Here is a 115343-nt window from a genome sequence, read left to right as displayed (position 1 = left end):
GATATCGCCGGCGCGACCGTGGACCGGCGCGCCTTCCTCAAGCGCTCCGGCGTCGCGGCCGCAGGGCTCGGGCTTGCCGGCCTGCCGCTTTCCCACGTCCGCAAGGCGCAGGCCGCAACGGAGAATTCCTCCGGCGCGGTAGAGATGAAGACCTCGGTCTGCACCTTCTGCGCGGTCGGCTGCACCGTGAAGGCGGAGGTCAAGGGCGGCGTGTGGATCGGCCAGGAGCCGGCCTTCGACAGCCCCATCAACATTGGCGCCCACTGCGCCAAGGGCGCGGCCATCCGCGACGAGACCATCGGCGAGCGGCGCCTGAAGCACCCGATGAAGCTTGTCGACGGCAAGTGGCAGAAGATCTCCTGGGACGACGCCATCAACGAGATCGGCGACGAGATGCTGAAGATCCGCAAGGAGAGCGGTCCCGACAGCGTCTATTGGCTCGGCTCGGCCAAGGTTTCCAACGAACAGGGCTATCTCTACCGCAAGTTCGCGGCCTTCTGGGGATCGAACAACGTCGATCACCAGGCCCGCATCTGCCACTCCTCCACGGTCGCCGGCGTCGCCAATACCTGGGGCTACGGCGCGATGACCAATTCCTTCAATGACATGCACAATTCGCGGGCGATCATCACCTTCGGCGGCAACCCCGCCGAGGCGCACCCGGTCTCCATGATGCATATCCTGCGGGCGAAGGAGCGCAACAACGCGCCCTTCATCGTGGTCGATCCTCGCTTCACCCGCACCGCCGCGCATGCGACCGAACATGTCCAGCCGCGCCCGGGCACCGACATTCCGGTGATCTGGGGCATTCTCTGGCACATTTTCGAAAACGGCTGGGAGGACAAGGAATTCATCCGCGCCCGCGTCTGGGGGCTCGACGAGGTCCGCAAGGAAATCGCCAAATGGACGCCTGAGGAGGTGGAACGCGTCTCCGGCGTGCCAGGCTCGCAACTTCGCCGTGTGGCGCGCACGCTGGCGCAGTCCAAGCCCGTGTGCCTGACCTGGACGCTGGGCATGACCCAGCACACGATCGGCAACAACAACACCCGCGCCATGCCGATTCTGCAGCTTGCGCTCGGCAACATCGGCAAGGAAGGCGGCGGCACCAACATCTTCCGCGGCCACGACAACGTTCAGGGCTGCACCGACATGGGCGTCCTGTGCGACACGCTGCCGGCCTATTACGGCCTGACCGAAGGCGCCTGGAAGCACTGGGCCCGCGTCTGGGGCGTCAGCTACGATTATCTCGCCGGCCGCTTTGCCTCCAAGGACCTGATGGAGGCCGCCGGCACGCCGATCTCGCGCTGGTACGAACTCGTCAACATGCCGAAGGACGAGATCGACCAGCCCGACAATCTGCGTGCCATGGTGTTCTGGGGCCACTCGGTCAATTCGCTGACCCGGCTCCCCGCCCAGCAGGACGCCTTCACCAAGCTCGACCTGCTGGTTGTCGTCGATCCCTACGTCCCGGCGTCGGCCCTGATGGGCGAGCGCAAGAACGGCACCTATCTCCTGCCCGCCGCTTCGCAATTCGAGACCTACGGCGCGGTGACCGCGTCGAACCGCTCCATCCAGTGGCGGGAAAAGGTGGTCGAGCCGCTTTTCGAATCCAGGCCCGACCAAACGATCATGCACCTGTTCGCGAAGAAGTTCGGCTTCGCGGACGAAATGTTCAGGAACATCGAGGTGAACGGCGATGAGCCGCTGATCGAGGACATCACCCGCGAAATCAATCGCGGCACCTGGACCATCGGCTACACCGGCGCCTCGCCGGAGCGGCTGAAGGAGCACATGAAATATGCGCACACCTTCGACAAGACGACGCTGAGGGCCAATGGCGGCCCGCTCGACGGCGAATATTACGGCCTGCCCTGGCCCGCCTGGGGCACGCCGGAAATGAAGCATCCCGGCTCGCCCAATCTCTACGATCCCTCAAAGCCGGTGGCCGAGGGTGGCCTGCCCTTCCGCGCGCGCTACGGCGTCAACGCGCCCGACGACTGGGGCGGGGCGAACATTCTGGCGGAGGGTGATGAGGAGGGCGTCTCCTACACGGTCGGCTCGGAAATCCGCGACGGCTATCCGGAATTCACCATGGCGATGCTGGCGAAGCTCGGCTGGGACAAGGATCTGAGTGCCTACGAGCGCGCCATGATCGAATGGGTGGCGGGGCTGCACGATGCCGAGCCCGCAAAGGACGGCGCGGCCCTGGCCGATGCGGACCGGCCGTCGGATTACGACGCGAAGGTCGGCGGGGTGAACTGGAAGACGGATCTGTCCGGCGGCATCCAGCGCGTCGCCATCAAGCATGGCTGCGCGCCCTACGGCAACGCCAAGGCGCGCTGCGTGGTGTGGACGTTCCCGGACCCGATCCCGATCCATCGCGAGCCGCTCTACACGCCGCGCCGCGATCTGGTCGCCGACTATCCGACCTATCCCGACACGCGCCGGTTCCGCCTGCCGGTCAAGTACGCCTCGATCCAGAACCAGGATCACTCCAAGGAGTTCCCGCTGGTGCTCTCGTCCGGTTGTCTGGTCGAGATGGAGGGCGGCGGGGCGAAGTCTTTCGCCAATCCGTGGCTGGCCGAGCTTCAGCAGGACATGTTCGCCCAGGTCAATCCGCGCGACGCCAACAACGCCAACGTCCAGAACGGCGACATGATGATGCTGGAAAGCCCGGAGGGCGGCTCGATCAAGGTGATGGCGCGGGTCACGGAGGCCGTGGCGCCGGGCAACATCTGGATCCCCTACCACTTCTACGGTCATTTCGAGGGGCAAGACATCGCCGCCAAGCTGCCGGACGGCACTGGGCCCTACGTGGTTGGCGAGTCCGGCAACATCACGCTCACCTACGGCTACGACTCGGTGACCAACATCCAGGAAAACAAGGTTTCGATCTGCCGAATCCGGGCAGCGTAAGGGGGAGACGAGATCATGGCACGGATGAAATTCCTGTGTGACGCCGAACGCTGCATCGACTGCAATGCCTGCGTCACCGCCTGCAAGAACGAGCACGAGGTGCCCTGGGGCGTGAACCGCCGCCGCGTGGTGACGATCCAGGACGGCAAGCCCGGCCAGCGGTCCATTTCGGTGGCCTGCATGCACTGTTCGGACGCGCCCTGCATGGCGGTGTGCCCGGTCGACTGCTTCTACCAGACGGAAGAAGGCGTGGTCCTGCATTCCAAGGACCTGTGCATCGGCTGCGGCTACTGCTTCTACGCCTGCCCCTTCGGCGCGCCGCAATATCCGCAGGCCGGCAATTTCGGTTCGCGCGGCAAGATGGACAAATGCACCTTCTGCGGCGGCGGCCCGGAGGCCGACAATTCGGCGGCCGAATTCCAGAAATACGGTCGCAACCGCCTGGCAGAGGGCAAGCTGCCGCTGTGCGCGGAAATGTGTTCCACCAAGGCGCTGCTTGCGGGCGACGGCAACGTGGTCTCCGAGATCTACCGCGAGCGCGTGGTCGCGCGCGGTTTCGGTTCCGGCGCCTGGGGCTGGGGCACGGCGTATGAACAGAAGGCCGGCACGCTATAGCGCCGGAAGGTTGCCCGCAAGCGGGTCTCTCCACCGTCATCACCCGGCTTCGTCCGGGTGATCCAGCGCGCGCCGCACATACCGTGGCTTGCAATGGATTGCCCGAACGAAGCCGGGCAATGACGAACGGGAGAGTACGGGGTGGACGCCGGCAAGGCGGAAAACGGTGCGCGGGCCTCCGGTCGGCACAGAAACGGGAAAAGACACGTGAGAGGAGAACTGGTGTCGACCTGCCCAATGAATTTCCTGCCAACGAATATCTGCATGGTCGCCGCGCTCGTAGCGCTGGCGGTTGGGCTCGGCTCCTGCCGCGAGGAAGAGCAGGGCCGCCCGCTTCACTACACGCAAGGGGTCTACGAGGGAAAGAAGGACACGCCGCTGGGCGCCGAGCAGGAGCGCGCGCTGGAATTGCGCGGCCGCAAGCAGAGTTTCTGATTTTTTCGGTTTTCGTCCCGCCGGCTTTTATGTCGGTGCGCGCGGACCGGGCGGGCGAAGCGGCTCTGGCAAGGCCATATCGGGAGGGAGAAGGCGGATGGGACATGCGTTTGGCTTTGACCGGCGCAGGGCCGGCGAACACGCGGGGCGTTTTCGGCGTGGCCTGCGGGCTTTTCTGCTGGTCCTTGCCGTGCTGGCCGCGGCTCTTTTCGCGGGCCTCGGCACCGGGCCTGCCGCCGCCCAGCGCCAGCCGCCGCCGGACCTTGTCCAGAACCCGACCGGCGGCCAGGTGCCGGGGGACGTTCTCGGCACCCGCTCGGATGCCGATCTGTGGCGCGCGGTCCGCGGCGGCGTCTCCGGCACCGTCAACATTCCGGACAAGAAGGCCGCGATCCTGATCCAGCCGGAGGGCGACAACTGGCGCGCCTTTCGCAACGGGCCGCTTTCCACCTACGGCGCCTGGGCGCTGCTCGGCACGATCATCCTTCTGGCGCTGTTCTTCGCCATCCGCGGCCGCATCCGCATCGAACACGGGCCGGCCGGCGTCACCATCACGCGGTTTTCCTGGATCGAGCGCACCGGCCACTGGCTGATCGCCGTCTCCTTCATCGTGCTGGGCGTGACCGGGCTGAACCTGCTCTATGGCCGCTATGTCCTGAAGCCGCTGATAGGGGCGGAGGCCTTCGCCCTCATCACCCACTGGGGCAAGTATCTGCACAACTACCTGGCCTTCGCCTTCATCGCCGGGCTCGTCATGGTCTTCGTCATGTGGGTCGCCCACAACCTCCCGAGCCGCACCGACATCGCGTGGCTGGTGAAGGCGGGCGGGCTGCTTTCGAAAAACGTCCACCCGGATTCGCGAAAGTTCAACGCCGGGCAGAAGATCATCTTCTGGCTGGTGATCCTGGGCGGGGTCTCGGTCTCGGTCTCGGGCTGGGCGCTGCTCTTTCCCTTCACCACGCATCTCTTTTCGGGAACGTTCGAGATCGCGAACGCGATCTTCGGCACCAGCCTGACGACCGATCTCGCCCCGGTTCACGAGCAGCAGCTCGCCCAAGCCTGGCACGCCATCCTGGCGCTGTTCCTGACCTGCGTGATCCTGGCGCATATCTACATCGGCTCCATCGGCATGGAGGGCGCGTTCGACGCCATGGGCTCCGGCGACGTCGACCTCAACTGGGCGAAGGAGCACCACAACCTGTGGGTGGAGGAAGTGCATGAGCGCGAGGCCGGCCGGGCGGAAGCGCAACCGGCGGAATGAGGGTGAAGCGGGGGCGTGCGGCAAGGCGGGGGCGTTCGGACGTGTGGAAGCGCCATGGCGTGGTTGTGCTGGTGTGAGGGGTGTTGCGGAAAGACATGCGGCGAGGGTCGCGTGGGGGACCGAGCGTGTCGTCGGATATGTGATCGTGGGCGAGGTCGAACGTGTGGCCCATCCTTCGAGACGGGCCTGACGGCCCTCCTCAGGATGACGTTGTTCTTGTTGATGCTTCAGATTTTCTGGCAACTCGGTAACGTCATCCTGAGGAGGCCGCGCAGCGGCCGTCTCGAAGGATGGGCCACAGCCGCAGCGCCCGCCACAGCCAGACACACAACTCCAACCGAACCCCGCCGCCTATCCCTCCGCCTCCTCGCGCTTGCCGCCGCCCTGTGCCTTGCCCCGGCTTCCGCTCAGGCCATGCCGCAGCATCTGAAGGGCCACGGCGGGCCGGTGAAATCGGTGGCGCTGTCCGCCGACGGCACCCGCGCGCTGACCGCCTCCTTCGACTATTCGGTCATCCTGTGGCGGATCGAGGGGGACGAGGCGACCGTCGAGAAGCGCCTTGAGGGCCATGAGGCGGCCGTCAACGACGCGGTTTTCGCCGGGCGGGGACGGGCGGTTTCCGTCTCCGACGACGGGTCGCTGGCGGTCTGGGATCTGGCCGCCGGAACGATGCTCGCCCGCTTTCAAGGCGATGGTCAGAAGGTGGTGGATGTCGCCGTCTCCCGCGATGCCCGCTATGCGGCGTCTGCCGGATGGGATGACACGGCGCGGCTCTACGATATTGAGAAGATGAAGGAAATCGCCGTGTTGCGAGGCCATCGCGGCAATGTCAATGCCGTCGATTTCGCGCCCGACGGCACGCACCTTTTCTCCGCCTCCTACGATGGCACGATCCGCAGTTGGTCGGTGCCCGATGGCGCGCCGATCGGCGAAGTCTACGACAACGGCTGGTCGGTCAACGTCTTGCGGGCGCTTGCCGGCGGCAGGCTTGTGTTCGGCGGGCTCGACGGCAGCCTCGGCGTGATCGACATCGCGCGCGGCGATCTGGCCAAGGTGTTGCCCCGGCACGAGCGGCCAGTGCTGGCGCTGGCCGTCTCCGCCGATGGCGAGCGGGCGGCGAGCGGCGATGGCGACGGTCGCATCCGGGTGTTTTCGACCCGTGACTGGGCGCTGGAGGAGGAATTCGACAACCCCTACGGTCCGGTCTGGGGACTGGCACTTTCGCGCGATGGCAGCGAGGCGCTTTATGCCGGGCTCGACGATTTCGTCTCGTTCTGGCAGGTCGCACCGCGCAAGCCGTTCGAGACCGTGGAGGCGACGGTGCCGCGCCGGTTTCAGGTGGAGGGGGCGGATCTCGGCGCCCGGCAATTTGCCCGAAAATGCAGCGTTTGCCATACCTTGACGCCCGACGACGGCAATCGTGCCGGGCCGACGCTCTACCGCATATTCGGCCGAAAGGCCGGCTCGGTCGCCGGCTACCACTACTCGCCGGCTCTGGAGAGAGCCGATATCGTGTGGAGCGAGGAGACCATCGCCCGCCTCTTCGACGAGGGGCCGGACGTGGTGACGCCGGGTTCCAAAATGCCGATGCAGCGCATCCGCTCGCTTGAGGAGCGCGACGCCCTGATCGCCTTCCTGAAGAAGGCGACGGCGCCGGGCGCAGGCCAGCGCAGGCAGGGCGAGGCGGGCAAGAACGAGGGGAGGAAAGAGGAATGAAGGCATTTCTGACGGGCGTGGCGCTGTGCGCCGTCATTGGCATCGGAGCGTGGGTGATCCTGGCGGAGGTGATGGATTTTTCGTCCGCCACCGTCTACCGCAACGAGCCGAACTCGGTCCGACTTGACCCCGGCATGGGCAAGCGGCCCGGAGAGGGATAGGCGGCGGAACCGGACGCCTGACAGGAGCGTCCGGAAGGATTTCAGGGCCGCAAAAGGCGGCTTTTGTCATCGATTAATATTTCATTCGAATTTCCCTCGAATTCCGTTCGCATTTCTCGAATATGCGAAAGCGCATGCGAAAAGCTCCACGACGAACCGCGTTTGCCGTGGAGCAGGCCGGTCAGGGGCGCGCGCGAGGGCCTTCGGGCCGAGTAATCCCCGCCCGAAAACGTGTCCCGGCTCAGGCCTTGAGAGCCGTCGCGATCGTCTCGGCAAAGGGCGTCGTCGGCCGGCCGATCAGTTTCGAGAGCGTGTGACTGTCGTCGAAGAGGCCGCCCTTGGCCGCACCCGTATCGGAATCGGCCAGCATGTCGGCGACGGGCGCGGGCAGGCCGGCACCGACGAGGGCGGCGCGATAGTCGGCCTCGGGCAGGCTGTGATAGGCGATCGGCTTGCCGGCTTGTCGCGCGGCCTCGGCGACGAACTCGGTAAGAGTGAAGGCTTGATCGCCGGCCAGTTCGTAAACCCGGCCGGGCTCGACCGTCTCTGCGCTGAGAACGACGGCGGCTGCCTCGGCATAGTCGGCGCGGCTGGCGGTCGAGAACGGCGCATCGCCGGCCGCGCTGGCATAGACCCCGCGCTCGATCGCGCCGGGCAGGGCCTGGACGAGATTTTCTGTGTACCAGCCGTTCCTGAGCAGCGCATGGGGAATGCCGGAGGCCGCGAGCGCCTTTTCGGTCGCGATGTGTTCGCCCGACAGGATGCGGAGCTTGCCGCTGTGAGCATGCAGCAGGCTGGTATAGGCGATGAACCCGACGCCGGCGCGCTTGGCCGCTGCGATCGCGTTGCCGTGCTGGACCTCGCGCTTGCCGACCTCGGACGAGGAAATCAGCAGCAGCCGGTCGATGCCCTTGAAGGCGGCCTCCAGGGTTTCCGGCTTGTCGTAGTCGCCGATCCGGATGTCGACCCCGAGCGCCTTCAGCGGCGCGGCCTTTTCCGCAGAGCGCACCAGCACTGCGACATTGGCGGCCGGAACGCGCTTCAACAGCGCCTCGACGGCAAGATGGCCAAGCTGCCCGCTGGCGCCGGTGACGAGATAGGTGGTCATTGTCCCTGTCCTTCTATGTAGTCTCGATATGGGGTATGGTCTAAAATAGAGACCAATGAGAGACGTTGAAAGAAGGCACTTTTCTGGAACGAGGGAACAGGAATGTGACCGGCTACGGTCTTTGCGGTGGAGGGATTGGGTTGAGACGGCGAACGGTGGGCTTTCCGTCAGGCTGGCCTCGCATTCCGTGTCATTCCCGCGCAGGCGGGAATCCAGCATTCCAGAGACGTTTGTGGCCCGTGCGCTATGGCTTGATCCTGTGGTTACTGGATCCCCGCCTGCGCGGGGATGACATCGAGTGTGGGGTGGATGTCGGGTAAAACCGGCAGGAAATTCAGGCCTTTTCCGGCTCATGCCGGCCTCTCCGGCGTGATCCCGGGCGCGCTGCAGCGTGCAACGTTGCTGCGCAGACCCGGGACCTTGAGCGGCAGGCACCGAGGAGTGATCCCGGATCTGCGACGCGTCACAGACGTGCCGCATCGCTTGCCGGATGACGGCGGAGAGAACGGAGGGAGGCGGCAAGCGCCAGGCTTACAAGGAGATGACATGAACGACGAAACCGAAGCCGGGCCCGCCGATGCGCTGCGCGGGCTGCTGGAGACATGGGAGATATTCGGGCAGGCCGCTGGCGGCAGCATGGCGAACGCGGACTTTCACGGCTGCCCGGTGCGCAACGTGCTGGACCGGATCGGTGACAAGTGGACGACGCTGATCCTGCTGAGGCTGTCGCGCGAGCCGTGCCGCTTTTCCGCTCTGCGCCGGCAGGTGCCCGATATCTCCAAGCGCATGCTGACGCTGACGCTTCGCAATCTCGAACGCGACGGCATGATCAGCCGCACCGTCTTTCCAACCAAGCCGCCGAGCGTGGAATATGCGCTGACGCCGCTCGGCCGTTCCATCCTGGGCCCGCTCGGCGCACTGGTGCTGTGGGCGGACGAGCGGTTTTCCGAGATCCGCGAAAACCGGACGCGCTACGATGCGCTGGAAGCCGGCTGAGGGAGAAAAAGCACGCCGCCGCTATCGCTCCGTTCACTCTCAATGCGCAAACCGCCTTCATTTTCGCCGCCGATCGCGTAGTCTCCATGATCGACGACCCCGCCTGCCGGAGCGTGCCCGAGTAAATGCGCGGCCGCGCCGGCGCCGGGGGGCAAGACCTGCCCGCCACCCAACCTCAGGATCCTTCCGATGCCGCGTTTCCTGCGTACCGTCCGCCTCGACGTCTCCGACACGCATGTCTTCGAGCGCGCTGCGGAGCCGGGCGAATGGGCGGTGCCGGGAGGCTTCGCCTTCTGCGAGATGGAGCCCGAAGAGATCACCGGCAAGCGCCGGCAGGCCTTCGCCAACGGCTTCCTGTCGCTTCAAAGCTTCGGCCGTGCCAGTCTGGTGGAGGTGGCGCAGATCGGTAAGGGCGAACTGGAGGGGCTGGTGCAGGCGCTCGCCGCCCATTTCGTTGCGCTCTATGGTGCGCCCGACATGGCCGCCGCATTGCCGGTCGCGCGCGGCGAGATCGCCTTCGCCAGCGAACTGGCGCAGGGACAGCCGCTTGATACCCTGCTCGCCGTTTCGCGCGGCCACGATGAGAGCGGCGGCATCCGCGAGGCGTTCCGGCTGGTCAAGCGGCCCGATGGGGCGCCCGCCACGCATGCGCGGATCTGGGATGTGGTGGAGGAGGGCGCGGCGCGCGGGGGGAGCGATGGCTGAATCCGGGAAGTCCGCATTCTGGAAGTCTGCATTCTGGAAGTCTGCGGGCGGACATCTGGTCGAACGCACGGAAAACGGCTGGCTCGCGGTGACGGACGACTACCTGCGCGCCTATTACACGCGGCCCGAGCTCCATCCGGTGGAGGGCTCGTGTGCCGCCGAACACGCGCTGTTCGAAAAGCTGATGGCCGCCCCGCGCGCCGCGGTCGCTCCTTCCGAGATCGCGGCGATCGCCGATGAGGATGCTGCCGACAGCTATCGCTTCATCCTGGGGTTTCGCGATTTTCTGCTGGCGCACGGCACCATCGAGGGCGCCTACCGGGCGCTCTTTGAAGGCGATGCGCCGCAGCTGCCGGCGATGATCCTCGACCAGATGGTGCATCTGATCGCGCGCAACATCCTGTCGGACGTCTCCGATCCGATCCGGGTGCGGGCGGGGGAGTTGCTGTTTCGCGAGCAGATCGTGTCTACCGAGGGCGGCCGGCTGATGCTGGCCGACAGCGAGATCGTGGAGATGCACGCCAAGTCGGGCGGCCTCGGCGGGCTCGGTGCGCTGCTGGTGGAGGCCGGCACGCGGCCGCGCGAGGTGTCGCTCGATGTGCTCGACGAGGACAACAAGGCGATCTACTGGGACCGCTCCGACCGCTTCGACACGGCCATCGATTTCCGCTTCACCCAGCCCGCGCTCGATGCCTTCGCCCGCGTTTTGGAGGCATGGATCCGGCATTTTCACGGGCTTGAGGTGCGCATCCAGCCGCAACAGTCGATCCGCGACGCGGCCTGGAGCTGGCATGTCGGGCTCGATGCGCAGGCAAGCCGCATCCTCAACGCCCTTTACGAGCAGACGCCGCTGCCGCCGGAGGAACTCGACCGAATCGTCGCGCTGTTCCGGCTTGAATTCGCCGATCCGGGCGCGGTGATTGACACCATGCGCGGCAAGCCGGTGTGGCTGGGCCTTGCCATGACGGCGGACCGCAAGGTGAAGGTGAAGCCGCAGAACCTGCTGGTGAACCTGCCGCTGAGGCGGGCGGAGTAGGCAGGCGGCGCCGGGTTGGTTCGGTCCGGCGGAAGCCGGTGTCTCCACCGTCATCACCCGGCTTTGTCCGGGTGATCCAGCGCGCCCCCCGAATGCTGCGGCTGGCGATGGATTGCCCGGACTTCGCCGGGCAATGACGGCGGGGGGATCGAGGGCGACGTTTTTCGCCGGATGCGCTGCGGGGCTTTTCCGGATCGCTCAACTACGGGCGTAATCGGACGGATTTCAATGGCGCACTTCTTGCTCGACAGTAAGCTGACCGGATCAAGCCCGTGCCGATCGGGTTGCAACGGCAACAAATGTGCTCAGGGAGGGAGCGTCTGACCTGAAAACAGCCTTCCAGAAAGGCAAATATCGGATCATCGACATGCTCGTACTTGCCCTGTCCGTCTGCCTCGCCCAGTCGCCGGCCACCTGCAAGGAGGTCAACCTGACCTATCTGGCCAATGGCGCAACGCCCATGCAGTGCATGCGTTACGGGCAGCCCGAAATCGCCAAGTGGAACATGACCCATCCCGCCTGGCGGGTGAAGAAGTGGCGTTGCGTGCCGGCCGAAAGGCTGGAAAAGGCCATCTGAGCGGGGCTTCCCCCCGCAAGCTGCCGTTTCGCGGATCAAGAGAGGTGCCCATGCTGATCCTCGCGCTGTCCGTCTGTCTCGCCCAGGAGCCGGCGACCTGCAAGGTCGTCCAGCTGCCGTTCTTTGCCGAGCATGTCCCGGCCTCCGAATGCACCCGTTACGGCGAACCGGAGGCGAAGCGCTGGCTGGAGGCGCATCCCGGCTGGACGCTGCGCCGCTCCGCCTGCGTCGCCTCCAGGGGCCCGGAAGGGGCCGCCTGAACGCGGGCTTTAGACCGGAAACGCGGCCGAGGGCGGCGCGTTGACGCCGCGCTGACCTTGCGGCTTCCCTTTGGTCGCCGTCCTCTGTAATGGTCGGCCAGGTTCCGCTTCGGCGGCAGGGCGGCCGGTCAGGGGCGGGAATGAGCGATTTTCGGGAAAACGGACGCGGAATCGCCGCGATGCTGGTGGCATCGGCCGGCTTCATCCTCAACGATTCCATGGTCAAATATGCCTCCCAGGACCTGCCGATCGGTCAGATCGTGTTCATGCGCGGGTTTTTCGCCTGCCTGCTGATCGGCACCTGCGCCTGGGCGACGGGGGCGCTCGCCCGGCCGAAGGTGCTGCTGCATCCGGCCGTGATCCTGCGCGCGTCCGCGGAGACCTGCGCGACCGTGTTCTATCTCGCAGCGCTCGCCCATCTGCCCATCGCCAACGCCACCGCCATCCTTCAGGCCCTGCCGCTGATCATCGTCGCGGCCTCCGCCGTCTTCCTGGGCGAGCATGTCGGCTGGCGCCGCTGGGGCGCGGTGCTGGCGGGCTTTTGCGGTGTGCTGCTGATCGTGCGGCCGGGCTTTGTCGGCTTCTCCGTCTGGTCGCTGTCGGCGATCGTCGGCGTCACCTGCATGGCGGTGCGCGATCTCGCGACCCGCGCCATGCCCGCAGAGGTCAAGACCTTCGCCGCCGCCTTCGCCTCCGTTTTGACGATCACGTGCCTGGTGGGACCCGTCATGGCGCCGTTCGAAACGTGGATCGTGCCCGCGCCGCATATCCTGGCCCTGCTGGGCGGGGCGGCCGTGTTCATGCTGGTGGGGTTCGTCTTCATCATTATCGCGGTGCGCTCCGGCGACATGGTCGTGGTCGCGCCCTTCCGCTACTCGATCGTCATCTGGGCGATCCTCATCGGCTATCTCGTGTGGGGCGATGTGCCCGACGGGCCGACGCTTGCCGGCATCGCCATCCTGATCGTCACCGGCGTTTACGCCTTCCTGCGCGAGCGCGCGCTGGCACGCCGGGCCAGAGCCTGAGGAACGAGGCGCGAGGGCACGGGGGAACAACGGGCGGCCTGGGGCACGCGGCCTGGGTCATGCGACCGTCGTGAGCCCGCCCGCGCCACCGCGGTTACGTGACCGGGCTCACCGGTTCCGGCTCAAGCCGCGCGGATCGTGGTCAGGAAACGGTCGAGTTCGCGGGTCAAAAGGCTCGACTGTTCGCCCAGGCTCTGCACCGTCACGCGCACCTGTTCGGCCGCGGCGCTGGCATCGGTCGCGCCCTGGCTGACCTCGCTGATATTGCTGGAGATATCGACGGAGCCTTCCGCCACCTCGCCGGCATTGCGGGCGATTTCGGCGGTGACGGCGTTCTGCTCTTCCACCGAAGACGCGATGCCGGTGATCTGCTCGTCGATGGTGGCGATCGCCTTGGCGACGCCGACGATGGCCTCCACCGTCATCTGCGAGCCCGACTGCATCTGCTGGATCTGGTTGCCGATGTCCTCCGTCGCCTTGCCGGTCTGGGAGGCGAGGTTCTTCACCTCCGAGGCCACTACGGCAAATCCCTTGCCGGCCTCGCCCGCGCGCGCGGCCTCGATCGTGGCGTTGAGCGCGAGAAGGTTGGTCTGGCTGGCGATGTCGGAGATGAGCCGGACGACCTCGTCGATCTTGGACGCGGAGGCCGACAGGGTTTCCACCGTCTCGCTGGAGGAGCGTGCCTGGCTGGTGCTGTCGGCCGAAAGCGTCAGCGCGCGGGTGACCTGGCGGCTGATCTCGGAGATCGAGGCGGAAAGTTCCTCGGCCGCGGAGGCGACCGTCTGCACATTGTTGGACGCCTGTTCGGAGGCTGCCGCCACGGCGGTTGCGCGCTCCCGCGTGCGGGTGGCGTTGTCGGCCATGGCGATGGCCACCGTCGACAGTTCCTCCACGGCGGCGGAAAGCTGCATGGCGATCTCCTTGACGGTGCGCTCCAGTTCGTCGGCGAGCCGCAGCATCGTTTCGCGCTTTTCCTGCTCGATGCGTTCCTCCTCCTCCGCAGCCTCCGCGCGCAGGCGTTCCACCTCGATCATGTTCTCCTTGAAAGTCTCGAAGGCGTTCGCCACGCGGCCGACCTCGTCCTGGCTCGTGACGGAAACGCTGACGCTGGTGTCGCCGCGCGCCAGCGCGACCAGCGCATCGGAGACCGCGACCAGCGGCCGGGCGATGCCGCGCCGGGCGAAATAGGTGGCAAGCGCCATGCCGAGCACCGCCGACAGCACCGATATGGCCAGAAGCTGCCAGAACGCCGATTTCTCGTGCGCCTCGGCCGTCGTCGCCGCCTTGGCGGTGAACCCCTGAATTGAGGCAAGGACGGCAACGAGGCGCTGGTCGAGTTCTTCCTCTTCCGCCTCGATCGTGACCGCGAGCGCTTCCGCATCCGACTGCCGGCCCTGCTCGATCAGCTGCGCGATTTCATCGACATGCGCGTCGAAGCCGGCGTGGGCGGAGCGGATGTCGTCGAGCTGCGTCAGGAGCTTGGTGATGGCGGCCGCTTCCGCATCGCCGCGCGGGTTCTGAAGCGCCTTTTCCGCGATCGCCTTTCCCGCGAGGATTGCCTTGTTCACCTCTTCGCCAAGCTTTGAGAAGGAGGCGCGTGCCTCCTCGTAGAGCCGGCCGGAATCCGGCACCTCGATATTGCCGTAGCGCAGCATGCGCTCCACCAGGATCGCCTGTTCCAGCTGGCCCGTCGTCACCGCGTTGACGGTCCTTGTGAGCGGGATGTCCTTTTCGGCGATGCTGGTGATCTCGCCGCCGATGCGCGCCATCTGGAGGATCGCGACGGCGGCGACGATCAGGGTGAAGACCGTCACGATCTCCACGATGATCAGGATTTTCGTCGAAACCGACTTCAGGGCGAACCGCGACGTGCTGTTCATCGATGCCTCGTGATGGGCCTGGCCGAAGGGGACGGGGCCAAAAGGGGAGGGGAACAACGCTCCGCAAGCGCCCGGCAAAGGTCGCGAATGGAACCGGGCGCGTCCGGACGGAAAAGGCCCGAGACGACAAGATGCAGCGTGCAAAGCATTGGCGGAACTTCCGGACGTGGAAATCTCAAGAGGTCCGCAGTTAATCGGTCTCTGCGTTAAGGCGCGGTAAAATTGGTCGGCGGCAGGTAACATTACGTAATAAAAACAGTAAGAAAGATGAGTACATTTTGATTTTTATCTGAGGGATTTCGGAAGGGCGCGGCGCAGTGCATGCGTCGCCCGGATTGACGCGCGAGAGTAAGGCCCGTGGGCAACCGAGATGTGCGACACGCCCGGCGTAACGCGGGAGGCTCAGTTCCGCTTCAGGAAATCCTCGATCGACAGGCCGGCCCTGTCCGCCTCGATGTATTCCGCGGTGGTACGCGGGCGGGGGCGTTCGCCCATCCGCATGGGGCTGTCGGGCATCGCCCATTGGGCGGAGATGCGGCAGTCGTCGCACATGCGGATCAGGTCGGTCTGGCCGGCGGAGCGGTACATCCAGTGGTTGCCGGAGAGCTTTTCGGCGATGCGGTTGATGGTCGATTGCGTGCCGAACGGCTTGCCGCAGGAGATGCAGGTGGCCGGCTCTTCCTCGTGCAGGACGCGCGGGCTCATGGCCTCAGGCCGTAGGTCGTAGCGCGGCTCCAGCGTGATGACCTTTTCCGGGCAGGTGTCGGCGCACAGGCCGCACTGCACGCAGGCGGCTTCCGTGAAGCGCACCTGCGGGCGGTCGGGATTGTCGGCAAGCGCGCCCATCGGGCAGGCGCCGACGCAGGAAAGGCACAAGGTGCAGCCATCGGCCGCGATGGCGATCCGCCCATAGGGCGCGCCGGGGGGAAGGGCTATGACCTGTGCCGGCGCCTCGCCGGTGGCCTCAAGGGCGGCGATGACGGTCCGCGCCACGTCGCGCTTGCCGCCGACCGCCTCCAGCCGCCGGGGCTCCTGGGTCTCACGCGCCCGCAGCGCGTAAAGCGCGGCCTCCACCGCATCCGGATCGGCCTCGTCGAGAATGTGGAACCGGCCCACCGCCTCGTGGCCGAGGCCCGCCAGCAGCGCCCCGGTCAGCGCGAGTTCGGCTTGAAGCGGCGGCAGTTCGTCCGCCTTGCGCGGATCGGAGAGCCAGACGACGTGCTCCGCGCCGGTCGCAATCGCCGCCAGGATCGTCTCGTGTCCGGTCTGGAAGACCGAATGGAGCGCCACCGGCAGCACGTTGGCCGGCAGGCCCCGGCCTAACCGCGCCATCGCCGCGATCATCTCGCCGCCATGGGCCTCGTCGTGCAGCAGCAGCACGGGATGGCGTCCGCCGGCGCGGGTGTAATGGTGGAGCAGCGTCTGGAAGCGGGCGAGGAGATCGCGCCTTCGCGGATAGGCGTAGGAGACGGCGCCGGTCGGGCAGGCGGCGGCGCAGGCCCCGCAGCCCGCGCAGATGCTGTGATCGTAGGCGACCATGTCGCCCGCATCCGCGATCGCGCCGGCCGGGCAGACATCGAGGCATGTGTTGCAACCCGAACGGCCAGACCGCGAATGCGCGCAGATGCTTGCGTCATAGGAGACGTAGAGCGGCTTTTCGAAACTGCCGATCATCTCGGCGGCCTCAAACAGCATGCGGGCGACGGCGGCGGGGTCTTTCGGATCGGCGCGGAAATAGCCGTCGCGTTTCTGCCAGCCCGTCAGCGGCGGCGGGTTGCCGGAAAGATCGACGATGACGGCGCACTCCGCCCGCGCCCCGTCGCGCGCCATCGTGAATTGCGGCTCGCGCCGGGCGGACGGCAGGATTGGCGCATAGCCATCGACGGTGACGTCGAAGCGGCCGAGCGAGCCGGAGATCGCCCGGATGCGGCCCGAATAGACGGCGACGTCCATCACCGACGGCAGCACGATATCGGACGCATCGCTCAGGAGCAGGCTGACGGAAAGCCGGCCGGCCAGCATGCGCGCGGCCTCCAGCGCCTGCTGGCCTGCGCCATGGACGAGGCACAGGCCGGAGCTTTCGATCGTCATCAGCCCGGCGGGCTCCGGCTCCAGCAAGGCTTCTTCAAGCAGAGCGGAAATCTTGGCGTGCGGGTCTTGGCCCCGGCTCGTCCAGCCGGCGCGCTCGCGGATATTGACGAAGGCGACGCGGTCGCTGGCCTGGGCGTCCTCAGCGATCTCGGAAAACAGCGGTGCCTCCTGCGTGCAGGCGACAAGGATCGGTTCGCCGCCTTCCAGCGACTTTTCGAAGGCGGCGATGCCGGCGCGGCAGAGATGACGGTGGATCGTCGGCGTCTCGCCGTTTTCGCCGGCCAGCCGGCGGGCATCGAGATCCATCGTTTCTTCGCAGTTGCAGATGAGGACTTTGCGGCCCCGAACCTTCATCGCGTCTTCCTCCACGGCGCCTTGCGCTTTGCTGGGTGCCGATGCTTGGGCGCATCCGGTCAGTTCTTTGTGTTGCGGCGAGTATGGGGCAAGAGTGCCGCAGTTGCCAGCCGAAGGGTGGGCGTGGAGTGGAGGCTGCGCGTGGTGGGAGAACTCGGTTCCAGGACTTCTCTTCCCCCCCTTGGGTGTCATCCCCGCGCAGGCGGGGATCCAGCAACCACGGGATAGGGTTGTGGGGCTGGACCGCGCGGCCTCTGGAATGCTGGATTCCCGCCTTCGCGGGAATGACACCGAAGGCGAGGTGACGTGAGCGGAAAATTAGGCCGTTTCCCGTCGGAGCCCACGCCCGCGCTGCCGGGCGATGTCGCGGGGGAGGGCCGTAACGCCGGCGGCGCGTTCAGCCGGCCTTTTCGGCGGCGAGCTTCAGGCCGAAGCCGATGAAGATGGCGCCGCTGGCGCGGTTGATCCACTTGCCGGCGCGCTCGAAGCCCGCCCGCATGCGCGGCACGGTGAGGAAGTAGGAGACGCCGACGAACCACGCGATCAGGCAGCTCGCCATCACGAGGCCGTAGCCGGCCTTGATGAGGGCGGGCGTCTCGTGGCTGATCAGCGTGGAGAAGATCGACAGGAAGAAGAACACCGGCTTGGGGTTGAGCGCATTGGCGAGGAACCCCAGCAGGAAGGCCTTGCCGGCGCCCTGCGGTGCGCGCTTCGTCCTCTCGCCGGCCCCCTCGCCAGAATCGACGGAGATCACCGTCGGTCCGGCGCGGAGCGACTGGATGCCGATATAGACGAGATAGGCGACGCCGGCCCACTTGATCACGTTGAAGAGCAGGATCGACTTGGAAATGATCAGCCCCAGCCCAAGGATGGTGTAGCTGACGTGGAACAGCAGCGACGTGCCGATGCCGAAGCTCGTCAGGATGGCGGCGCGGCGTCCGTGCAGCACCGCCTGACGCATGACCATGGCGGTATCGGCGCCCGGCGCCACGATGGCGAAGGAAAAGACCGCCATCAGCGAGGCGAGTTCGATCAGATAGGGGTGCATGGGCGTTTCCGGCAAGAGGTTCCCCGGCACTCTAGAGGCCCGCGTCACGGAAGGGAAGTCGGAGAGAGGGGGCTGGCCCCTCACGCCTCTTGCGGACACATCAGTCCAAGCAAGGCATCGGCATCGCCCCTCAGCCGGGCCCCGTCGTCGTAGATCCGGTCGATGACCGCGAGGCCGCGGGTGAAGGTGACGATCAGCCTCGCCATGACCGGCGCTGGCATCCGGTTGTCGCCGGCCGCGCACAGCGGCTCAAGCGCCTGCGCCAGCATCGTCTCCAGTTCGCCGAGCAGATGTTCCAGCCCGGCGCGGATGCGCTCTTGATGCGCATGATCCTCCAGCGCCATGCGGGTGGTCAGGCAGCCGCGCCGCTCCGCGTTGCCGCGAATGGAGCGGATGGCGGCGGTGAAGGCGCCCTGAAGCGCCTCGCGCAATGTCGGCCGGTCCAGCGCCTCGCGAAAGCGGGTGAGCACCTCGCGGGTGTAGCTCTCGAAGGCGAGGATGAAGATCTCGTCCTTGCCGCCGTAGGCGTTGTAGAGCGAGCCGCGCAAGACGCCACTTGCCTGCGCCAGATCCCCCATCGTGGTGCCGGACAGGCCGCGCTCGGAAAACAGGCGCAACGCCTCCCGGATGACGCGCGTCTCGTCGAATTGCCGAACCCCGACCATGCGTCCTCTCCCAGCGGAAGTTTTGCCTTGACGGCAATATCAAGTTTGATACCCTTGTCAAAGATAGGCGATTGTTTAGCGGATTTCATCCGGCGAATGGCCGGAAAATGACGGTTTTGCGGCGTTCGTGAAGGGCGCGGTCTGGAAAGATCTTTCGGCAAAGACGGAAAGACCTGTCGGGAAAGAGTGGTGTGATGGCGGAAGGAGCCGACGGTCTGACTGTGGATGCCGCCCGCCCGGAGGCAGCCGAGGACCCGAAGGGGCGTGAGCCAGAACGCGGGCCTGATCGCGAAAAGGAGCAGGCCGCGGGCGAAGGCCGCCGCAAGTGCTACGTCACCACCGACAAGATCCGTTACGGCGATACCGACCGGCAGGGCCATGTCAACAACGCCGTCTTCTCCACGTTTCTGGAAACCGGGCGCGTCGAAATCCTCTATGCGGCGGAGGCGCGCCGGCATTGCACGGGCGCGTCCTTCGTCATCGCGACCCTTTCGCTGGAATATCTGAGCCCGCTGTTCTGGCCGGGCACGGTCACCATCGAAACGAGCGTGACGCGGATCGGCAAGAGCTCGATCGAACTGTTTCAGCGGATCCTGCAGGACGGCACCCATGCCGCCAACGGGCGAACCGTGATCGTGCAGGTGGACGATGTGACCGAAAAGGGAAAGCCTCTTTCAGAGGAAATGAAAGCATATCTGAAACAATATCATAATTAGATTTCCGGAGGCACGCTCAAGAGACGGAACGTTTTGTTCCGTTCATCCTTTGAAGACTTCATACGAAAGGAACGAGTGCGCCATGTTTCACGATATTCTCAAAAACAAATTTGCCAATATCATCTCCGAGCAGGACCACGAAGGGGTTCTGACAATGGAGAAGGCGGTGGCCTACACCGACAATTTCTCCAAGCCGGCGCTGCTGCGCGGGCTCGTGCCCGTCGACGACCGGTTCACGAAGCGCGATTTCTTCGAGCGGGTGCCGACCTCCCTGGAGGTGCAGTGGCGCAAGCGTAGCGGGACCGGCAGTGTCTCCATGCGCGGCAAGGACGGCTCGTCCGACTACAACTACGTGACGGGGCGCGTCGGTCCCGCGAGCGAGTTCCTGGACGACATCTTCAACGAGAATGCGGACACCTACTCCCATCTCGGCACCATCTCGTCGGGCTACAGCGATCCCTATCCGTGGGGCAAGGACCTCTTCCGGCTGGTGCATTCCGAGATCTTCTCGACACCGTGGCTGCAGGTCGAGGGTTGGCGCACCTCCGGTCACATGTTCCTGGGCTACTCCACGGAGGAATTCGGCGAGCCGGGCACCGGCGCGGTGGGCAGCGACTGGCACATGTTCCCGACCATGAACGTCTTCGTCATGATCGCCGGCATCAAGAAGTGGAGCACCCGCCCGCCCGCGATCGGCGATCAGTATCGCGACTACGACCTGATGTTTCCCACCTCCAGTGGTCGCGAGGCGCCTGCGGGCGAGTTCAACGCCGATACGGTGTACCTGGAGCCGGGAGACGTGCTCATCAACCCGCCGTTCGAATGGCACAAGGTGCTGAACGGCAAGGGCCTTTCGGTTGGGGCCGCCTTCCGCGTCATCGACGACACCTATCTCAACGCCATCGCCGAACGCCCCCAGCTCGACCTCACCAAGGCCGGCATCGGCGCGGATGTGACGGCCGACACGGAGGAAATGGCCCATTTCATCACCTCCATCAGCTACGCCTCGCGCCATCTCAACCGGGCGCAGATGCTGCTCAACGATCTGGAATACGCCTATCTCAGGAAAGGACGGTCCGCCTCGGTGCGGATCGGTCACTGAGGCGTGAGGGCGGCACCCGCAAAGCATGCGGCCTCGAAGCTCCCCTTCAGGGGGGCTTCACCCGTCACGATGGGCGTGTTGAGCGGATTGTGCGCGGCGCTTATCTGGGGCGGGTTCCCGGTCGTCACCCGTCTGGGGGTGACCAGCCAGAGCCTCGATGCCTGGGATGTCGCCTTCATCCGCTTCACCGTCGCCGCCCTCGTCACCTTGCCGTATCTGATGAAGCACGGCTTCGGCTTCCGCCCGGTGGGGGCGGTCGTGCTGATGGTGGCGGGAATCGGCGTTCCCTACATCCTCACGATCGCGCAAGGTCTGAGTTCGGCGCCGGTCCGGCTCTTCGCTGCCGTGACGCCGCCGATGATGGTGGGGCTGTCGACGCTGCTCGTCTCGCTGCTCTACCGCAGACTGCCGCCCCGCGCCGTGCTTGCGGGCGTGGCGGTCATCGTCGTCGGCGTCACCATGATGGGGGCGACGAGCCTGCTGGAGGACGGCGCGAGCCCGCTCGGCGCCTACCTGCTGTTTCTGCTGGGCGCGCTCTTGTGGGCGGGCTTCACGGTCACCACTAAGGAGACCGGAATCTCCGCGATGAAGGCGACCGCGCTCGTCTCCTTCTGGTCGGCGGTGTGCCTGTGGCCAGTCTATCTCTGGCTGAAGGGAACGGCGATCGTCCACGTTCCGCTCGACGTGATCGCCACCCAGGCGATCTATCAGGGCATTCTGGTCTCCGTCGGGGCGCTGTTCTTCTATTCCACCGCGGTCCGCGCACTGGGCGCGATCGCCGGATCCACCTTCGCGGCACTGGTACCGGGGTTCGCGACGGTCTGGGCCGCCGTGCTGCTGGGCGAGGTGCCGAGCGCGTTTGCGATCGTCAGCATCGCTGTCGTCTCCACGGGCATGATCGTCACCTTGCTGGCGGGTGCGCGCAGACGCGTCTAGAGCGTTTTCTTCAGCCTGTTCTCATCGCGAAACCGCCCGGCGCGACGGCGGGCGGCGAGTGTTCCCGCCTCAACGACCTGCTGGCCGCGAAAACGAAAAAGCCGCGGGCTCCGGTCGGGGCCCGCGGCTTTCAAAACCGAATGCGGCGCGTTCAGCGCTTGACGATGACCTTGGCGCCGACGTCGACGCGGTCGTAAAGGTCGATGACGTCCTCGTTGGCCATGCGGATGCAGCCCGACGAGACCGCCTGACCGATGGTCCAGGGCTCGTTGGAGCCGTGAATGCGGTAGAGCGAGGAGCCGAGATACATGGCGCGCGCGCCGAGCGGGTTGTTCGGACCGCCTTCCATATAGGCCGGCAGGTGGCGCCCCTTGCGCCGCTCACGCGCGACCATCTGCGGCGGCGGCGTCCAGCCCGGCCATTCCGCCTTGCGGGAGATGTGCTTGGTGCCCGCCCACTGGAAGCCTTCACGGCCGACGCCGATGCCGTACTTCATGGCGCGGCCGCCCGGCATCACGTAGTAGAGCCGGCGCTCGCCGGTGTCGATGATCACCGTGCCCGGCGCCTGGCCGCCGTCATAGGCGACGACCTTCTTGTCGATCGGCGACTTGCCGCTGTGCGCGCCCGGTCCGATCTTCATCCATGTCCGCGTCGCCGGATCGAAGACCTTCGTATATGCGGCGGCCGAGGAGGCCGCCATCATGCCGCCGACCGTCAGGGCCGCCGCTATCGTGAGAAGCTTGCGCATCCCATTCCCCTTTGAAAATCGCCCATATTCGCCCTGCCGCGGCCGACGGCGCCTCGCGCCTTCCGTGCGACCGGAATTCATGCCTTACACTGCCGGAACCATTGCGCCCGAGAGCGGTCGCGCAGGCAAAGCCCCCGCGACGGGTCCTCCCGAACAAGCCTGCCGGCCGCACCGGTCGCGCCCCGCTCCGCCACCTTGCAACGGGCCCTGCGGCGCGCGGACCGATGTCCGCACCAACTCGACACAACGGATTGCGACGGTAAGGCTGGTTCGGTTTCGATCTTGTTAAAGAAGAAGCCGCCGGACAAGCCGTGATTGCGGTCACAATGTGGTCGAATTGGGCAAATCGCGGGCGATGTTGTCATGTAGACACATGTCAATTTCCGCGAGAGTGCCCTGCCGGTCAGGCGGTGACGAGGGCCTTGGCCACCTCGAAGTTCTCGGCGAATTCCAGCCGGCGGGCGAGGCCCATCTGGTTCAGGATCGCCAGCGGCTGCTCCTGGATGCCGGTGACGATGACGCGGGTGCCGCGCGCAGCACAACGTTCCACGAAATGGGTGAGCGCGCCGACGCCGGTGGCATCGATGAGCGGCACCTCGCGCATGCGCAGGATGAACACCGGCGGCGTGGGGCCTGCGCGCTCCAGAACCTCGCCGAGCCGCGAGGCGGCGCCGAAGAACAGCGGCCCGCGCAGCTGGAAGACCTCCACCCCCTCCGGCAGCGCCTGACGCTGGTCGTTGGCGGGAAGCGGATCTGCGAAATCGTCGACCTCCTCCTCGATCGCCGATACGCCGAGCTTGACGGCGACCGCTTGCGACATGCGGTGCATGAAGGCCATAGCCGCCATGACGACGCCGACCTCGATGGCGACGGTGAGGTCGACCAGCACCGTCAGCCCCAGCGTGACGAGAAGGATGATGCGCTCGTCGAAGGGCGCACGCAGGAGCTGGCGCATCTTGTCGAGCTCGCTCATGTTCCACGCCACGATGACGAGGACGGCAGCGAGGCTCGCCAGAGGGATGAATTCGGCAAGCGGCGCGAGAAACAGCATGAAGGCCAGCACGAAGACTGCGTGAAGCATGCCGGAGACGGGCGAGCGCGCGCCAGTGCGGATGTTGGTGGCCGTGCGCGCGATGGCACCCGTCGCTGGCAGCCCGCCGAACAGCGCCGAGCCCATGTTGGCGACGCCCTGGGCGACCAGTTCGCAGTTGGAGCGGTGGTGCCGGCCGGTCATGCCGTCGGCGACGACGGCCGACAGCAGGCTTTCCACGCCGGCCAGAAACGCGATGGTGAGCGCGGAGGGCAGCAGCTCGGTGAGCCGGGCGAGCGAGACGGCGGGCATTTCCGGCAAGGGCAACGAACGCGGCAGGGCGCCGAAGCGCGAGCCGATGGTATCGACCGGCAGCGACAGCGCGGAGGCGGCGAGCGAGGCGACGGTGACGGCGATGAGGAAGGCCGGCCATCTCGGGCGCAGACGGCGGATGACGATGATCAGCGCCAGCGCGCCGAAGGCGATGATCATGTTGTCGGGCGAGAGCGTGTCGCGCGCGGCCCAGAAGGCCTCCCACTTGGCCACGAACTCGGCCGGCACGCTTTCCATCGAAAGGCCGAACAGGTCCTTGATCTGGCTTGAGAAGATGATGACGGCGATGCCGGCGGTGAAGCCGGTGACGACGGGCTCGGGGATGTACTTGACGAAGGTGCCGAGGCGGAAGACCCCGGCGGCGACCAGAAAGAGCCCGGCCATGGCGGTGGCCAGCACCAGCCCGTCATAACCGTGCTGGGCGATGACGTTGTAGACGACCACGACGAATGCGCCGGTCGGTCCGCCGATCTGGAAGCGCGAGCCGCCGAGCGCGGAGATCAGGAAACCGGCGATGACGGAGGTGATCAGCCCCTTGTCGGGCGTGGCGCCCGACGCGATGGCCAGCGCCATGGCGAGCGGCAGCGCGACGATGGCGACGGTCAGCCCGGCGGTCACGTCGGCGCGGAAATGGCCGAACGAGTAGCCCTCGCGAAGCACGGTGATGAGTTTGGGCACGAATAGGTGCCACGCAGGCGTCTGGCGGTGCGGCATTCTGGCAGGTCTCGGTGAAGGGATGTCCCTCTTGCACCCGCGCGAGGGCGGCGGTCAAGGACAACCTTGGGCGGACCGCGCGAGGGGGCGGTGACGGCGGCATGCCTCGCCGCGTGCGCGCTCTCCCGGCAAGGGCGCGATAGCGACGGCGGTCCGTCTCTCCACCGTCATTGCCCGGCTTCGTCCGGGCAATCCATTGCGGGCCAGGGAATGCGCGGTGAGTGCTGGATCACCCGGACGAAGCCGGGTGATGACGGAGGAGAGGGCGGGACGAGGGCGAAGGGAAAGGGAAAGGGCGCGTCTTCCCTCAAAGATCCAGCACCACCCAGGCCGGGTCGTGGTCGCTGCCGTCGCCGCCGTGGCGGGTGCGGCGGTCGATGAAGGCTCCGGCGAGATGCGGCGCCAGCGCCGGGCTCAGCCAGATCTGGTCGTATTGCTCATATTGCGGAAACTCGGGCCCCGGCGGGTTGAAGCGGTGGGTCCAGTTGACGCTCGCCGGCCCGGGTCCCTGGCCGGGCGTCTCCGGCTTGGCGGGGCGTGTCTCCTGCGCCTCGGTGAGCCCGTTGACGAGCGTGCCGCCGGCAAAGGCGAGCATCGGCGCGAGGAAGGGCGAGGCCGGCGGATCGTTCATGTCGCCGAGCAGCACGAAGCGGCTGTCGGGGCCCTCGGTCGCGGCGATGATCGCGCCGATCGCCTCTGCCTGCCGGCGACGGCGCTCGTTCGCCTCCGCGGCACCGGCCACCGGATCCATGTGAAAGGGCACGTAATGGCTCTTCATGTGGGTGTTGTAGACCGCAAGCAGAGGCTCGTGGTCCGGCCCGAGGATCTCGATGCGCACCAGATCGCGGCCGAAGACGCGCTTTCCCGGTTCTGCGGGGTGGGTGGCTGTCTGGTAGGAGGTGATGGCGCCGACCGGCAGCCGCGAGAGCAGGCCGACATCGATGAGGCGCGGGTCGTTGCCCTCGATCAGGGCGATCTCGTCATAGGCGCCGCCGAGATAGTCGCGGTTGAACTGCCTGAGGATCTCGCGGTGCTCCACCTCCTGCACGCCGAGCACGTCCACGTCCAACGCCTCCACGATCCGCCGGGCGATCGTCACCGTGTCCTCGGGGTCCTTCTCCTTGACGAGACGGCCCATGAAGGTGCGCACCTGCACCGAGTTCTCGTCGAAGGTCAGCGTGATGCCGCCGTCGGAGACGGAAGGCGGCCGGTCAATTGCGCCGGCAAAGTTGAATCGCGAGAACAGATTGTTGAGATTGAAGGTTCCGACCTTGATCTGCATGAAGACCCCCGAAGAAAAACTGCATGGCAAATGAAAAAAAACAACGCTTGCCGATGGTATTTCTTTCGGGAAAAGCCCGTCAAGGAAACGGTCGTTTCATAATGCGAGGGAGGGCGCGGCGGTCGTGGCGTTTCCCGGGGCTATTCCCCCATCCGCCGCGACACGAACCTGGCGAGCGCCGGGCCGGTCGCCACGATCAGCAGGAAACGGGCGATCTGCATCGCCATGACGAAGGGCACGTCGACCGAAACATTCGGCGAGGCGGCGATGATGGCCACCGTGTCGGCACCGCCGGGGCTCATGGCGAGATAGGCGGTGAGCGGATCGACGTCGGCAAAGATCACCAGCAGGCCGGCAAGCCCGCAGCACACCGCCACCAGCATGAAGATGGAGAGGAGGATGCGCGGCGTGGCGCGCGCCGCGTGGCGGAGCACCTGCTTGTCGAAGCGCAGGCCGATGCCCCAGCCGATGGCGACATAGGCAACGGCCAGCAGCAGCGGCGGCAGCTCGATGGTCAAAAGGCCGAGATCCTGCAGTACCGCGCAGGCGATCATCGGCAGCACGAAGGCGAGCGCGGGCACCTTCAGGAGCCGGTGCAGCACGAGGCAGACCGCGACGACGGCAAGTGTGGCCGCGAGGTTCGCCCAGTCGGGTGCTTCGAACCACGGCACGGGCGCGCCGGCGCCGCTGGTGTCGGCCCAGATACGGGCGACTGCGGCGGCAAGCCCGGCGACGATGATGACGCGGGTGAACTGCATAAAGGCGACGAGGCGCATGTCGGCGCCGAATTCCTCCGACATGAAGGTCATCACCTGCGCGGCACCCGGCGAGGAGCCCCAGATGGCGGTGGAGCCGGGCAGGACTTTCAGCCGTGCGAGCGACCAGCCGAGCAATGCGGAGGCGAGGATGACGGAGAGCACGCCCCCGGCGAAGACCGGCCAGTCGCGCGCGATCTCCTGCAGCACCGGAAGTTCCAGGGTGCGGGCGATCATGCAGCCGATCAGCGCCTGCGCCACCAGATAGGGCAGGCGCGGCACGTACATGCCGCCGTTCGTCAGCGCGGCGACGATGCCGGCCACCATGGCGCCGAGCAGGATGGCGGCGGGAAGCCCGGTCAGTTCCAGAAGAGCGACGAGGACGAACGACAGCGCGGCGAGGCCCGCCCAGCGCAGCGGCGAACCGTTGCGCGGCGGCGGCGGGCGAAAGCCGACCGGATCGGCGGAGATTTGCGTGTCCGGCCTGACGTCCCGCGGCGTTTCGCTCTCCATGGCGTGGTCCATAGTCTAGGCGCCGAGAAGCGCGAGCATCGCGTCCGTGGTGCCGGTCTCGCCCAGGCGCGGGAAGATGTTCTTCAGCGAATTCTCGTGCGCATCGGCCTTCATGTCGCTCATGGCATCGGTGACGAGCGACACGTTGAAGCCGGCCTCATAAGCCTGTCGCGCGGTCGATTCCACGCCGATGGAGGTGGCGATGCCGGCCAGCACAATGTGGGTGATGCCCTGCTGCTTCAGCCAGGCCTCGATGCCGGTCGTCGCAAACGCGCCCCAGCTCTTCTTGGTGAAGAGTGGCTCGTCCGGCTTGCGGTCGAGGTCCGGAACGAGATCGGCCCAGTCTGCCGGGCGCTCGCCGCCGGGCATGGCCTGTTCGGTGCGGCCCGGCGCGCCGCCGGCGACATTGACGAAGACCACCGGACGGCCGGCCTTGCGGAAGGCGTCGGCAAGCTGCACCGATTTCGCGACGATGCCGGCCGCCGGATGAACGGTCGGCAGGGCGACGATACCCTTCTGGAGGTCGATAAGGACGAGGGCGGTCTTGTTGTCGAGGGTGGTGAAGGGCATGGAGGGAACCTCTCGTTTCGTCAGTGTCGAACATGGTGCGGCAGGCTTGCGCCCCGCCGGCCCCTGCGTCGCCTCCCCCCACAGCGGCGCGGTTCGGCGGCGTTCGCCGACCAGGGGGCCGGCGAACGCCGCAAACCGCAACCGGGCGCTACTCGCCCGGTTCCTTGACGTGGCGGCCGAAGTCGGGCGCAGGGGTTTCCTGGCCGGCCTCGATGATGTTGCGCCGGATATAGCGCGTGCGCTCGAACGCCTTGTAGAGCGCCTCGCCATCGCCCCAGCGCACGGCGCGCTGGAGGGCGGCGAGTTCCTCGGAGAAGCGGCCGAGCATTTCCAGCACCGCGTCCTTGTTGTTGAGGAAGACGTCGCGCCACATGGTCGGGTCGGAGGCGGCGAGACGCGTGGAATCGCGGAAGCCGCCGGCGGAGAACTTGATCACCTCCGACTGCGTCACCGTTTCCAGATCGTGGGCGGTCCCCACCAGATTGTAGGCGATGAGGTGGGGCAGGTGCGAGGTGATGGCAAGCACCCGGTCATGGCGCACCGGGTCCATTTCTTCCACGTTTGAGCCGAGCGCCGTCCAGAACGCGGCAAGGCGTGCGATGGCGTCGGCGTCGCTGCCTTTCACCGGCGTGATGAGGCACCAGCGGTTCTCGAACAGCTCCGCAAAGCCAGCGTCCGGGCCGGAATGCTCGGTGCCGGCGATCGGGTGGGCCGGCACGAAATGCACGCCTTCGGGGATGTGCGGCGACATCGACTTGACGACCGCCTCCTTGACGGAGCCGACGTCGGAGACGATGGCGCCGGGGGCAAGCGCCGGGGCGATCCACTTGGCGACCGGGCCGCACGCGCCGACCGGCACGCACAGGATGACCAGATCCGCACCTTCCACCGCCTCTGCCGCATCGAGATAATATCGGTCGCCGAGCCCCAGCTCGCGGGCGCGGTCGAGCGTCGTCTGGGAGCGCGTGGAGATGACGATCTCCTCCGCCAGCTCCTTGCGGCGCGCCGCCAGGGCAATCGAGGAACCGATCAGGCCGATGCCGATCAGGGTAAGGCGTTTGAAGGGCGGTTTCATTGGTCCATTCGTTCGTGTTGGTGAAAATGCCTGCCCTATTGCAGGCGCGATGAGGCTCTTACCCGGCATGGCGCGCCGTGGCTAGGGCAAGTTGTGGAGTGAGGGCCAGGGAAGGGGCAGGAAAGGGAGCCAGAAAGGGAGCCGGAAAGGGAAATGGTGTGGCCTTCGGCCACGCTGATGCGCTGGATCCCGGATCGGCGCTCGGCTTCGCCTCGCTTGTCCGGGATGAGGGAGGGTGTGTTGGGCTTCAAGCCAACCAAATACGTCCTCATTCCGGGCGGTCTGCGGCGAAGCCGCATGGCCAGACCCGGAATCCAGCGCAACAAGCGCGGCGAAGCCGCTCATCAATACTTCTGAGAGCCTCAGCCGGCGAAGAATTCCTTCAGCGCGTCGATCACTGCGTGGTTGGCCTCTTCGGTGCCGATGGTCATGCGCAGCGCGTTCGGCAGACCGTAATTGTCGACCCGGCGCAGCACCAGGCCGCGCTCCAGCAGGAAGGCATCCGCATCCGCCGCCCGCTTGCCAGGCACGTCGGGAAAGTGGATCAGGACGAAGTTGCACACGCTCGGCGTCACCGTCAGCCCGAGCGCCTCCATCTCCTTCGTCACCCAGGGCAGCCACGTCTCGTTGTGGTCGAGCGCCCTGTCGAGGAAGCCGCGGTCCTCGGCGGCCGCGACGCCGGCGGCGATAGCCGCGGCGGAGACGTTGAACGGTCCGCGGATGCGGTTCATGACGTCGATGATGCCTTCGGGGCCATAGCACCAGCCGATGCGCAGCGCGGCAAGGCCGTAGACCTTGGAGAAGGTGCGCGTCATCACGACGTTCTCGCTCGCGCTCACCAGCTCGATGCCGGCGGCGTAGTCGTTGCGGCGGCAATATTCGGCATAGGCCGCATCGAGCACCAGCACCACGTTGCCCGGAAGACCGGCATGCAGGCGGCGGATCTCGTCGAACGGCAGGTAGGTGCCGGTCGGGTTGCTCGGGTTGGCGAGGAAGACGAGCTTCGTGCGCTCGGTGACCGCCGCGAGGATGGCGTCGACATCCACGGTAAGGTTCTTTTCCGGCACGACGACCGGCGTCGCTCCGCAGGCCTTGATGGCGATCGGGTAGACCAGAAAGCCGTGCTCGGGATAGATCGCCTCGTCGCCGTCGGCGAGATAGGCGCGCGCCAGCATGTTCAGGATCTCGTCGGAGCCGGCGCCGCAGACGATGCGGTCGGGATCGATCCCGTGAATGCGGCCGAGCGTCTCGCGAAGCGCGGTGGCCGTGCCGTCGGGATAGAGCTCCAGGTGGCCGGCCTCGCGGGTATAGGCCGCGATCGCGTTCGGGCTCGCGCCAAGCGGGGTCTCGTTGGAGGAGAGCTTGATGGTCCTGCCCGTGCCCGTGCCCTTGTGCTTGCCGGGCACATAGGCGGCGATGTCGAGGACGCCCGCACGCGGGGTGGGGCGGAGGATCTCCTCCTGTTCGGCCTGGCCGGCCAGATCTGCCTGGTCAGAAACGGTATCGATATTCGTCATTTCAACGTCTCGCTCCCGATGGCGCCGCCTGTCGCGGGCCGGGCGCCGGTCGGCCGGGCCCCTGATGGCCGCATCCGCCGGGCCGATGTCACGGTATCGGTCTCAGAAATCGTCGTCGTCGCTGTCGTCGAGATCGATCGCGGCCGCATAGCCGCCGACCTCGCGCAAGGGACCGGGCTCGGCACCGGCGCGCTCCAGAAGGGCGGCGACGGCATCGCGCGTCATGTCCCCGGGCACCGCGATCAGCGCATCGGTGCCCTCGTTCATATGTCGCGCGAGGATCTCGATGCCGGCCTCCGCCAGCGCGCCGTCGGGCCGCTTGCCGGACCAGTTTGTCGAGTAGACGCGGATGTCGGGATCGCCCGGCTCGGAGACGGGCGGGGAGAGCACCAGCGCGGGCATGTCCGCCGGCCGGCCGGTCTCCAACAGAAAGGGCAGGCGGGCCAGAATGTGCGGGCCGTCTCCGCCGAGCGCGCGCCACCACGGCGTATCGGCGGCGCGGGTGAGCGCGATCACGCCGAGATCGGTGGTGGACTCCGCGACCGCTGCCACGACCGCGTCCGGGTCCTCCTCGGTGACGAGGTCGAGCGTGAAGCCGAAATAGAAGCGCGCCGCGTCGCGCATGTCGATCGCGTCGGCGCTGCCGTCGAGGTGGACGACATAGTCCGCCTGAAGCCGCGTGAAGGTGGAGATGATCTCCCGCCAGATGTGTTCCACCGTGATCATCGGCAGCGAGCCCTCGTGCCGCTCCACCAGCCGGCGCATCATGTCGGCCTCGCGCAAGGGGCGGAAGGCGGCGCCCGACGGGGCGGCGGCACCGGAGGTCTGCGTGCCCCCGGAAGTCTGCGTGCCCTTCGCCTCCACCAGCGCGTCGATGATGGTCGAGCGCTCGATCAGCAGGCCGTGGATCCGCTCGTCGATCTGGTCGATGCGGGAGCGGAGGTCGGCGAGCCTGTCGGTCTCGGAGGTCGGCGCTGCGGGCGACGAGGTGGGCATGGAGCGTTCCGGTCGATGTGTAGAGGGTTGCGATGTTTTGCCGGCGCGCGCTCGCGCTCCGGCGCGCTGCTTGCGCGAGGTTGATCGCTCTTTCATAGGCAAGGCACGCGGCGAAATCAAAAGGAAAACGGTGGCACGGGGCGTGGCGTGAGGGAGGGGGCGCGGAGGCGGGAGAGGGGCTGACGGAGTGGGCGGCGAGTGGTTCTCGCCTCCTTGTCATTCCCGCGCAGGCGGGAATCCAGCACTCCCGGAGGGCGGTTTTATTTCCCATGCCTGAGCCTGTGGTTGCTGGATCCCCGCCTGCGCGGGGATGACAATCGAAAGATCTCAGTGCGGCTCGCGCGATGCCTGCTCTCCTGCCGGCCCCCCCCGCTTTCACGGCCTATCGTATTGACAGTCCGCCGCGCACCATCCTACCTAGGCGACCGTCTTTCCTGTCAGAAGGGGCGTTCCCTCTGACCCATTCTCAGCGCGGGATCCGGACACGAAATGACATCGCAAGACGGCGACGCCCTGACCGACGCGGCACGGCTGCGCGAGGCGGATGAGCCGTCGAGCCCGGTCATCCGTTTCGGCAAGGACAAGCCGCTGCGGCTCGACGCCGGCGTCGACCTCGCCCCCTGGCAGATCGCCTACCAGACCTACGGCACGCTGAACGAGGACAGGTCCAACGCCATCCTCGTCTGCCATGCGCTGACGGGCGACCAGTACGTCGCCTCCACCAACCCGCTGACCGGCAAGCCCGGCTGGTGGTCGATGATGGTCGGCCCCGGCCGGCCGATCGATACCGACCGCTTCTTCATCGTGTGTGCCAACGTGCTGGGCGGCTGCATGGGCACCACGGGGCCCGCCTCCACCAATCCCGAGACAGGCAAGCCCTGGGCGCTCGACATGCCGCTGGTGACGATCCGCGACATGGTGCGCTCGCAGGCGATGCTGATCGACGAGCTGGGCATCGACAAGCTGTTCGCCGTCGTCGGCGGCTCGATGGGCGGCATGCAGGTGCTGCAATGGGCGGCGAGCTATCCCGACCGGCTGTTCTCCGCCGCGGTGCTGTGCGCCGGCGCGCGCCATTCCTCGCAGAACATCGCCTTTCACGAGGTCGGCCGCCAGGCGGTGATGGCCGATCCGGACTGGTGCGAGGGCAAGTATCTGGAACGCGGCACCCGCCCGTCCAAGGGGTTGGCGGTGGCGCGCATGGCGGCGCATGTCACCTACATGTCGGACGTGTCGCTGCACAGGAAGTTCGGCCGCTCCCTGCAGGACCGCGAACACGTCACCTTCGGCTTCGATGCCGATTTCCAGATCGAGAGCTACCTGCGCCACCAGGGCATGAGCTTCGTCGACCGCTTCGACGCCAATTCCTATCTCTATGTCACGCGCGCGATGGACTATTTCGATCTGGCGGCGGATTACGGCGGGGTGCTGGCGCATGCCTTCAAGGGCTCGAACACGCGCTTCTGCATCGCCTCGGTGACGAGCGACTGGCTGTTTCCGACCTCCGAAAGCCGGGCGGTGGTGCATGCGCTCAACGCGGCGGCCGGCAACGTCTCCTTCGTGGAGATCGACAGCCCGCGCGGCCACGACGCCTTTCTTCTGAACGAGCCGGAGCTCTTCACCATGGTGCGCGGCTTCCTGACCGGCGCGGCGCTCTCGCGCGGCATCCTGCCGCCGGCGCTTGCCGACGAGATGCCCGCCGATAACGGGGAGGAGCATTCCTGATGTCCGATGCCCCGATGACCGAAACCCGCATCGACTACAAGGTGATCGCGGAACTGGTGGCGCCGAATTCCCGCGTGCTTGACGTGGGCTGCGGCGACGGCGAGCTGCTGCAGGTTCTGGCCACGAGCAAGGGCGCGGATGCGCGCGGGATCGAGATTTCGCAGCTCGGCGTGAATTCCTGCGTGGCGCGCGGCCTGTCGGTGATCCAGGGCGATGCCGACGAGGACCTTGCCGCCTATCCCGACGGCGCCTTCGATTACGTGGTGCTGAGCCAGACGCTGCAGGCCACCTGGGACCCCAAGGCGGTGATGAGCCACCTTCTCAGGATCGGGACGCACGTGATCGTGTCGATCCCGAATTTCGGCTACTGGCAGAACCGGCTGCACCTCCTGTTCCGCGGTCGGATGCCGGTGACGGACTATCTGCCCCATTCCTGGTACGACACGCCGAACATCCACTTCTGCACGATCCGCGATTTCGTGGAGCTGACCAAGGAACTGGGCTGCACGGTGGAGAAGGCAGTGGCGCTCAACGGCATCGGCCAGCGCATCCCCATCCAGGCACCGTGGTGGCTGTGGAACCTGTTGGGCGAGCAGGCGGTGTTTCTGTTGAAGAAGTAACGTGGTGGCGTGGTGCGAGGGGGCCATCCTTCGCCACCACACTCCCCGCGCACTCTTCCTCACTCGCTAGGAGACGTTCGCCCGTGCCGCGACGTGCCGGCGGTTCCCCTTGGCGGGACGTCGGTGACGAAGACCGGGCGCAAGAGGCGGGCGGCGGCCTTTTCCGGCTCTTTCGGAATGGTCTGGTAGAGCTGCTTTTCCGCCTCCACCACCAGAACGCCGGCAAAGGCCGGCCACAACCGGTGACCGACGCGTTCCCAGCCGCGTGCGGAACGCAGCACGAGACGCGAGCGGAACGGCGGCACGTAGAGCGCTCCCTCGGCGGCTGCCGGCACGAAGCGCGTCTGGCGCAGGAAGGCGGAGAGCTGCCCGCGCGAGAACGGCCGGCCATAGCCGAACGGCGTCGTCTCGAACTGCGACCACAGCGACCGCCGGTTCGGCACCACCGCCAGCAGCCGGCCGCCCGGCACCAGCACGCGCCACACCTCGCGCAACACCGCAAGCGAATCGTTGGAGAGGTCGAGCGTATGGACCAGCAGCGCCCGGTCGATGCAGGCATCGGGCAGCGGCAGGTTGCCCTCGTCGACGAGGGTCGTCCGGCTCGGCCCCTCCGGCGGCCACGCGATCACCCCCTGTTGCGCCGGCATGGCGACGACGATGCGTTCCGCCTGACGCAGATAGGGGCGCAGGTACGGCGTGGTGAAGCCGAGCGAGAGCAGCCGCATTCCCCGGATGTCCGGCCACAGCGCCTGGATGCGCTGGCCCACCAGCTGGCGCACGACGAGGCCGATCCGCTGCTCGTAGAACCGTCTCATGTCGCGAACGTCGAGATACATCGGACCTACCGACAGGGCCTGCCGCGCGCGGTGGAGCACGCGAGCCGGCGGAAGATGGAGGACGCCGGGGGCAGCCGGACGATTCTCGCCCCCGGGACCGTGTGGCGCCGATTGAACCGGCTTGCGCGCGCACATGCAATCGCTGCGTCGCGCGCGCGCCGGAAACGGGACGCTGCGAAGGCATCCCGTGCGCCGGTTCGCAGTGCACGGGCCGCTTGCCATATGGAGCACGATCGGGCAACGATTCCGCCGCTCACGGGTTTCAAACGGCAACGCCGTTGTCGCCCGCGAAGGCCCGCTGCCTCAAAAGGCCCCGAAACACGGGCAGGCTGGACGCGTCAACAGCTCGCACTCGCGGGGGTGTTCGGCCTCGACATTTTCTGCATAGTGCCGGCGACGATGTCGAGATGACGATTTGAGCGCAGTACGGATTTGCGCATAACTGCAACCGAAGGGAGAGCGGATATGAGCTTGTTGGAGATCCGCCAATTCATGTGCCTCGATGACAATTTCGGCGTGCTGGCGCACGATCCGAAATCGGGGGCGACCTTGACCGTCGATGTGCCGGATGCGGACGCGGTGGCCAGGGAACTCGACAAGGCCGGCTGGAAGCTCACCCACATCCTGATCACCCATCACCATGCCGACCACACGCAGGGGCTGAAGGCGCTGAAGGCAAAGACCGGCGCCCACGTGATCGGGCCGGTGAAGTCCGCTTCCCGCTTTCCCGAGTTCGACCAGAACGTCGGCGACGGCGACACGGTGCGCTTCGGCGCCTACGATATCTGCTGCATCGCCACGCCGGGCCACACGCTCGACCAGATCTCCTACTGGCTGCCGGAGGCGGAGGTGGCGTTTACCGGCGACACGCTGTTCGCCATGGGCTGCGGGCGCATCTTCGAGGGCACGCCGGAAATGATGTGGGCCTCGCTGGAAAAGCTCGTCACCATGCTGCCGCCGCAGACGGCGATCTATTGCGGCCACGAATACACGCTTGCCAATGCGCGCTTCGCGGTGACCGTCGATCCCGCGAACTCCGCGCTCGCCGACCGGCTGGCGGAGGTTGAGACGTTGCGCGAGGCGGGCAAGCCGACGCTGCCCACGACCATGGCGCTGGAAAAGCAGACCAACCCCTTCCTGCGCGCGCGCGATCCCGGCGTGCAGGAGGCCGTCGGGCTCATTGGCGCCCCGGCCGACGAGGTGTTCGCCGAGGTCCGCCACCGCAAGGACACGTTCTAAAGCGGCGCGGAGAGGGGAAGGCCTGCCAGCGGGCTCTCCCCGTTCGATACGATCCGCCGGACCGCGCCAAGCAGGAGGACGAGCATGCCCGAACCGTATCTGGGTCTGAGTGCGGAGGAGGTCGTCCAGCGGCTTCGCCTGGAGCCGCATCCCGAAGGCGGCTTTTTCCGCGAAACCTTCCGCGACGCGGCCACGGTCAACGGCCGCGCGCGTTCAACGGCGATCTATTTCCTGCTGCCAGCGGGCGTCGTTTCCGCCTGGCACAAGGTGGATGCGGTGGAGGTCTGGCACCACTATGCCGGCGCGCCGCTGACGCTGTCGCTGTCGGCCGGCGAGGGCAAGCAGGAGATCACGCTGGGGCCGAACATTCTGGCCGGCCAGCAGCCGCAGGCGGTGGTGCCGGAAGGCGTGTGGCAGTCGGCGGAAAGCCTCGGCACGTGGACGCTGGTGGGCTGCACCGTCGCCCCCGCCTTCGAGTTCGACGGCTTCGAGATGGCGCCGGACGGCTGGGAGCCGGCGTAAGCGGATATTGCGAGGGAAACGGAGCGGCTTCGCCGCAGCTTGCCCACGCTGGATTCCGGGTCTGGCCATGCAGCTTCGCTGCAGACCGCCCGGAATGAGGAGCAAATGTTTGGCTTGAAGCCAAAACCACACACCCTCATTCCGGACAAGTGAGGCGGCAGCCGAGCGCCGATCCGGAACCCAGCGCAAGGAGGGAAGCGAAGCCGCTCCGCCAGTCTCCCCTCGCTACTTCTTCGCCACCATGTCGTGCGAGAGCTGGCCGAGCCATGTCTCGCTCAGCACGTCGTCGCCGTGCTTGAGGTAGACGCGCGCCTCCACCGGATCTTCCACCGGCGTCTTGGCGTCGAAGACGAGACGCCAGCGGTCGGTGCCGACGACGGGCAGGACGTAGGGCTCGATCGCCTTGCCGTCCGAAAGCTCCACCACCGCCTTCACGCCCGACTTCTGCGTCAGGCCCTTGAGCGACGGACCCTCGAAATCGATGACGACCTTGATCCGGTCGTCCGGGCGCGGCTGGCCGGGAACCCCGCCCTGGCCGACGCGGGTCGCAACCACGCGTGCGCCGCTTTCCGGCAGCGGATGGTGATCGGCCCAGGTCATGCGATAGGCGAGCGACAGCGTGCTGCCGGCCTTCGGCTGCTCTTTCGGCGTCCAGTAGGCGACGATGTTGTCGAAGATCTCGTCATCCGTCGGGATCTCCACCAGCTGGACGGAGCCGGGGCCGAAGGGCCTGAGCGGATGGATCCAGACAGACGGGCGCTTGTCGTAGAAGACGCCGTCGTCCTGATAGTCCTCGAAATTGCGGTCGCGCTGGGCAAGGCCGAAGCCCTCCACGTCCGGTACCTGGAAGGTGGAGGTGCGCACCACGTGCGGATTGTTCAGCGGGCGCCAGATGCGCTCGCCCGTGCCCGACAGGATGGCGAGGCCATCGGTGTCGTGAACCTCCGGGCGCCAGTCGCGTGCTGTCGAGCGGTTGGTCTCCGAATACCAGTACATGGAGGTGAGCGGCGCCACGCCGAGCCGTTCCACGCCTTTTCGGAAGAACAGCCGGCTGTCGACGTCGACAATCTGGCCTTTGCCGTCCTCGTTTGTGAGCGCCATCTTGTAGGCACCGGTGACGGATGGAGACTGCATCAGCGCGTAGATTACCAGCGTCTGGCCCTCATGCTCGGGCGGGGCGAGCCAGAAATCGGAAAAGCGCGGGAATTCCTCCGGCGTGGAGAGCCCGGTATCGATCGCGAGCCCGCGCGTCGACTGGCCATACTGGCGCGACTGGCCGTCGGTGCGGAAATAGCTGGCGCCGAGATAGGAGATCCAGTCGGTCTTCAGGTCGGGCCGCATGACGCGGAAGCCGGCGAAACCGATATCGTGCGGCAGGGCCTTGGCGGGGCTGTCGTCCGGCATCTCGAAGGCGTCCGGCGAATAGAGGATCTCGCGCGCCTGGCCGTCGGCGACCTCGTACATCCGCACGGGTTCCTTGAAATAGCGGCCCATGTGGAAGAACTGGATCGGCGCGTCCTTGCCGATGGTGATCGTCTCCGACGGCTTGAACCGGATCTTCCAGTGGGCGTCGTAGTCGATCTTTTCCAGCGTGTTGGCGGCGCGCACGGCGGGCGCCTCGTAGGGGGCGGCCGCGAGCGTGCGGGCGCGTTCGATCAGGCTGTCGAAGCTGAAGGGCTCGGGCGCGCCAAGCTTCAGGGCCGGTTCTGCGGCAAAGGCGGTGGTGGCGGCGATGGCGAGAGCAAGGCTCGTCAGGATGCGAAGCATGAAGAGGGCCTCGGGTCTTCGGGAAGGGCGGCTTGCACCGCGGAGGGGACGGTTGAAGGGATGCCAAAACGGGAGCGTTCCGGCAACCGGTTACGATGGCGCGCTATGGAGACGAGGCAAAATGGCGCCAGCAAGGCAAGCGGAGACAGGGCGATGTGCGTGCGTCCGACCCCGCCGTTCCGTTTCCCGAATAGTCCGCGCCCTCTTGCGCCACGGCCACGCTTGGCTACAGTGCGGCGCGAATTTCTCAAGGAATGGGGGCGATCCCAGCGCCCCGCACATCAGATCGGACGAACTCCATGGCGCTTGGCGAAAATAAGAAGGGCGATATCAAGAAGGTGGTGCTGGCCTATTCCGGTGGCCTCGACACCTCCATCATCCTGAAGTGGCTGCAGACGGAATACGGTTGCGAGGTGGTGACGTTCACTGCCGACCTCGGCCAGGGCGAGGAACTGGAGCCGGCGCGGCGCAAGGCCGAGATGCTCGGCATCAAGGAAATCTACATCGACGACCTGCGCGAGGAATTCATCCGCGACTTCGTCTTCCCGATGTTCCGCGCCAATGCGGTGTACGAAGGCGTCTACCTGCTCGGCACCTCCATCGCCCGTCCGCTGATCTCCAAGCGCCTGATCGAGATCGCGCACGAGACCGGCGCCGACGCCATCGCGCACGGGGCGACCGGCAAGGGCAATGACCAGGTCCGCTTCGAGCTGTCGGCCTATGCGCTCGATCCCGACATCAAGGTGATCGCGCCGTGGCGCGACTGGACGTTCAAGTCGCGCACCGATCTCATCGAATTTGCCGAGAAGTACCAGATCCCGGTTCCGCACGACAAACGCGGCGAGGCGCCGTTCTCGGTCGACGCGAACATGCTGCATTCGTCGTCGGAAGGTAAGGTCCTTGAGGACCCGGCCGAGGAGCCGCCGGCCTATGTCTACCAGCGCACCGTCGATCCGGTGGAGGCGCCCGACGTCGTCACCGAGATCGAGATCGGCTTCGAGAAGGGCGACGCGGTCAGCCTGAACGGCGAGAAGATGTCGCCGGCGACGCTGTTTGCCAAGCTCAACGACTATGGCCGCGACAACGGCATCGGCCGTCTCGATCTGGTGGAAAACCGCTTCGTCGGCATGAAGTCGCGCGGCGTCTACGAGACGCCGGGCGGCACGATCCTGCTCACCGCGCACCGGGCGATGGAATCGATCACGCTCGACCGCGGCGCCAGCCACCTGAAGGACGAGCTGATGCCGCGCTACGCGGAGCTGATCTACAACGGCTTCTGGTTCTCGCCGGAGCGCGAGATGCTGCAGGCCGCGATCGATCACAGCCAGCAGAAGGTGACCGGCACGGTCAGGCTGAAGCTCTACAAGGGCAACGTGATCGTCATCGGTCGCGCCTCTCCGTATTCGCTCTATTCGGAAGAGCTTGTCACCTTCGAGGATGACCAGGGCGCCTACGACCAGAAGGACGCCGCCGGCTTCATCAAGCTCAACGCGCTGCGGCTCAGGACACTCGCCAAGCGCAACCGGATTAAATAGCGCCCGCGCGCATTTGAGGTTTGTGGGAAGGGGCGGTCTTCGGGACCGCCCTTTTTCGTTGGGAGGAGGGGAGGGAGAGAAGGAAGGAAAGAGAGAAGGAAAGAGTGTGGAGTGGAGCGGCTTCGCCGCACGTGTTGCGCTGGATCCCGGGTCTGGCCATGCGGCTTCGCCGCAGACCGCCCAGGATGAGGGCGTGCGTGGCAGGCTTGAAGCTCCCCACACACGCCCTCATCCCGGACAAGCGAGGCGAAGCCGAGCGCCGATCCGGGATCCAGCGCAACACGTGCGGCGAAGCCGCTCCATACTTCCCTTGCTTCTCTTCCCCCTCCGGCGTTCCTTGGTTAATGCCGGTTTAACCACTCCCGCGCTAGCGTTGGCGCAATCGTTCAAATCATGCGTTCCGGTCCGCCCATGTCACCAGAAAAGGCCACGTCGTCGCGTCCGCGCGATCCCGAATCGGCCACCGCCTTTCAGCGTCTCAACACCCTGCTCGACGGCTTGGCGCCGGGGGCGGAGCCGATCGTGCTCACCGTCGGCGAGCCGCGCCACGCGTTGCCGTCCTTCGTCGGCCCGGTGATAGCCGCCAATCTCGACGATTACCGCCGCTATCCGCCCATTCGCGGCACCGACGAATTCCGCAAGACCGTCGCCGCATGGCTCGACCGGCGCTTCCGGCTGGGCGGGCTGATCGATCCGGACCGCCATGTCCTGCCGCTCAGCGGATCGCGCGAGGGGCTGTTCTATGCGGCGTTTACCGCCGTCGACATGTTGGGCAAGCAGAATCCGGCGATCCTGCTGCCAAATCCCTACTACCACCCCTATTCGCTGGGGGCGGCGAAGTCGGGGGCGGAGGCCGTCTATCTCGATGCCCATGAGGCGTCCGGCTTCCTGCCCGATCTCGATGCGCTCGATCCCGCGCTGCTCGATCGTACCGTCGCCTTCTATTTCGCCTCGCCGGCAAATCCGCAAGGTGCCGTCGCGCCTCTCGACTACTGGTGCCGGCTGATCGAACTGGCCCGCAAGCACCGCTTCTATGTGTTCGCGGACGAATGCTATTCGGAGATCTACCGCGAGACGCCGCCGCCGGGCGTGCTGCAGGCCGCGCGCGAGCTCGGCGGCGATCTTTCCAACATCCTCGCCTTCAATTCGCTGTCCAAGCGCTCCAACCTGCCGGGCTTGAGATGCGGGATCGCGGCCGGCGATGCGGATTTCATCGCGGAATGGACGACGTTGCGCAATTCCGCCGCCCCGCAGGTGCCGATGCCGGCGCAGGCCGTGGCGGTCGCCGCCTATTCCGACGAGAGCCACGTGGAGGAAAACCGCCGGCTCTACAACGCCAAGTTCGAGGCGGCGGAAACCATTCTGGGGCCCGCCTTCGGCTACGAAAAGCCGGAGGGCGGCTTCTTCGTCTGGCTTGATGTTTCTCGCCTCGGCGGGGGCGTGGAGGCTGCGAAGCGGCTGTGGCTGGAACAGGGGGTCAAGGTGGTGCCCGGCGCCTATCTGGCGCGCACTCAGGCCGACGGCTCCAATCCGGGCACGAACTTCATCCGTCTTGCAATGGTGGAAGACATCGATACGACGCGGCGGGCGCTTGTGCGGGTGGCCGCGCTTGCCGACACAAGCATCGGCGCACACGGCGCCGCAAAGGGATAGGGCATGCGAACGACGCGAGCCACAGTCGGATTTGTCGAGCCGGAGGACCGGATCCGCCGGCTTCTGAAGCGCAACATCGCGGGCGCGAGCGGTTTGCTGCTGATCGCGGCCGGCGCCGCGCTTGCCGCATCGCTCGCCACCTGGTCGGTGGAAGATCCGAGCCTGTCGCACGCAACGGACGCGGCGGTGCGCAACGCGCTCGGAACCCCCGGCGCGATCGTTTCCGACCTGGTCATGCAGATGATCGGGCTGTCCTCGGCGATTTTCCTGTTTCCAGTGGTGCTGTGGGGCTGGCGGCTGGTGGCCGGCAAGAGCCTCGGCATCAAGCGCGGCCGGGTGCTGACCTGGTTCCTGGGAACGCTTGCGGCCGCCGGCGCGCTCGCCTCGCTTCCCGTGCCCTCCACATGGCCGCTGCCGACCGGGCTCGGCGGCGTCTTCGGCGATTTGCTCAACATGGTTCCGCGTGCGCTTTCCGGGATGATGTCGGAAGGGCTCGCCGGGCTTGTCGGCGCCTTCGGCTTCGGCATTCCGGCGGTCGTCTTGATGCTGCACGCATCCGGCTGGATCGACCGCCGTCGCGGCGAAAAGGACTTCGAGAGCGATGTCGCCGCCCCCCTCTACGAGGAGGACGAGGATGATGATTACGAGGACGAGGACGACGGCGACAGCCGGTTCGCGACCTTCTTCGGCCATCTGGTCCACTGGGGCTACATGGCCGGAGCCATCCTGCGCCGCCTGTCCGGGCGCCGGCGCCGGGAGACGCCGCAGGCTTCCCACGCCTATGCCGGGCACGACGATATCTACGACGCGCCGGAGGAAGCCTACGAGGCCCCGCGTCCGCGCCGCACGCTGCGCCGGTGGCTTGCCGAAAAGCTGCTCGGCGAGGAAGAGGACATCTACGGCTATGAGGGGCGCCGCGAGCCGGGCGGCGGCCTGAGCGAGGCGCTGGCGCGCGCCGATGCCGCCTTCGACGACGAGGATGACGAGGGCGACTACGACAACGCCGGCTACGATGATGGCTACGAGGACGATTTCGAGCCGCCGGCCCGCACGCCCGTGGGTATCGCCGGTCCCGGCAGCGCGCCCGTCGCGGAAACGAACGCGCGCGTCGCCGCCCCCGCCCCGCGCCCGAGGCCCGGCAAGCGGGTGGTGCGCGAGGCGCAGCCTTCGTTCCTCGGTCCCGAGACCTACGAGCTGCCGCCGCTGGCGCTGCTGGCCGAGCCCAAGGCGCCGGGCAAGAACCAGACGATCTCCACCGATGCGCTGGAGCAGAACGCCCGCATCCTGGAAGGCGTGCTGGAGGATTTCGGCGTGCGCGGCGAGATCATCCACGTGCGCCCCGGCCCCGTCGTCACGCTCTACGAGCTGGAGCCGGCGCCGGGTATCAAGTCCTCGCGCGTCATTGGCCTTGCCGACGACATCGCGCGTTCCATGTCGGCGATCTCCGCGCGCGTGGCGGTCATTCCGGGCAAGAACGCCATCGGCATCGAACTGCCGAACCAGCGCCGCGAGACGGTTTTCCTGCGCGAACTTCTCGCCTCGCACGATTACGAGGCCTCCAAGGCGAAGCTGGCGCTGTCGCTCGGCAAGACCATCGGCGGCGAGCCGGTGATCGCCGACCTTGCGCGCATGCCGCACCTGCTCGTCGCCGGCACCACCGGCTCGGGCAAGTCGGTCGCCATCAACACCATGATCCTGTCGCTGCTCTACAAGCTCAATCCGGAGCAGTGCAAGCTGATCATGATCGATCCGAAGATGCTGGAACTCTCCGTCTACGACGGCATTCCGCACCTGCTGACCCCTGTCGTCACCGATCCGAAGAAGGCCGTCGTCGCGCTGAAATGGACCGTGCGCGAGATGGAGCAGCGCTACAAGAACATGTCCAAGGTCGGCGTGCGCAACATCGACGGCTTCAACACCCGCGTGGCGCAGGCCGCCAAGAAGGGCGAGGTGATCCGGCGCACGGTGCAGACCGGGTTCGACCGCGAGACGGGCGAGGCGATCTTCGAGGAGGAAGAGCTGAACCTGGAGCCGATGCCTTACATCATCGTCGTGGTCGACGAGATGGCCGACCTGATGATGGTCGCCGGCAAGGACATCGAGGGCGCGATCCAGCGTCTGGCGCAGATGGCGCGTGCCGCCGGCATCCACATCATCATGGCCACCCAACGCCCCTCGGTCGATGTCATCACCGGCACGATCAAGGCGAACTTCCCGACCCGCATCTCCTTCCAGGTGACGTCGAAGATCGACAGCCGCACCATCCTGGGCGAGCAGGGGGCCGAACAGCTTCTCGGCATGGGCGACATGCTCTACATGGCCGGCGGCGGGCGCATCCAGCGCGTGCACGGACCGTTCGTCTCCGATGGCGAGGTGGAGGAGATCGTCGCCCACCTGAAGCTGCAGGGCACGCCGCAGTACCTCGACAACATCACCGAGGACGACGGCGAGGGCGACGGCGGCTCCGGCGATATCTTCTCCGGCGGCGGCTCCGGCGACGAGGGCAACGACCTCTATGACCGGGCGGTGGCGATCGTCATCCGCGACAGGAAGGCGTCGACCAGCTACATCCAGCGCCGTCTGTCGATCGGCTACAACCGCGCCGCCTCACTGATCGAGCGCATGGAGCAGGAAGGCGTGATCAGCGCCGCCAACCACGCCGGCAAGCGCGAGGTGCTGGTGCCGGGCGAGGAAGATATCTGAGGGGGCGTGTTGCCGGGGGAGGAGGCTGTGTGGGCCAGCGCCGGAACCCATCGCCCCGCGACGCCGTTTCCACGCGACACGATGGCGCCGGCGCTGCACAATCTGCCCGCTGGCGCCGCAGATTCGCCACAGGCGGTTGGTAGCGCCCTTCACCGGGCGCACCCGTTCGAACGGCGCAAATGGAGAGAGCACTCATGGACTTCCGGTCACCGCGGACCCGATCCTCGCAGAGCAAGCCGGACCGGATCACCCGCAGGTCGAGCCTCGCACTGATGGCGGCGGCCGCCGCGGCGCTGGTGCTGGGCGTGTCCGGCGCCCCGTCGCCCGCGCGCGCCGCGCTCAACGACAAGCAGCGCGCCACGCTGGAAAAGATCAACGAGTACTTCAATTCGATCCGCACCATGGCCGGCGACTTCGTCCAGTTCGGCCCGAACGGCGAGCGGGCGGAAGGTCAGTTCTATCTGTCGCGGCCGGGCAAGATCCGCTTCCACTACAAGCCGCCCGCCCGCATCGACATCATCGCCGACGGCAAGTCCGTCTCGGTCAAGGACCGCAAGCTCCAGACCCAGGACATCTGGCCGCTGTCGAAGACGCCGCTGCGCTTCCTGCTGTCCAACAAGATCGACCTGACGAGCGACGCCAACGTGACGAGCGTGTCCGTCGAGCCCGATCTCGTCACCGTGATCATCACCGAGGACGGCACCTTCGTGCAGGGCAAGCTGACGCTCATCTTCGATGCGCAGACGCAGGAACTGAAGCAGTGGACAGTGACCGACGAACAGGGCCTCGACACCTCCGTCGCCATCTACAACGTCAAGACGGACGTGGCGATGAACGACAAGATGTTCGTCATCGACTACCTGGCCAACACCCGGCAGAAGAGCGGGCGGTAGAGCGTTTCAGGGTTTGGCGGGGCTGGGCGCGCGCTTTCGGCATCCCCTCTCATGCCCTTCCGCCGTCATTGCCCGGCACCCGCTTTTGCGGGCACAGGCTCCGTCCGGGCAATCCATCGCCAGCCGCAGCATTCGGGGTGCTTGCCGGATCACCCGGACTTCGCCGGGTGATGACGATGGAGGGGTATGAAGGCGCATAGAATCCGAGGCGAAGAACCAACTTCCATTTTCGGGCCATACTCCGAGGAGCGCTCGTCCGAGTGCGTTTCGAAGGATGGGCGGCTTGCTTCTCTCCATCCGGGAAGAGCTTGGGGGAAGCCTCAACCGAACGACACTGCCGCAATGGGCCGCAGGCGTGCGCCACACGCCCGACCTCAGAAGTCGCTGGCGATGCCCTTTTTCTCCCAGTCGCCGTAGCGCGTCGGCTCCGGGCCCTTGCGGCCGTTGATTTCCTTCGGCAGATCGCGCGGCGCGGCGTTCTTCCGCCGCTCCTCGGCTTCCAGAAGCGCGCGCTGGGCGGCGGGCGGCAGATCCTCGAAACGGCGGCGCGGCTCTTCGGCCGGCGGCTCGTTTGCCTGGCGGATCTCTGTTACGCGGTTTTCGGGCATGGGATCTTTTTCGCTCATCGTCTCAAACGGCTTTCCTTTGCGGGGCTTTCAGCCTATGGGCAAGGCCTCGCGCGCGATGTGCACGTCTTGCGGTGGCCCTTTTGCGTTCCCATCATATAGCGCAGGATCATGCCGGTTGCAGCCTCACGCAATCCCTCTTCTGCCCGGCGCCGTCGCAACGACACGGAAACTGGAAACGATGAACTACATCCGCACCGCAATGCTGCTGGCCGCCATGACGGCGCTGTTCATGGGCGTCGGTTTCCTGATCGGCGGAACCGGCGGCATGATGATCGCCTTCCTGATCGCGCTCGCCATGAACGCCTTCAGCTACTGGAACGCCGACAAGATGGTCCTGCGCATGCACAACGCGCAGGAGGTGGACGCGCGCACCGCGCCGGAATTCTACCGGATCGTGGAGCGGCTGGCGAAGAACGCCGACCTGCCGATGCCGAAGGTCTACATCATCGACAGCGAGCAGCCGAACGCGTTCGCCACCGGCCGCAACCCGGAAAACGCGGCCGTCGCGGCCTCCACGGGTCTCCTGCGCATCCTCAACCAGGACGAGGTCGCCGGCGTGATGGCGCACGAGCTGACCCACGTGAAGAACCACGACACGCTGATCATGACGATCACCGCGACCTTTGCCGGTGCGATCTCCATGCTCGGCAACTTCGCCTTCTTCTTCGGCGGCAACCGCAACAACCCGCTCGGCATTGTCGGCGTGCTGGTGGCGATGATCGTCGCGCCGATGGCGGCGATGGTGGTGCAGATGGCGATCAGCCGGACGCGCGAATACGCCGCCGACCGGGGCGGGGCGGAAATCTCCGGCCAGCCGATGGCGCTCGCCTCCGCGTTGCAGAAGATCTCCGGCGGCGTCGCCCATGTGCGCAACGAGGCGGCGGAACATGCGCCCGCGACCGCGCACATGTTCATCATCAATCCGCTGTCGGGGGAAAAGATGGACAATCTCTTCTCCACCCACCCGGCGACGGAAAACCGTATCGCGGCGCTCCGGGAGATCGCCCGCGAGATGGGCAGCCGCGGCGGCATGAAGCCGATGGCGCCGGCGGGCTTTTCCACCTCGCGCCGCAACGACGAGCCGCCGGCGGGCGGAGCCTCTGGGGGCGCTTCGGGCGGCTTCTCCGGCCCCTGGGGCCGCACACCCAACGACGAAGACAACGGCCCGCGCGGCCCCTGGGGATGACCCCTTGGGGCGACGGTTCCGGCCGAACCGCATGATCACGGATACCGAAACGGACATGAGACATTGAGTGCCGGCAACGACCGGACCGGCGGCGCCGACAGGCGCGGCAAGCCGGGCAACGACAAGAAGCCGCGCGCGGGCCGGAAGGCGTTCGAAGGCGGCCGCGGACCGAATTCCGGCAAGGGAGCATCCGCCGGCAAGGGAGCCAAGCACGGGGCGAAGGGGAGCGGCGGGGCCGGCAAGCCCGCGCAGCCGCGCGCGCCCGGGAACCAGCCGGCGCCCGTCATACAGGGGCTCGCTGCACGGCGCGCGGCCGTGGCGATCCTCGGCAAGGTCGTCCATTCACACCGCATGCTGGCGCTGGAACTCGACCCCTCGACCGGCCATCCGCTCTACCGTGATCTTGCCGACAACGACCGGGCGCTGGTGCGCGCGATCCTCGGCGTCGCGCTGCGCCGGCGTGGGCAGATCGCCGATCTTCTGAACAGGCTGCTCGACCGGCCGATCCCGGAAAAGACCGGCCGGGTGGAGGACATCCTTCACGTCGCCATCGCGCAGGTTCTGTTCCTCGATGTCGCCGACCATGCCGCCGTCTCCGTTGCGGTGGACGAGGCCGGGCGCGACCGCAAGGCGATGCCCTACAAGGGGCTGGTGAACGCGGTGCTGCGCCGGCTTATCCGCGAGCGCGAGGCGCTGCTGGCCGAACAGGATCCGGTGGCGCTGAATGCGCCGGACTGGCTTTTCGCGCGCTGGAGCGAGGCCTACGGCACCGAGACCGCCCGCGCCATCGCCGCCGCGCACATGGAGGAACCGGGTCTCGATCTGACGCTGAAGCCCGGCGAGGATGCGTCCGCCTGGGCAGAAAAGCTTGGTGCCGTGGTGCTGCCGACGGGCTCGCTGCGCATCGCCGAGCCCGGCCGGGTGGAGGACCTTGCCGGCTTTTCGGACGGCGCCTGGTGGGTGCAGGACGCCGCCGCCGCGCTGCCCGTGCGCCTTCTGGGTGACGTGGCGGGGAAGACCGTCGCCGATCTGTGCGCAGCACCCGGCGGCAAGACGGCCGAGCTTGCCGCCGCAGGCGCCAGGGTCACGGCGCTCGATATCTCGAAAAACCGGCTGAAGCGGGTTTCGCAGAACATGGCGCGGCTGTCGCTCGATGTTGAGACGGTCGCCGCCGATCTTGGCACGTGGGAGCCTGAAGCATCGTTCGACGCCATCCTGCTCGATGCGCCGTGTTCGGCCACCGGCACGGCCCGCCGCCATCCCGACATGCCGTGGCTGAAGCGCGAGGCCGATATCGCCACGCTCGCCGAGATCCAGGCCCGCTTCCTGCGCCGCGCGGTTTCGTGGCTGAAGCCGGGCGGGCTTCTGGTCTATTGCACCTGCTCGCTGGAGCCGGAGGAAGGCGAAGCCCAAATCGCGGCGCTGCTGGCCGAAGAGCCCGGCGTGGAGCGCGTGCCGGTCTCGGCCGACGAACTGCCGGGGCTCGAGGACCTGGTGTCGCCGGCCGGCGATCTGAGAACGCTGCCCTGTCACTGGCCGTCCGAGACCCCGCGCATGGGCGGCCTCGACGGCTTCTACGCCTGCCGGTTGAGGCGGGTGGGGTAGGGGCGAGAGTTCGGCCCTCCACTCGGTGTCATTCCCGCGCAGGTGGAATCCAGCATGCCAGAGGTGTTGGCGGTTCGAGCACTGCGGCCGGATCTGGTGGTTACTGGATCCCCGCCTTCGCGGGGATGACAAGCGGAGAGATTGCGCAAGAAAACACGGCTCGGTGATGCCGTCAGGTTTCGAAACCGATCGTACGCCGCGGCCTGATCTCTCCATCGTCATCCCCGGCGAACTCCGGGGCTGAGGCTTCGGGGCGAGAGTGCGGCCCTCCACTCGGTGTCATTCCCGCGAAGGCGGGAATCCAGCATTCCAGAGGCGTGGGCGGTTTGTATGCTGCGGCCGGATCCGGTGGTTACTGGATCCCCGCCTGCGCGGGGATGACAAGCAAACGCGGGGCGGGATTGCGCACAAGAGGGATGGCCTTCCGCCGCCACCGCGCGGCCTTTGCGCCCGTGCGTGCGGCGGCGACCTATGGTTAAGTATAATTTAATGGGATTACTTCACTTTTACACAATGGCGGAAGTGGCTCCGGAGCTGTATCCGGAGCGCTTGTTTGACGGGCGAGCGCGGCAGTACCGGCGCCGTGGCGACGCCTGAAGTCTGTTCGAGGGAATATCCGGTTTGGTGGAGAATGTGTCAGGAGGCGGCTCGGTGATGGCGCTCGAATCCATGTCCGATCAGGCACGGATTTGGCGGCTCGTGGCCTCGCACGTCTGGCGTTCCACCCTGCGCTGGATGCACGGGGGGCCGGCTTCCGCCTTCGCGCCCTTCAATGCCGTGCCGACGCGGCTGCTGATCGCGCCGCAGGATCTGCGCACCGCCGATCCCACCATCGCCGTCGATATCTATGCCGGGCGATTCGTCTTTTCCGGGCATTTTGTTGAAGCCGGCGGCCAGTCGCCGTTCGAGATCAATCCGCCGTCGCCCGACTGGGCCCGCGCGCTGCACGGCTTCGGCTGGCTGCGCCACCTGCGCGCCGCCGAAACGGCGATGGCGCGCTCCAACGCGCGCGCGCTCATCGACGAATGGATCCGTCTCGTCGGCCGGCGCCACGGCTTTGCCTGGGAGCCGGGCGTAGTCGCGCGCCGGGTGCTCTCGTGGCTGTCGCAATCGCCGCTTCTGCTGGAGAACTGCGACCGCGACTTCTACCGCCGGTTCCTGAAGTCGCTCGCCCGGCAGGTCCGCTTCCTGCGCAAGACCGTGAACGAGGCGCCCGACGGCCTGCCGCGCCTGCTCGCCACCATGGCGATCGCGGCGGCCTCCATCTCCATGTCGGGGCAGGGCCGGTTCGCCCGCATGTCGCTGAAGCGGCTCGATCTGGAGCTGACACGCCAGATCCTGCCCGATGGCGGCCATATCTCGCGCAACCCCGGCGCGGTTCTGGAAATCCTCGCCGACCTGCTGCCCATCCGCCAGGCCTTCACCAGCCAGGGGCTGCCGCCGAGCCAGGCGATGATGGACGCGGTCGACCGGATGATGCCGATGATCCGCTTCTTCCGCATGGGCGACGGCTCGTTCGCCCATTTCAACGGAATGGGCGCGACCTCGGGCGATCTTGTCGCCACCGTGCTCGCCTACGACGACGCACGCGGAACGCCGCCCTCCGATGCGGCCCATTCCGGCTATCAGCGGCTCGTTGCCGAGGACACGCTGGTGGTGATGGACACCGGCCGCCCGCCGCCGCCGATGCTGAGCCAGTATGCCCACGCCGGTTGCCTGAGTTTCGAGATGTCGTCGGGCCGCAACCGGATCGTGGTCAATTGCGGGGTTTCGGGCAAGGGCCACGAGACATGGCGCAAGGTGGCGCGTTCCACCGCCGCCCATTCGACGCTCGAATACAATTCCACCTCCTCCTGCCGCTTCATGGCCGGCCACCAGCTGACGCGCTGGCTGGGGTCTCTGATCGTCGCCGGGCCGACGCAGGTGCCGGTCTCACGCGAGGAGGACGATGCCGGTATCCACATCGCCGCGAGCCACAACGGCTACGCGCCCCAGCGCGTGCGCCACGATCGCACCATCCGACTTTCGCGCGACGGCTCGGTGCTGGAGGGACGCGACATGCTGGAGCCGACCGGCACGCTTCCCGTCGGCGACCATGACCGCTACGTGGTGCGCTTCCACCTGCATCCGGGCATCAAGGCGAGCCTGGTGCGCGGAGGCGGTGCGGTGCTCCTGATGTGCGCCGATGGCGAGGCGTGGGAGTTCACCGCGCCTGACGCACAGGTGTCGCTTGAGGAATCGATCTACCTCTCCGACGTGCACGGCCACCGCCACACCGAGCAGATCGTCGTCCACGAACGCCTGCGCCATCGCCGCGAGGTCTCCTGGGTCTTCCGCCGGACGGCCACCGCGAAACGGCAACGGCGACGCGGGCAGGGGGACGAGGAGCCGGTGGAGACGCTGATCTAGGGTGCTGGTGAAGGGATGCGGAGCGGCTTCGCCGCGCTTTTCGCGCTGGGTTCCGGGTCTGGCCATGCGGCTTTCGCCGCAGACCGCACGGAATGAGGAGCAAGTGGCGAGTTGAGGGCACAAGCCCGGGCGAGCACCGCTCGCCCTCATTCCGGACAAGTGAGGCGCAGCCGAACGCCGATCCGGAATCCAGAAATCAGTGCGGCGAAGCCGCTCCATCCCTCCTCCATTTCCCCCCGGTTTCTCTCGCCACCCCTCCATTCCTCGCAAAGCCGGCAAAGCCACCTTCCGGTGTCGGCCCATTCGTGCTAGAGCGCGGCCATTCCTTTTCCCAAACCGCACTCCCCCACGAGGCTTCATCCCATGACCGTCGTGTCCAAAGCCGTTCCCGTTCCCGAACTGGTGACCGTCAAGCGCGCGCTTCTTTCCGTTTCCGACAAGACCGGGCTGATCGATTTCGCCCGCGCCCTTGAGCAAAAGGGTGTCGAGCTTCTGTCCACCGGAGGCACGGCCAAGGCGATCGCGGAAGCGGGCATCAAGGTCACGGACGTGTCCGAGGTGACCGGCTTTCCGGAGATCATGGACGGCCGCGTGAAGACGCTGCACCCCAAGGTGCACGGCGGTCTGCTCGCCATCCGCGACGACGCCGAGCATGCCAAGGCGATGGAAGACCACGGCATCGAGCGCATCGACCTGCTGGTGGTCAATCTCTATCCGTTCGAGGAAACGGCGGCCTCCGGCGCGGATGCCGCGACCGTCATCGAGAACATCGACATCGGTGGTCCGGCGATGATCCGTGCGGGTGCCAAGAACCACGCCTACGTCTCCGTCGTGGTGGACCCGGCCGACTATGCGAAGGTGCTCGATGCGCTCGACGCCCATGACGGCAAGATGCCGCTGGAGGTTCGTCGCAAGCTGGCGGCCAAGGCGTTCGCGCGCACCGGCGCCTATGACGCCGCCGTGTCCGGCTGGTTCGCGAACGAACTCGACGACGTGACGCCGGACTATCGCGCCTTTGGCGGCAAGCTCGCCGAGATCATGCGCTATGGCGAGAACCCGCACCAGAAGGCCGGATTCTACAAGACCGGAGAGAACCGGCCGGGCGTCGCCACTGCCCGCCAGCTCCAGGGCAAGCAGCTTTCCTACAACAACATCAACGACACCGACGCGGCCTTCGAACTCGTTTCCGAGTTCGACCCCGCGCGCACGGTGGCTGTCGCCATCATCAAGCACGCCAACCCCTGCGGCGTGGCGGAAGGCGCCTCTCTCGCCGATGCCTACCGCAAGGCGCTCGCCTGCGATCCGGTGTCCGCGTTCGGGGGCATCGTCGCGCTGAACGGCAAGCTTGACGAGGAAGCGGCCGCCGAGATCGTCAAGATCTTTACCGAAGTGATCATCGCCCCCGATGCGGACGAGGCGGCGATCGAGATGGTGGCGAAGAAGAAGAACCTGCGCCTGCTGCTGACCGGCGGTCTGTCGGACCCGAAAGCGGCCGGCGTGTTCTTCAAGTCGGTTTCCGGCGGCATGCTGGTGCAGTCGCGCGACAACGGTTCGGTCGATGATCTGGACCTCAAGGTCGTGACCAAGCGCGCGCCGAGCGAGCGCGAGCTTGCCGACCTGAAATTCGCCTTCCGCGTGGCCAAGCACGTCAAGTCCAACGCCATCGTTTATGTGAAGGACGGGGCGACGGTGGGCGTCGGCGCCGGGCAGATGAGCCGGGTGGACTCAGCCCGCATCGCGGCGCGGAAAGCCATGGACGCGGCCGAGGCCGCCGGCCTTGCCGAACCGCTCACCAAGGGCTGCGTGGTGGCGTCTGACGCCTTCTTCCCGTTTGCCGACGGCCTGCTCTCGGCGGCGGAAGCCGGCGCCACGGCGGTCATCCAGCCGGGCGGATCGATGCGCGACGACGAGGTCATCGAGGCCGCCGACGAGGCCGGCCTTGCCATGGTCATGACCGGCATGCGCCACTTCCGCCACTGAACGGAAAAAGCCCCCGGTATCGCCAAAAAGACCATGTTCTCAACGTATTGAGACGCAACGCTCCCCGCTCCGGCTGTCATGTCCTGGGCGGGGAGTTGTGCGTTTTTTTCCCGCGCGTCGCTCCGGGATTGCCGGTGACGATGATCCACCCATGCGCGTCCGCATGCCAGGCCGTGGGGCGGGATTAAGTATTCCCTCCATTTTTGAGTAAATGAATATTTTAGAAAAATACCGTTACGTTACTTTTGGGTGCGTGATAATAAGTAAAAATACCAATATAACTATCGAGCAGCTAGATGACAGGACACATTCATAAATCTGAAAGAGTGTATTGCTAAATATCGTAACTCCAAACTCTCCCTTGTTCTCAGGGTATTCCGGAGTCGATTGATGTTCCAGAAGTCGAGTGTCGCGACAAAGCTTGTCGTCACCAGTGTCGCAGCCCTTGCCGTCGTGCTGTTGATCGGCATTGGCATCATCGGTTGGCAGGCCTCAACCGTCACCCGGGATCTGGCGACGCAGCAGGCTGAGGCGGTTGCCCGGGAACAGGCGCAGATGGTTCGCCGAACGCTGGAAAATGGCCTCTCGGTTGCCAAGGCGATGGCGGCTTCGCTCACCGGCATGCGGAGCAACGGTGTCACCGACCGGGCCGGATGGACCGCCGCGGTGAAGCAGGTGGCCGAGCAGAACCCGCAGCTTTCAGGTGCCTGGGGCACCATCGTCGACAATCAGCTTGATGGACGCGACGCGGAATTCAAGGACGACAAGACGACCTGGGACGGCAAGTGGAGCCCCTATTTCTACCGGGATGGGGAAGGCAAGCTTGGCTATCGTCCGATCATCGATCTGGGGGCGGAGGACGGCTGGTATTATGTGCCGGCCAGAACGGGCAAGCCGTTTGTCACCGAGCCTTACAGCTGGGAGGCCGGCGGCAAGACGGTTGTGGGTGTTTCCTTCGCCGTTCCGCTGCGCGACAGTAACAAGATCATCGGCGTCGCCGGCGTCGACCTGATGCTGACGCCGCTTTCCCAGAGCCTCAACGCGTTGAAGCCGCTTGGCACGGGCGCAGTCTACCTGCTTTCCCACGAAGGCAAGTGGATTTCCCACCCCGATGCGGCCCTTCTCGGCAAGGATTGGTCGGAAGGGCGTTCGCCTGAGGACGCAGAACACTCCGCCGCCGTTCTCGCCGCGATCAAGAATGGCACGTCCTATTCCTATGTCGGCTACTCCAAGACGCTTCAGAGCGCTGTGCGCCGTATCATCGTGCCCGCACCGATCGGCGACGGCGCCTCGCGCATGGCGGTGATGGTCACCGTTCCCACCGCCACGCTGAGCAAGGCGTCGTGGAACATCATGACCATGACGGGCCTGGTCGGGCTCTGCCTGATGCTGGTGGTCGGGCTGGCGATCTATGCGGTCAGCACCCGCGTCGTGCGGCGTCCGCTCAACTCGGTTCTCAACAGCATCCAGGCGCTGATCGATCGTCGGTATGACGAGCCGGTGGCCGGCACGGAGAAGCATGACGAGATCGGCGAGATCGCCGGTGCGCTGGATGTGTTCCGCAACAAGCTGGCGGAAGGCGAGCGGCTTTCCGCCGAGCAGGAAGAGCAGCGCCGCCAGCAGATCGCGCGGGCGGACAAGGTTGCCCAGCTGTCGAACGCCTTCGACCAGAAGGTCTCCGCCTTGATCCAGACGGTGCTTGGCCAGTCGTCCGACCTCAACAACGCCTCCGACATGCTCTCGCATGGCGCGGATGAAACGAGTCAGCAGAGCGCGGCGGTGGCCGCGGCCTCCGAGCAGGCCTCCGCCAACGTCGAGGCGGTCGCATCGGCTGCGGAAGAACTGCTGGCCTCCGTCGGCGAGATCGGGCGGCAGATGAAGCTCTCCTCGGCCATTGCCGAAGAGGCGGTGGGCCAGGCGCAGACCACTAACGGCAAGATCCAGGGTCTCGCCCATGCGGCCAACCGCATTTCCGAGGTGGTGCGGCTCATCAACGACGTGGCCGAGCAGACCAACCTGCTGGCGCTGAATGCCACCATCGAGGCGGCGCGCGCCGGCGAGGCCGGCAAGGGCTTCGCCGTGGTGGCCGCGGAAGTGAAGGAACTCGCCAACCAGACCGCGCGGGCGACGGAAGAAATCGCGACGCAGATCCAGTCGGTGCAGACCGAGACGGCCGGATCGGTGGAAGCGATCGAGAACATCACCCATACGATCGAGAAGATGAACGATATCGCCGCCTCCATCCAGAACGCGGTCGATCAGCAGGGCGAGGCGACGCAGGAGATCGCCCGCAACATCCAGGAGGCGGCCACCGGCACCCAGGATGTGGCCCGCAGCATCGTCACCGTGTCGCAATCGGCCAACGAAACCGGCTCCGCCGCCCGTCAGGTCGGCTCCGTCGCCCATGTACTGCAGGACGAGGCGAAGCGTCTGAAGGATGAGGTCGACGGCTTCCTGGGCGGCGTGCGCGCGGTGAGCTGAGGCTGCCTATCGCTTGCACAGCGCGCCCGTCTTGCGCAGGCATTCATACTGGCGGGCGCGTTCCTTCCAGAAGGTATTGTGAAAGGGCAGGTTCGGATTGCACCGGACCTTGGCCACGGCGCGTCCGTCCGGCGTGTCGTAGTTGCCGGCCTTCTTCGCCTTCTCGCACGACGCGCGCTGTTCGGCCTTGGAAAGCTTCGCGGCTTCCACCGGCGTGCCCGGCAAGGCAGCAACGGCGATCAGGCCGGCAAGAATGATGCGCAACAGTGCGGTCATGACGGTCTTCCCCCGAAATAAGACAAGTATGAAAAGAACAGGACTCGCTTTGCGAGAGCCTAGATCGCTTCGTGGTTCGGGGGGCAACCGGATCGGGGGGATTTGTGCCTGCGGCCCATCCTTCGAGACGGCCTTGTCAGGCCTCCTCAGGATGACGTTGTCCGTGTTGAAGCCTCCGTTGAACCAGCAACACACTCAACGTCATCCTGAGGAGGCGCGGTAGCGCCGTCTCGAAGGATGGGCGGCTTGCTTTCATCTCGCATCTCGCATCCGGCCCCTTCGGCCGAAACGCTCCCGTCTCGATTAAAGAGCCTCGTCCTGCGCCGCGCGCCGCGCCGGCACTTTGGCCAGCAGCACGGCACCCGCCGCGAACAGCACGATGATGGCCGAGATGCCGATGCGCTGGCTGCCCGAGACGGAGGTGACGAGCGCCACGGAGACCGGGCCGATGAAGCTCGTCGCCTTGCCGGCGAAGGCGTAGAGGCCGAAGGTCTCGGTGATGCGATCCGGCGGAGCGAGATGGACGAGCAGCGTGCGCGAGGCGGCCTGCAACGGCCCGGCGGCCGCTCCGATCAGCCCGCCCAGCACCAGATAGAGCATTTCCGGTGCCGAGGCGAAGAGACGGCCCGGCTCAGGCGGAGCGACATCGATGACGAAGAGGATCGTGTCCCGGTCGATGGAGACGATGGCCAGGCAGCAGCCGATCAGGATCGCCATCGCCCCGACCAGCACCGGCTTCGGCCCCAGCCTGTCGTCGAGAACGCCGCCGGCAAGCGCACCGGCCGTGCCCGTGATCGTCAGCAGGATGCCGAACAGGCCGATCTGCATGGTCTGCCAGCCGAGCTGGCCGGCGGCATAGATGCCGCCGAAGGCGAAGAGTGCGGTCAGCGCATCGCGGTAGCCCATGGAGGCGGCGAGGAACAGCCACAGGGTTCTGTCCTTTCGCGCCCGGACGAGGCTTGAGACGAGACGCGTCACCCCGAGCCCCATGGCACGGCGGACGGGCATTCTGCGCGCCGTATCGGGCACGAAGACGAAGAGCGGCGCCACGAAGACGAGATACCACAGCGCGGTGAGCGGCCCCGACGCGCGGTCGCCCGCGAAGGTGGCGGGATCGAGCCCGAAGGCGGGCAGGTGGCCGAGCAGGGTCCGCCCGGTATGCGCATCGGCGGCGAGAAATCCGAGCACCACCACGAGGCTCAACAAGCCACCAAGATATCCCGTCGCCCAGCCGATGCCGGAAAGCCGGCCGAGGCGTTTCGGCCCGACGAGATCCGGCATCATGGCATTGGTGAAGACGGTGGCGAATTCCGCGCCCAGGCTTGCCAACGCATAGGCGGCGAGTGCAATAGCGATGGCGCCGGGCGCACCGGGCACGGCGAACCACAGTGCGCCGGCGCCGCAAATCAGCATCACCGAGAAGGCGGCGATCCACGGCTTGCGGCGGCCGGCGGCATCCGCCACCGCGCCGAAGACCGGCGAGGCGATCGCGATGACGAGGCCGGCGGCCCCCGTCGCATAGCCCCACAGGCTTTGTCCCTCAGCCGGCGTCGCGGCGAGATGGGCGGCGAAATAGGGCGCGAAGACGAAGGTGGTGATCAGCGTGAAATAGGGCTGGGCGGCCCAGTCGAACATCACCCAGGAGGCAAGGGCCGCGGGCGAGGCGCTGCTGCGTTTGGCTGGAACTGTCGTCAGGGTGCGCGCTCCCGTCGTAACGGCTCGGGTGGAGCATTCCTCAAGGGCATAGGCCCTAGATCATTTTCCCGCCCGGCGGAACCGGAACGCGGGGATTTGTGCGCGCGGCCCATCCTTCGAGACGCGCTCTTGCGAGCGCTCCTCAGGATGACGTTGAGTATGTTGATGTTTCCGAGGAGGCCAACAACAAACACAACGTCATCCTGAGGAGCGCCTTCGGGGCGCGTCTCGAAGGATGGGCGACTTGCTCCCGCCTGACCACGCATTGCCGGACCGGCCCCGGACGAGGGGAGGCCGGGTCGTATCCCCGGCGCCCACGCCCCGCGCCCCGCTCGTGTGGCGGGCCTCACCCCCGTGCGAGATCCCCAAGCAGGCTCGCGGCCACCGAGAATTTCGAGACCGTCAGCGTATCCGTCTCGGTGATCTCGGTTACCGCGCGCGTCGTGCGGGCGACGTCCTCGCGGCGCGCGCCGACCCAGGTGTCCATTGCGCCGTCTATCTTGCCGTTGGCCGATTTCAGAACGTCCGCCGTGATGCGGCGGTGGGCGGCGGCGAGCGTTGAGCGGGCGCGGTCGAGCGCCAGGCCGTCGTAGTAGTCGGAGATGTGAAGATCCTGCGCCAGCGCGTCGATGCGGCCGATGCGGAAGGTGGAGGAGACGTCGAAGAACACCGGCGCCACCTCTTCCGGCGCGCGCCCCGCATGCTCGGCGATCAGGATGATGTTGGGGATCATCACGTCGACGCCGAGCCGCGCGATGCGGTTGGCGAGCGAGGCCGGAACCCCGGCCCGTTCCCATTCGTGGCCCTGTTTGGCGATGCGCGTGCGCAGCGCGTCGGGCAGGATGTCGGGCAGGCGCGGGGAGAGAAGCGCGATGCCCGCCTGGAAGCGCTCGATCACCGCCTCGATGCCTTCCTCGAACGAGATCTCGCGCAGGAACCAGACGGTCTGGTCGTGCACCAGGTCCTGCACGGCGGAATAAAGCTCCAGCTGCGTTTCGCCCGGCACCTTTGCGTCGAGGGTGTCGATCTCGCCGTTGAGCGCGATCAGCCGGTAGGCGCCGCGCACGGCGGCAAAGGCTTGCGCGATCTGCGCCGCGTCCGCGCCGGTCTGGTCGCCAATGCGGGTGAGGAAGGTCGGCCCGCCGCGGTTGATGATCGAGTTCGCCAGCATGGTGGAGATGATCTCGCGCCGCAGCCGGTGGCCGGCGATCTCCTCGTGGTAGTTCTGCTGCATCTCCGGCGGGAAATAGCGGAAAAGCTCCTTGCCGAGATAGGCGTCGTCCGGCACGCCGGAGTTAAGCAGCACGTCGTGCAGCGTCAGCTTGGCATAGGCGAGCAGCACGCCGATTTCCGGCCGCGTCAGGGGCGTGCCGGTCTTGGCCATGTCCTCAAGGGTCAGATCGTCGGGCAGGTATTCGACCGAGCGGTCGAGCAGCCCTTGCGATTCAAGCTGGCGCATCATGCGCGCCTGATAGCCGAAATCCTCCATGCCGCGGAGCGATGAGAGCGAGATCGCCAGCGTCTGCAGGTAGTTGTTGCGAAGAACCAGCTCCGCCACTTCATCCGTCATGGAGGCGAGCAGCTCGTTGCGGGCCGGGATCGTCAGCCGGCCGGAACGCACCGCCGCGCCCAGCGCGATCTTGATGTTGACCTCCATGTCGGAGGAGTTGACGCCCGCGGAATTGTCGATGGCGTCGGAGTTGCAGCGCCCGCCCTTGCGGGCGTACTCGATGCGCGCCTTCTGGGTGACGCCGAGGTTCGCGCCCTCGCCGATGACCTTGCAGTTCAATTCCTTCGCCGTGACACGGATGGCGTCGTTGGCGCGGTCGCCCGCATCCGCGTCCGTCTCGGTTGTGGCGCGCACATAGGTGCCGATGCCGCCGAACCACAGAAGATCGGCCTTTGCCCGCAGGATCGCGCTCATGATCTCCGAGGGCGCCGCGCGCGTCTTGGAAAGGCCGAGCGCTGCCTGGGCTTGCGGAGAAAGGTCGATCGACTTCGCCTGGCGGGAGAAGATGCCGCCGCCGGCGGAGATCTTCGTGGCGTCGTAGTCCTGCCACGAGGATCGGCCCATCTCGAACAGGCGCTTGCGCTCGGCAAAGCTTGTCGCCGGGTCGGGATCGGGATCGATGAAGATGTCGCGATGGTCGAAGGCGGCGACGAGCCGGATCTGTTCGGACAGCAGCATGCCGTTGCCGAACACGTCGCCCGACATGTCGCCGACGCCGACGACGGTGAAGGGCGTGGTCTGGATGTCTATGTCCATCTCGCGGAAGTGGCGCTTGACCGCCTCCCAGGCGCCGCGCGCGGTGATGCCCATCTTCTTGTGGTCGTAGCCGGCCGAGCCGCCGGAGGCGAAGGCATCGCCGAGCCAGAAGCCGTGCGCCTGCGAAATCGCGTTGGCGGTGTCGGAGAACGTCGCCGTGCCCTTGTCCGCGGCCACCACCAGATAGGGGTCCTCGTCGTCGTGACGGATGACGTCGGGCGGCGGTACCACCGTGTCGCCGTCGAGATTGTCGGTGATGTCGAGCAGCGTGGAGACGAAGATCTTGTAGGCCGCCGTGCCTTCGGCGAAGATTTCTTCGCGCGTCCCGCCGGCCGGCAGCCATTTCGGCACAAAGCCGCCCTTGGCGCCCACCGGCACGATGACCGCGTTCTTCACCTGCTGCGCCTTGACGAGCCCAAGCACTTCGGTGCGGAAATCCTGCGGCCGGTCGGACCAGCGCAAGCCGCCGCGCGCGACCTTGCCGAAGCGCAGGTGCAGGCCTTCCACGCGAGGGCTGTAGACGAAGATTTCGCGGAAGGGGCGGGGCTGCGGCATGCCCTCGATGCGGTGGGGATCGATCTTGAAGGCGAAGACGGGCACGTCCGGATCGCCGGGTTCGCGCTGGGCCGGCGGCTGGTGGAAGTTGGTGCGCAGCATCGCGGAGATCACGGCCAGGAAATGGCGCAGGATGCGGTCGTCGTCGAGGCTGGAGACCTCGTCCAGCGCGGCCGTTATCTCGTGCTCGATGCGGGCCGCGGCGAGCGAGGCATCCGCATCGGAATGGCCGGGGTCGAACCGGGTGTGGAAGAGCTCCACGAGCTTCGCCGCGACAGCCGGGTAGCGCCCGAGCGTGCCCCACATGTAGTCCTCGGAATAGCGCACCCGGATCTGGCGCAGATAGCGCGAGAGCGCGCGCAGCATGGCGATGTCGCGCCAGCCGAGATTGGCCGAGAGCACCAGCGCGTTGTAGCCGTCGCTTTCCGCGGTGCCGCTCCAAACCGCCATGAACAGGCCTTCCAGCCGCTTCAGCAGATGGTCATGCAGGTCGAGCGGCGCCTCGAACCGCGAATCGAGCGTCAGGTCGTGCAGATAGGACATCTGCCCTTCGGCCGGCGTGATGCGGTAGGTGCGTTCGTTGATGACGCGGAAGCCCATGTTTTCCAGCATCGGCACGCGGGCCGACAGCGGAATGGGCGTCTCGTGATGGTAGACCTTGAGCGACACGCGGTGGTCACCGTCGCTCTCGCGGCGGTAGAAGTCGATGGCCGTGTGCCGCTCCGGGCTCAGCGCCTCGATGATGGCGATGTCGGCGAGTGCGGTGGAGGCGTCGAAGGCTTCCTTGTAGCCGGCCTGGAAGGCGTCCTGATAGCGGGTAGCAACCGCGCGCGCTTCCTCCGGCTCGTAGACCTTGTCGAGCGCGGCGTGCAGGTCGTCGGCCCAGGTGCGCACGATGCCGGCCACAGCGCTTTCCAGCTCCTCGCGGTCGGGATCGGGCGTGGTGCCCTCGTAATGGCCGATGATGAAGTGGACGCGGACCAGCGGGCCTTCCGGGTAGGTCACGTACCAGGCGGAGACGCGGCCTTCGTAGACGTTCGCGAAATAGTCGCCGATGCGGATGCGCACGTCGGTGTTGTAGCGGTCGCGCGGCAGGAAGGCGAGGATGGAGACGAAGCGGTCGAACTCGTCGCGGCGCGGCAGGATGCGGATGCGCGGACGCTCCAGCAGCTGGAGAATGGCCTCGGCGTTTTCCAGAAGCAGCGCGTCGTTGACCTGAAACAGCTCGTCGCGCGGATAGGCTTCCAGAATGTTGGCGAGCGCGCGGCCGGAGTGGCTGTGCGGATCGTAGCCGGCGGTGTCCAGGCAGCGCTGCACCTTGCGCCCGAGATAGGGGATGGCGCGCACGGATTCGGTGTAGATGGTGGCGGCGAAGAGGCCGACGATGCGCAATTCGCCCGCCAGCTGACCGTCATCCTCGAACAGCTTCACGCCGATATAGTCCATGTGCGTGCGGCGGTGGACCTGGCTCTTGACGTTGGCCTTGGAGATGATGAGCGGCTGCGGTTTCAGCAGGAATTCGCGAATTTCCGGCGTCATCACCACGAACTCGCGGCCCTTGCGCAGCACGTAGACCTCCGGATCGGTGAGAACGCCGAGGCCGGTGCCGCTTTCGCGGGTCAGCGTGCCCGTCTCCACCCCGCCGTCGAAGCGGTAGATGCGCATGCCGAGGAAGGTGAAATTGTTGTCCTGAAGCCAGTCGAGGAACTCGATCGCCTCATCGAGCTGGTCTTTCGGAACGCCGGGAGGCGGCGTCTTGCGGTAGCCCTCGACGGCCTCCGCAAGGCGCTCTCGCATGGGCTGCCAGTCGTTGACGGCGAGACGCACGTTGCGCGCGACGCTTTCAAGCCGCTGGGCGAGATCGGCGCGCACCTCGCCCGACACGATGCGGGCGACGTGAATGTGGACGATGCTCTCGCGGATCGAGTGGCTGCTTGCGTCCTTGTCGCCGGCGTGGCTGGAGACGAGCGCGCCGGCTGCGTCGCGTTCCACGTTCAGCATCGGGTGCACCATGAGATGCACTTCCAGCCCGCTGTCCTGGACCTCGCCCATGATGGAATCGACCAGGAACGGCATGTTGTCGTTCACCACCTCGATCACGGTGACGTGGTGATGGCGGGTGGCGTCGGTGTCGAAGACGGGGTTGGTGATCCGGATGCGCGGCGTCGCCGGCGTGCGGGTGGCGAAATCGGCCCAGGAGGCGCGGGCGAAGGCCGCGAGTTCGCCTGCGGAATAGGAGACGATGTCCTCCGCCGCCGCATGCTTGAACAGCGCGAGTGCATAGCGCGCGAGGCTGTCGTCATCCACACCGCCTGAGAGCTCGTGGCGCATGGCGTCGAGGAGCTGGCTCTTGCGCGTTTCCTTCGGGTCCGTCATCGGATGTCCTTCTTGTGAGCCGTCGACTGCTGGCCTGTCGAGCGGGTCGCGAGCGCGGCGCTTGCCGGAAGATGTGGTCCGGCCGCGGGCGCGTTCAACCCGCGACAGCGAAGCTAAGCCTCTGAATTGTAAAAAAATCGCTCAGCATAAGCTGCGGTGTTCTACGTGCTGCGACCGAGTCGATTGCCGCCGTTGCGTCATTTCGGCATGCTCTGCTTCCTTGTGCAAGGTGTTGGGCGATCCATGCGCACATATCCTTGTGTCGCGCAGCTCCTTGCGAGCAACCGCAAACCGGCACCGGAGAAAACCCGGGGGAGGACCCAGATGACGGACCATATGACAGAGGCTTTCGACATGCGCGTGACGGCGCTCGACCTTGGGACGGACGGGGGCGCGAACGGGGGCGCCTGCGAGGTGAGCGAGGCGACGGCGCGCTACTTCGAAAAGTGCCAGGAAAAGCTGGGTCTCGTGCCCAACGTGTTGAAGGCCTATGCCTTCGACGACGTGAAGCTCAGGGCCTTCACCGACATGTACAACGACCTGATGCTGGGGGCATCAAGGCTGTCGAAGCTGGAGCGGGAGATGATCGCGGTGGCGGTCTCAAGCGTGAACCGCTGTTTCTACTGCCTGACCGCGCACGGGGCAGCGGTCAGGCAATATTCCGGCGATCCGAAGCTCGGCGAACTGATGGTGATGAACTACCGGGTGGCGGATCTGAGCGAAAAACAGCGTGCCATGCTCGATTTCGCCGTGAAGCTGACGGAGAGGCCGGCGGAGATCGTGGAGGCCGACCGGCAGCGTTTGCGCGACGCAGGGTTCTCAGATCGCGACATCTGGGACATCGCCAGCGTGACGGGGTTCTTCAACATGTCGAACCGGGTCGCGGCCGCGACCGACATGAAACCGAACGAGGAATATCATTCGATGGCTCGGTGAGTGGGGCGAGGTGAGGGGAATGGCAAAGTTTGCCATTCCTGCAACTTGCGCTATCTTGCTTGCTTGGGGGAGAAAGGGCGCGGGCCTTTGGGGTCAGGGGAAGGTTGAGACCATGGCGACGATGAACGTATCGCTTCCCGACGCCATGAAGGCGTGGGTGGAAAGCCGCAGCGCCGACGGGCGCTACAGCAATGCGAGCGACTATGTGCGCGATCTGATCCGCAAGGATCAGGAGCGGCAGGCCGCCGTGGACATGCTTCAGGCTGCGATTTCGGAAGGTGTGGAGAGCGGCGAGCCGGTCACTTTCGACCCGCAAGCCTTCAAGGCGCGCATGCGTTCACGCGATGCCGGCTAGCCTTCCCGGCGTTCGCCTCACGCCGCGGGCGCAGGACGATCTGGAGGAAATCTGGCGCTACACGGCGCGCACCTGGTCCGAGCGGCAGGCCGATGACCACATCGACGAACTGATGCGGGTTTTCGCCGCCATCGCCGCAATGCCTGCCATGGCGCCGCGTTACGACGAATTCAGGCCGCCGGTGCGCATTCACGTCCACGGGACGCAACTGATCGTCTACGATGATGCCGATGGCTCTATTTCCGTTGTGCGTGTGCTTGGCGCCCGGCAGGATTGGCGCTCGGTCCTTGCAAGCGTGAAGCCCTGACCCAGGTTATCAGGGGCGTGCGCCCCGGATGACAATTGACCGCATTGCGTGTATTGAACCGCGACGCTGAGAGCGCAGTTTATGTGAACCGGCCGCTGGGCGCCGGTGTTGAGGAGCATGGGACGATGGTCGCGAAGATCTTTATCGATGGCGAAGCCGGCACAACGGGTCTGCAGATCCGCGAGCGTCTGGCCCAGCGCCGCGATATCGAGCTTCTCTCCGTGCCGGCGGAGCGGCGCAAGGAACAGGCCGCGCGCGCGGAGCTTCTGAACGCCGCAGACATCGCCATTCTCTGCCTGCCGGATGACGCGGCGAAGGAATCGGTCTCGCTGATCGACAACGACACCACCCGCGTGATCGACGCCTCCACCGCGCATCGTGTGGACCCGGCCTGGGCCTACGGCTTTGCGGAAATGTCGGGCGATCAGGCGGGCGTCATCGCCGCATCGAAGCGCGTCGCCAATCCCGGCTGCTATCCGCAAGGCGTGATCGCGACCGTGCGCCCGCTGATCGAGGGCGGGCTGGTGCCGGCGGACTATCCCTTCGCCGTCAACGCGATTTCCGGCTATTCCGGTGGCGGGCGCAAGATGATCGAGGCCTATGAGGCCGCTGCCGATCCCGCTCCGTTTGCGCCCTACGGGCTGACGCTCAACCACAAGCACTTGCCGGAGATGAAGCTCTATTCGAAGATGGGGATCGATCCGGTCTTCGTGCCGTCGGTCGGCAACTACGCGCAAGGCATGGTGACGATGGTGCCGCTGCAGCTCTCGACGCTGCCGGGCAACGTCACCGTCGCGATGCTCTACGATGCGATCCGGGCCTGGTTCCGGCCCGGCGGCTTCGTGGATGTGGCGGAGCTGGCGCTGGTCGACAAGCTGCCCGCGCTCGATCCGCGCAGCTTCAACGGCACCAACGGCATGCGGCTGCATGTCTTCGGCAACGATCAGCGCCGGCAGGCGGTGCTGGTCGCCGTCTACGACAATCTCGGCAAGGGCGCCTCGGGCGCGGCCGTCCAGAACATGAACCTGCTGCTCGGCTGCGACGAGGCGGAAAGTCTCGCGGCCTGAGCACCGGCACTGAATTGGCGATTTCGGGAGCAAGAAGAGGACGAAATGGACAAGTTCACCACGCTGACGGGTGTTGCGGCGCCGCTGCCGCTGATCAACATCGACACCGACATGATCATCCCCAAGCAGTTCCTGAAGACGATCAAGCGCACCGGCCTCGGCATGGCACTCTTCCACGAGATGCGCACAAATGACGACGGCTCGGAAAACCCCGATTTCATTCTCAACCAGCCGGCCTACCGCAATGCCAAGATCCTGGTTGCGGGCGACAATTTCGGCTGCGGCTCGTCGCGCGAGCATGCGCCGTGGGCGCTGCTCGACTTCGGCATCCGCTGCGTGATCTCCACGTCGTTCGCCGACATCTTCTACAACAACTGCTTCAAGAACGGCATTCTGCCGATCCGGGTATCGGAAGACGAGCTGGAAAAGCTGATGGACGACGCCGAGCGCGGCTCCAACGCGACGCTCACCGTCGATCTTGAAGCCCAGGAGATCAAGGGCCCGGACGGCGGCACGATCTCCTTCGAGATCGACCCGCACCTCAAGCACTGCCTGCTGAACGGCCTCGATGACATCGGCCAGACCATGCAGCGCGCCGAGACCATCGCCGGTTTCGAGCACAAGATGGAAGAGGCGCGCCCCTGGGTGTAGGACGCACGCGTCCTTGAGAGACGATGAGCCCCTTTCCCGGATGGCCGGGGGAGGGGCTTTTTCTTTGCGCCAGAGAAAGCGGGAGACCAAGGCGGGTGCAATGCGGGCGACGGGGCGACGGGGCGGGAACCCTGCGTGAGACCGGCAGTTGGCGCTCCGATCCCTCTGCCGTCATCACCCGGCTCTGTCCGGGTGATCCAGTGCAAGCCAGGCATTCCACGGCCAGCCATGGATTGCCCGGACTTCGCCGGGCAATGACGGCGGAGGGATTGAGCGTCGCCTCGCGATTTCAAATTGGAGCGCGGTGGGCATGACAGAGGGGGAAGGCCGCATGCCCCGATCTGTGCCTGTGCTGGCGCCGGTGTCCGTGCCGGGGCGCCTGTTTGGGGGCGCGGGCAGATCCCCGTCTTGCACGATGTCATTCCCGCGCAGGCGGGAATCCAGCACTCCAGAGACGTTTGCGGCTTGTGCGCCGCAGCTGGATCCTGTGGTTACTGGATCCCCGCCTGCGCGGGGATGACAATCGAATGGGGGGTGGATCCGGCGGTAATTCTGGCGGCGTGGCCTTTGCGCCCATCCCTCCGGCGTCAACCCGGATCGTTTCAGCCTTTCACCGATGCCGCCTTCTCGGCCAAACCGTGCCGCGCCTATCCGCGTTCCGAAATCGCGCGCCAGATCTTCTCTGGCGTCACCGGCATGTCGATATGGTCGATGCCGAGAGACGACAGCGCATCCATGATGGCGGAGACGACGCAGGGCAGGGCGCCGACCGTTCCCGCCTCGCCGGCGCCCTTGACGCCCAGCGGATTGACCGCCGTCGGCACCGCGTGCGGGATCACCTCGATTTCCGGCAGGTCGTCGGCGCGCGGCATCCGGTAATCCATGAAGGAGCCGGTGACGAGTTGCCCGGTGCCAGCCTCGAAGACCACTTCCTCGCCCACCGCCTGGCCGTAGCCTTGCGCGACGCCGCCCTGGACCTGGCCCTTGACCAGCGCCGGGTTCACGACGGTGCCGACATCGTCCACCACCGTATAGGCGAGGATATCGGTGCGGCCCGTTTCCGGATCGATTTCGACTTCGCAGACGTGGCAGCCATTGGGAAAGGTGGCGTTTTCCGGTGCCGCCCAGGCATCCGCCGAAAGCCCCGCCGGATCGGAGGCGGCGAGCGCATGCAGGCTGACGGAGCGGTCTGTGCCGGAAATGCGGAAGGCGCCGGCCTCGAAGGCGATATCCTCGGGAGCTGCCTCCAGATGATCGGCGGCCTTCAGCAGCGCCTTGCGTTTGACCTCCTCCGCCGCGCGGAAAAGCGCCGTGCCGCCGGAGCCCATGGTGCGCGAGCCGAAGGTGCCGGTGCCGCGGGCCACGCGGTAGGTGTCGCCGGTGACGATCTCCAGCCGGTCGCGCTCAAGGCCCAGGAAGTCGAGTGTCATCTGCGCGAAGGTGGAGCGCGTGCCCTGGCCGACATCCTGCCCGCCGATCAGCACCGTGGCCTTGCCCGTCTCGTCGAAGCGCACCTCGGCGAATTCGGAAAACGGCTTGCCGAAGGGGCCGCCGGCGATCTCGATCGGGTTGGCGATGCCGATGCCGCGCAGGCGCCCGCGTGCCGTGCTCTCGGCCTTGCGCGCGGCAAAGCCGTCCCAGTCGGCGGCCTTGAGCGCACGGTCGAGAACGGCGGGAAAATCGCCGCTGTCATAGGTGTAGGTGAGGCCCGTCCTGAACGGCATTTCGGCCGGGCTGATCATGTTGCGGCGGCGAAGATCCACCCGGTCGATGCCGGTGCGGGCGGCGGCGAGGTCGATCAGCCGCTCGATGATGTAGGTCGCCTCCGGCCGGCCGGCGCCGCGATAGGGGGTGATCGGCTGGGTGTGGGTGTGGACGCCGCGCACCTCCACCGCGATCGCCGGCGTGCGGTAGACCCCGGCGAGCCCGCCGACATTGCCGATCGCCGAGGTCGGCGTGTTGCGGCTGAAATAGGCGCCCTGGTTGGCGAGCGTCGTCACCTTCAGCGCCAGGAACCGGCCTTCGGCATCGAGCGCCAGCGCGGCATGGCTTGCCTGGTCGCGGGCATGGGGATCGCCCTGGAAGGCCTCGTTGCGGCTTGAGAGCCAGCGCACCGGCCGCCCCAGCTGGCGTGCGGCCCACAGCACAAGCACGTATTCCGGCAGCGGCGCGTTCTTCATGCCGAAGGAGCCGCCCACATCGCCGGTGACGAGCCGCAGCCGTTCCGGCGGAATGTTCATCAGGCCGGCGGTGTAGTCGCGAACGGCATGGGTGTTCTGAACGCCGACATGGAGCGTGTAGCGGTCTGTCTGCGCATCGTGGAGGCCGATGGCGCAGCGCGGCTCGATGGGCGAGGCGACGAGGCGGGAAATGCGCAGGTCGGTCTCCACCGTGTGCGCGGCCTCGGCGAAGGCGGCCTCCACGGCGGCCATGTCGCCGGCCCGGTGGAGATAGGCGACGTTGTCCGGCACCTCGTCCCAGACGCGCGGCGCGCCCTCGGATACAGCCTCCAGCACTTCGGTGACCGCGGCAAGGTCCTCGTAATCGACGGTGACGGCCTCGCGCGCGTCCTCCGCTTGAGCCGCCGTTTCCGCCACCACGGCCGCGACGATATCGCCGACGAAGCGCGTGCGTTCCGCGCAGATCATGGCATAGGGCGGCTGGAAAGCGGGGCTGCCGTCGGCCCGCCTGACGGGCGCGATGGTGGAGATGGTGCCGAAACCGGCCTGCTCCACGTCCTTCCCTGTCAGGATGGCGAGGACGCCGGGCATTTCGCGCGCGGCGGCGCAATCGAGCCCGCCGATGCGGGCGCTGGCAAACGGCGCGCGCACGAAGGCCATGTGCGCCTCGCGCTCGAAACGGATATCGTCGGTGTAGCGGCCGCCGCCGGTCATGAGACGGCGGTCCTCCTCCCGGATCCATCGCGGATCGGGCGTCGTCATGGGGTTGGTCATGGCTGGTCCGTTTGGCGGGCGATGCGTGGGTGCGGGAAGTCTCCTCCGCCAACATGTTTAACGCAGGACCCCGGGGACGTATAGCGCGGGAGGGCATGTGTCTGATGGAGCGCAGTCCTGCCCGCACGCCTGCCCGAACGCACGATGAGGCGTCCGGCCGGAGGCGCGCGCCCGCGAAGCATTGTCCGGGCCGAGGTGAGAGTGACGTCGGGGAGTGACGGCGCAAGGCGCGGGGTGGGGGTGGAGTTTTCCAGTTTACCCCCAGCTTGTCGAATTCCCCTCTTGCCTCGCGCGTTGATCTCCCATAAAAACCCGCCACGCACCAAGCGCAGCCGGCCTCAGCCGACGCAGCCTTGGCGGCAAGGGCGATTAGCTCAGCGGGAGAGCGTTCCGTTCACACCGGAAAGGTCACTGGTTCAATCCCAGTATCGCCCACCATTCGTTTCAATCACTTGGCTCTGTTTTCCGAAACCCGCATCGCTGACGGGTTTTCATGGATTTATGACCGTCGGCGCGATGCTGTGTCGGGGGTCGGGTGTGCCGACCTATCCGTATCGGTATCTCGCCGCTTCAACCGCGCGGATCGGCCTTCATCGCGCGGGGGGCCTTCTTGAACCAGCGCCGCGCGGCATGGGAAAAGGCGGCCTGCTCCGAATAGCCCAGCAGATACGTGATCTGTGAGAGCGAGTAGCGCCCGCTCTCAAGCAGGCGCTCGGCCAGTTCGCGGCGCGTTTCCTGCAAAAGCCGGGAATAGGTCGCCCCCTCGCGGGACAGGCTCCGCTGGAACGTGCGTACCGACATGCCCATGGATCGTGCCGCCGCTGCGTGCGACGGCGCGCCGCCGGCTAAGGACTGACCGATGAACTGCCGGGTCTGGGCCGCGAGCGTGCCGCGCGCCGGCAATTGCTCAAGATCGGCCTCCGCAAGACGCTCAAGGTAGCCCAGAATGTGTGGCTGTCCCGCCCGGTGCAGCCGGCGCAGGGCGACGCGGTTGAACTCGATGTGCGACGTCTCGGCGGAAAAATGCAAGGTGGGGCCGAAGATGTCGTGCAGAGCCTCCAGGCCTGCTGTCGGCGGACAGGCGAAATAGGCGGCCTCGGGTGCCAGCGGCGCATCGAAGAAGCGACGCGGCACCAGCGCGAGAAGGCCCAGCGAACAGATCGTCCCCGCGTGGAGCGCGGCGTTGTGGGCCGTCGTGACGCGCGGATGATGGTAGAACAGCAATATCCGCGAGGGCGTCGCCTTCAGTTCCAGCGTCGTGTTCTGATTGAGCAGGCGGTTGAAACGCACGATCCGGGCATAGATCTCCTCCGCCGAGGTCGCTTGCGAGATCACGTCGCCCAGCAGGCCCAGTTTCGAGAAGTCCGCATTGAGCGCCACCAGCGCGCCGACCTCGGGCCCGCCGTAGCGCTGTTCCAGCCGCTTCCACAGGTCGAGCAAGGCCGCTTCGGCGACGTGTTCGTTTCCGAAGCGCTCGGAGCGGCGAAGTCCGAAACTCAGTTTCCGTGCTTCCTCGTCCCCCAGCAGCGATGCCTTGCGGGCCGCGTCGATCGTCATCTCCAGAAGGCTCAGGGACGACGCCGACGATAGCGGTGTTGCTGCCCGATTGTGCATTGGCGTTGTCGCCTCCGTCCTCGAACCGCGGCGAGGTTACGTCATGTTGGCGCGGATTATCAAGTAAATGGCACCGAAACACAAGTTTAGCCCGCGTGAGGCGATACGGTTCTTCGGTGTTTGCAAGGCCACAAGGAGCACATCATGCAAGAGACCGACATCAACGATCGTGCGGCGGCGCGCACCGGCAATGCCCGGCTTTTCAATGACCAGACGTATCATTTCCAGGCGCTGCGGGTGTTGAGCGACGCACCCGCCGGGGCTGCCGACATTGCCGAGGTGCTGCAGGCGATCTCGCATGTGCCGGAAGGCGACGCAGGCGCATGGTATGACGCGTTTTCCGGGATCGCGAAGCGCAGCGAGGCTCTTGCGCAAGGCTGCGCCGATGCCACCAGCAGCGGTCTTGCCCGGCAGCGCGCCCACAGCTACTGGCGCACCGCGGAGTTCTTTCTCGCGCCGAAGGACCCGCGCCGCGAAATCGCGTGGGAGCGGCAGATCGCCAATTTCAACGAGGGGCTCGACAAGCTCGGCGTACGCTACGAGCGCTTCGCGGTCCCTTATGAGAGCGGTCACCTGAACGCGATCTACTACGGGGCTGAAAACGGAGCGGACAAGCCGCTCATCGTGATCGCCGGCGGTTTCGACGGAACGCTCGAAGAGCTCTACTTCATGTTCGGCAAGGACGCGGTGGAGCGGGGCTACAATGTGCTGACCTACGAAGGTCCGGGCCAGTGCGGGCTGGTGCGCGAACAGAACATGTATTTCACGCACGAATGGGAAAAGCCGACCTCGGCGCTTCTCGATCACTTCGCCGCGACCTTCGCCAAGCCGGAACGGATCGTCCTGCTCGGCATCAGCCTTGGCGGCTATCTGGCGCCACGCGCCGCCGCCTTCGACGATCGCATCGACGGGGTCGTCTCGTTCAACGTGATGTACGATTTCGGCGCGGTGTGCGAGCCGTTTCGCAGGCTGGCGGCCAATCCGGCCGCCCGCGATCTGCCCGGCGTCCACTGGGCGGTCGAAAACGGCTGCTGGGTGTTTGGAACGGATACCGCCGACGAATTCGTCGATGCCACCAAACCGTTCACGCTGGCCGGCGTCGCCGACAGGATCAAGGGCGATGTGCTCATCCTGGCCGGGGAGGCGGACCATTTCGTCCCCGTCACCCAGGTCCAGCAGTTCGCCGACGCATTGATCAACGCGCGTTCGGTGGAGAAGGTGATCTACACGCGGGAGACCGGCGGCGCAGAGCATTGCCAGCTGGGGGCGGCGACGCTCTGGCAGGCGACGGTGTTCGACTGGCTCATTCGCCGTTTCGGCTGAAGGACCTGCCGATCCGGACGATCGGTCCTTGCGGCATCGGGCGCCGTGAAGATCGATCGCCGGGCCGGCGTCTCGCCGTTCACCACGTCCGGCGACGGCCGTTGTCGATGTGATAGTGGCTGCCGGGATAGTACTTGTAGCCGCCGACCTCGCGCTGCGCCTTCAGGAAGGCGATGACCTTGCCCGGGTTGCCGCGGACCTTGAAATCGACCGCCCGGCAGGAGCGGTGCAGCGAATGCGGCGCGCCGCCCTTCCACCAGTTCTCCAGCCACCAGCGCTTGGTCGAGGTCACCGTGACGTGGCCGAAACGCTCCGACACGCGCACCACGACCCGCTTCAGCGACCCGGGAACGCACCACTTGGTATCGTTCCAGGTGACGTTGGACTGGTCGAGCCAGCCGAAGCCGGGAATCGAGGAGCAGCCGGCAAGCGTCACCATCATGAGAACGCTTGCGGCCAATACGGAGAGCCGCCTGGGATACGCCATACCAATAACCCTTGCGGACGAGGCGATGAGGATCGTCGCGCCCGCGTTGCTCGCGCCCCCGCACGAATATTCCGACCCCCGGTGATGGATCGGATGCTCGCGCCGAACGGTTAAAACTTTAACGATAAGTATGGTTAACGCTTCAGCTTTCGCGCGCTTGGCGTTGAGGCGGGGGCAGGGGCGTGGATAGGGGTGGACGGTTTATGCGGGCGTGGCGCTGGCGAGGTCCTGGACGGCCGGCCAAAGCGCGTCGAAGGAGGAGATGATCCGGTCGGGGCCGAGTTCGCTCACCGGCACGGGCGTGTAGCCGAAATCGACGGCGACGACCGGAATGCGCGCGGCGCGCGCCGCGTCGATGTCGGTCACGGAATCGCCGACCATCAGCGCGCGTGCCGGGCTGCCGCCGGAGCGGTCGATCGCGCCCAGGATCGGCATGGCATCGGGCTTTGGCCTGGCGAAGGTGTCGCCGCCGACGATGGTCGAAAACCGCGCGGTCATGTCCAGTTCTTCCAGCAGCCGGCGGGCGAGGCCTTCCAGCTTGTTGGTGCACACGGCGAGCTTCCAGCCGGCCTCCGCAAACCGGTCGAGCGCCGCCTCGACGCCCGGAAAGGGGCGGCTGGCGACGGCGATATTCTGCGAATAGTGCTCGATGAAGGCGTTGAACAGGATTTCCATCTCCGCCGGATCGAGATGCTCGCCCGCCATGTCGAACCCGCGCTGCAGCATCACCCGCGCGCCCTGACCGACGAGCTGGTTCAGCCCCTCCATCGGAATGGGCCCGAGGGAGCGCGCCTCCAACACGGCGTTGAGCGAGGCCAGGAGATCGGGCGCGGTGTCGACCAGCGTGCCGTCGAGATCGAAAACGAGAACGGGAGCGGGCAAGGCGAAAACTCCTGGAAAGCGCGGATGAGAGTTCGGGGCTAGCCGGTTTGACGGCGTGGCGCAAGCGGAGACGCCGGGGATCTAGGGCGCGGGGAGGGGAAGAGAAGGGGCAAGGCAAGGGGTGCGCCCGCAGGGGCGCACCGATTCTTCCGCCCTATTCGGCGGCCGCGCGGCGGTGCTGTTCGGCCGGCTCGCGCATGGTGACGAGTTCTTCGGCGGCGGTGGGGTGCACCGCCATGGTGGCGTCGAAGTCCGCCTTGGTCGCCCCCATCTTCAGCGCGATGCCGAGCACCTGCGAAAGCTCGCCCGCATCGGGGCCCAGCACATGCACGCCGATAACCCGGTCGGTGTCCGCATCCACGAGAATCTTCATCACCATCTTCTCGTCGCGGCCCGACAGCGTGTGCCGCATGGGGCGGAAGATCGAGCGGTAGACGTCGACATTCGGATAGGCGGCGCAGGCCTCGCGCTCGGTCAGCCCGACGGTGCCGATTTCCGGCTGCGAGAAGACCGCCGTCGGGATCAGCGAATGATCCACCGTGCGCGGGCTCTTGCCGAAGACCGTGTCGGCAAAAGCGTGCCCCTCGCGGATCGCCACAGGCGTCAGGTTCACCCGGTCGGTGACATCGCCGATGGCATAGATCGACGGCACGTTGGTGCGCGAAGTCTCGTCGACCTTGATCTCGCCCTTGCCGCCCAGCTCCACGCCGGCCGTCTCCAGTCCCAGGCCATCGGTGTTGGGCCTGCGGCCGATGGCGAACATGATCTGGTCCGCCTCCACCGTGGCGCCCTGGCGCAGGTGGCCCTTCAGGCTGCCGTCGGACTGGCGCTCGATCTTCGTGAAGACCTCGCCGCACAGGATGCGGATGCCCTTCTTTTCCATCTCGTTATGGACGGCGGTGCGCAGGTCGTCGTCGAACCCCCGCAGGATCTCCTCGCCGCGATAGACGAGCGTCGTCTCCGCGCCAAGGCCTGCGAAGATGCCGGCGAATTCGACCGCGATGTAGCCGCCGCCGGCAATGGCGATGCGCTTGGGGAAGCTGGAAAGATGCAGCGCCTCGTTGGAGGTGATGGTGTGTTCCACGCCCTCCACCGTGTCGTCGAGATAGGGCCGCCCGCCCGTCGCCACGAGGATGTATTTCGCGCTGACCGTGCGGTTGACGGCCTTCAGCCGCACCTCGTGCGGGCCGACGATTTCCGCCCGCGTGTCGTGCAGTTCGACGCCCGAACGCTCCAGGTTGCGCCGGTAGATGCCCTCAAGCCGGGCGATCTCCTGATCCTTGTTGGCGATCAGTTTCTTCCAGTCGAACGAGGTCTCGCCGACGTGCCAGCCGAAGCCCTTCGCGTCCTCGAAATGCTCCGAATACTGAGAGGCGTAGACCAGAAGCTTCTTGGGAACGCAGCCCCGGATGACGCAGGTGCCGCCATAGCGGTATTCCTCCGCGATCGCCACCCGCGCGCCGTGGGTGGCCGCGATGCGGGCCGCGCGCACGCCGCCCGAGCCCGCACCGATCACAAAGAGGTCGTAGTCATAGTCCGCCATTGCCGGCTCCATTCAAACGTCCGCGCCGCGCGACGAATTCGGCCGGCGCATTCTCAAGACACGTGCGCTCTGCAAGAACCGGCGGTCGATGCCGGTCCGCACGACACATGTTTTAGACATAGGAGACGAGCAACCCGGCCGCCAGCGGCGGCCCCGTCATGCCATCGGACCTGCCCTGCGGCGGCCACATCAAGTTATCGGCCGCCAGCGGCGACCGGCCCGATTTCCAGCCCTGCCCCCATCCGGCCCACGCTGGGCGCGAAATCAGAACTGATAGCCGCGCTTGTTCAGCTCTTCGCGCACGCGCGTCACCATCTCGGTGGAGATCACGTCGCCCCACTGCTTGGCCGCACCGATGGACAGAGCCGTCAGCTCGGGCCCGAGCTTGGCGAACTTCTTGCCGACCGGCGACTGGTAGAAGGCGGCGATCTCGTTCAGCTCCTCGGTGGAGAAGCGGCGCGCCCACACTTCCATGATCGTGCGGTCGAGTTCCGGACGGCGGTTGGCGAGCTTCAGCGCAACCTCGTTCGTCACCTCGTCGATCACCTTGGTGGCGGAAGGGTTGGTGCGGATGAACAGGGTACGGGTCTTGTCGGCGATCACCGGCAGGATGTCGTCGAAGGAACGGAAGGCGTTGCCGCCCTCGATCGCGGCGCGCGCGGCGGCCAGATGTTCCTTGGTGAAGGTTTCCTGGTCGCCGGCAGCCGCGTTGCCGGAATTCTGATTCTGGGTCTGCGCCATGGCGGGCGCGGCGAAGGCCAGGCTTGCGGCAAGCGTGACGGCGGCGAGGCCGCCCGTCAGGCAGGAATGGATCGAACGCGTCATGTCTTTCTCCGTTAGTTCGTCTCGTCGGCCGTCGCGACCGCGATCTGGCGCACGCCGGAAGGGCCCGCCACGTAGGCGGCCTTGGCCAGGCCGATGAAAAGTCCGTGTTCCACCACGCCGGGAATGGCGGCGAGGCGGTCGGCCAGACCGGACGCATCCGGAAGCCGGCTCCAATGGGCATCAAGAATGTAGTGTCCGCCGTCGGTCACCAGCGGGGAACCGTCAGCGGCCTTGCGCAGCACGACGTCGCCCTTGAGAGACAGCGCATCCGCCACCTTCACCACGGCGCGCCGGGTGGCTTCCAGGCCGAAGGGCATCACCTCGATCGGCAGCGGAAAACGGCCGAGCGTCTCCACGAACTTGCTGTCGTCGGCGATCACCACCATGCGCCGGGAGGCGGCCGCCACGATCTTTTCGCGCAGGAGCGCCGCGCCGCCGCCCTTGATGAGCTGCAGCCGGGCATCGAGTTCGTCGGCCCCGTCCACCGTCAGATCCAGTTCAGGCGTCTCGTCGAGCGTGGTCAGCGGAACGCCGAGCTCGCGGGCGAGCGCCGCCGTGCGCTCCGAGGTCGGCACGCCGACGATATCGAGCCCGCCGGCCACCTTCTCCGCCAGGGCGCGCACGAAGAACTCGGCCGTCGAGCCGGTGCCGATCCCAAGCCGCATGCCCGACCGCACTTCCTCAAGCGCCGCCAGGGCCGATGCGCGCTTCAACTCGTCGCTCATTTCACCTCCACGCTATCCGCCGCGCCGGGCAGTCCCGGAACGCTCCGCACCGTGGCGGGCGAGCATTGGCGGATCAGGCAAAAGGGCTCCACCCGGCATCCGCGCCTCGCATTGCGGTCGCGTCCGGGTGAAGCCGGATTCTGGCTTTTTGACGACGCTGAAAAACGGCGTCGGCGGCTGAATAGCATGGCAGGCCCGGTCAGGCCACAGTTTGAATGGCTTGTTGAAGATCTTGCGCACAAGGCGGCACGTCTGCCCGCGCGCGCTTCGCCGCCATTTCTCCTGCACGCCGCGCCCCGTCCGGGCGCCATTGGACGCACCGCATCGCGCACAGGCGATTCCCGCGCCGGCCGCCTGAGCTTTTGCGTTCAAGCTTTCGTCATTGGGCTCCGGTCCGCCGCAAGTCACGCTGTCTCTACGGCAATTGGCACAAAATCGAGGGATATCATCCCGAGTAAGCTTCTTCGCCGTTTCGCGCTGCAGCAAAAATTAAAATATTAAAGAATTATGGGGTTCGCTTGCATGTCTTATATGTGTTTCCCGCATGAGTAATATTTACAGTTAACCAAGAGTTCATGATTGGCGCGGAATATGCTGGCATTCATGACCTGCCCTTCCGTCTCAGGAGACAAAGATGGCTTCGCGCGCATTCGGTTTTCCAGGCTTCGCCCGAAGGCGGATGCAGGGCAGGGAGACCGCTCCTGCCGAGGCGCAGCAGGATGATGCCGATGTCGTGCGGCTGCCCGACGATGCGGGCGGATCGTCCATGCACGCAGCCGACATTTCGGAAACCTTCGACCTCATTGAGGCCGATCTCGCGGTCGCCGCACGTTCCATCGTCTCCAGCGCCGGCGCGGTCAAGGACGAGATCGACGGTCAGACCCGGATCATCTCCGGCATCCGCGCCGACACCGGCCAGCTTTCCGCGCGCTCCGAGGAGGCCAACGCCAACGCCTCCCAGCTCGCCGAGGCGATCGAGGAACTGACCAAGACGAGCCGCGAGATCGGCGCGCAGGTCGCCTCCACGACCACGCTCGCCGAAAAGGCCGGCGGCATCGCGTCGGAGGCGAATGACGGCGTCAACGAGTTGCGCGAGGCGGTGCAGAAGATCGCGGACGTGGTCTCGATGATTTCCGCGGTGGCCAAGCAGACCAACCTTCTGGCGCTCAACGCCACCATCGAAGCGGCGCGCGCGGGCGAGGCCGGCAAGGGCTTCGCCGTCGTCGCCAACGAGGTGAAGCAGCTCTCCGAACAGACCCAGCGTGCGACCGACGAGATCAGCTCCAACATCTCGCAGCTGCAGGTGACCGCGGAAGGCTCCATCGAGGCGGTCAACCGGGTCATCGGCGTCATCGACGAGATCCGTCCGAGCTTCGTCGCGGTCGCCGGTGCGGTTGAGGAACAGGTCGCCACCACCGACGAGATCGGCCGGTCCGCCCACATGACGGCGGATTTCGTGCGCGAGGTTTCCGAACGCGTTGCCGCGATCTCGGCCGCGACCGATGCGGCGGATGAAACCGGCTCCCGTATCACCGAGGCGAGCAATCGCATGACGGGGCTGACCGAGGCGCTTTCCACCCGCTTCACGATGCTGATCCGCCAGACCGAGGCCGGCAACCGCCGCCGGCACGACCGCTTTCCGGTGGACCTGAAAGGCCGGCTGGAGGGCGCGGGTCTCGAGCTTGCCGTCAACACGCTGGACATTTCCGAAGGCGGCACGCTGCTGAAGGTGTCGCAGACGCGTCCGGTCGCAGTGGGCACGCGCGCCGTGCTCGTGCTGCCGGAAGTGGGCCGGCTGCCGGTCACCGTCGTCGGGTCGAGCGCGCTGGGCCTGCATTGCGCCTTCGCCGACCTGGACGAGGCGACGCGCGCCGGGCTCGAAAGGCTGATCGCGCGGGTCAAATCGGAAAACGAGGGCTTCATCAGCGCCGCGAAGGAGACCGCCGCACGGATCGAGGCGGCCCTGAGCGAGGCCGTGCAATCCGGCCGGCTTTCGCTCGATGCGCTTTACGACACCAATTACAAGCCGGTGCCCGACAGCAATCCGCAGCAGGTCACCACGCGGGCCCTGCCGGTTCTGGAAGAGATCCTGACGCCGGTGCAGGAACAGCTGCTGGAGGCCTCCAGGGGACGCGGCATGACCTTTTGCGTGGCGGTCGACCGCAACGGCTACCTGCCGGTGCACAACCGCATCTATTCCCACCCGCAAAAACCGGACGATCCGGCCTGGAACGCCGCCAATTGCCGCAACCGCCGCATCTTCGACGACCGCGCCGGCCTTTGCGCGGCGCGCAACACGCGGCCCTTCCTTATCCAGTCCTATCCGCGCGACATGGGCAACGGCCAGATCGTGTGGATGCGCGAGATCGACGTGCCGCTGCACGTCTTCGGCCGCCACTGGGGCGGCTTCCGCACCGCGTACAAACTCTGAGGGCGACGAGGACGGCGGGACGGGAAGGGAAGACGCGCGCGGCGAAGTCGGTCCAATTTCCTTTGGTTCGCCTATCTTCCATCCGCCACCGCGCGGCAGAAGCGGTCGATCTCTTCTTCCGTGTTGTAGTAGTGGAGCGATGCGCGGGCCAGCGCATCGAACCCGCGCGCCGGCAGGTCGAGACGCGAGGAGCCGGCCTGCGTGTGGGTGATGTTGATGTTGCGTGCCCGGAGCCGGCGGCGGATCGCCACCGGTTCCTCGTCGGCCTTCGAAAACGTCACGATGCCGCAACGCTCCGCTCCCAGATCGTGGACCTTGATGCCGGGAATGTGCGAAAGCTCCCCCCGCAACGTCTCCGCCAGCATCTTCACCCGGGCTTCGATTTCCTCCATGCCGAGAGCGAGCGCGTAGCGGATCGCCCGGCCAAGCCCGATCTGGCCGGCGACGAAGCGCTCCCAGGTCTCGAACCGCATCGCGTCGGCCTTCAGGCGATATTCCGTTTCCGACAGCCAGTCGCTCGCCTGAAGATCGACGAAGGGCGGCTGCATATCGCCGACGACTTCGTCCGAAACCCACAAGAATCCCGTACCGCGCGGGCCGCGCAGGTATTTCCGGCCCGTCGCCGACAGCATATGGCAACCGATCCTGGCGACATCGATCTGCAACTGGCCGACCGCCTGACAGGCATCGAGCAGGTAGAGAACGCCGTGACGGCGCGCGATGGCGCCGACGTCCGCCGCCGGGTTCACCAGCCCGCCCTGCGTGGGCACATGTGTCAGCGAGATCAGCCGCGTGCGCGGCGTGATCGCGGCTTCCAGCGCGGCCAGATCCACCTGACCGGTTTCGTCGTTGTCGATGATGTCGATCTCGATGCCGGCACGCGCCTTCATCTGCAACAGCGCGACGTAGTTGGACACGTATTCGGCACGTGCCGTGATCACCCGGTCGCCGGGCTTGAAGGGAATGGCGTAGAAGGCCATGTCCCAGGCCCGTGTGGCGTTTTCGATGAAGGCGATCTCGTGCGGCTTGCCGCCGACGAGGTCGGCCGCGGCTGAATAGAAAACGCGAAGCGCCGCGTCGGCTTCGGCGGCCGCCTCGTAGCCGCCGATTTCCGCCTCGCGTCTGAGATGGCCTGTCACGGCATCGAGCACCGGGGCGGGCGGCAGCGCGGAGCCGGCGTTGTTGAAATGCAGGACATGGGCGCAGCCCGGGGTTTCGCGGCGCAGGTGATCGATATCGAGAGGCACGGGAACTCCGTCGGGAGAGGGCGGGAAGGCGGAGGCTAGGACGTTTTGCCTGCCGGGTGAAGAGAGACAGCCAATCGCGATGCGCGCCTCTTGCATCGGCTTGCCGTGCCCGACATGTTGCCTGCCCATGAACGACATGATCTTCTATTTCGGTTACGGCTCGCTGGTGAATGACGACACGCGGGCGCCGGGCGGCGTGGCCGTTGCGGGTCGGCTTTCCGGCTGGGTGCGCGAATGGCGCATCGCCGGGCCAACCTCCTATGGCGGGGTGTGCAGCCTGACCGTGCGGCCGGAGCCGGGTGCCGAGGTCGCCGGCGTGATGGTGCGCGAGCATCGCGACGGGCTCGCCGCCCTCGATGAGCGCGAATGGCGCTACGAACGCTGCGACCTTGCCGATGGTGCGTTCCGGTCGGATGCTGACGCGACGTTGCCAGCGGCGGGTTTCGTCTACACCGCGCGCGCCGAACATTACCGCTGGGGCGATGAAGACCATCCGATCCTGCAATCCTATGTGGATTGTGTGCTGGCCGGGTTCCTGAAGCTGTGGGGCGAGGCGGGCGTGCGCGATTTCGTGGAAACGACGCGCGGCTGGCACGTGCCGATCCGCGCCGACCGTCAGGCCCCGCTCTATCCGCGTGCGGTGAGGACTGACGACGAGGCACTGAGTTTTTTCGACGACGTGCTGCGCGAGGCCGGGGCGCGCTGGATCTGAGATCGGTCCCGCGCCGCACTCAGCCGGCAAACCCCTGAAGCGCGTAGCCGATCACCCAGGCGATGCCGGCGGCCGCGAGCCCGATGCTCAGCGTCTCAAATCCCGATGCGTACCAGCTCTGGGTCGACCAGCGGCTTTTCATCGAGCCGATGGCGAAGAACACCACCGCCGTCATGGCGAGCGACAGCTCCGCCGAACCGGCGCCGCTTGCGAACAGGAAGGGCATGAGCGGTACGGAGCCGAAGATCACGAAGGCGGTGAGCGTGGAAGCGGCGGCCCTGAGCGGCGAGCGCAGCGTCGTGGCGAGGCCGAATTCCTCCGACAGCATGGTCTCGATCCAGGTCTGGCGCTGCGATGTGATCAGCACGACCAGCGTTTCCAGATCCTCGCCGGAATAGCCCTTGGCGCGGAAGATCTGGCGGATCTCCTCCCGCTCGCCTTCGGGCGCGCGGGCGATATGGCGTTCTTCCATGGCGTGCAGACGGTTGTAGTCGTCGACCTCCGTCTTGGTGCCGGAATAGTTGGCGGCCGCCATGGAAAAGCCGTCGGCGAGCAGGTTTGCAAGCCCGAGAATGAGCACGATGGAGGCGGAAAGCTCCGCGCCCACGACGCCGGCGACGATGGCGAACGTCGTCACCGCACCATCGATGCCGCCATAGACCCAGTCGCGCAGGTAATTGACGCTCGGACCCCGCCCGAGCCGCCGGGCGATGGCGGCCGGCGTGTGTTCGTGTTCCAGCTGCATCGCGTCGCTCTGTCTGGCCGTTTGCGGGTTGCGCCGTCATAAGCGGTGGTCTTGAATAGACCTGCCGTGTATAACCCGCCGGGGTCGTGCGCAAAAGCGACAAAGGTACCGTATCGGCATGTGCGTTCCGTCAAAGGCTCCGCAACGTCGCGGGCCCGGAGGCGCGGAGGAGTAGGCCGCGACCGTTAGTGGATCAGGAGAAGGTTATGGCGGAGAAGTGGACACCGGAAACCTGGAGGTCTCGGCCTATTCAGCAGGTGCCCGATTATCCCGATGCCTCGGCGCTCGAAGCCGTCGAGGCGAAACTGGCAACGTACCCGCCGCTGGTTTTTGCAGGTGAAGCGCGCAAGCTGAAGAAGCAGCTGGCGGAAGTGGCGGAAGGCCGGGCCTTTCTGCTGCAGGGCGGCGATTGCGCCGAGAGCTTTGCCGAGCACCGCGCGGACAACATCCGCGACTTTTTCCGCGTCTTTCTGCAGATGGCCGTCGTGCTCACCTATGCGGCGGCCTCGCCTGTCGTGAAGGTCGGCCGCATCGCCGGCCAGTTCGCCAAGCCGCGCTCCGCGCCGATGGAAAAGATCGGCGATGTGGAGCTGCCGAGCTATCGCGGCGACATCATCAACGGCATCGATTTCACCGAGGCCGACCGTCTGCCGGACCCGCAGCGCATGGAGATGGCCTATCGCCAGTCGGCGGCGACGCTGAACCTGATCCGCGCCTTCGCGCAAGGTGGCTTCGCCAACCTCGACCATGTGCATCAGTGGATGCTGGGCTTCGTCAAGGACAGCCCGCAGGCCAGCCGCTACCAGACGATCGCCGACCGGATTTCCGAGGCGCTCGACTTCATGCGCGCCTGCGGCGTCGATCCCGACAGCGCCCCGCAGCTGCGTTCCACCGATTTTTTCACGAGCCACGAGGCGCTGCTTCTGGGCTACGAGCAGGCGCTGACGCGCATCGATTCCACCTCCGGCGACTGGTACTCGACCTCGGGCCACATGGTCTGGATCGGCGACCGCACCCGCCAGGCGGACCATGCGCATGTGGAGTTCTGCCGCGGCATCAAGAACCCGATCGGCCTGAAGTGCGGCCCCTCGATGGAGCCGGACAACCTTCTGAAGCTGATCGACATCCTGAACCCCGCCAACGAGGCCGGCCGGCTGACGCTGATCGCGCGCTTCGGCGCCGACAAGGTCTACGACCATCTGCCGGCGCTGGTGCGCGCGGTGGAGCGGGAAGGCCGCAAGGTGGTGTGGTCGTGCGATCCCATGCACGGCAACACGATCAAGGCGGCGACCGGCTTCAAGACGCGCCCCTTCGAGCGGGTGCTGGGCGAGGTGGAAGCCTTCTTCGCCGTGCATCGGGCCGAGGGTTCGCACCCCGGCGGCATCCACATCGAGATGACCGGCAAGGCCGTGACGGAATGCACCGGCGGTGCGCGCGCGATTTCCGAGGACGATCTCTCGGCGCGCTACCACACCCACTGCGACCCGCGGCTCAACGCCGACCAGGCGCTGGAGCTGGCCTTCCTGGTGGCGGAGAACATCAAGAAGGAACGCGAGGACCGCAGCGCCGAGGTGGCGGTGGTTTCGTAAAGGCCGGAATGGTTTGAAATGATTGAACGGCCCGTCGTCCTTGCGGATGGCGGGCCGTTTTCATTTGTGGAGGATGCTCGTGGGGGCGTTCGTGATACGGAGCAAGCGGCCCATCCTTCGAGACGGCCTGCGGCCTCCTCAGGATGACGTTATCGTGTTGTTATTTCTATGAATCCATCAACATGCACAACGTCATCCTGAGGAGCCGTCGGAAGACGGCGTCTCGAAGGATGGGCCACCGGCACCCGCTTCTTCCAAACCAAATCGGCCCGCCGCTCTTTCGAGCGACGGGCCGTTTCGCGTCTGGGGGACAGGCGCTTTTGGCGTGCCGGGTTTCAAACCTCCGGGGTCCCTTGAAAAACCCCGGCAAGCCCGGCTGGCGGGGAGAACGGCGGATATGCGCCGTTCACCAGATCCAGAACAGGAACGACCACGCCGTGACGGGCGCGGCCATCGCCACCGCGAAGAGGGCAGTGGCAAGCGCGGTGCGTACAACTGAGTGGCTGCGCGCATGGAAGATGCGGGCCGCGAGCCAGCCCGACCACAGGAACGTTCCCGCGATCGACAGGGCGCGGATTTCCGACAGCCACGACAGCGAGAAGCCGTCGGCAGTGATGATCGTCACCGTGGTGGAGAACAGTCCCAGGATCAGCCCGCAGGCGGCCAGCGGAATGAGTGCGTGGGAGAGGTGGTAAAAGCTCTTCGCGCTCCACCGGCCCGTCGTGAGCACCCCGGCCGCAAGGCACGCGCCGATGATGGTGGAAATCGCGATGGCGAGCCCGAAGACGTAGATCAGCAGCACCGAACCGTCGAGCACGGTCATCACGTCGCTCTGGGCGGGATAGTTGGTGAGCACCCACCAGGGCATGCTGGTCTGGAGCGGCCACAGCATGCCGTGTTCGACGAACCAGGTGGCGAGTGCCTGCTTGATGGTGACGAAGTAGGGGCTCGACGACCACTGGAAGGCGCCGGTGGCGATGCCGAGCATGCCGAAGATGACCAGAAGGCTGTCCCAGTGGGTCGCGGTGCGGCTAGAGACCTCGACGATCTCGGAATTGGGCGAACGTGCCTCCAGCTGCACGGCATCGCGGAAACCGGCGCAGCGCGCACACATGTGGCAGCCCGACGAGCTTTCCATGGTGCGCACGGGCACGAGCGGGGCGCAGTTGAAGGGCTCGCGGGAAGGGCTGCCGGGCGCGCTCGCATCCCACGCCTTGCGATCCACGGCGTAATGGAAGGGCGCGAGCTTGGTGAGGAGGCCGAAGACGCCGGAAACCGGGCAGAGATAGCGGCACCACACGCGCTTGTCGTTGCCGTACATGTAGCCGATGCCGATGGCGGCCGCCGTGGAACCGCCGAGGATCAGCAGCGCGGGAAGCGGATACTGGTAGACGGAGATCATCTGGCCGTAGAGCGTGGTGCACGCGAAGGCGACGAAGGGCCAGCCCGACCAGCGGATCCAGCGCGGCACCGAACGCTTTCGCCCGTGCCGGCTGGCGAGCTCGGACAAGGCGCCTTCCGGGCACATGGTGCCGCACCACAGCCGGCCGAACAGCACGATGGAAAGAAGCACGCCCGGCCACCAGATGCCCCAGAACACGAACTCCGCGAAGACCGTGAGATTGTTCCAAATGTGCGCGGCGAGGGGCGGCAGCGGCAGCAGGGTGGGCACGATCAGCAGCGTGGCGTAGATGGCGACGATGAACCACTGCACGATGCGGATGAGACGCTGGTGGCGGCGCAGCCAAAGCCCGACCGCGGCAAGCCGTGGTCGGGTCCGGGCAGGGCCGCCGATTTCCAGATCCTGGGTGTAGAGGGTGGTGCTCATTGGGAGGCCGCCGTCGCTGGTGCTGCCTCCGAGACCTTGCCTCTGCTGCGGCCCAGGCGGAACAGCAGGGCCACACCGCCCCAGTAGACCACCCAGACCAGCACCGTCGCCGGGTCGGGCATGGCGCGGTAGCCGGTGAGCGAGGCGATGATGCCGCCGATCCGGCTCATGTCGTCGATGAGGAACGAGGTATCCCAGACCGGCTCCATGTAGGGGATGAGCCCGAGCGAGGCGAGATTGCCGACACCGGTGGTCACGAGCGCGCAGGCAAGCAGCAGCAGCAGCGCCTCGGTGACGGAGAAGAACAGCCGCCACGACAACACCCGGCCGCCGAGCTGCAGCACCGCATAGGTGAGAAGCGCCAGCGCGAAGCCGGCCGCCGAGGCCAGCGCCACCGTCGTCGTGCTGACGCCGGGACCGGCGGCGAACATGCCATAGAGGAAGACCACCGTCTCGCTGCCCTCGCGCGCGACGGCAATGGCGGCAAGGACAGTCACCGTCCACCAGCGCCCCGTCTGGGCCGCGCTCTCCACGCCGTGCTGAAGCTCGCGCTTGAGCTGGCGGCCATGCTTGCGCATCCAGAAGACCATCTGCACGATCAGCCCGGCGGCGGCGAGCACCAGCGCCGTCTGGAAGTATTCGAGGCTTTCGCCCGACATCACGGCGGAGGCCTCCAGCAGGCCGTAGGCCAGCACGACAGCCACGGCGAGGCCCGCGAGAACGCCGCCCCAGAGATAGCGCCTGCCGGCGGAATAGGCCGCGTTGTGGGTGATCCAGGCATTGAGGATGCCGATCACCAGCAGCGCTTCGACGCTCTCGCGCCAGACGATGAACAAGATCTGAGTGGTCATAGAGGCGTTTCCCGCGTCATCTGGCTGCTGACATCGTCACTTGGCGATAATCACGCCGTTGGCGCTCTCCATATCCATGTGGAATTCGTCGTAGAACTTGTAGGTGCCGGGCGAAAGCCGGCGGATGACCACGAAGGAGGTCACGCCGGGGCCGACGACCTTTTCCTTGCGCAGCCGCAGGCTCTCGAACTCCGCCGCCGTCGTGCCGGTGTTGCGCACGATGATCTTGAAGGTCGTGCCGGCTTCCACTTCGAGCTTCTGCGGCGTGATCACGCCATCCTTGAGCTCCATGTCGAAGGTCTTCATCTCGTCGGCCGCTGCGGGCAGGGGAGCGACGAGCGCTGCGCCGAAAAGGGCTGCGGCGAGAAGGCCGGATATGGCGGAACCGGATATGCGAAGCGGATGGGTCATGAACGTGTGCTGCCGGCGGAGTTGGGAGGGACCGGCGCCCGAAAGCGCCGGCCCTGTTGGACGTATCGCGAAAGGCTCAGTAGCCGCCCTTCTTGCCGACGCCGGAGAACACGAACTCGTATTCCGTCGTGAACGGCTCGAACCACGGGGCGACACCGGTCTCCTTGTCGACGTGACGGCCGAACTCCTTGCCCGGAGCCGAAACCTTGAAGGTGAGCTTGTACTTGCCCGGGCCCATCAGCTTGACGTTGTCGCCGTAGTGCGGGCCGTCATTGGCGACCATCGGCATCAGCGGGCCAGACTTGGTCTCGCCGCTATCTTCCTTGGTGAGGGTGTACTCGATGTTGAGATACGGGGCCCACTCGCCCTCGGCCAGGCCGTTCTTGTTGTCGGCCAGCGCGTGAATGTCGGCTTCGAGGTGGATGTCGGACTCGGCAGCCGGGTTCATCATGCCCGCCGGCTCCATGACGATCGGCTGGAGGTAGACCGCCGCGACCTCGAGACCGCCGGCTTCCTGGGGCTCGCCGATGGGGTATTCGACCGCCTGCGCGGGAACGGCGAACGCCATGGCCATCAGTCCGGCGGCGAGAATGCTGACACTCGTCCGAGTCATCTTGTTGAATTCCTTGCTGCTCTTCTTGAGTTCTGTGGCGGCTGTCAGTCGGCCCGACAGGGCGCAGGCAGGCTGACAACCGTCATGCGGGGACGGGCCGAGGGAGGGCGGTCCGCCAGTCTCGGACCTCCGCGCGACTTGCGGGGGAAGCGCTGCGGCGATCCTTAACTTGAAACTAAGAAGCAAGTTTATGCGCCCGGATGCAAGGGGGGAACGTCAAAAAAGCCCGAATGTTTGCCTCTCCAGATTAGAAAACAGGCAGCCGTTAAGAAAATGACGCAGGGACAACATGATTTTGCTACGCAGTTTGTTCTAATTCAAATTAGCAAATAAATTGGGGCCGGATCGCGCTATAGGCCGCAATTATCGGACTTGCGCGATGCGGGGCAGGCCGGTGCGGGGCGAAAAGCGTGCACGCACCGTTCACCGCGCGCGACATTGACCCTCCCGGGAGGCGATGCGATTTCTTTGACAAAGACGGGGAGAAGCAAGTCAAGGAGGGCGTCATGCCTGTCATCAATCCGCTATTCGTCTCTCACGGTTCGCCGATGCTTGTTCTTCAGAACACGGCGGCGCGCAATTTCCTGGCGGGCTACGCAGCGTCGATGCCGCGCCCCGATGCGATCGTTTCCGTCTCCGCCCACTTCGAGGCGGAGCAGGCCACGGTCGTTTCCGATCCGGCGCCGGGCATGATCTACGACATGTACGGTTTCCCGCGCGAACTCTACGAAATCGTCTACCCGGCAAAGGGCGAACCGGCGCTGGCCGAACGGGTCGCCGGTCTAATAGATGAGGCCGGGCTCGCCCCGGAGATCGCACCCCGCCGCGGTTTTGACCACGGCACCTGGGCGCCGCTGTCGCTGATGTACCCGAAGGCCGACATTCCGGTGGTGCAGGTTTCCGTGCAGCCGCATATGGGCGCGGCGCATCACCTGGCGCTCGGCCGCGCGCTGGAACCGCTGACACGCGAGAACGTGCTTGTGATCGGGTCGGGGTCGCTGACCCACAACCTGCACGAGCTGCGCGCGCCCACCGGCGGCATGCGCCCCATCGACGATGCGGAGCCGGGCTGGGTGAAGGAATTCGCCGACTGGGTGGGTGACAGGATCGTTACCGGCGCGGTCGACGATCTCGTCGACTACCGCCGCCGCGCGCCTTACGGCGTGCAGAATCATCCGACGGAAGAGCACTATCTGCCGCTTCTGGTGGCGCTGGGCGCGGCTGGCGAGACCGATATGCGCGGCGAGCTTGTCCATTCCTCCGCCGAATACGGCATCCTGAGGATGGACGCCTTCGCCTTCGGCGCGCGTTCGGCCGCACGGGCGGCATAACGACGGTGCGGGCGGACGGGCTTCCGCCGGCCCGCCTGCGGCCTTTTGCGCAGGAATACCGATCTCCCTCCGATTAACGCGATCGCAACGCCGCTCGTGCACGATGATGGCCGAACATTTCGGACCATGGGTTGGAGTGAGGCGCACCATGCGCTGCGGGATAGATCTCGCCGGATTGAGTTTCCTCGTCGTCGACGACAGCGAATTCATGCGCAATGCCATCCGCACGGTGCTGGCCGAACTCGGTAGCGCCCGTGTCTGCGAGGCGGCGGACGGCACCGAGGCTTTCGAACAGATCGCCTGGGAAGAACCTGACATCATCATCTGCGACTGGCTGATGCGGCCGATGGGCGGCGAGGATTTCATGCGTACGCTGCGCGCCGACCCGACGGCGCCCTATGCCATGCTTCCGGTCATCATGCTGACGTCCTTTTCCGGCCGCGACCACGCGCTGACGGCCGCGCGTCTCGGCGTCAACGAGTTCATCGAAAAGCCGCTGACGCCCGGCGCCCTTGCCCGCCGCATCGAGCGCATCGTCACCGAGGACCGGCCGTTCATCCGCGTTCCGGGCTATTTCGGCCCGCTTCCGCGCGCCGCCGGCATCGACGGAGCAAAGCTCAGGGCGATCGCCGAGCGACAACGCCGCGAGCGCGAGGCGGAAGCCGCGCGGCTGGAGCAGGACACCTCGCGCGCGGCCTGAGGCTGCCGTATTTCCGCACGCCAACCGCTTGTTCCCCTCTCCCCCTTGCGGGGGAGATGTCACGCCTTCGCGTGACAGAGGGGGATAGGCCGCTTGTTCCGAACCTGCCGCTTCACCCCCCTCTGTCGGCCTTGCCGACATCTCCCCCGCAAGGGGGAGAGGGGTGCAAGCCGAAGGGACCCGGCGAGCGTTCGGCGCTTTCGAATTTTCCCTCCCTTTGCACGCTTTCCTTGCCCGCCCTATGGCCTTTTCCGTCTCGGGCGTCTATCTCGCTTGTTGAGCATTCCGTTTCCGCCGACTGGGCCGAACCGCCATCATGACTGCAATCTCCGATACGCTGCGCCTTGCCCTTGTCCAGTTGAACCCGACGCTGGGCGATCTATCCGGCAATGCCGGGAAGCTGCGCGCCGCACGCGCGACCGCCGCAGGGCAGGGCGCCGATCTGCTCGTGACCTCCGAACTGTTCATCTCCGGATATCCACCGGAGGATCTGGTTCTCAAGCCCGCCTTCGTGCGCGCCTGTCGCCAGCATGTCGAGGATCTGGCGAAGGAGACCGCCGACGGTGGCCCGGCCATGCTCGTCGGCACGCCGTGGTTGATCGGTGACAAGCTGCACAATGTGGTCTGCCTGCTCGATGACGGCGAGGTGCAGGCAGTGCGGGCGAAGGTGGATCTGCCCAATTACGGTCCCTTCGACGAAAAGCGCGTGTTCGTGCCGGGCCCGCTGCCGGGGCCGATCGATTTCCGCGGCCTGCGCATCGGGGTGCCGATCTGCGAGGACACGTGGAACGACGAGGTCTGCGAGTGCCTGGCCGAAACCGGCGCGGAGATCCTGCTGGTGCCCAACGGCTCGCCCTACTGGGCCGACAAGGCGGACGAGCGCATACAGGTGATGGTCGCGCGCGTGGTGGAGACCGGCCTGCCGCTCGTCTATGTCAACCAGGTGTGCGGGCAGGACGAACTCGTTTTCGACGGCGGTTCCTTCGCGCTTGAGGCCGACCGCACGCTGTCGGTCCAGATGCCGCAGTTTCAGGAGCAGATTGCGACGTTCACGTGGAAGCGCGAGGACGAGACGTGGAAATGCGTCGACGGCACCCGCACGGAGCTTCCCGGCCGAGCGGAAGCGCAGTGGCGCGCTTGCGTCATGGGGCTTCGCGACTACGTCAACAAAAACGGCTTTCCGGGCGTGATCCTGGGGCTTTCAGGCGGCATCGATTCCGCCATCTGCGCGGCCATGGCGGTGGACGCGCTGGGCGCCGACAAGGTGCGTTGCGTGATGCTGCCCTATCACTACACGGCGAGCGAGAGCCTCGAGGACGCAGCGGCCTGCGCCAGGGCGCTGGGAGTCGCCTATGACGTGGTGCCGATCGAGCCGGCCGTTTCCGGTTTCGAGGAAGTGCTGAAGCCGCTCTTTGACGGGCTTGCCTCCAACGTCGCGGAGGAAAACGTCCAGGCGCGCACGCGTGGCGTGATCCTGATGGCGATCTCCAACAAGTTCGGGCCGATGCTGGTGACGACCGGCAACAAGTCGGAAATGTCGGTTGGCTACGCCACGCTCTACGGCGACATGAACGGCGGGTTCAATCCGATCAAGGACATCTACAAGACCGAGGTCTTCAAGCTGGCGGCGTGGCGCAACGGGCATCTGCCGCCGGATGCGCTGGGACCCGAGGGCGTCGTGATCCCGGAGCGGATCATCACCAAGCCGCCCTCGGCGGAACTTCGCCCCGACCAGAAGGATCAGGATTCTCTGCCGCCCTACGACGTGCTCGACGACATTCTGGAGTGTCTGGTGGAGCGCGAGATGAGCGTATCGCAGATCGAGGAACGCGGCCACGACGCGGAATTGATCAACCGCATCCAGAACCTTCTCTACGTCGCCGAATACAAGCGCCGACAAGCCCCGCCGGGCGTGAAGGTGACGAGCCGCAACTTCGGCCGCGATCGCCGTTATCCGATCACCAACCGGTTCCGCGACAAGCGGTAGGGGACGTTTCCGGCCGGGTATCGTAACGGAATCCATCCTTCGAGACGCCCTCTGTCGAGGGCTTCTCGGGATGACGTTTTCGTGTTAGGTGCGCGCGTTATCCAACAGTTGTCATCCCCGCGAAGGCGGGGATCCAGTAACCACTGCAATTGACTATCGAATGCCGGTGCCACCCTCCGGGAGTACTGGATCCCCGCCTTCGCGGGGATGACACGCAGAGAGTGTTGCAGGAGGGGACGGCCAAGTTGGGATACTCATCCGGCCATGTTTTGCCTCCGCGCGCCCCGCGTGTTTCCAGCAGCGACGATCGATAGTAGAAGCTGACTTCAAATCCGGTATCCGGTCGAACGGCGCCCATGCGGTGCGCTGTCAGGATTTCCGCAAACATAGGCAAGCTGCAAACAGCATGACTGCAACCGTCCGTTTCGCACCCTCGCCCACGGGACAGATCCACATCGGCAACGCGCGCACGGCGCTGTTCAACGCGCTCTATGCGCGCCAAAGGGGCGGGTCCTTCGTGCTGCGGCTGGACGATACCGATGTGGCGCGCTCGCGCGAGGAATATGCCGAAGGCATCATCCGCGATCTCGACTGGCTCGGCATCGTGCCGGACCGCATCGAGCGCCAGTCGAAGCGCTTCGCGCTCTATGACGAGGCGGCCGAACGGCTGAAAAAGGCGGGGCTGCTCTATCCCTGCTATGAGACGCCCGACGAGCTCGAGCGCCGCCGCGCCCGACGCCGCGCACGCGGCCTGCCGCCGGTCTACGACCGTTCCGCGCTGAAGCTCAGCGATGCGGAGAGGGCCGCACTTGAAGCGGAGGGGCGCAAGCCGCACTGGCGCTTCCTGCTGCCGAATTTCGAGACCGATCCGTTCGAGACGACACGGGCCGAAATAACCTGGGACGATCTGTGCCGGGGCGAGCAGAGCGTCGATCTCGCCTCGCTGTCGGACCCCGTGCTGCTGCGCGAGGACGGCACCTACCTCTACACGCTGCCCTCCATCGTTGATGACATCGATTTCGCCATGACCCATGTCATCCGCGGCGAGGATCACGTGGCCAACACCGCCGTGCAGATCGCGATCTTCAAGGCGCTGGGCGCCACGCCGCCCGTTTTCGGCCATCACAACCTGCTGACGACCGCCTCCGGCGAGGGGCTCTCCAAGCGCTCCGGCGCGCTCTCCATCGCGGCGCTGCGCGAGGCAGGCTACGAGCCTATGACGGTGGCGAGCCTTGCCGTGCTGATCGGCACTTCCGATGCCGTGGAGCCGATGGCCGATCTCGACGCGCTGGCGGCGCAGTTCGATCTTTCCCACGTCTCGCGCGCGCCCGCCCGTTTCGATCCCGCCGATCTCGACGCCCTGAACGCGCACCTGCTGCGCGACATGCCTGCGGACAAGGTCGCGGACCGTCTCGCAGCGCTCGGCGTGCCGGGGGAAACGGCGCCGGCCTTCTGGGAAGCGGTGTCGGGCAACCTGGCAAAATTCGCTGATGTCGAGGCATGGTGGCGCATCGTTGACAGCGAGGTTGTGCCGGTGATCGAGGCGGAAGACCGGGATTTCATCTTGGAAGCGGCGAAGCACCTGCCGCCAGAGCCTTGGGACGGCGAGACCTGGAAGGCCTGGACGGCCGAGGTCAAGGCGGCAACGGGGCGCAAGGGCAAGGGGCTGTTCATGCCGCTTCGCAAGGCACTGACGGGGCTCGACCACGGGCCGGAACTCGCCCGCCTGCTGCCGCTTATTGGGCGACGAAATACTTTGGCCCGACTCGCCTGACGCGGCTGGGCTCGGCGGGTTTCACGGCCGCCTCGGGCGCGTCCGCCGCAGTCCCCGCATCGATCGCGGCAAGCTTCGGAACAAAGCCGCCGCGTGCGTTCAGCACCGTGTCTGGGTCCGCATCGGCGGCAAGCTTGGGAATCGGCCTGACATCGGTGACGAGCCTGTCGTCCGCTGCCCGGTAGCCGTCCCACGGATCGTTCGGGTCCCAGCTTTCCTCGCCGTTGCCGGTATCGAGCGGTTGCCACTGCCGGTCGGGATCCCATGGCTCGTCGGCCGAACTGTTGAGGGCCGTGCCCGAGCCGCTGGCGGTCAGCGGCGTCATGTTGCCGTCGTAGACGCTGCCGGATGCGGCGATCGACATGTTCGCCGTCTTGCAGCTGCAATCGGCATCGTATTCGGTGCGATAGCGGAAGGCGTTTTCCATGTCCTTGTAGGGCGTTCCGTCGAGCGACACCATGTCGGACGGGTTCTCGCCGGGATTGCGGTAGACGAACAGCTCGGCCGAGGTGCCCGGGCACATGGACTGACACTGTTCGGCATCGTGGGCGAACTGGTCCTCGGTCGTGGAGAACGAGATCGGAAAGAAGAAGCCGTCGCAGCGCCTGACGCAGAGCGTGCGGTAGGTGCCGCCATCCCCGCCGTAACCGTAGCCGCGATCCTCGGGCGGGTAGTCGTCGCGCTCGTAGCGACGGCCGCCGCCGAACAGCATGCCGAACAGTCCGTCCGGCCGCGCGCGCGATCCCGCGCCGCGTTCGTCGATCACGCCGTTGCGATTCGGCCGGGAGCCGTAGCGGGAGGGATCTTGCGGATAGCGCGGATCTTCCGGGCGAGAGGAGGCGCGGTACTCGGGCGCGCTGCAATCGAGGCGTTGCAACTGGGCGCGCACGGCGGCGATGCGCCGGGCCGTGTCTCCGCCGCCGCTGCGGCGCATGGCGATGGCGCGATTGCGCGAGAACTGCGCCATGCGCGCCCGCACATCGGCGATATCGCGCTCGATGCCGCCGCAGATGCGCGGATCGGGCGAGGAAAACAGGAAGCCGCCGCCATTGCAGCGGGCGCGCCGGTAGCGCCGTTCCAGTCCGTCGAGCTCACGCGAGGCGTCCTGCAGCGCATTGTCCCACTGCCGCACCTCCGCCCCGTCGCGCCGGTCGTCGGCCATGGAGGAGAGGCGGGCGAGTTCGTCCTCCAGGCCATAGCAGCGCCCGTCGCGCGCAGCCGCGCCCGTATTGCTTGTCGCAACAAGGAGGAGGGCGAGAACGGCCAGCATTGAAGACGGTCGAAGACGCATGCACCCTCACCGGCGCTGATGGGGCCGGTTTCCCGAAGTTTCCGATGGTTCTGACATGCGGCAATCTAGCGGAGAGGGGAGGAAAAGGGAAACGGAGCGGCTTCGCCGCCGCTTCTTGCGCTGGATCCCGGATCAGCGTTCGGCTTCGCCTCACTTGTCCGGGATGAGGGAGTTTGTGGGAAGCTTCGAGCCAACCACACACGCCCTCATTCCGGGCGGTCTGCGCCGCAGGCGCATGGCCAGACCCGGAACCCAGCGCAACAAGTGCGGCGAAGCCGCTCCATCGCTCTTCTCCTCTTCCTCTCCCGCCTCTCCCCGCGTCCTCCTGCCGCGTCGTGCAACCGAAGGCGAGACGGTTGCGTTTTCACCGTCTAGGCTCTGGCAATCTTGGCTCCTTCGCGAGGGGGCCGGACCATGGTGAGGAGAAATACATGAAGCTCGCAACGCTGCGCGACGGCACGCGCGACGGTCAACTTGTCGTCGTCTCCAGGGATCTTTCCCGCTACACGCCCGCCGGCACGGTGGCCGGCACGATGCAGCAGGCGCTCGACACCTGGGAGGAGGCGGAAGAGGGCCTGCGCGATCTCTCCATGCGGCTCGACATCGACCAGATCCCCGGCGAGCCCTTCGACGAGACGCAATGCCTGTCGCCGCTGCCGCGGGCCTACCAGTGGGCGGACGGGTCAGCCTACGTCAACCACGTGGAACTGGTGCGCAAGGCGCGCGGGGCGGAAATGCCGGCGAGTTTCTGGACCAATCCGCTGATGTACCAGGGCGGCTCGGACGCCTTCATTGCGCCGCGCAACCCCATCCGGCTCGCCGACGAGGCCTGGGGCATCGATTTTGAAGCCGAGATTGCCGCCGTCACCGACGACGTGCCGATGGGCATCGCACCGGAACAGGCCGGCCACCACATCAAGCTCCTGATGGCGGTGAACGACGTGTCGCTTCGAAACCTCATCCCCGGCGAACTCGGCAAGGGTTTCGGCTTCTTCCAGTCCAAACCGTCCTCCTCGTTTGCGCCCGTGGCGGTGACGCCGGACGAACTGGGCGAGGCGTGGACCGGCGGCACCATCGCGCTGCCGATGCTGGTGGAGTATAACGGCAGGCCTTTCGGCAAGGCGCGCTGCGACATCGACATGACCTTCGACCTGCCGCGCCTGATCGCGCATGCGGCGAAGACCCGGCCGCTCGGGGCCGGCTGCGTCATCGGCTCCGGCACCATCTCCAACAAGCTCGACGGCGGGCCGGGCAAGCCCATTTCGCAAGGCGGTGTCGGCTATTCCTGCATCGCCGAACAGCGCATGGTGGAAACGATCGTGGAGGGCGAGGCGAAGACCCCGTTCATGAGCTTCGGCGACCGCGTGCGCATCGAGATCAGGGACGAGGACGGGGTGTCGGTGTTCGGCGCGATTGATCAGGTGGTGGAGAGGTACGCGGGGTAGCGTGAGGGGCGGGGCAGGGGCCGGTTCGTCGGGTGCTTGTGGCCCATCCTTCGAGACGGCCTTGTCAGGCCTCCTCAGGATGACGTTGAATTTGTTGCCGATTTGGTGGGACCATCAACACGACAACGTCATCCTGAGGAGCCGTCGCAAGACGGCGTCTCGAAGGATGGGCCCCGCGCCGCGTCCCGCATCCCACCGCGTGCGGCACCACCCTGCATTGACGGTTACAATTTAACGGCCGATCAGAAGCGCCAAACGCGCATTTGGCCAATTGGGAGTAAGCCATGAGCAAGCAATTCGCCTCCGCCGGCGACATGGAGGAAAAGGTCGTCTCGTTCTCCGAGATCGGGAACGGCTGCTACGCCTTCACTGCCCAGGGCGATCCGAACACCGGCATCATCGTCGGCGATGACAGCGTGATGGTGATCGACGCGCAGGCCACCCCCGTGATGGCGGAGAAGGTCATCGAACACATCCGCACCGTTACCGACAAGCCGATCAAGCATGTGGTGCTGTCGCATTATCATGCGGTGCGGGTGCTCGGAGCCTCGGCCTATGGGGCGAGCGAGATCATTTCCTCCGATCTCACCTACCGCTTAATCGTGGAGCGCGGCCAGCAGGACTGGGACAGCGAGCAGGGGCGTTTCCCGCGGCTGTTCCAGGGCGCGGAGTCCATCCCCGGTCTCACCTGGCCGACCATTACCTTCGGCTCGTCGATGACCGTCTGGCTCGGCAAGCGCGAGGTCAAGATCATGCATCTGGGGCGCGGCCACACCATGGGCGACATCGTCGTGTGGGTGCCGGATGCGGGCGTGATGTTCTCCGGCGATCTCGTCGAATACCATTCCGCCTGCTACTGCGGCGACGCGCATTTCGCCGATTGGCCGAAGACGCTCGACCGGCTTGCTGCCTTCGAGCCGAAGGCGCTGGTGCCGGGGCGCGGCGATGCGCTTTCCTCGCCGCAGATGGTGGCCGACGGCATCGCGCTGACGCGGGATTTCCTGACGACGCTCTACACCTCCGTTTCGGGTTCGGTTGAGGAGGGCCGCAGCCTGAAGGAGGCGTTCGACGCCGCGCGCACCGCGATGGACCCGAAATTCGGTTCGTTCGCCATCCACGAGCATTGCCTGCCGTTCAACGTCGCGCGCGCCTATGACGAGGCCAAGGGCCTCGATCATCCGCAGATCTGGACGGCGGAGCGCGACCGCGAGATGTGGGCGGCGTTGCAGGACGGCGAATAGGGGACGAGAGCCCGGCACGTGCAGCCCATCCTTCGAGACGCCCGCTCGCGCGGGCTCCTCAGGATGACGTTGTGTGCCACGGAACTTTCCCGTCATTGCCGGCTCCGACCGGCAATCCATTCCGTGATCTGTCGGAACGGAGCGAGGGGAGAATGACCCGTGCCGGCCGCTTCCTGTCGTGATGAGATTTTACGGCATGGATTGCCGGTCGGAGCCGGCAATGACGGGAGTGAAGGCGTTCCCCGCCGTTGGGAGGCGGCCGGGATGATCTGGCTCAAAGTCGGAAAAATGCCGTAACGTTATAAATGGTGCGGCGCGAAGTCTTGGGAGGAAATCATGGCAGCACCCGGAGCCGCGGGTTCGGCTGCGCCTGCCGGCATGGGCGCCGGCTCGCGCAAGGCGCTCTACCAGTTCGGATATGCGCGCTCAATCGATCAGGATGCTTTTGCGGCAACGGGCAAGCCGCCGCGCCACAGGGTCGTCGTCGTGGGCGCCGGGCCGGTGGGCATGACGGTCGCCGTGGATCTCGCGATGCGCGGCAACGAGGTGGTGATCCTCGATGACGCCGACCGCATCGGCGAGGGCTCGCGCGCCATCTGCTTTGCCCAGCGCACGCTGGAGATCTGGGACCGCCTCGGCGTCGCAAAGCCGATGGTGGACAAGGGCATCACCTGGCAGGTCGGCAAGAACTTCCTGAAGGACGATCTCGTCTACCAGTTCGACCTCTTGCCCGAGGACGGCCACAAGATGCCGGCCTTCATCAACCTGCAGCAATATTACGCCGAGCTCTATCTGGTTGAGCGGATCGCGGAACTGCCGGGCATCGACCTGCGCTGGCGCAACAAGGTGACCGCGATCGACAGCCAGGCCGAGGGCGTCCGGCTGACCGTCGAGACGCCGGAGGGCGCCTACGAGATCGACGCGGACTGGCTGATCGCCTGCGACGGGGCGAAGTCCCCCTTGCGCGACATGCTGGGGCTGGAATTTCGGGGCGAGGTCTTCGACGACCGCTTCCTGATCGCGGATGTGAAGATGACGGCAGATTTTCCGGCCGAACGCTGGTTCTGGTTCGACCCGCCGTTCCATGCCGGCCAGTCGGCGCTGCTGCACAAGCAGCCCGACGATGTCTGGCGCATCGACCTGCAACTGGGGCCGGAGGCGGATCCGGAGGTCGAGCAGAAGCCGGAGAACGTCATTCCGCGCATCGAGCGCATGCTCGGGCACCGCAATTTCGAGCTGGAATGGGTCTCGCTCTATTCGTTCCAGTGCCGCCGCATCGACCGGTTCGTGCATGGCCGGGTGGTCTTTTGCGGCGACAGTGCGCACCAGGTCTCGCCGTTCGGTGCGCGCGGCGCCAATTCCGGCGTGCAGGATGCGGAAAACCTTGCCTGGAAGCTCGATCTCATCCTGAAGGAGCAAGCCGACGAGGCGCTGATGGCGACCTACGACGCCGAGCGCTCCTATGCGGCGGACGAGAACATTGGGCACTCCACCCGATCCACCGACTTCATCGCGCCGAAGACCGCGATGGAGCGCACCTTGCGCAACGCGGTGCTGAACCTTGCCGCGCGCACGGAATTCGCCCGTGCCATGGTGAATTCCGGTCGCCTGTCGAAGCCGACAACCTATGCCACCGCGCTTTCCACGCCCGACGACGCGCTCTTTTCCGACTCCGCGAAACTCGGTGCCCCGGTCCCCGATGCGCCATTGAAGCGGGCGGACGGTTCCGACACGTGGCTGCTTGACGAACTGGGCGCCGGCTTCACCGTGCTGCATGTGGCGAACGGCGCGGCGCCCAACGCGGTAGACGGCGCGACCTTGCGCATCGTCGGCGGCGATCTGCTTGACGAAACCGGCCAGTTCCGCCGCCGCTTCGATGCCACCCCCGGAGCGACCTACGTCATCCGCCCCGACCAGCATCTGGCCGCCCGCTTCCGCCATTTCGAAGCGGGCAAGGTATCGGCCGCGATTGCACGCGCCCGGGGCCGCGCGCCGGTTCCCGCATGACAGGAGAGCCCGCCATGATCGATCTCATCACCACCAGCCAGCTCGCCGATCCGGATGCGGCCTACAACATGCTGGTCGATGCCCACCGCGATCTCGACGACACGCAGAGCGCGGACCTCAACGCCCGCCTCGTGCTGCTGCTGGCCAACCATGTCGGCGAACTCGGCGTGCTGGAACAGGCGATCGCGCTGGCGAAGAAAGAGCTTTGAAGGGGGCGCCTGACGCCCAGGGGGCTTGGTCGGGAGCAGAGGATTGTTCGGGAGCCGGTGCTTGCACCCCTCTCCCCCCCTTGTGGGGGAGATGTCACGCCTTCGCGTGACAGAGGGGGGGTAATGCCGCTTGCGCCGAGCCCGCCGCCTCACCCCCCTCTGTCGGCTACGCCGACATCTCCCCCGCAAGGGGGGAGAGGGGTGCAAGTGGCGGGCGCTCGGCGAGCGTTGCGAAGATGGCAGGCCACCCGCGCGCGATTTTAATTGAAAACCGCCACGCCGCTTGGCACAGCTTGTGTCATGACCCGACGCACACTTGCCCGTATCGCGCTTGCCGGCCTCGGCGCCTCGGCGGTGATCATCGCCGCGATATGGTTCGTCGTGCTGCCCGCGTTGTTGCCGGACGGTCAGAAGCCCTTCGATTTCTACATGGGCTCGATGACTTTCGACCAGGTGCGCGACCTGATGCTGGCGCTGGGCGAGCGCGGGCGCACGCTCTACCGCTACGCGCTGGTACCGCTCGATATGGTGCTGGTGGTGGCCTACGGCGCCGGCATCGGCTGCGCCATTGTCTGGCTGCGGGGGATTCCCGAAACGCGGAAACAGCATCCCGACCCCTACGAAATGCGTCGCCGCCAGCCGGCGGGCCGGCGCATCCGCTCCGCCGTCGGGTCGGTTTTTCTCGTCGCGCCCTTCCTCGCCGCTGCCTTCGATTTCTGGGAGAACGTGCTGATCTTCCGCCTGCTGGGCCAGGGCGAGGGCGTCTCCCTGCGGCTGATGGAGGAACTGAACCGGACCACAGCCTATAAATGGGCCTTTCTGGGGCTTTCCGGGGTTGCGCTCTTTTTCGCGCTGCTTGGGTTCCTTGCGCGGCGCGGGCGCTGAATGGCCGCACGCCGCTGGCAATGGCGCTTGTTTGCGCCTACATGCCCAGAACGAAATTCTCTTTCAAACCATCACGACGAGAGGACGGACAATGCGCAAAACCATCGGCGCGAGGCTTGCGCGCGCGGGCGCTATTCTGGCCACGGCCGCCATGGTCGCGGGAGCGGGCGCAGCAGGCGCGCGGGCAGCCGACGAGCCGGAGCTGATCTTCAAGCGCTCGACGGTCTGGAAGTTTCTGACGCCCGACCACAAGCTCGCCACCTATGCGATCGACGATCCGATCGTCGAGGGCGTCTCGTGCCATTTCACGGTGCCGGAAAAGGGCGGCATTTCCGGCTGGCTCGGCGTGGCGGAGGAGGTGTCCGACATCTCGCTCGCCTGCCGGCAGGTGGGGCCGGTCTCATTCAAGGGCAAGTTCGAACAGGGCGACGAGATGTTCCGCCAGCGCCGCTCGCTGTTCTTCAAGAAGATGCGGATCGTGCGCGGCTGCGATGCCAAGCGCAACGTGCTGGTCTATGTCGTCTATTCCGACAAGCTCGTGGAGGGATCGCCGAAGAATTCCACTTCGACCGTGCCGATCATGCCGTGGGGCGACCAGATGCCGGCGAAATGCGGCGATTATCTCGACAAATGAGATAGTGCCGGTGGCGGGCATGGATCGGGAATAGCCTCACCGGGGCTTTGCGAAGGACCACGGCGACAGGTCGTGAAAGACGCCCGGCTCGTTGGTGTTGCCGGCGACCGCCACGAGGGCTGCGACGGGGGCGGCCAGCATCAGGCCGATAATGATGCCGGCGATGATGGCCTTCACCCTGTCGGCCGTCGTCATATCGTCGCGGGCAAGCCCCGCGCGGCAACGGCGCCGGGCGGCACCCGCCGTCTGACCGGCCGTCCGGCTGGCAGAGATGAAATGCAACCCGGGTCCGATATCGGGCTCGGTCCGGATGCGGGGATGCGCGGTCCCGTGCAAGCCGCTCGCATCGCCTGTGAACATGAACTTCGACATTTCCGGTACTCGTGACTGTTTCCGAACGTATCGATGGTGGCCGAACGGGCCTGAATGCGCGCTTAGATGTCTGTTCAGCGAAGGTTCATTCCCGACGCCCGACTTGACCCGACGCCCGACTTGACCCGGCGGCCGATGCGCCTTACACCGCTTGGCAATGAACACGGTCATCATCATTCGCATGAGCGACGAGATTATTTGCGGCTAGCGTCAGTGCTGGCTGTGGCCGTTTCCTCCTGCCCCAAATCGCAAGACGAACGCCCCGGCTAGCGCCCCGCTAGCACCGTTTTACGGGGTGCCCATGGCTCTTGTTATTTACAATACGCTCACGCGCGTTAAGGAAGCCTTCACGCCGATCGATCCGGCGAACGTGCGCATGTATGTCTGCGGACCGACGGTCTACGACTACGCGCATATCGGCAACGCGCGTCCGGTGGTGGTCTTCGACACGCTGTTCCGGCTGCTGCGCCATCTCTACGGCGCCGATCACGTTACCTACGTGCGCAACATCACCGACGTCGACGACAAGATCAACGCACGAGCGGAAGCGGAACGCCGCACCATCCGCGAGGTGACCGAGACGACGGCCGCCCAGTATCACGCCGACATGGCCGCACTCGGCGCGCTGCTGCCCACGGTCGAGCCGCGTGCGACCGAGCACATCGAGGAAATGAAGACGCTGATCGAGCGGCTCGTCGCCAGGGGCTTTGCCTACGTGGCCGAAGGGCATGTGCTGTTCGAGGTCGGCAAGATGGCCGATTACGGCAAGCTCTCGGGCCGCTCGCTGGAGGACATGGTGGCCGGCGCCCGCGTCGAGGTCGCGCCCTACAAGAAGGACCCGATGGACTTCGTCCTGTGGAAGCCGTCGAAGCAGGGCGAGCCCTCCTGGCCGAGCCCGTGCGGGATCGAGACCGACGGGCGGCCGGGCTGGCACATCGAGTGCTCGGCCATGGCGGGCAAGCATCTGGGCGAGGTCTTCGATATCCACGGCGGCGGCATCGACCTGACGTTCCCCCACCACGAGAACGAGATCGCCCAGTCCTGCTGCGCCCACGGCACGCCGAAAATGGCGAACTACTGGATGCACAACGGCTTCCTGCAGGTGGAAGGCGAGAAGATGTCGAAATCGCTCGGCAACTTCATCACCGTGCATGAGCTGCTGGAGAGCGACAGGGTCGGCGGGCGCACCTGGCCGGGCGCGGCAGTGCGGCTCACGCTGATGTCGGCGCATTATCGCCAGCCGCTCGACTTCACCCAGAAGGGGCTGGAGGAGTCGGTCAAGCTCATCGAGCGCTGGGCGAAGCTCGTCTGCGATGTGGCGCCGAATGCGAGCGCCGAGCCGCCGGCGGAGGTGGTCGACGCCCTGTGCGAGGATCTCAACACGCCGCGCGCGATCGCGGCGTTGCACGGGTTTGCACGCGCCGCGCGCGCGGGCGATGCGGCGGCCGCGCAGAAGCTTGCGGATGCGGCGGCGTTCCTCGGCCTGATGCCGGAAAGCTGGCAGGATGCGGAGGCACAGGCGGCCGAGGCGGCCGACGCCGATCCGGAATTCGCGGCAAAGGTGGAAGCGCTGATCGCGCAGCGCATCGCGGCGAGGGGGGCAAAGAACTGGGCCGAATCCGACCGCATCCGCGACGAACTCGTCGCCATGGGGCTTGTGCTGATGGACGGCAAGAACCCGGAGACGGGCGAGATGGAAACGAAGTGGGAGCTGGCGCGGTAAGAGGAGTTGGTCCGCAGGAGAGCGGGCGGCAGGTTCGGCGCTTGTGGCGTTACCCCCACCCCTAACCCCTCCCCTCAAGGGGGAGGGGGACGGATGCGGCCCTTTCGGGTGGGTGCGGCGCGTTTGTGCGTGCGGATCAGGGAAAGAGGTTTGCCCCACGGCCTACCTCCCCCTTGAGGGGAGGTCGAACGGCTTCTTCAGCCGTTCGGGTGGGGGTAAAGGCGGCAGGCTTGGAGCAGGCCGTCATTGCGTGAATGGCATTGGACTGGAGAGGACGTGGCAATGAATGAGACATCTCCCCGAACCGGCGGATGCCAGTGCGGCGCGGTGCGGTTTGCTGTCTCCGGACCGCTCGGCCAAGCCTCCATCTGCCATTGCCGCATGTGCCAGAAGGCCTTCGGCAGCTTCTATGCGCCGCTCGTCTCCATCACCGAAAAAAAACTCACGTGGACCCGAGGCGCGCCGGCCTACTTTCAGTCCTCCAACCACGTGCGGCGCGGCTTTTGCGAGACATGCGGGACGCCGCTGACCTACGAGGCGCCGGACGGGATCGCGCTCGCCATCGGGGCCTTCGATGCGCCGGAGACAATCGTGCCGACGGTCCAGTTCGGGTTGGAGGCCAAGATACCTTTCGTCGACCGGCTCCATTGCCTGCCGGGGATGACCTCCCTGGACGACCCGGAATCGGCCGATTTTCTGAAAAGCCTGGTGTCCTATCAGCACCCGGATCACGACACGCGCGACTGGCCGCCGGCCGACGAGGCCCCAAAGCCGTCCGCAAAGGAGACAAAATGAGCGATCTGGCCACCCTCTACCCGCCCATTGAGCCCTATGAGACGGGCTATCTCGATGTTGGCGACGGCCATGAGATCTACTGGGAACGCTGCGGGACGAAGGGCGCCAAGCCGGTCGTCTTCCTGCACGGCGGGCCCGGCGGCGGCTTTTCCGTCAACCACCGCCGGCAGTTCGACCCCAAGCGCTACGACATCCTGCTGTTCGACCAGCGCGGCTGCGGCCACTCGCGCCCGCATGCGAAGCTCGAGGCCAACACCACCTGGCATCTGGTCGCCGATATCGAGCGGCTGCGCGAGATGGTGGGCGTGGAGAAATGGCAGGTCTTCGGCGGTTCGTGGGGCTCGGCGCTGGCGCTCGCCTATGCCGAGACACATCCCGAGCATGTGAGCGAGCTGGTCATTCGCGGCATCTTCACGCTGCGCCGCTTCGAGCTGGAATGGTACTACCAGTCCGGCGCCTCGATGCTTCATCCGGAAAAATGGGAGCGTTTCCTGGCCCCCATCCCCGAGGACGAGCGCGGCGACATGATGGCCGCCTATCGCCGCCGGCTGGTGGGCGACGATGAAGCCGCCAAGCTGGAGGCCGCCAAGGCCTGGGCGATCTGGGAAGGTGAGACGCTGACGCTGAACCCGGATCCGGGCACCTCGGAGAAGTTCAAGGACGGCCACTTCGCGCTGGCCTTTGCGCGCATCGAGAACCACTATTTCGTCCACGGCGGCTGGCTGGACGAGGGCCAGCTCATCCGCGATGCCCACAAGCTGAAGGGCATTCCGGGCGTCATCGTGCAGGGCCGCTACGACATGGCGACGCCGGCCGTGACCGCCTGGGACCTGCACAAGGCCTGGCCTGAGGCGGAGTTCCATCTGATCGAGGCCGCCGGCCACGCCTTCTCCGAACCCGGCATTCTCGACCAGCTCATCCGTGCAACGGATCGCTTTGCCGACAATACCTGACAAGACACGAAACGCCTCGCCAGACAAAAGGCTGAACATTCCCATGTCCGTGACCGCTGTTTCTTCGAAGACCACCGCCCGCGAGCGGCTCTATCTCTTCGACACCACCTTGCGCGACGGTGCCCAGACCAACGGCATCGACTTTTCGCTGGAGGACAAGATCGCGATTGCGGACATGCTGGATAAGCTCGGCATCGACTATGTCGAAGGCGGCTATCCCGGCGCCAATCCGATGGATACCGCCTTCTTTCAGAAAAAGCGCACGAAGGCGGCGGCTTTCACCGCCTTCGGCATGACCAAGCGGGCCGGCCGGTCGGTCGACAACGACCCCGGCCTGCAGGGGCTTTTGCAGGCGCAATCCGATGCGATCTGCTTTGTCGCCAAGTCCTGGGACTTCCACGTCAAGGTGGCGCTCGCGACCACCAACGAGGAAAACCTCGATGGCATCCGTCAGTCGGTTGCCGCCGCCGTAGCCGCCGGCAAGGAGGCGCTGGTCGATTGCGAGCACTTCTTCGACGGCTACAAGGCCAATCGCGACTATGCGGTTGCCTGCGCGAAGACGGCCTATGAGGCGGGCGCGCGCTGGGTGGTGCTGTGCGACACCAACGGCGGCACGCTGCCCGACGAGATCGAGGCGATCGTCACGGATGTGATGCGCGCGGTGCCGGGCGATCACCTCGGCATCCACGCCCACAACGACACCGAGCAGGCGGTCGCCAATTCGCTGGCCGCCGTCAAGGCCGGCGTTCGCCAGATCCAGGGCACGCTCAACGGCATCGGCGAGCGCTGCGGCAACGCCAACCTCGTCACGCTGATCCCGACGCTGATGCTCAAGAAGGAGTATGCGGAGCGCTTCGAGGTGGGGGTGAGCGAGGACGCACTTTCCAAGCTCACGCAGTTCTCGCGCTCGTTCGACGAGTTGCTGAACCGGGCGCCGGACCGGCACGCGCCCTATGTCGGCGCGGCGGCGTTCGCCACCAAGGCCGGCATCCACGCCTCCGCGATCCTGAAGGATCCCAAGACCTACGAGCACGTGACGCCGGAAAGCGTGGGCAATCGCCGTCACGTGCTGGTGTCGGATCAGGCCGGCAAGTCGAACCTCGTCAGCCAGCTGAAGGCGCTCGGCATCGAGGCCGATCCCTCCGACCGCAGGCTCGACGGGCTGCTGCGCGAGGTGAAGGAGCGCGAGGCGCTGGGCTATGCCTACGAGGCGGCGGACGCCTCGTTCTCGCTGCTTGCCATGCGCCATCTGGGCGAGGTGCCGAAATTCTTCGACGTGAAGAGTTTCCGGGTGATGGTGGAGCGCCGCTACAACGCGGTGGGCGAGCTGGTCACCATGTCGGAGGCGGTGGTCAAGCTCGTCATCGACGGCGAGGAGCACATGTCGGTGGCCGAGGGCAACGGCCCGGTCAACGCTCTCGATATCGCGCTGCGCAAGGATCTCGGCAAGTACCAGAGCGAGATCGAGAACCTCGTGCTGATGGACTTCAAGGTGCGTATCCTCAACGGCGGCACGGAGGCCATCACCCGAGTGCTGATCGAGAGCATGGACGAGAAGACGGACGAGCGCTGGTTCACGGTCGGCGTGTCGCCTAATATCGTCGACGCCTCGTTCCAGGCTCTGACGGATTCGATCACCTACCGCTTGCTTAAGGGAGCTGCGCCGGCTGTCTGACCGGCGCATTCAACGAACATGACCACTCCGCCGTCCGGGCGAACCGCCCAGGACGAGGAACTGACCGCCTACGCGAGCGCGGTCGGGGCCTATGTCCTGTGGGGCTTCCTGCCGCTCTATTACCTGTTCCTGCATGCGGTTCCCGCCGAGCAGCTTGTCGCCCAGCGCATCGTCTGGTCGGTGGTGCTGGTGGGGGCGGTTCTTGCCGTCGTACGGCGCCTTGACGAGGTCGTCGCGGTCTTCACCGATCCGGGCCGGCTCTGGCGTCTGGCGCTGAGCGCGACCATCCTCGCCGCCAACTGGCTGATCTTCATCATCGGCATCGATGCCCACCGGGTGCTGGAGATTTCCTTCGGCTACTTCATCAATCCTCTGGTTTCCGTCGCGCTCGGCACGGTGTTTCTTGGCGAGCGGCTGAGCCGGGGACAGCAGCTTGCAGTCGCCATCTCGATGGTCGCGATTGCGTTGCAGGCCTGGGGCTTGGGCAGCTTTCCGTGGATCTCGCTGGCGCTGGCCTTTTCCTTCGGCACCTATGGCCTGATCCGCAAGACGGTTTCGGTCGGTGCCGCGCCGGGGCTGCTGGTGGAGGCGGTCGTGCTGGCGCCGATCGCGCTCGGATATCTCGTCTGGCAGGACATCGAGGGCGTGCTCGTCTTCGGGCCCGGGATCGGGATGATGGCCGTGATCGCGGCTTCGGGCGTGGTGACGGCGCTGCCGCTGATCCTGTTTGCCCGCGGCGTGCGCGGTCTGCCGCTCACCACCATCGGCATATTGCAGTATTTCGCGCCCTCGCTGCATTTCGTGCTGGCGATCGTGGTCTTCGGCGAGCCGCTGGACCCGATGCGTCTCGCGAGTTTCGCGCTGATCTGGCTGTCGTTGGCGGTGTTTACGCGCGATCTCTTGCGCAAGCGCGCCCGTGCGCTGGAGGCGGCGCGGAATCCGGTCGTGTGAGCGAGGTCGGGAGCGATCGGGACGGACCGCTGGCTCCCGCCCCGATTTGTCCTGTCTTAAAGCTGTGACAGCGGAACCGCGTCCTCACGGCCTTCGCCGTGGGTGCCGTTGGCGATGCTCTGAAGGTGGGGGACGATGTCGGCCGCGGAATTCGCGACGTGATAGGTCACGTCGAGCCCGTCGCGGATGAAGCCGTCGCGGCGCATGTGCTCCAGCAACTGGCGGAACGGTTCCCAGAAGCCCTTGATGTTGGCAAGCAGCACCGGCTTGGCGTGCTGGCCGAGCTGGGCCCAGGTCATCATCTCCACCGTCTCTTCCAGCGTGCCGATGCCGCCCGGCAGCGCGACGAAGGCGTCCGCTCTCTCGAACATCAGCTTTTTGCGCTCGTGCATGTCCTCGGTCACGATGAGCTCGCAGACGTCCTCCAGCATTTCCTCGCGGTCCTTCAGGAACCGCGGGATGATGCCGGTGACGTCGCCGCCGTTCTCCAGAACGGAGCGGGCGACGATGCCCATCAGGCCGACCGAGCCGCCGCCATAGACGAGCCGGATGCCGGCCCTGGCCATTTCGCGACCGAGTTCGGCGGCCGCCTCGCGGTAGGCGGGATCGGTGCCCGCGCCGGAACCGCAATAAACGCAAATGCTTCGAATGTCTGTCATGGGATCCAAGTTGGCACCGCGTGCGCTCGAAGGTCAAGCGGAGTTCTCATCCTGCGGGTTCGTCCGAATGCCGTGCACCCGGGCCGGCGACCAGTCCCAGCGGGGCGCGAGCTCCCTTTGCGGCATGCGGACAGAATCAGCGCACGCGAACGCTTGCCAGCGCTTCTGCGCCGCGCGGGAAAGCGACGCAAGGCCAGCCACTTGCCGCCGTTTGCTTGCCGCAGGAGGCAAAGGCGTATAACCATGCGTTGAATTTGCGGACGAACGCCGCCCGGGATGTGGCATGCCTCAAGGCGCGTTTCCGCCGGTTTTCCCGTGAGCGGCCCCGGTCTCACATCCTTCAGTCTCAGGGAGCGCGAAGGCTCGATGTTCAAGGTATTGCTCGCAGGGCTTTTCGGTATCGCCGTCGCGGTTGCCCTCGCCATCTTCGGGTATCAGGCCGGATACTTCGACAGCTTCCGCAAGGGGGGCGGACCGGCGCCGCAGGTTGCCGGCACCGCGCCGCAGCAGGGAACGAAATCCGCCAAGGCGCCTGCCGCCGGCAAGGCCCCCGTCACCGGCAAGGATGGTGGCGCGGATGTCGCTGCGAAGGCGTCCGCACCGCAGGCCGGCAGTTCCGCGACCGGTGCCGCCGACGCACAGGCCGAGGCGACGCAGGCGATCGCGCCGACCTTCGACGTGGTTCGGGTCGAGCCGTCGGGCGATGCGGTGCTGGCCGGGCTCGCCGAGGCGGACGCGACCGTCGCTCTGGTGGCCAACGGCAAGGTCATCGCCAAGACGAAATCGAACAGCGCGGGCGAATGGGCCATCGTGCTCGACGACCCGCTCAAGCCCGGCGATTACGACATCGCCATCCACTCCGAAAAGGATGGCGAGGCGCCGGCGGAATCGACCCAGCGCGTGACCGTGTCGATCCCGAAGGACCGCGACGCCGGCGACGTGCTCGTCGTCATGAATGCCGAGGGCGAGCCGAGCACGATCCTGCAGCGCCCGGGCGAACGCCAGCCGAGCGTGGTGGCCTCCAGCGAGCAGCCTGCCGGGAACGCGACGCCGGGCGCGACCGAGCCCGGCGCCGCCGATCAGGAAGCCGAGGCGCTGGCAAGGGAGACGGCAGAGGCCGTGAGCGCGCCGCAGGAGCCGGCCGCAACGTCGGCGGCGGAAGCGGAGATGAAGGTCGCCGCCGCGCAGAGCGAAGCCGCTGGCGCGGACGAGACCCGCGAGACAGCCGGGCAGGGCGAGGTGGTTGCCAAGGCCGATGACGAGAGCGCGAACGGCACGCCGCCGGAACCGGAGCCTGCGGGCGAGGAGGCCTCGCCGCGTGAACCCGCGCCCGCGCAGGACCTCGCCGCGGCGGACAGCGCGAAGACCGACGAAGAAAAGGCGGTCTCCGCCTCGGCCGAGGCGACGGTGGCGAGCGCGGCCGGCGGCGCGGCAGGGCAGGCACCCGAGGCGAGCGGGGCGCCCGAGACGCCTCGATACAGCGTCACCGTCGATGCGGTGGAGAGCGAGAAGGGCAAGATTTTCGTCGCCGGCACGAGCAATCCCGGAGCGACGCTGCGTATCTACCTGGGCGAGGACTATCTCGGCGAGACCACTGCGCGGGCCAATGGCCGCTGGCTGCTGGAGACCGAGCACGAGATGCAGGCCGGCAAGCATGATGTGCGCGCCGACCTGGTCAAGGGAGCGGAAGGCACGGTTCTGGCGCGCGCCGAGGTGACCTTCGAGCGCGCACCGGATGCGGTGATCCTGGCGCAGGTCGCGGCGGAAGGCTCGGCGGGCGAGGGGACGGGTGCCAGCGCGTCCGCCACCGCGCGTGTGCCCAACGTGATCATCCGCAAGGGCGACAATCTCTGGACGATCTCGCGCAGGCTCTACGGCAAGGGTATCCGCTACACGACGATCTACGAGGCCAACCAGGGCCAGATCCGCAATCCCGATCTGATCTATCCCGGCCAGGTGTTCCTCACCCCCGTGGGCGATGACGCCTGGAAGGGCGACACGGAAGACCCCTCCGCCACGAACTGAGGCGGGTGGTTCCGCAGCCCGGATTTCCGGTGCTTGGACCCATCCTGAGAGCCCAGCCCGAAAATGGTATTAGAATACGCAAGTTCTGCAATGCAGGCGTTTGTCCCTGTACAGAACCACAGGCACGATTGTCATCCCCGCGAAGGCGGGGATCCAGTAACCACAAGATTTCCCTATTGAATTGAACAGCAGCGCTCACGGGGTGCTGGATCCCCGCCTTCGCGGGGATGACAGCCAGGAGCAAGCCGCGCACATTTCCGGGGCAGAAATTGAGAGCGCCCGTAAGAGCACGTCTCGACGGACGGCCCCTTGTCCCGCCGTCCCGCCCCTTGCGTACTTCTGCCCCTTGCATCCGCGGTATTCATCGTCTATCGACGATCATCGATGAGCGGCTCCGCCTGCCGCGCCGCCTTCGGGCGATCGAGACAAAGCAATCCAAGGACGTTCATGCCCCCTCTCGATGACGACAGGCTCGCCGCCTGTTTCAAGGCCTTTGCCCATCCGGCGAGGCTCGCGATCCTTCGGGCTCTCGCCGACAACGACCGGCGCTGTTGCGGCGACATCGTCGGCATGTTGCCGTTGGCGCAGTCGACGGTTTCGCAGCACCTGCAGATCCTGCGCGAGGCCGGGCTGGTCCGCGGCGAGAACGAGGGCCGGCGCTCGTGCTACTGGCTGGATGCGGAGGCCGTGCGGGCCTTCGCCGAGAGTTCCGCCGCGCTGTTCGCCGTGCTGGGCGAGACCGAGGGCAAGTGCGCCACGGTTCCAGCTGCCGATGCGGTCGCGATGAAAGAGCTTCAAACGTCGGAGGCCGGTCGATGAGCGCTTCGGAAAAAAGGCGCGCGACTGTCGACGAGACCTCGACGCTGCGCACTGTCCTCAATCTCTGGCCCTACATCTGGCCAACCGACCGGCCGGACCTGAAGAACCGGGTCGTCATGGCGCTGGGGATGCTTCTTCTGGGCAAGATCGTCACCGTTCTGGTGCCCTACAGCTTCAAGTGGGCAACTGATGCGCTGACCGGGGAGTTGGACACGGGCGGGCTCGGGCTTCCGGTCTGGGCGGTGACGCCGATGATGCTGGTGGCGGCCTATGTCGTCGGCCGCATGCTGATGATCGCCTTCAACCAGGTGCGCGACGCGCTGTTTGCCCGCGTCGGCCAGCACGCGGTGCGCCAACTCGCCTACAAGACCTTCGTGCACATGCACGAGCTGTCGCTGCGCTTCCACCTCAAGCGGCGCACCGGCGGGCTCTCGCGCATCATCGAGCGCGGCGTGAAGGGCATCGAGACCATCGTCCGCTTCACCATCCTCAACGCGATTCCGACCGCGCTGGAATTCGCGCTGATGGCGGCCGTCATCGCCTACCAGTTCTCCTGGTCCTATGTCGGCGTGATCGCGATAACGGTGTGGCTCTATGTCTGGTTCACGGTCAGGGCATCGGACTGGCGCATCAACATCCGCAAGGTGATGAACGACAGCGACACCGACGCCAATTCGAAGGCGATCGACTCGCTTCTGAACTACGAGACGGTGAAGTATTTCAACAACGAGCGCATGGAGGCCTCGCGCTTCGACGTCTCCATGGAGCGCTACGAGGGCGCGGCGGTGAAGACCTGGACATCGCTCGCCTGGCTCAACATGGGCCAGACGGTGATCTTCACCCTGGGCATGGGCGCGTGCATGGCGCTTTCCGCACAAGCGGTGATGGCGGGCGAGCAGACCGTCGGCGACTTCGTCATGATCAACGCGCTTTTGATGCAGCTCTCCATTCCGCTCAACATGATCGGCTACATCTACCGCGAGCTGCGCCAGGGGCTGATCGACATCGCCGACATGTTCGATCTTCTGTCGGTGGAGGCCGAGGTCGTCGATGCGCCGGACGCAACGCCGCTTGCGGTGGACGGCGGCACGATCCGTTTCGAGAACGTGCATTTCGCCTACGATCCCGACCGGCAGATCCTGAAGGGCGTGTCGTTTGAAGTTCCGAGCGGCAACACGGTCGCCATCGTCGGGCCTTCCGGGGCGGGCAAGTCGACCATCTCGCGGCTGATCTTCCGCTTCTACGACGTGACCTCGGGCGCCATCACCATCGATGGGCAGGATCTGCGCGAAGTGCAGCAGGAGACGGTGCGCGCCAAGGTCGGCATGGTGCCGCAGGACACCGTGCTCTTCAACGACACCATCCGCTACAACATCCGCTATGGGCGGCCTTCGGCGACCGACGCGGAGGTGGTGGAAGCTGCGCGCATGGCGCAGATCGGCGCCTTTATCGAGAACCTGCCGCAGGGTTTCGATACGGAAGTGGGCGAGCGCGGCCTGAAGCTGTCGGGCGGCGAGAAGCAGCGCGTGGCGATCGCCCGGACGCTCTTGAAGGCGCCGCCGATCCTGATCCTCGACGAGGCGACCTCGGCGCTCGACACCCAGACCGAGCGGGAGATCCAGTCCGCACTCGACGTGGTATCCAAAAACCGCACCACGCTGGTGATCGCGCACCGGCTGTCGACGGTGGTCGGCGCCGACCAGATCCTGGTGCTGGAGGCCGGCCGGATCGTGGAACGCGGGACGCACGCGGAGCTTCTGGCCAAGGACGGGCTTTATGCCTCTATGTGGGCCCGCCAGCGCGAGGCGACGGAGGCCGAGGAACGCCTGCGCCAGGTGCAGGAAGCCGACGGCGACTTCATCGTGCGCCGCGGGCCGAAAGCGGAAGAGGTGGTGGAGTAGGGCAACTGTGTTTGTCACGAAGTCCTGATTGACGCTTGGTTTCTGGTCATCGCGTTTATGATGACGAGGAACTGGCGTGCGAAAGCGGTTCGCCTGGCCTAGCCGCTCTCATGAGGATACGTGGACAACGGCAACGGCAAATCAGCCGAAAAGAGAGCTTGAAAACCGCAGGCGGGACTCTGTATCTTCCCTTATGGTATTTGAAATTATATTTTTAACAATATAAGTAATTCTGGGGAATGGGGCGATGTGGCGCGCCTTGACAGGGGCTGCTGTATTTACGGGCGTTATCAATCTTCTTGCGCTGACCGGTCCTCTCTTCATGCTGGAGGTTTATGACCGGGTCATACCAAGCGGGAGCGTTCAGACGCTGACGGCGTTGCTTCTTCTGGTGGCGGGGCTTTATGCCTTTTCCGGCTTTCTGGACGTGGTTCGCGGCAAGATCATGAGCCGGATCGCGGGGCTGGTGGATGCCGCGCTGGCGAAGCGGGTGATCGCCGTCGTCGCCGGTGCGCCGCTTCGCATGAAAATGGTCGGCGATAGTCTTAAGCCGGTCCGGGAAGCGGACCAGATCAGACAGTTCTTGTCCAGTTCCGCTCCCGCCACGTTGTTCGACCTGCCCTGGATGCCGATCTACCTCGCGATCTGCTTTTTCCTCCATCCATTGATTGGCTGGTTGGCCGTCGCGACCCTCACCGTTCTTGTGGCGCTCACCGTCGCGGCCGATCTGCTCACGCGACGCCGGATGGACGAGATCGCGGAAACCTTCGCGTCCCGCAACCGCCTCGGCGAGGCGGCAAACCGCAATGGCGAGGCGATCGCGGCGATGGGCATCCTGCCCGAAGTGAGTGCGCAATGGTCACAGGCCGAGTTCCGCGGCGCGGAGTTGCAACGCCAGGTGGCAGATATATCCGGATTGTTCTCCGGCATGTCGAAAACCATCCGCCAGATGGTTCAGTCCGGATCGCTGGCGCTGGGCGCATGGCTCGTCATCCACGGCGACATGACCGGTGGATCGATCATCGCGGCCTCGATCATCGTTGCCCGTACCCTTCAGCCGATCGAGCAGGTGATCGCCAACTGGCGCGGCATGATGGCGGCGCGGCAGGCCTGGCAACGTCTTGAGAGCGTGTTCGCCCTGTTTCCGGAGGAACAGGGGCGAACGATTCTGCCGGCACCCGTCAGGCACCTGCATGTCGAGGGGGTGTTCGCGGCGCCGCCTGGCGAGCGCCGGCGCATGACCGTTCACAATGTCGGCTTTCAGGCACAAGCCGGGACCGCGGTCGGGATCATCGGACCAAGCGCTTCGGGTAAGTCCTCGCTCGTGCGCACGATAACGGGTGTCTGGCCGGCGCAGCGCGGCCGGGTGTGCCTCGATGGCGCGGCGCTCGACCAGTGGACGGCCTGTGAGCGCGGACGTCACATCGGCTATATGCCGCAGAGCTCCGACCTCTTTCCGGGCACCGTTGCGCAAAACATTGCACGGCTCGATCCCGATGCCCGCGACGAGACCATCATCGCGGCGGCGCGAGCGGCCGGGGCGCACGACATGATCGTCGCCCTGCCCGACGGGTACGAGACGCAGGTCGGGGACGGCGGCGTAAACCTGTCAGCAGGTCAGCGTCAGCGGGTGGCCCTTGCCCGCGCCCTCTATGGCGATCCGTTCCTCTTGGTACTCGACGAACCGAATTCCAACCTCGACCTGGACGGAGACAAGGCGCTCGCCGAAGCCATCGCGCGAGCAAAGGCGCGCGGTGCGATCGTCATCGTCGTTGCCCATCGCAACAGCATCCTCTCCCAGATCGACATGCTTCTGGTGATGGAGGAGGGGAGCGCCAAAACGTTCGGTCCGCGCGATGCGGTGCTCAAGTCGCTTCAGCAGAAACAGTCCGCGCGTGGGCGCTTGCAGCACGGCCCGCCGGCTCGGGCTCTGACCGTCATCGAAGGGGAGGGGGGACAGTCGTGAAAGAGACGGAACGCACCATTCTTGTCCGCTCCCTGCGCAGAAATCTTCTGGCCGGCTTCGCCGGGATTCTGCTCCTGTTCGGCGGTATCGGCGGATGGGCCGCGACCGCTGAGCTTTCCAGTGCCGTCGTGGCGGCCGGCGTTCTCGTGGTCGAGGGGAATGTCAAAAAGGTTCAGCATCCCGAAGGCGGCATCATTGCCAAGCTCATGGTGCGTGAAGGCCAGCGGGTCGAAGCGGGGGAAACGGTTGTCCTGATGGATGACACCGCCGCTCGCGCCAACCTCGCTGCCATCGAAAAAAGCATCACCCAGTTGCTGGCGCGTCAGGCGCGGCTGGAAGCGGAGCGGGACGGGGCCTTGGAGGCGGCCGTGTCGCAAGAACTCCGCCATCGTCTGCACGGCGACGACGCGAGACTGGCCATGGCCAATGAGCGGCGGCTGTTCCAGGACCGTCGGGCGTCTCGCGACGGGCGAAAAGCACGCCTGCGCGAGCAGATCCTGCAGCTCCACCAGCAGATCGATGGTCTGGAACTGCAACAGCAGGCGAAGGTCCGGGAAATCGAGCTGATCGGAAAGGAACTGGACGGTCAGCGCCGTCTGTTCAAACTGGGACTGACCTCATTGAGCCGGGTCAACAATCTGGACCGCAGCACCGCCCGCCTGCACGGCGAGAGCGGTCAACTCAAGGCGTCCGCCGCCGCCTTGCGGGGCGCGATCGCCGAGTTGCAGCTTCAAATCCTTCAGGTCGATCGGGAAGCGCAGACGGAGGTGGCGGCCGAATTGAGAGATGTCGCCAATCAGCTTGCAACGTTGGCGGAGGACGAGGTGACGGCGCGCAACCGTCTGGCTCATGCGGACGTCAAGGCCCCGATCTCAGGCGTGGTCCACCTGTTATCTGTGCACACGGTCGGCGGTGTCGTGACGGCAGCCGAGACATTGATGGAGATTGTGCCGCGCTCCAGTGTCCTGACCGTAGAGGCGCGGGTATCTCCGCAAGACATCGACCAGATCTCAACAGGTTTGCCCACCACATTGCGCCTGTCGGCATTCAACCGCAACACCACGCCCGAACTGACGGGGTCGATCATTCGGGTTTCGGCCGATCTGGAGACCGATCAGGCAACCGGGACGAACTTCTACCGTGCGGCGATCCGAATTCCCGATCACGAGCTCCGGCGCCTGCCATCAGGCCTTGCCCTCCTCCCGGGCATGCCCGTGGAAGCATTCATTCGCACCGGCGATCGCACGGTGCTCTCGTATCTCGTCAAGCCCATCCAGGACCATGCGAGCCGGGTCTTCAGGGAGGAGTGACGTCGCATGTTTACGGCGCGACCTTGCGCCAGAGAAACGGACGCAGCAGGCCGAACGCCTGGACAGCAGGACTGCTGCGTCCGTCTGCGACCGGCGAATGGTTCGCCGGTAACATAGGAGAATAGGTATGCCTACACGGACCGGCACAAACAATGGCGAAACAATCGACCTGCGCACCGAAACGGCCACACCGCCCTCCGGCTGGCCGGAACATCAGGCGTGGTGGACTGTCTATGCCGAGGGCGGCAACGATACCGTTCTTGGGAGCGCCTACAACGATTGGGTAGAGGGTGGTACCGGCAACGACACGCTCTATGGCTATGACGGGAACGACATGCTCGACGGAGAGGCCGGTAACGACATCCTCTATGGCGGAACCGGCGATGACGCTCTCTATGGCGGCGATGGCACCGACCAGCTTTACGGCGGATCCGGCGACGACTGGCTGACGGGCGGGGCCGGCAACGACTACATGGAAGGCGGAACCGGCGACGATACGTTTGTCGGCGG

At 66.1% G+C, this 115343-nt stretch carries 93 protein-coding genes and 1 tRNA gene (2 of these 94 running past the window's edge); 59 read left to right on the top strand and 35 right to left on the bottom strand.

The window, feature by feature from the left end; all coding sequences use genetic code 11:
* The 6 genes from V2L18_RS18150 to V2L18_RS18125 form a co-directional block, all read left to right on the top strand.
* A protein-coding gene (locus tag V2L18_RS18150; protein WP_336179712.1) for a molybdopterin-dependent oxidoreductase crosses the window boundary here: on the top strand, window positions 1-2916 show its 3' portion. It extends 87 nt beyond the left edge of the window; 2916 of the gene's 3003 nt are visible here — the last part of the coding sequence; its start codon lies beyond the left edge, outside the window; its stop codon occupies window positions 2914-2916.
* Window positions 2917-2931: 15 nt separating this feature from the next.
* Window positions 2932-3531 carry a formate dehydrogenase FDH3 subunit beta gene (fdh3B, locus tag V2L18_RS18145; protein ID WP_336179711.1) on the top strand — a complete coding sequence of 200 codons (600 nt, stop codon included), beginning with the start codon at window positions 2932-2934 and terminating at the stop codon, window positions 3529-3531.
* 222 nt (window positions 3532-3753) lie between these two features.
* The gene (locus tag V2L18_RS18140) at window positions 3754-3966 is read left to right on the top strand and encodes a hypothetical protein (protein ID WP_336179710.1); all 213 of its coding nucleotides are present in this window, start codon (window positions 3754-3756) and stop codon (window positions 3964-3966) included.
* A 97-nt stretch (window positions 3967-4063) separates the two neighbouring features.
* On the top strand, window positions 4064-5227 hold the full coding sequence (locus V2L18_RS18135) for a formate dehydrogenase subunit gamma (RefSeq protein WP_336179709.1): 1164 nt from the start codon (window positions 4064-4066) through the stop codon (window positions 5225-5227).
* Between the two features lie 414 nt (window positions 5228-5641).
* Window positions 5642-6943, top strand: coding sequence for a c-type cytochrome (locus tag V2L18_RS18130; RefSeq protein ID WP_336179708.1), 1302 nt, complete (start codon window positions 5642-5644; stop codon window positions 6941-6943).
* Window positions 6940-7104 (top strand): hypothetical protein, encoded by a 165-nt coding sequence (locus tag V2L18_RS18125; protein WP_336179707.1) that lies wholly within the window; start codon window positions 6940-6942, stop codon window positions 7102-7104. Before V2L18_RS18130 ends, V2L18_RS18125 begins: the two co-directional genes overlap by 4 nt.
* A 241-nt stretch (window positions 7105-7345) precedes the next feature.
* Here V2L18_RS18125 and V2L18_RS18120 read toward each other — a convergent pair whose 3' ends face one another.
* Window positions 7346-8212: an SDR family oxidoreductase gene (locus V2L18_RS18120; RefSeq protein WP_336179706.1), complete on the bottom strand. Its 867-nt coding sequence runs from the start codon at window positions 8210-8212 to the stop codon at window positions 7346-7348.
* A gap of 636 nt (window positions 8213-8848) precedes the next feature.
* On the opposite strand from V2L18_RS18120, the gene V2L18_RS18115 reads away from it, so the two are divergent.
* From V2L18_RS18115 to V2L18_RS18090, 6 genes are all read left to right on the top strand, one after another.
* Window positions 8849-9208 (top strand): helix-turn-helix domain-containing protein, encoded by a 360-nt coding sequence (locus tag V2L18_RS18115; RefSeq protein ID WP_336179785.1) that lies wholly within the window; start codon window positions 8849-8851, stop codon window positions 9206-9208.
* Window positions 9209-9397: 189 nt separating this feature from the next.
* The gene (locus tag V2L18_RS18110; RefSeq protein ID WP_336179705.1) at window positions 9398-9913 is read left to right on the top strand and encodes a DUF6505 family protein; all 516 of its coding nucleotides are present in this window, start codon (window positions 9398-9400) and stop codon (window positions 9911-9913) included.
* Window positions 9906-10949 (top strand): DUF6352 family protein, encoded by a 1044-nt coding sequence (locus V2L18_RS18105; protein ID WP_336179704.1) that lies wholly within the window; start codon window positions 9906-9908, stop codon window positions 10947-10949. The genes V2L18_RS18110 and V2L18_RS18105 overlap by 8 nt, the downstream gene beginning before the upstream one ends.
* A 367-nt stretch (window positions 10950-11316) precedes the next feature.
* The gene (locus V2L18_RS18100; RefSeq protein ID WP_336179703.1) at window positions 11317-11526 is read left to right on the top strand and encodes a hypothetical protein; all 210 of its coding nucleotides are present in this window, start codon (window positions 11317-11319) and stop codon (window positions 11524-11526) included.
* 50 nt (window positions 11527-11576) lie between these two features.
* Window positions 11577-11786, top strand: coding sequence for a hypothetical protein (locus V2L18_RS18095; protein ID WP_336179702.1), 210 nt, complete (start codon window positions 11577-11579; stop codon window positions 11784-11786).
* 140 nt (window positions 11787-11926) lie between these two features.
* Window positions 11927-12811 (top strand): DMT family transporter, encoded by an 885-nt coding sequence (locus tag V2L18_RS18090; RefSeq protein WP_336179701.1) that lies wholly within the window; start codon window positions 11927-11929, stop codon window positions 12809-12811.
* Between the two features lie 122 nt (window positions 12812-12933).
* Here V2L18_RS18090 and V2L18_RS18085 read toward each other — a convergent pair whose 3' ends face one another.
* From V2L18_RS18085 to V2L18_RS18070, 4 genes are all read right to left on the bottom strand, one after another.
* Window positions 12934-14691 (bottom strand): HAMP domain-containing methyl-accepting chemotaxis protein, encoded by a 1758-nt coding sequence (locus tag V2L18_RS18085; RefSeq protein ID WP_336179699.1) that lies wholly within the window; start codon window positions 14689-14691, stop codon window positions 12934-12936.
* 402 nt (window positions 14692-15093) lie between these two features.
* Complete coding sequence (locus V2L18_RS18080) at window positions 15094-17136, bottom strand: 4Fe-4S dicluster domain-containing protein (protein WP_336179698.1); 2043 nt, start codon at window positions 17134-17136, stop codon at window positions 15094-15096.
* 397 nt (window positions 17137-17533) lie between these two features.
* Window positions 17534-18184, bottom strand: a complete 651-nt coding sequence (locus tag V2L18_RS18075; protein ID WP_336179697.1) for a LysE family transporter — start codon at window positions 18182-18184, stop codon at window positions 17534-17536.
* Window positions 18185-18264: 80 nt separating this feature from the next.
* On the bottom strand, window positions 18265-18849 hold the full coding sequence (locus V2L18_RS18070) for a TetR family transcriptional regulator (RefSeq protein WP_336179696.1): 585 nt from the start codon (window positions 18847-18849) through the stop codon (window positions 18265-18267).
* Between the two features lie 194 nt (window positions 18850-19043).
* On the opposite strand from V2L18_RS18070, the gene V2L18_RS18065 reads away from it, so the two are divergent.
* From V2L18_RS18065 to V2L18_RS18055, 3 genes are all read left to right on the top strand, one after another.
* Window positions 19044-19565, top strand: coding sequence for a thioesterase family protein (locus V2L18_RS18065; protein WP_336179695.1), 522 nt, complete (start codon window positions 19044-19046; stop codon window positions 19563-19565).
* Between the two features lie 82 nt (window positions 19566-19647).
* Window positions 19648-20667, top strand: coding sequence for a hypothetical protein (locus V2L18_RS18060; RefSeq protein ID WP_336179694.1), 1020 nt, complete (start codon window positions 19648-19650; stop codon window positions 20665-20667).
* Between the two features lie 78 nt (window positions 20668-20745).
* A complete protein-coding gene (locus V2L18_RS18055) occupies window positions 20746-21603 on the top strand; it encodes a DMT family transporter (RefSeq protein ID WP_336179693.1) in 858 nt (285 codons plus the stop codon).
* A gap of 151 nt (window positions 21604-21754) precedes the next feature.
* Here the strand turns inward: V2L18_RS18055 and V2L18_RS18050 are convergent, their stop codons facing one another.
* From V2L18_RS18050 to V2L18_RS18015, 8 genes are all read right to left on the bottom strand, one after another.
* On the bottom strand, window positions 21755-22351 hold the full coding sequence (locus V2L18_RS18050) for a L,D-transpeptidase (RefSeq protein WP_336179692.1): 597 nt from the start codon (window positions 22349-22351) through the stop codon (window positions 21755-21757).
* Window positions 22352-22754: 403 nt separating this feature from the next.
* The gene (locus V2L18_RS18045; RefSeq protein ID WP_336179691.1) at window positions 22755-24428 is read right to left on the bottom strand and encodes a SulP family inorganic anion transporter; all 1674 of its coding nucleotides are present in this window, start codon (window positions 24426-24428) and stop codon (window positions 22755-22757) included.
* Between the two features lie 307 nt (window positions 24429-24735).
* Entirely contained in the window at window positions 24736-25710 is a 975-nt protein-coding gene (locus tag V2L18_RS18040) for an endonuclease/exonuclease/phosphatase family protein (RefSeq protein WP_336179690.1), read from the bottom strand.
* Between the two features lie 140 nt (window positions 25711-25850).
* On the bottom strand, window positions 25851-26978 hold the full coding sequence (locus V2L18_RS18035) for an AbrB family transcriptional regulator (RefSeq protein ID WP_336179689.1): 1128 nt from the start codon (window positions 26976-26978) through the stop codon (window positions 25851-25853).
* A gap of 15 nt (window positions 26979-26993) precedes the next feature.
* The gene (locus V2L18_RS18030) at window positions 26994-27548 is read right to left on the bottom strand and encodes an isochorismatase family protein (RefSeq protein WP_336179688.1); all 555 of its coding nucleotides are present in this window, start codon (window positions 27546-27548) and stop codon (window positions 26994-26996) included.
* A gap of 148 nt (window positions 27549-27696) precedes the next feature.
* Window positions 27697-28623: a prephenate/arogenate dehydrogenase family protein gene (locus V2L18_RS18025; protein WP_336179687.1), complete on the bottom strand. Its 927-nt coding sequence runs from the start codon at window positions 28621-28623 to the stop codon at window positions 27697-27699.
* Window positions 28624-28985: 362 nt separating this feature from the next.
* Window positions 28986-30140, bottom strand: a complete 1155-nt coding sequence (gene hisC, locus V2L18_RS18020) for a histidinol-phosphate transaminase (RefSeq protein WP_336179686.1) — start codon at window positions 30138-30140, stop codon at window positions 28986-28988.
* 102 nt (window positions 30141-30242) lie between these two features.
* On the bottom strand, window positions 30243-31136 hold the full coding sequence (locus tag V2L18_RS18015) for a chorismate mutase (RefSeq protein ID WP_336179685.1): 894 nt from the start codon (window positions 31134-31136) through the stop codon (window positions 30243-30245).
* Window positions 31137-31625: 489 nt separating this feature from the next.
* Between V2L18_RS18015 and V2L18_RS18010 the strand changes: the two genes are divergently transcribed.
* Window positions 31626-32858, top strand: coding sequence for a homoserine O-acetyltransferase (locus V2L18_RS18010; RefSeq protein ID WP_336179684.1), 1233 nt, complete (start codon window positions 31626-31628; stop codon window positions 32856-32858).
* On the top strand, window positions 32858-33478 hold the full coding sequence (gene metW / locus V2L18_RS18005; protein ID WP_336179683.1) for a methionine biosynthesis protein MetW: 621 nt from the start codon (window positions 32858-32860) through the stop codon (window positions 33476-33478). Before V2L18_RS18010 ends, metW begins: the two co-directional genes overlap by 1 nt.
* Window positions 33479-33537: 59 nt before the next feature.
* Here metW and V2L18_RS18000 read toward each other — a convergent pair whose 3' ends face one another.
* Window positions 33538-34314 (bottom strand): methyltransferase domain-containing protein, encoded by a 777-nt coding sequence (locus V2L18_RS18000; protein WP_336179682.1) that lies wholly within the window; start codon window positions 34312-34314, stop codon window positions 33538-33540.
* Between the two features lie 465 nt (window positions 34315-34779).
* Between V2L18_RS18000 and gloB the strand changes: the two genes are divergently transcribed.
* Both gloB and V2L18_RS17990 read left to right on the top strand, forming a co-directional pair.
* A complete protein-coding gene (gene gloB / locus V2L18_RS17995; protein ID WP_336179681.1) occupies window positions 34780-35553 on the top strand; it encodes a hydroxyacylglutathione hydrolase in 774 nt (257 codons plus the stop codon).
* 84 nt (window positions 35554-35637) lie between these two features.
* Window positions 35638-36075 (top strand): cupin domain-containing protein, encoded by a 438-nt coding sequence (locus V2L18_RS17990; RefSeq protein ID WP_336179680.1) that lies wholly within the window; start codon window positions 35638-35640, stop codon window positions 36073-36075.
* 225 nt (window positions 36076-36300) lie between these two features.
* Here the strand turns inward: V2L18_RS17990 and V2L18_RS17985 are convergent, their stop codons facing one another.
* A complete protein-coding gene (locus V2L18_RS17985; protein ID WP_336179679.1) occupies window positions 36301-37842 on the bottom strand; it encodes a glucan biosynthesis protein in 1542 nt (513 codons plus the stop codon).
* A gap of 299 nt (window positions 37843-38141) precedes the next feature.
* Here V2L18_RS17985 and V2L18_RS17980 point away from each other — a divergent pair, with 299 nt between their 5' ends.
* The 4 genes from V2L18_RS17980 to V2L18_RS17965 all read left to right on the top strand — a co-directional run bounded on the left by V2L18_RS17980 (window position 38142) and on the right by V2L18_RS17965 (window position 44626).
* Window positions 38142-39377 carry an argininosuccinate synthase gene (locus V2L18_RS17980; RefSeq protein ID WP_336179678.1) on the top strand — a complete coding sequence of 412 codons (1236 nt, stop codon included), beginning with the start codon at window positions 38142-38144 and terminating at the stop codon, window positions 39375-39377.
* A 411-nt stretch (window positions 39378-39788) separates the two neighbouring features.
* Window positions 39789-41030, top strand: a complete 1242-nt coding sequence (locus V2L18_RS17975; protein WP_336179677.1) for an aminotransferase class I/II-fold pyridoxal phosphate-dependent enzyme — start codon at window positions 39789-39791, stop codon at window positions 41028-41030.
* A gap of 3 nt (window positions 41031-41033) precedes the next feature.
* Window positions 41034-43733 carry a DNA translocase FtsK gene (locus V2L18_RS17970; protein WP_336179676.1) on the top strand — a complete coding sequence of 900 codons (2700 nt, stop codon included), beginning with the start codon at window positions 41034-41036 and terminating at the stop codon, window positions 43731-43733.
* Window positions 43734-43927: 194 nt separating this feature from the next.
* On the top strand, window positions 43928-44626 hold the full coding sequence (locus V2L18_RS17965; RefSeq protein ID WP_336179675.1) for an outer-membrane lipoprotein carrier protein LolA: 699 nt from the start codon (window positions 43928-43930) through the stop codon (window positions 44624-44626).
* Between the two features lie 374 nt (window positions 44627-45000).
* On the opposite strand, the gene V2L18_RS17960 is transcribed toward V2L18_RS17965, so the two are convergent.
* On the bottom strand, window positions 45001-45234 hold the full coding sequence (locus tag V2L18_RS17960; RefSeq protein ID WP_336179784.1) for a DUF1674 domain-containing protein: 234 nt from the start codon (window positions 45232-45234) through the stop codon (window positions 45001-45003).
* Between the two features lie 199 nt (window positions 45235-45433).
* Here V2L18_RS17960 and htpX point away from each other — a divergent pair, with 199 nt between their 5' ends.
* From htpX to V2L18_RS17935, 5 genes are all read left to right on the top strand, one after another.
* A complete protein-coding gene (htpX, locus tag V2L18_RS17955) occupies window positions 45434-46441 on the top strand; it encodes a zinc metalloprotease HtpX (protein ID WP_336179674.1) in 1008 nt (335 codons plus the stop codon).
* 285 nt (window positions 46442-46726) lie between these two features.
* Window positions 46727-48046 carry a 16S rRNA (cytosine(967)-C(5))-methyltransferase RsmB gene (rsmB, locus tag V2L18_RS17950; protein ID WP_336179783.1) on the top strand — a complete coding sequence of 440 codons (1320 nt, stop codon included), beginning with the start codon at window positions 46727-46729 and terminating at the stop codon, window positions 48044-48046.
* A gap of 654 nt (window positions 48047-48700) precedes the next feature.
* A complete protein-coding gene (locus tag V2L18_RS17945) occupies window positions 48701-50455 on the top strand; it encodes a heparinase II/III family protein (protein WP_336179673.1) in 1755 nt (584 codons plus the stop codon).
* Between the two features lie 363 nt (window positions 50456-50818).
* Window positions 50819-52435, top strand: coding sequence for a bifunctional phosphoribosylaminoimidazolecarboxamide formyltransferase/IMP cyclohydrolase (gene purH / locus V2L18_RS17940; protein ID WP_336179672.1), 1617 nt, complete (start codon window positions 50819-50821; stop codon window positions 52433-52435).
* Between the two features lie 390 nt (window positions 52436-52825).
* Window positions 52826-54916 carry a methyl-accepting chemotaxis protein gene (locus V2L18_RS17935; protein WP_336179671.1) on the top strand — a complete coding sequence of 697 codons (2091 nt, stop codon included), beginning with the start codon at window positions 52826-52828 and terminating at the stop codon, window positions 54914-54916.
* Between the two features lie 6 nt (window positions 54917-54922).
* Here V2L18_RS17935 and V2L18_RS17930 read toward each other — a convergent pair whose 3' ends face one another.
* From V2L18_RS17930 to V2L18_RS17920, 3 genes are all read right to left on the bottom strand, one after another.
* Complete coding sequence (locus V2L18_RS17930; RefSeq protein ID WP_336179670.1) at window positions 54923-55192, bottom strand: hypothetical protein; 270 nt, start codon at window positions 55190-55192, stop codon at window positions 54923-54925.
* A gap of 303 nt (window positions 55193-55495) precedes the next feature.
* Window positions 55496-56827, bottom strand: a complete 1332-nt coding sequence (locus V2L18_RS17925; protein WP_336179669.1) for an MFS transporter — start codon at window positions 56825-56827, stop codon at window positions 55496-55498.
* Window positions 56828-57233: 406 nt separating this feature from the next.
* Window positions 57234-62084, bottom strand: coding sequence for an NAD-glutamate dehydrogenase (locus tag V2L18_RS17920; protein WP_336179668.1), 4851 nt, complete (start codon window positions 62082-62084; stop codon window positions 57234-57236).
* A 354-nt stretch (window positions 62085-62438) separates the two neighbouring features.
* On the opposite strand from V2L18_RS17920, the gene V2L18_RS17915 reads away from it, so the two are divergent.
* The 5 genes from V2L18_RS17915 to leuD all read left to right on the top strand — a co-directional run bounded on the left by V2L18_RS17915 (window position 62439) and on the right by leuD (window position 65400).
* A complete protein-coding gene (locus V2L18_RS17915; RefSeq protein WP_336179782.1) occupies window positions 62439-63020 on the top strand; it encodes a peroxidase-related enzyme in 582 nt (193 codons plus the stop codon).
* A 112-nt stretch (window positions 63021-63132) separates the two neighbouring features.
* Window positions 63133-63375, top strand: a complete 243-nt coding sequence (locus V2L18_RS17910; protein ID WP_336179667.1) for a type II toxin-antitoxin system ParD family antitoxin — start codon at window positions 63133-63135, stop codon at window positions 63373-63375.
* The gene (locus tag V2L18_RS17905; RefSeq protein WP_336179666.1) at window positions 63365-63682 is read left to right on the top strand and encodes a type II toxin-antitoxin system RelE/ParE family toxin; all 318 of its coding nucleotides are present in this window, start codon (window positions 63365-63367) and stop codon (window positions 63680-63682) included. The genes V2L18_RS17910 and V2L18_RS17905 overlap by 11 nt, the downstream gene beginning before the upstream one ends.
* 125 nt (window positions 63683-63807) lie before the next feature.
* A complete protein-coding gene (gene argC / locus V2L18_RS17900; protein ID WP_336179665.1) occupies window positions 63808-64749 on the top strand; it encodes an N-acetyl-gamma-glutamyl-phosphate reductase in 942 nt (313 codons plus the stop codon).
* A 45-nt stretch (window positions 64750-64794) separates the two neighbouring features.
* Window positions 64795-65400, top strand: coding sequence for a 3-isopropylmalate dehydratase small subunit (gene leuD / locus V2L18_RS17895; protein WP_336179664.1), 606 nt, complete (start codon window positions 64795-64797; stop codon window positions 65398-65400).
* A 647-nt stretch (window positions 65401-66047) separates the two neighbouring features.
* Here the strand turns inward: leuD and V2L18_RS17890 are convergent.
* Window positions 66048-68354 (bottom strand): xanthine dehydrogenase family protein molybdopterin-binding subunit, encoded by a 2307-nt coding sequence (locus V2L18_RS17890; protein ID WP_336179663.1) that lies wholly within the window; start codon window positions 68352-68354, stop codon window positions 66048-66050.
* A 363-nt stretch (window positions 68355-68717) separates the two neighbouring features.
* Here V2L18_RS17890 and V2L18_RS17885 point away from each other — a divergent pair.
* Window positions 68718-68792, top strand: a tRNA-Val gene (locus V2L18_RS17885).
* A gap of 132 nt (window positions 68793-68924) precedes the next feature.
* Here the strand turns inward: V2L18_RS17885 and V2L18_RS17880 are convergent.
* On the bottom strand, window positions 68925-69911 hold the full coding sequence (locus V2L18_RS17880; RefSeq protein WP_336179662.1) for an AraC family transcriptional regulator ligand-binding domain-containing protein: 987 nt from the start codon (window positions 69909-69911) through the stop codon (window positions 68925-68927).
* Window positions 69912-70112: 201 nt separating this feature from the next.
* On the opposite strand from V2L18_RS17880, the gene V2L18_RS17875 reads away from it, so the two are divergent.
* Window positions 70113-71291, top strand: coding sequence for an alpha/beta fold hydrolase (locus tag V2L18_RS17875; protein WP_336179661.1), 1179 nt, complete (start codon window positions 70113-70115; stop codon window positions 71289-71291).
* Window positions 71292-71370: 79 nt separating this feature from the next.
* Here the strand turns inward: V2L18_RS17875 and V2L18_RS17870 are convergent, their stop codons facing one another.
* The 5 genes from V2L18_RS17870 to rpiA all read right to left on the bottom strand — a co-directional run bounded on the left by V2L18_RS17870 (window position 71371) and on the right by rpiA (window position 75753).
* Window positions 71371-71778, bottom strand: coding sequence for a D-Ala-D-Ala carboxypeptidase family metallohydrolase (locus tag V2L18_RS17870; RefSeq protein WP_336179660.1), 408 nt, complete (start codon window positions 71776-71778; stop codon window positions 71371-71373).
* A gap of 201 nt (window positions 71779-71979) precedes the next feature.
* Entirely contained in the window at window positions 71980-72660 is a 681-nt protein-coding gene (gph, locus tag V2L18_RS17865) for a phosphoglycolate phosphatase (protein ID WP_336179659.1), read from the bottom strand.
* Window positions 72661-72814: 154 nt separating this feature from the next.
* Window positions 72815-74203 (bottom strand): glutathione-disulfide reductase, encoded by a 1389-nt coding sequence (gene gor, locus V2L18_RS17860; RefSeq protein ID WP_336179658.1) that lies wholly within the window; start codon window positions 74201-74203, stop codon window positions 72815-72817.
* A 264-nt stretch (window positions 74204-74467) separates the two neighbouring features.
* Window positions 74468-75028: a DUF2059 domain-containing protein gene (locus V2L18_RS17855; RefSeq protein ID WP_336179657.1), complete on the bottom strand. Its 561-nt coding sequence runs from the start codon at window positions 75026-75028 to the stop codon at window positions 74468-74470.
* Window positions 75029-75039: 11 nt separating this feature from the next.
* Window positions 75040-75753 carry a ribose-5-phosphate isomerase RpiA gene (gene rpiA / locus V2L18_RS17850; protein ID WP_336179656.1) on the bottom strand — a complete coding sequence of 238 codons (714 nt, stop codon included), beginning with the start codon at window positions 75751-75753 and terminating at the stop codon, window positions 75040-75042.
* Window positions 75754-76387: 634 nt separating this feature from the next.
* On the opposite strand from rpiA, the gene V2L18_RS17845 reads away from it, so the two are divergent.
* A complete protein-coding gene (locus V2L18_RS17845) occupies window positions 76388-78184 on the top strand; it encodes a methyl-accepting chemotaxis protein (RefSeq protein ID WP_336179655.1) in 1797 nt (598 codons plus the stop codon).
* Between the two features lie 71 nt (window positions 78185-78255).
* Here V2L18_RS17845 and V2L18_RS17840 read toward each other — a convergent pair whose 3' ends face one another.
* The gene (locus V2L18_RS17840; protein WP_336179654.1) at window positions 78256-79431 is read right to left on the bottom strand and encodes an aminotransferase class V-fold PLP-dependent enzyme; all 1176 of its coding nucleotides are present in this window, start codon (window positions 79429-79431) and stop codon (window positions 78256-78258) included.
* Between the two features lie 127 nt (window positions 79432-79558).
* Between V2L18_RS17840 and V2L18_RS17835 the strand changes: the two genes are divergently transcribed.
* Entirely contained in the window at window positions 79559-80143 is a 585-nt protein-coding gene (locus tag V2L18_RS17835; RefSeq protein ID WP_336179653.1) for a gamma-glutamylcyclotransferase family protein, read from the top strand.
* Between the two features lie 19 nt (window positions 80144-80162).
* Here V2L18_RS17835 and V2L18_RS17830 read toward each other — a convergent pair whose 3' ends face one another.
* Window positions 80163-80888 (bottom strand): VIT1/CCC1 transporter family protein, encoded by a 726-nt coding sequence (locus tag V2L18_RS17830; RefSeq protein WP_336179652.1) that lies wholly within the window; start codon window positions 80886-80888, stop codon window positions 80163-80165.
* Window positions 80889-81094: 206 nt separating this feature from the next.
* Between V2L18_RS17830 and V2L18_RS17825 the strand changes: the two genes are divergently transcribed.
* Window positions 81095-82477: a 3-deoxy-7-phosphoheptulonate synthase class II gene (locus tag V2L18_RS17825; RefSeq protein WP_336179651.1), complete on the top strand. Its 1383-nt coding sequence runs from the start codon at window positions 81095-81097 to the stop codon at window positions 82475-82477.
* Window positions 82478-82883: 406 nt separating this feature from the next.
* Here V2L18_RS17825 and V2L18_RS17820 read toward each other — a convergent pair whose 3' ends face one another.
* The 4 genes from V2L18_RS17820 to V2L18_RS17805 all read right to left on the bottom strand — a co-directional run bounded on the left by V2L18_RS17820 (window position 82884) and on the right by V2L18_RS17805 (window position 86180).
* Window positions 82884-84305, bottom strand: a complete 1422-nt coding sequence (locus V2L18_RS17820; RefSeq protein ID WP_336179650.1) for a 4Fe-4S binding protein — start codon at window positions 84303-84305, stop codon at window positions 82884-82886.
* Window positions 84302-85156 carry an FTR1 family protein gene (locus V2L18_RS17815; protein ID WP_336179649.1) on the bottom strand — a complete coding sequence of 285 codons (855 nt, stop codon included), beginning with the start codon at window positions 85154-85156 and terminating at the stop codon, window positions 84302-84304. The genes V2L18_RS17820 and V2L18_RS17815 overlap by 4 nt, the downstream gene beginning before the upstream one ends.
* A 36-nt stretch (window positions 85157-85192) precedes the next feature.
* A complete protein-coding gene (locus V2L18_RS17810; RefSeq protein ID WP_336179648.1) occupies window positions 85193-85567 on the bottom strand; it encodes a cupredoxin domain-containing protein in 375 nt (124 codons plus the stop codon).
* Between the two features lie 76 nt (window positions 85568-85643).
* The gene (locus V2L18_RS17805) at window positions 85644-86180 is read right to left on the bottom strand and encodes an iron transporter (RefSeq protein ID WP_336179647.1); all 537 of its coding nucleotides are present in this window, start codon (window positions 86178-86180) and stop codon (window positions 85644-85646) included.
* A gap of 506 nt (window positions 86181-86686) precedes the next feature.
* On the opposite strand from V2L18_RS17805, the gene V2L18_RS17800 reads away from it, so the two are divergent.
* From V2L18_RS17800 to gltX, 4 genes are all read left to right on the top strand, one after another.
* Complete coding sequence (locus V2L18_RS17800; protein WP_336179646.1) at window positions 86687-87511, top strand: class III extradiol ring-cleavage dioxygenase; 825 nt, start codon at window positions 86687-86689, stop codon at window positions 87509-87511.
* 148 nt (window positions 87512-87659) lie between these two features.
* Entirely contained in the window at window positions 87660-88211 is a 552-nt protein-coding gene (locus V2L18_RS17795) for a response regulator (protein ID WP_336179645.1), read from the top strand.
* Window positions 88212-88527: 316 nt separating this feature from the next.
* A complete protein-coding gene (locus V2L18_RS17790; RefSeq protein ID WP_336179644.1) occupies window positions 88528-90198 on the top strand; it encodes an NAD+ synthase in 1671 nt (556 codons plus the stop codon).
* A 406-nt stretch (window positions 90199-90604) separates the two neighbouring features.
* The gene (gene gltX, locus V2L18_RS17785) at window positions 90605-91972 is read left to right on the top strand and encodes a glutamate--tRNA ligase (protein WP_336179643.1); all 1368 of its coding nucleotides are present in this window, start codon (window positions 90605-90607) and stop codon (window positions 91970-91972) included.
* Here gltX and V2L18_RS17780 read toward each other — a convergent pair.
* Window positions 91935-93263 (bottom strand): DUF2865 domain-containing protein, encoded by a 1329-nt coding sequence (locus V2L18_RS17780; protein WP_336179642.1) that lies wholly within the window; start codon window positions 93261-93263, stop codon window positions 91935-91937. The genes gltX and V2L18_RS17780 overlap by 38 nt on opposite strands.
* Before the next feature lie 431 nt (window positions 93264-93694).
* On the opposite strand from V2L18_RS17780, the gene V2L18_RS17775 reads away from it, so the two are divergent.
* From V2L18_RS17775 to V2L18_RS17750, 6 genes are all read left to right on the top strand, one after another.
* The gene (locus V2L18_RS17775) at window positions 93695-94708 is read left to right on the top strand and encodes a fumarylacetoacetate hydrolase family protein (protein ID WP_336179641.1); all 1014 of its coding nucleotides are present in this window, start codon (window positions 93695-93697) and stop codon (window positions 94706-94708) included.
* A 284-nt stretch (window positions 94709-94992) separates the two neighbouring features.
* Complete coding sequence (locus tag V2L18_RS17770) at window positions 94993-95949, top strand: MBL fold metallo-hydrolase (protein ID WP_336179640.1); 957 nt, start codon at window positions 94993-94995, stop codon at window positions 95947-95949.
* Window positions 95950-96285: 336 nt separating this feature from the next.
* The gene (locus V2L18_RS17765; protein WP_336179639.1) at window positions 96286-97956 is read left to right on the top strand and encodes an FAD-dependent oxidoreductase; all 1671 of its coding nucleotides are present in this window, start codon (window positions 96286-96288) and stop codon (window positions 97954-97956) included.
* Window positions 97957-97970: 14 nt separating this feature from the next.
* Window positions 97971-98165, top strand: coding sequence for a DUF2783 domain-containing protein (locus tag V2L18_RS17760; RefSeq protein WP_336179638.1), 195 nt, complete (start codon window positions 97971-97973; stop codon window positions 98163-98165).
* Between the two features lie 300 nt (window positions 98166-98465).
* Window positions 98466-99050, top strand: coding sequence for a hypothetical protein (locus tag V2L18_RS17755; RefSeq protein WP_336179637.1), 585 nt, complete (start codon window positions 98466-98468; stop codon window positions 99048-99050).
* Between the two features lie 151 nt (window positions 99051-99201).
* On the top strand, window positions 99202-99684 hold the full coding sequence (locus tag V2L18_RS17750; protein ID WP_336179781.1) for a CreA family protein: 483 nt from the start codon (window positions 99202-99204) through the stop codon (window positions 99682-99684).
* Between the two features lie 36 nt (window positions 99685-99720).
* Here V2L18_RS17750 and V2L18_RS17745 read toward each other — a convergent pair whose 3' ends face one another.
* Entirely contained in the window at window positions 99721-100056 is a 336-nt protein-coding gene (locus tag V2L18_RS17745; RefSeq protein WP_336179636.1) for a hypothetical protein, read from the bottom strand.
* A gap of 301 nt (window positions 100057-100357) precedes the next feature.
* Here V2L18_RS17745 and cysS point away from each other — a divergent pair, with 301 nt between their 5' ends.
* The 5 genes from cysS (at window position 100358) to rarD (ending at window position 106153) form a co-directional block, all read left to right on the top strand.
* Complete coding sequence (gene cysS, locus V2L18_RS17740) at window positions 100358-101779, top strand: cysteine--tRNA ligase (RefSeq protein WP_336179635.1); 1422 nt, start codon at window positions 100358-100360, stop codon at window positions 101777-101779.
* Window positions 101780-102061: 282 nt separating this feature from the next.
* Window positions 102062-102574: a GFA family protein gene (locus V2L18_RS17735; protein WP_336179634.1), complete on the top strand. Its 513-nt coding sequence runs from the start codon at window positions 102062-102064 to the stop codon at window positions 102572-102574.
* Entirely contained in the window at window positions 102571-103527 is a 957-nt protein-coding gene (gene pip / locus V2L18_RS17730) for a prolyl aminopeptidase (RefSeq protein ID WP_336179633.1), read from the top strand. The genes V2L18_RS17735 and pip overlap by 4 nt, the downstream gene beginning before the upstream one ends.
* Window positions 103528-103570: 43 nt before the next feature.
* The gene (gene cimA, locus V2L18_RS17725; protein WP_336179632.1) at window positions 103571-105202 is read left to right on the top strand and encodes a citramalate synthase; all 1632 of its coding nucleotides are present in this window, start codon (window positions 103571-103573) and stop codon (window positions 105200-105202) included.
* A gap of 18 nt (window positions 105203-105220) precedes the next feature.
* On the top strand, window positions 105221-106153 hold the full coding sequence (rarD, locus tag V2L18_RS17720) for an EamA family transporter RarD (RefSeq protein WP_336179631.1): 933 nt from the start codon (window positions 105221-105223) through the stop codon (window positions 106151-106153).
* 56 nt (window positions 106154-106209) lie between these two features.
* Here rarD and V2L18_RS17715 read toward each other — a convergent pair whose 3' ends face one another.
* Window positions 106210-106812 carry a TIGR00730 family Rossman fold protein gene (locus V2L18_RS17715; RefSeq protein WP_336179630.1) on the bottom strand — a complete coding sequence of 201 codons (603 nt, stop codon included), beginning with the start codon at window positions 106810-106812 and terminating at the stop codon, window positions 106210-106212.
* 366 nt (window positions 106813-107178) lie between these two features.
* On the opposite strand from V2L18_RS17715, the gene V2L18_RS17710 reads away from it, so the two are divergent.
* The 6 genes from V2L18_RS17710 to V2L18_RS17685 form a co-directional block, all read left to right on the top strand.
* Window positions 107179-108837, top strand: a complete 1659-nt coding sequence (locus tag V2L18_RS17710) for a LysM peptidoglycan-binding domain-containing protein (protein ID WP_336179629.1) — start codon at window positions 107179-107181, stop codon at window positions 108835-108837.
* A gap of 447 nt (window positions 108838-109284) precedes the next feature.
* Window positions 109285-109656, top strand: coding sequence for a metalloregulator ArsR/SmtB family transcription factor (locus V2L18_RS17705; protein ID WP_336179628.1), 372 nt, complete (start codon window positions 109285-109287; stop codon window positions 109654-109656).
* Entirely contained in the window at window positions 109653-111557 is a 1905-nt protein-coding gene (locus tag V2L18_RS17700) for an ABC transporter ATP-binding protein/permease (protein WP_336179627.1), read from the top strand. The genes V2L18_RS17705 and V2L18_RS17700 overlap by 4 nt, the downstream gene beginning before the upstream one ends.
* 247 nt (window positions 111558-111804) lie before the next feature.
* Window positions 111805-113523 carry a type I secretion system permease/ATPase gene (locus V2L18_RS17695; protein ID WP_336179626.1) on the top strand — a complete coding sequence of 573 codons (1719 nt, stop codon included), beginning with the start codon at window positions 111805-111807 and terminating at the stop codon, window positions 113521-113523.
* Window positions 113520-114833: an HlyD family type I secretion periplasmic adaptor subunit gene (locus V2L18_RS17690; protein WP_336179625.1), complete on the top strand. Its 1314-nt coding sequence runs from the start codon at window positions 113520-113522 to the stop codon at window positions 114831-114833. Before V2L18_RS17695 ends, V2L18_RS17690 begins: the two co-directional genes overlap by 4 nt.
* 127 nt (window positions 114834-114960) lie before the next feature.
* On the top strand, window positions 114961-115343 hold the 5' end (the start) of the coding sequence (locus V2L18_RS17685; protein WP_336179624.1) for a calcium-binding protein. The gene runs 436 nt beyond the window's last position; 383 of the gene's 819 nt are visible here — the first part of the coding sequence; the start codon lies at window positions 114961-114963; the stop codon falls past the right edge of the window.

Origin of the sequence: Breoghania sp. JC706, assembly GCF_037026715.1 — a bacterium.
GTDB lineage: Bacteria > Pseudomonadota > Alphaproteobacteria > Rhizobiales > Stappiaceae > Breoghania.
The sequence above is the reverse complement of the archived record's forward strand: the minus strand, read 5'-3'. Positions and strand labels throughout refer to the sequence as shown.

What these genes read in the sequence shown, in the direction of transcription:
- V2L18_RS17905 (WP_336179666.1), top strand. Translation starts at nt 63,365, where the DNA reads ATGCCGGCTAGCCTTCCCGGCGTTCGCCTCACGCCGCGGGCGCAGGAC.
- V2L18_RS18080 (WP_336179698.1), bottom strand. Translation starts at nt 17,136, where the DNA reads ATGAAGGTTCGGGGCCGCAAAGTCCTCATCTGCAACTGCGAAGAAACG.
- V2L18_RS17790 (WP_336179644.1), top strand. Translation starts at nt 88,528, where the DNA reads ATGACTGCAATCTCCGATACGCTGCGCCTTGCCCTTGTCCAGTTGAAC.
- V2L18_RS17760 (WP_336179638.1), top strand. Translation starts at nt 97,971, where the DNA reads ATGATCGATCTCATCACCACCAGCCAGCTCGCCGATCCGGATGCGGCC.
- V2L18_RS18060 (WP_336179694.1), top strand. Translation starts at nt 19,648, where the DNA reads ATGTTTCACGATATTCTCAAAAACAAATTTGCCAATATCATCTCCGAG.
- V2L18_RS17825 (WP_336179651.1), top strand. Translation starts at nt 81,095, where the DNA reads ATGGCGGAGAAGTGGACACCGGAAACCTGGAGGTCTCGGCCTATTCAG.
- rarD (WP_336179631.1), top strand. Translation starts at nt 105,221, where the DNA reads ATGACCACTCCGCCGTCCGGGCGAACCGCCCAGGACGAGGAACTGACC.
- V2L18_RS17910 (WP_336179667.1), top strand. Translation starts at nt 63,133, where the DNA reads ATGGCGACGATGAACGTATCGCTTCCCGACGCCATGAAGGCGTGGGTG.
- V2L18_RS17880 (WP_336179662.1), bottom strand. Translation starts at nt 69,911, where the DNA reads ATGACGATCGACGCGGCCCGCAAGGCATCGCTGCTGGGGGACGAGGAA.
- V2L18_RS18115 (WP_336179785.1), top strand. Translation starts at nt 8,849, where the DNA reads ATGGCGAACGCGGACTTTCACGGCTGCCCGGTGCGCAACGTGCTGGAC.
- V2L18_RS17755 (WP_336179637.1), top strand. Translation starts at nt 98,466, where the DNA reads ATGACCCGACGCACACTTGCCCGTATCGCGCTTGCCGGCCTCGGCGCC.
- V2L18_RS18100 (WP_336179703.1), top strand. Translation starts at nt 11,317, where the DNA reads ATGCTCGTACTTGCCCTGTCCGTCTGCCTCGCCCAGTCGCCGGCCACC.
- htpX (WP_336179674.1), top strand. Translation starts at nt 45,434, where the DNA reads ATGAACTACATCCGCACCGCAATGCTGCTGGCCGCCATGACGGCGCTG.
- V2L18_RS17830 (WP_336179652.1), bottom strand. Translation starts at nt 80,888, where the DNA reads ATGCAGCTGGAACACGAACACACGCCGGCCGCCATCGCCCGGCGGCTC.
- V2L18_RS17805 (WP_336179647.1), bottom strand. Translation starts at nt 86,180, where the DNA reads ATGACTCGGACGAGTGTCAGCATTCTCGCCGCCGGACTGATGGCCATG.
- V2L18_RS18025 (WP_336179687.1), bottom strand. Translation starts at nt 28,623, where the DNA reads ATGAAACCGCCCTTCAAACGCCTTACCCTGATCGGCATCGGCCTGATC.
- fdh3B (WP_336179711.1), top strand. Translation starts at nt 2,932, where the DNA reads ATGGCACGGATGAAATTCCTGTGTGACGCCGAACGCTGCATCGACTGC.
- V2L18_RS18110 (WP_336179705.1), top strand. Translation starts at nt 9,398, where the DNA reads ATGCCGCGTTTCCTGCGTACCGTCCGCCTCGACGTCTCCGACACGCAT.
- V2L18_RS17875 (WP_336179661.1), top strand. Translation starts at nt 70,113, where the DNA reads ATGCAAGAGACCGACATCAACGATCGTGCGGCGGCGCGCACCGGCAAT.
- argC (WP_336179665.1), top strand. Translation starts at nt 63,808, where the DNA reads ATGGTCGCGAAGATCTTTATCGATGGCGAAGCCGGCACAACGGGTCTG.
- V2L18_RS17965 (WP_336179675.1), top strand. Translation starts at nt 43,928, where the DNA reads ATGGACTTCCGGTCACCGCGGACCCGATCCTCGCAGAGCAAGCCGGAC.
- V2L18_RS17835 (WP_336179653.1), top strand. Translation starts at nt 79,559, where the DNA reads ATGAACGACATGATCTTCTATTTCGGTTACGGCTCGCTGGTGAATGAC.
- V2L18_RS17770 (WP_336179640.1), top strand. Translation starts at nt 94,993, where the DNA reads ATGAGCAAGCAATTCGCCTCCGCCGGCGACATGGAGGAAAAGGTCGTC.
- V2L18_RS18015 (WP_336179685.1), bottom strand. Translation starts at nt 31,136, where the DNA reads ATGCCCACCTCGTCGCCCGCAGCGCCGACCTCCGAGACCGACAGGCTC.
- V2L18_RS17870 (WP_336179660.1), bottom strand. Translation starts at nt 71,778, where the DNA reads ATGGCGTATCCCAGGCGGCTCTCCGTATTGGCCGCAAGCGTTCTCATG.
- V2L18_RS17815 (WP_336179649.1), bottom strand. Translation starts at nt 85,156, where the DNA reads ATGACCACTCAGATCTTGTTCATCGTCTGGCGCGAGAGCGTCGAAGCG.
- V2L18_RS17705 (WP_336179628.1), top strand. Translation starts at nt 109,285, where the DNA reads ATGCCCCCTCTCGATGACGACAGGCTCGCCGCCTGTTTCAAGGCCTTT.
- V2L18_RS18065 (WP_336179695.1), top strand. Translation starts at nt 19,044, where the DNA reads ATGGCGGAAGGAGCCGACGGTCTGACTGTGGATGCCGCCCGCCCGGAG.
- V2L18_RS17960 (WP_336179784.1), bottom strand. Translation starts at nt 45,234, where the DNA reads ATGCCCGAAAACCGCGTAACAGAGATCCGCCAGGCAAACGAGCCGCCG.
- V2L18_RS17695 (WP_336179626.1), top strand. Translation starts at nt 111,805, where the DNA reads ATGTGGCGCGCCTTGACAGGGGCTGCTGTATTTACGGGCGTTATCAAT.
- gltX (WP_336179643.1), top strand. Translation starts at nt 90,605, where the DNA reads ATGACTGCAACCGTCCGTTTCGCACCCTCGCCCACGGGACAGATCCAC.
- V2L18_RS18085 (WP_336179699.1), bottom strand. Translation starts at nt 14,691, where the DNA reads ATGAACAGCACGTCGCGGTTCGCCCTGAAGTCGGTTTCGACGAAAATC.
- V2L18_RS17750 (WP_336179781.1), top strand. Translation starts at nt 99,202, where the DNA reads ATGGTCGCGGGAGCGGGCGCAGCAGGCGCGCGGGCAGCCGACGAGCCG.
- V2L18_RS18090 (WP_336179701.1), top strand. Translation starts at nt 11,927, where the DNA reads ATGAGCGATTTTCGGGAAAACGGACGCGGAATCGCCGCGATGCTGGTG.
- V2L18_RS17700 (WP_336179627.1), top strand. Translation starts at nt 109,653, where the DNA reads ATGAGCGCTTCGGAAAAAAGGCGCGCGACTGTCGACGAGACCTCGACG.
- leuD (WP_336179664.1), top strand. Translation starts at nt 64,795, where the DNA reads ATGGACAAGTTCACCACGCTGACGGGTGTTGCGGCGCCGCTGCCGCTG.
- gor (WP_336179658.1), bottom strand. Translation starts at nt 74,203, where the DNA reads ATGGCGGACTATGACTACGACCTCTTTGTGATCGGTGCGGGCTCGGGC.
- V2L18_RS17985 (WP_336179679.1), bottom strand. Translation starts at nt 37,842, where the DNA reads ATGCTTCGCATCCTGACGAGCCTTGCTCTCGCCATCGCCGCCACCACC.
- pip (WP_336179633.1), top strand. Translation starts at nt 102,571, where the DNA reads ATGAGCGATCTGGCCACCCTCTACCCGCCCATTGAGCCCTATGAGACG.
- V2L18_RS17795 (WP_336179645.1), top strand. Translation starts at nt 87,660, where the DNA reads ATGCGCTGCGGGATAGATCTCGCCGGATTGAGTTTCCTCGTCGTCGAC.
- V2L18_RS18130 (WP_336179708.1), top strand. Translation starts at nt 5,642, where the DNA reads ATGCCGCAGCATCTGAAGGGCCACGGCGGGCCGGTGAAATCGGTGGCG.
- rpiA (WP_336179656.1), bottom strand. Translation starts at nt 75,753, where the DNA reads ATGAGCGACGAGTTGAAGCGCGCATCGGCCCTGGCGGCGCTTGAGGAA.
- cimA (WP_336179632.1), top strand. Translation starts at nt 103,571, where the DNA reads ATGTCCGTGACCGCTGTTTCTTCGAAGACCACCGCCCGCGAGCGGCTC.
- V2L18_RS17915 (WP_336179782.1), top strand. Translation starts at nt 62,439, where the DNA reads ATGCGCGTGACGGCGCTCGACCTTGGGACGGACGGGGGCGCGAACGGG.
- metW (WP_336179683.1), top strand. Translation starts at nt 32,858, where the DNA reads ATGTCCGATGCCCCGATGACCGAAACCCGCATCGACTACAAGGTGATC.
- V2L18_RS18125 (WP_336179707.1), top strand. Translation starts at nt 6,940, where the DNA reads ATGAAGGCATTTCTGACGGGCGTGGCGCTGTGCGCCGTCATTGGCATC.
- V2L18_RS17970 (WP_336179676.1), top strand. Translation starts at nt 41,034, where the DNA reads ATGCGAACGACGCGAGCCACAGTCGGATTTGTCGAGCCGGAGGACCGG.
- V2L18_RS18040 (WP_336179690.1), bottom strand. Translation starts at nt 25,710, where the DNA reads ATGCAGATCAAGGTCGGAACCTTCAATCTCAACAATCTGTTCTCGCGA.
- V2L18_RS17925 (WP_336179669.1), bottom strand. Translation starts at nt 56,827, where the DNA reads ATGTTCGACTGGGCCGCCCAGCCCTATTTCACGCTGATCACCACCTTC.
- V2L18_RS17980 (WP_336179678.1), top strand. Translation starts at nt 38,142, where the DNA reads ATGGCGCTTGGCGAAAATAAGAAGGGCGATATCAAGAAGGTGGTGCTG.
- V2L18_RS17745 (WP_336179636.1), bottom strand. Translation starts at nt 100,056, where the DNA reads ATGTCGAAGTTCATGTTCACAGGCGATGCGAGCGGCTTGCACGGGACC.
- V2L18_RS17735 (WP_336179634.1), top strand. Translation starts at nt 102,062, where the DNA reads ATGAATGAGACATCTCCCCGAACCGGCGGATGCCAGTGCGGCGCGGTG.
- gloB (WP_336179681.1), top strand. Translation starts at nt 34,780, where the DNA reads ATGAGCTTGTTGGAGATCCGCCAATTCATGTGCCTCGATGACAATTTC.
- V2L18_RS18095 (WP_336179702.1), top strand. Translation starts at nt 11,577, where the DNA reads ATGCTGATCCTCGCGCTGTCCGTCTGTCTCGCCCAGGAGCCGGCGACC.
- V2L18_RS17810 (WP_336179648.1), bottom strand. Translation starts at nt 85,567, where the DNA reads ATGACCCATCCGCTTCGCATATCCGGTTCCGCCATATCCGGCCTTCTC.
- V2L18_RS18010 (WP_336179684.1), top strand. Translation starts at nt 31,626, where the DNA reads ATGACATCGCAAGACGGCGACGCCCTGACCGACGCGGCACGGCTGCGC.
- V2L18_RS17820 (WP_336179650.1), bottom strand. Translation starts at nt 84,305, where the DNA reads ATGAGCACCACCCTCTACACCCAGGATCTGGAAATCGGCGGCCCTGCC.
- V2L18_RS17930 (WP_336179670.1), bottom strand. Translation starts at nt 55,192, where the DNA reads ATGACCGCACTGTTGCGCATCATTCTTGCCGGCCTGATCGCCGTTGCT.
- V2L18_RS18070 (WP_336179696.1), bottom strand. Translation starts at nt 18,849, where the DNA reads ATGGTCGGGGTTCGGCAATTCGACGAGACGCGCGTCATCCGGGAGGCG.
- V2L18_RS17800 (WP_336179646.1), top strand. Translation starts at nt 86,687, where the DNA reads ATGCCTGTCATCAATCCGCTATTCGTCTCTCACGGTTCGCCGATGCTT.
- V2L18_RS17975 (WP_336179677.1), top strand. Translation starts at nt 39,789, where the DNA reads ATGTCACCAGAAAAGGCCACGTCGTCGCGTCCGCGCGATCCCGAATCG.
- V2L18_RS17845 (WP_336179655.1), top strand. Translation starts at nt 76,388, where the DNA reads ATGGCTTCGCGCGCATTCGGTTTTCCAGGCTTCGCCCGAAGGCGGATG.
- V2L18_RS17945 (WP_336179673.1), top strand. Translation starts at nt 48,701, where the DNA reads ATGGCGCTCGAATCCATGTCCGATCAGGCACGGATTTGGCGGCTCGTG.
- V2L18_RS18045 (WP_336179691.1), bottom strand. Translation starts at nt 24,428, where the DNA reads ATGCCGCACCGCCAGACGCCTGCGTGGCACCTATTCGTGCCCAAACTC.
- V2L18_RS18050 (WP_336179692.1), bottom strand. Translation starts at nt 22,351, where the DNA reads ATGCGCAAGCTTCTCACGATAGCGGCGGCCCTGACGGTCGGCGGCATG.
- purH (WP_336179672.1), top strand. Translation starts at nt 50,819, where the DNA reads ATGACCGTCGTGTCCAAAGCCGTTCCCGTTCCCGAACTGGTGACCGTC.
- V2L18_RS17775 (WP_336179641.1), top strand. Translation starts at nt 93,695, where the DNA reads ATGAAGCTCGCAACGCTGCGCGACGGCACGCGCGACGGTCAACTTGTC.
- V2L18_RS18105 (WP_336179704.1), top strand. Translation starts at nt 9,906, where the DNA reads ATGGCTGAATCCGGGAAGTCCGCATTCTGGAAGTCTGCATTCTGGAAG.
- V2L18_RS17780 (WP_336179642.1), bottom strand. Translation starts at nt 93,263, where the DNA reads ATGCGTCTTCGACCGTCTTCAATGCTGGCCGTTCTCGCCCTCCTCCTT.
- V2L18_RS17935 (WP_336179671.1), top strand. Translation starts at nt 52,826, where the DNA reads ATGTTCCAGAAGTCGAGTGTCGCGACAAAGCTTGTCGTCACCAGTGTC.
- cysS (WP_336179635.1), top strand. Translation starts at nt 100,358, where the DNA reads ATGGCTCTTGTTATTTACAATACGCTCACGCGCGTTAAGGAAGCCTTC.
- V2L18_RS17920 (WP_336179668.1), bottom strand. Translation starts at nt 62,084, where the DNA reads ATGACGGACCCGAAGGAAACGCGCAAGAGCCAGCTCCTCGACGCCATG.
- V2L18_RS17855 (WP_336179657.1), bottom strand. Translation starts at nt 75,028, where the DNA reads ATGACGCGTTCGATCCATTCCTGCCTGACGGGCGGCCTCGCCGCCGTC.
- V2L18_RS17710 (WP_336179629.1), top strand. Translation starts at nt 107,179, where the DNA reads ATGTTCAAGGTATTGCTCGCAGGGCTTTTCGGTATCGCCGTCGCGGTT.
- hisC (WP_336179686.1), bottom strand. Translation starts at nt 30,140, where the DNA reads ATGACGAATATCGATACCGTTTCTGACCAGGCAGATCTGGCCGGCCAG.
- V2L18_RS17765 (WP_336179639.1), top strand. Translation starts at nt 96,286, where the DNA reads ATGGCAGCACCCGGAGCCGCGGGTTCGGCTGCGCCTGCCGGCATGGGC.
- V2L18_RS17890 (WP_336179663.1), bottom strand. Translation starts at nt 68,354, where the DNA reads ATGACCAACCCCATGACGACGCCCGATCCGCGATGGATCCGGGAGGAG.
- V2L18_RS18135 (WP_336179709.1), top strand. Translation starts at nt 4,064, where the DNA reads ATGGGACATGCGTTTGGCTTTGACCGGCGCAGGGCCGGCGAACACGCG.
- V2L18_RS17990 (WP_336179680.1), top strand. Translation starts at nt 35,638, where the DNA reads ATGCCCGAACCGTATCTGGGTCTGAGTGCGGAGGAGGTCGTCCAGCGG.
- V2L18_RS18035 (WP_336179689.1), bottom strand. Translation starts at nt 26,978, where the DNA reads ATGGAGAGCGAAACGCCGCGGGACGTCAGGCCGGACACGCAAATCTCC.
- V2L18_RS17715 (WP_336179630.1), bottom strand. Translation starts at nt 106,812, where the DNA reads ATGACAGACATTCGAAGCATTTGCGTTTATTGCGGTTCCGGCGCGGGC.
- V2L18_RS18030 (WP_336179688.1), bottom strand. Translation starts at nt 27,548, where the DNA reads ATGCCCTTCACCACCCTCGACAACAAGACCGCCCTCGTCCTTATCGAC.
- V2L18_RS18000 (WP_336179682.1), bottom strand. Translation starts at nt 34,314, where the DNA reads ATGTATCTCGACGTTCGCGACATGAGACGGTTCTACGAGCAGCGGATC.
- V2L18_RS18075 (WP_336179697.1), bottom strand. Translation starts at nt 18,184, where the DNA reads ATGCACCCCTATCTGATCGAACTCGCCTCGCTGATGGCGGTCTTTTCC.
- V2L18_RS18120 (WP_336179706.1), bottom strand. Translation starts at nt 8,212, where the DNA reads ATGACCACCTATCTCGTCACCGGCGCCAGCGGGCAGCTTGGCCATCTT.